A 115,343-nucleotide genomic window follows, 5' to 3' on the forward strand; every position below is an offset into this window, starting at 1 on the left:
CAATTAATTGAATATGCTATCCGTTAATTGCTTCAACCGTTTGAACTTTGTCTTTTAGCATTTCTCTCAACATATTTTCAATACCATTTTTTAAGGTGAATGTTGAAGATGGACAACCGCTACAAGCACCTTGCAAGATAACTTTAACCGTTTTGGTGTCTTCATTATAAGATTCAAATTGAATGTTACCCCCATCACTAGCTACTGCAGGTTTTACGTATTCTTCCAATATGTTGATGATTTCCTTGGAAGTGTCATCTAAAGATTCAAAATTGGCATCCAATTGTTCTTGAGTTTTTTCTAAAACCACATTGGCATTTGGAGCAACAATCTCTTTTCCATTTTCAATATAGCTTCGAATAAATTCTCTTAGTTCCATCGTGATGTCATTCCACTCGGCAATATCGTATTTACTTATGGAGACATAATTTTCGTCTATAAACACATTTTTCACAAATGGGAAATGGAACAGTTCCGTAGCTAAAGGAGAAAGTTTTGCCTCATCAATTGAAGGAAACTCAAAAGTTGCCGTTACCAATTTTTTATTGGCAACGAACTTCATTACTGAAGGATTCGGAGTGCTTTCTGCGTAAACAGTTACAGGAACTTTCTTGGAAGGGGCAGAGGCTTCAATGATAATGCCGCCAGAATTAAGGTATTCCTGGATTTGATTCGCAACTTCTTCTTGCACATCGGCCCATTCAACAATATTGTAGCGCTCAACGGCAATAAAATTACCAGAGATGTAAACTTTTTTTACAAAAGGAAGGTAAAACAATTGTTGTGCCAAAGGAGATGGTTTGGCTTCATCAATATTATTGAATTCAAAACTTTGATGTTGGGTTAAAAACGTATCGGCTTCAAATTTTATGATGCTAGGGTTATTGGTGGCTTGTATTTTGATTGTTATATTTTCCATGGAAATTATTTTTTGCAAAAATACTAAAAGCATTTGGCAAAGAAATATTAAATAAACCTAAAATTTTGAATGGAAAATCAATGAAATGACTAATTACTGCAGGATTATTTGGATAGGTTAATAAACATTTAACTTTATTTTAAAATATTAGGTCATATTTGACAAATTTTCTTATTTTTCGCCCCACTTTTAAAGCCCTTTGTTTTACTTCGAAACACATAAAATCCATTTTATTTTGTTTTGGTAGAGGCTTTTAGAGGTTATGTAGGCTATTAGATCATAATTTTTAAGGAAAGTTTCCCGTTAGGTAAGTTAGGAATTTACCCTAGATGACTGTTATATGTATAAATCTGATAGTTAAAATTTTGTAGCATTATGAAGAAAATTTACGCATTACTTACATTTTTAATATCTCTTAATGTTTTTGCCCAAGATATTCTCATGGAAAATGGGACATTCAATCGGTGTGAACCTGATATGTTTTATGACTCTGGAGGGGCTGGTGGAAATTATGCCAGTGGCGAGAGTTATGTAACTACAATTTGCGCTGTGGATAGTGAGGATTTCGCAATTGTAAATTTTATTTCTTTTGCTACCCAGTTAAATGCAGATACTTTAACAATCTATGATGGGCCGGATACAGCTTCGCCTATTATTGGTGTGTTTTCTGGAGCTAATAATCCAGGACAAGTCGAAGCTGGCCCAGACAATGCCAGTGGTTGTTTGACTTTTGAATTTGTGTCCAATGATTCTGGAGTAACAACGGGTTGGGAAGCTGAAATTTTATGTGCTTCTCCATGTCAAACAATTACACCATCTATTGCAGCGGTTCCTGCTGTGGATACTTCAAACACCATTAATGTATTGCCAAATGAGACCATTGAATTTTCAGGTAGTGCATTGTTTTCCGAAGATGGTACAGGTGCTACATATACTTGGGTTTTTGGAAATGGAGATACGGCAACAGGAGAAAATGTGAGCTATGCATACCCTAATTTTGGAACCTTTACGGTGACCTTGGTGGTAGAGGATACGAATCCACAGGGATGTAACGCTATAGTCCAAGTTACAGTTTTCGTTCTAGGACCAAATTTGGTGATCGATGAAGATACCTATACCATAGAAGAATTAGTTACCGATGTCCTTATAGATAGTCCGTGTGCAGATGTATCTAATATTAGCTATTCAACCGGGACTAACTTTGGGGATGCTAATGGTATAGCCTATTTCTATGGTGACGGACAGGCTTTCCCGTTTGAGGATGGAATCCTTATGATGTCAGGAGATGTTACAAATGCTGGTGGTCCTAATAATAATGCTTTAAGTGGAGGTAACTGGCCAGGGGATGCTGATTTGGATGAGATCGTAATAAATGGTACTGAAACAGTAAACTCAAATGATGCTAGTGTAATAGAATTCGACTTTGTTCCTATCGCTGATAGTATCAGCTTTAACTTTTTGATGGCTTCAGAGGAATATAATGGAAGTACAGGAGGGACCTACGAGTGTACGTTCTCTGATGCTTTTGCCTTTTTGTTAACTGATGAAGCGGGAAACACTACGAACCTCGCGGTGCTTCCTGGGACTACTACGCCAATTTTGGTGACCAATATTCATCCGGATAACCCTGGTTGTGATGCCATAAATGAACAATATTTTGGAGGTTATACAGGTAATGGGCAGCCGCCAATGTCGTTTGATGGAAGAACTACTGTGTTTACAGCGTCATCTGCTGTAAATCCAGGTGAAAATTATCATATTAAATTAGTAATTGCAGATCATAATGATCACGCTTTAAACTCGGGTGTATTTTTACAAGCGGGTAGTTTTAGTTTAGGAGGGTCTTTAGGAGACGATATAACTATCGCTGCAGAAAACACAACCTGTGGAGGAGGAATAATCACTTTAGATACCAATGCACCGACTGCTACTCATACTTGGTATCAAGATGGAGTTGTAATCGAAGGAGAGACTTCTTCAGTTTTAGATGTTACAGAGAATGGTGAGTATACCGTGGATGTTGTATTTTCTGAGGATTGTCAAGCTACAGATTCAATTATTATTGAGTTTTATCCATTCCCAGAAATTCAAGAGATACAGGATTTAAGTGATTGTACGCCTGCAACAACTGCCGATTTCGATTTAACAGTAAATACACCATTGATTCTGGGAACTCAAAATCCAGATGATTTTTCGGTAACATATTATGAAACAGAAGTAGATGCAGAAGCCCAGACTAACCCAATTGCGGACCCAGTAACTTATACCGCAACAAATGGACAGATTTTATATGTAAGAATTCAAGATGTATATTCTGAAAGCTGTTATACTGTAGGTCAATTTTCAATAGCTATAGGAAACCCAAGCATTAATTCTGTTCTTGATTTGGAATTATGTGATGATGACAGTAATGATGGTTTCGAAGCATTTGATCTGACCACTCAAGATGCGGGAATATTAGGCGCTCAGTCAAATACCGAATTTGCTATTACCTATTATACCAACTATGCGGATGCAGAAGCAGGAATTGGAGCCTTGACAAGTCCGTATACCAATACGGTTAATCCACAGCCTATTTACGTTAGAATAGAAAATGTAGATGATGAAACCTGTTATGAAGTACTGCCTGATCCTGTCTTCAATTTGGTAGTAAATTATAGGGCACAAGCCTTGGAAGTATCTGGTTTATCACTATGTGATGACATTTCGGATGATGGCACAGAAATATTCGACCTAACTGTTCAGGACAGTTTTATCCTGGGGGCTCAGGACCCATCGGTATACAATGTAGGCTATTATACCAGCCTTTCGGATGCCGAATTGGCACAGGGAGCAATCACCACGCCATCGGCCTATGGAAACACGACAAACCCACAGACCATTTATGTAAGGGTAGAGGACCCGGCCTATCCGGACTGTTACGGGACCACAAGTTTCCAGCTTGAGGTGAACCCACTGCCAAGTTATGTGGCGCCAACCCCATTGGAGGTATGTGACGACAACGTTCCTGACGGAATGACTGACATTGACCTTACGATAAAGAATACGGAGATCAACGGAAACAACCCTGCCTATGCGGTGAGCTACCATGGCTCCCTGGCCGATGCCGAGTCTGGAGCCAATGCCCTTGCAATCCCTTATTTCGGGACCACGGGAGAGACGGTTTTCGTACGCATAGAAGATATCCAAACGGGCTGTTACAGCACGACGACCTTGGACCTTGTAGTGGAACAGGCCCCAGAGGCGAACATTCCAGATCCATTGGAGTACTGTGATGCGGACAGCGACGGTTTTGGCGTGTTCGACCTGTCTGATGCGGATGCCGGGATCACGGGAGGTACGACGGGACTGGTACTTACCTACCACGAGACCCAGGCGGATGCGGACAACGGCGTGAACGCCCTGTCGAGCCCTTACAACAATATTGTGGCCAATACCCAGACGCTCTATGTGCGTGTTGAGAGCGCAACGATCGCAACGGACTGTGCGACGATCGTGGAGCTTGTGCTTGTGGTGCACCCAACCCCACAGTTGGAGGAGCCAACGGCCCTTGAGGTCTGCGACGACGCCTCCGGCGACGGCTATGCACAGTTCAATTTGACGCTCAAGGACGCGGAGGTACTTGACGGGCTTGACCCGGTACAGTACGGCGTATCCTATTACCTGACTGAGGACGATGCCGAATCGGGCACCTCTGCCATTCCCAATCCATTGAGCTTTACCAATACGGTACCGTTTGCACAGCAGGTGTGGGTACGCGTTGAGGACAGTGCCAACGGCTGCCACAAGGTCGTGCCATTGGAGCTTATCGTGAACGCCCTACCGGTATTGATGCAGCCGCTGCCATTGGAGCTTTGTGACTACAACAACCCGGGCGACGAGCAGGAGTCCTTTGTACTTGAGGAGAGTACCGACGGGATCCTTGGCGGACAGGTGGGTATTGTACTGAGCTACCACCTTACGCTGGCAGATGCCGAAAACGGCGACAATGCCCTTGTGAGCCCCTATACGAACATTGCCAACCCACAGACGATCTTCGTGAGAGCGGAGAACAGCAATACGGGCTGCTACAGCACGGTGATCCTGGACCTGAGGGTGAACCCGATCCCGTCACCGGAGGCAGACCCGACGCCATTGGAGGAATGTGACGGTGACAACGACGGCTATGCGAGCTTCGATTTGGAGGAGCGCACGCAGGAGATCATCAACGGTGAGCTGGACATTGCCATCACCTACCATGAGACGATATCGGATGCCGAGAGCGGGGACAATGTGCTCTTGAGCCCTTATGACAATATAGTGGCCAATGCCCAGGTGGTATATGCCAGAGCGGAGAACATGGTAACGGGCTGCCACAGCGTGGTTGGCCTACAGCTTAACGTACTGCCGTCACCGGTAGTGCCAACGGCCATCGAGGACTATGTAATCTGCGATACGAACACGGACGGCTATGCAAGCTTCGATTTGACCGGTATGGATGCCGAGATCCTCGGTGCGCAGGACCCATCGCAGTTCGAGCTTAGCTACCACCTTACCATGGCGGACGCAGAGTCCGGAGCGGCACCGATCGCCAATCCATGGGGCTATGTGAACCAGACCAACCCACAGATGATATACGTAAGGCTGGAGAGCCTTGACAACGGCTGTGTGAGCACGGGCGAGTTTGAGATCCGTGTGGAACTGCCACCGGTAGCGGTGCAGCCAACGCCGCTGCAGCTTTGCGACGACGATGTTGCGGATGAGCTGACGGTGTTCGACCTTACGGTAAAGGACGGGGAGATCACGGGCAATGAGGGGAGCTGGAGCGTAAGCTACTACGAGACCCAGGCTGATGCCGATGCGGGGACCAATGCGATCCCGGACCCAACGGCCTATGTGAACACTTCGGTTAACGGAGTGGCGGCGAACCCACAGACCCTATATGTGGTGGTTACCGATACGGACACGGGCTGTACGGACCAGACGACCTTGACCATCCGCGTATTGCCGAACCCTACCCCGAGCCAGGACCCATCTGATATTGCACTGTGCGACGATGAGAACACGGGAGACGAGGTGGAGCTGTTCGACCTTACGGAGAACGAGACCTATATCATCAACGGAGAGGCCGGTGTATCGGCGAGCTACCACGAGAGCCTTTTTGATGCGGAACAGGATACCAATGCAATCCCTGACCCAACGGCCTATGGGAACATTTCCAGCCCACAGACCATCTATGTGCGCGTGGCCAACGACATCACGGACTGTTATACGATCGTGGACTTTGATATCTTGGTGAACCCACTGCCGGAGGCAGTTGCCGTAACGGACATCGTGGCCTGTGAGAACAACACGGAAGGGGCCTATGCCTTCGACCTGTCTCAGAAGGACGAAGAGGTGCTGGGCGGACAGGACCCTGCGCTCTATGGGGTGAGCTACCACGTATCGCAGTTGGATGCGGACAATGGGGACAACGACCTTGTGAGCCCGTTCACCAACACCGTGAACCCGCAGCAGATCTTTGTGGCGATCACCAATCTGGATACAGGCTGTTCGATAAGTACTCAGAGCTTCTTTGTGGAGGTACAGGAAGCGGCGGAGGCCAATCCGGACATGGAGGCCATCCTCTATGAGCTTTGTGATGACAATATGGAAGTGGACGGAGATCCGACCGACGACAGCGTGCAGTTCGACCTGTCTGCCATGGACGCGGAACTGTTGGACGGACAGGACCCAGCAAACTATACGGTGAGCTACTATGCCAGCGAGGCGGATGCCGAAGCGGGTACAAGCCCATTGCCGACCCTTTATGAGAACGTGGTCAACCCACAGGTGATCTATGCCCGTGTGGACAACGATACCACACCGGACTCCATCTGTTACGCGGTGGCAGAGCTGACCCTTCAGGTGAACCCACAGCCGGTGTTCGACCTTTACGACAGCTATGTGCTGTGTCTGGATACCAACGGAACCGAGGCGATCGACCCACCGGTATTGGAGACAGGGCTAACGGAACCTGACTATCTGTTCATCTGGTACTTCAACGGTCAGGAGATTGCGGGGGCTACCGGCGGTAGCTATGAACCGACAGAAGCGGGAATCTACAGTGTAACGGTAATCGACGTATCGACTTCTACGGTGACCATGTGCGAGCGCACGGACACCACTGAGGTGATCGAGAGCGCACCGCCGAGCATTGTAGCGGAAGTGGTGACCGAGGCCTTTGCAGACAACCATGTCGTGGTGGCCACGGCCAGCGGAGACAGCAGCTATGAGTACAGTCTGGACGACGGACCATGGCAGGAGAGCGGTGTGTTCGAGAACGTGCCATGGGGAGAGCATACAGTAACTGCTAGAGATATTTTGGGCTGCGGAGAGGCCAGTGTGACAATAAGTGTACTGGATTATCCGTTATTCTTTACGCCTAACGGTGACGGTTACAACGACACTTGGAACATTGTTGGATTTAGTAGTCAAACTAACACTAAAATTTATATATTTGACAGGCTCGGAAAATTGCTCAAACAGATCTCTCCATCTGGCGAAGGATGGGACGGAACGTACAACGGAGCAGCGATGCCGAGCAGTGACTACTGGTTTGTTGTGGAGTACGTGGAACCGTCGACGGGACAGAGCAAGGAGTTTAAAGCCCATTTTACTTTGAAAAGATAGAATTTATGAATTTAAAAAAGTATTGTTTAATAGCAATTGTAGCATTATTTACAAAATTAGGAACAGCGCAAGAAGGCCTTCCAATCTATTCAGATTACTTAACCGATAATTATTATTTGATTCATCCCTCCATGGCAGGTGTAGCCAACTGTGCCAAAGTGAGATTGACTGCACGGATGCAGTGGTTTGGCCAAGACGATGCTCCGGCATTACAAACATTGAGTGTTAATAGTAGAATTGGAGAATCGCAATCGGCAATTGGAGCGATTGTATATAATGATAAGAATGGGTACCATTCGCAAACGGGTGCTTATGTAACTTATGCACACCACTTGATGTTTTCAAGAAATGAAATTGATTTGAACATGTTGTCTTTTGGTTTAAGTGTTGGGGCTATTCAATATCGTTTGGATGAAACCGCTTTTATCAATGAACCTTTTGATCCTATTATTGCGGGCGTGGAACAAAGTGCCACTAACTTTAATGTGGATTTCGGGTTTTCATATCATTTCTTGGATTTCTATGCCCATGCTACCGTTAAAAACCTATTGAACAATGATGGTGTCAATTTTAATGAGCAAGGATTGAGTTATGAGAATTTAAGAACCTATTTGGTGTCTGTTGGAAATGTATTCCAAAAATATGGGAGTGATTGGACCTTTGAACCTTCGGTTATGTTCATGTACAGGGATGCCACTGAGGAATCTTCATTCGACTTAAACATTAAGACTTATAGAGAGATGGATTTCGGAAAAGTTTGGGGAGGATTGTCCTACAGAAGAAGTTTAGATGGTGCTGAATATTTGGACGGTTCAGGTGTGAGCAATCAAAAACTTCAGTATTTTACACCTTTTGTTGGGGTAGATTACAATAATTTTGTGTTCGCTTATACATATTCGTACCAAGCAAATTCAGTAGTATTTGACAATGGTGGCTTCCACCAAATTACTTTGGGATATAACTTTAACTGTAGAAAAGAGAAATACCACTGTAATTGTCCTGCAATTAATTAATAGAATATCATATATATCTAAAAAACGTCCCGATTTCGGGACGTTTTTTATTTGAAGACAACTTATCCTCTTCTACCATTGGTAGTTTTTCCTTTTGGCTTGTGTTTTTATCGCAGAGAGCATGGCTTCTTCCAAATTTTGATCCTCTTCAGTTTTGTTTGCTTCAATGAAGTGCAGTCGCTTTTTGTTGAGTTGCTGTATTTTTTCTTGTATAGCTTTACGCTCCTTTTCCTTTGCAGCGACATAGGCCTTAATTTCTGATGGAGACTTGCCCTGCAATTCTTCTGACAGTTCGGAGGATTCTAAATCTTCAAGTTTTAATTCTTCATTTGAGACAGCGTCCACCAAATCCCAGTTGGAATTTGTATAGAGGTGAGTGCTTTTGCTTACGGTGCGACTTACGCGACTTGCTTCCCCTAAAGCAGCCGCATTGGTGTCTTGAATTTTCTGTTCCATTATTTTCTCTTTACCAATATTTCCATAAGCCACATAAGTTCCATTCAGTTTTTGATTGAGTTGAAGGATTTCACTATCATATGGAGTGGCTATATAAACAGTTTGTTGGTTGTGGTCAATAGCCATATAATTGCCATGGCCAACATCCGCACCTTCTTTCCAATAGGTATTTATTCCTAGGTTGTAATCGCCGCAGAAAATGGTATTCACTGTAATATGTTTTTCTACGGCCAATTCAGACGCTTTTTTGTAATTAATTGGCCCTTGTGTAAAAGGTTCGTTTCCTGCAATAAAAATGAGCTTTAAATCATCTTGATTGTTGCCCCATTGCAGTTCGCTAAGAGACGTTTGAATAACTTGACCACAATATTCTTGACCTCCATTAGTGCTGAGTGAAAACAATTGCTTGGAAATGTCATCCAAATCGTCACTAAAGGGAAGAATTTGCCTTATATATCCATCATCTGCATTCAGGTTATCATTGCCATATTCATAAAGCGCAATTTGAAGTTTTGGGCTGTTGCCGTTGCATTTGGCATAGGAGAGTTCGTTGACAATTTTCCATAATTGCGCTTTAGCCTGGTCAATGAGGCCATCCATACTGTTGCTTGTATCCAATAACAAGGCTACTTTAATGTATTGTTCTTGATTATGGGGTGCGGTATCGTGAATTACGGTTGCTAAATCGGTTGTCATTGGTTTTGAATTGTTGGCATTACAGGAGCACATAACAGCAACACTTGTAGCCAATAGGAAAGGTTTGAGAAGTGGTTTCATAATCTTGTTGTTTTTTGATTTGAACTTTAAAGCTATAATGACCTTATTTCTTATTAAACCTAGAATTAGTGAATTATCAGGTTGAATGAGTGAATGGGGAATGCTGTTGAGTGAGGCTGTCTAAAGGCTTGGTCTTTGGATAGTTTTTTGATTTTTTCAGTTTTAAAATGCCAATTAAAGTGATTATGTTTATACATTCAATATTCTTAAATGGCTGCAATTTTTAAATACAATTTTATACTGCTGTTTTGTTTGGCTACCTTCTTTGCAGTTGGCCAAAATCAAATACTACAGGAGGCACAGACCTTTATCGTTAAAGGTAAGGTAGAAGAAAAGAGGACTTACCAACCCATTCCAAAAGTGAATATTGAGGTAAATGGTGGAGGCTATACTAAGACCGATAGTAACGGGGAGTTTAGAATCCAAGTGAAAATAGGTGATGAATTGGCCATTCGACACAAAGATTTTGAAACAGTCTATTACACCATCGTGAGTCAAGATCGTATCTTGGTGCAGGTAGAACCTGTAAGTCCTTCTTTGGTTAGCAATCGTTATCAAAAAAGAGATTTTAAAGCCTTTAAGCAGTTGATTGATTCTGCTAATGTGTATGCTAAACAGGATGCCGAAAAGGCCATTCAGTTTGTCACCGAGGCACTCAAGGAAAGTTATTCGGTCAACCAAAGTGCCGAAGCCTATGAAACCTTGGCAGATATTTACAAAGCTTGGAAGCAGTACGATTTAGCTGTTAGCAATTATAGGATTAGTCTCCAAAATCAAATGTCCAATGAGGTTCAGTTAAAATTAGGAGATGCCTATAGATTGAACAAAAACTATCAGGAAAGTTTGGATGTCTATGGAACTATCGATTTGGGGAGTTTACAGGCGTTTCAGAAAGTAGTTTATTATGAAGGTTTGGGAGATACCTATTATGGAACAAAAGCTTACACAAAAGCTATAGAGAATTACAAAAAGGGCCTAGGGGAAGCACAAACGCATTTAATCACTCCAAAGGTTACGGACTTGAGTTCCAAAATTGCACAGGCTTATAATTCGCAAGGGGAAGTAGAAAAGGCTAAAAAATTATTTGATAATTCATTAAATCTGGCTTCTAAGGAGAATAAGAAAAGAGCTGTGGAAGAGAAAATCACCGTAGCGGAATTTAATAGTGAAAACCAAAACTATTCCGATGAAATTAAGTTAAGAAAGGAGGCCTTGGATGATATTTCGGATATTCAACTTCATGATTCCATAATAGACAATGAAAGTGCGCTTACACCGCAAAAGCAGAATTATAAGATAGGAAATGCCTATTTTCTTCAGAAGGATTTTGACAGTGCTATTTCCTATTTGGAAAGAAGTATTAAGGAGGCTGATGATAAGGAAGATTTGGTGGTGAAAAAGGATGCCACCCGTAAATTGTCTGATGTATATGCCGATGCTGGAGATTTTGACAAAGCAAGGAAGACTTTTGAAGAGTACACCGCAGCGGTTGATGAACTTTATATTAAAAAGGAGCAAGAGATTTCGCAGTTGGCGCGTTTCAACAGGAGTATTATTGAAAAGCAAAATAGGATCAATAGTTTGGAAAGTGACCGACAATTATCTGAAAGTAAATACCAGCTTTCCAACGAGCGCAACAAGCGACAACAATTGATTATTTATTCCTTGGTGTTTGGAGTTGTATTGCTTTTGGTTACCGCCTATTTCATGTTTAAATATATCAAGCAGCAACGTTTGGCCAATAATTTGCTGGCATTGAAATCATTGAGGAGTCAAATGAATCCGCATTTTATTTTTAATGCTTTGAACTCGGTAAACAGTTTTATAGCGCTGAATGATGAGCGTACCGCAAACAAGTATTTAAGTGATTTTTCCTATTTGATGCGGGCCGTTCTGGAAAACAGTGAGGAAGACTTTATTCCGCTGCAAAAGGAAATTGAGTTATTGGAGCTTTATACCAAATTGGAGCATTTTAGGTTCAAGGACAAGTTTGATTATAGCATTACCGTGGATGACCGAATAAATGTTGGGGATTATAAAATTCCGCCCATGTTGTTACAGCCTTATATTGAAAATGCAGTATGGCACGGTTTGCGCTATAAAAATGAAAAAGGTCATTTATCTATTGCTATAGACAAGGTAAACGAGGATGAAATATGTATTACCATTGCAGATGATGGTATAGGGAGGGAGCGTTCCAAAGCCTTGAAAACTGAACGACAACAGCAACAAAAAAGTAAAGGGATGGACAATATCAAAAAGCGAATTTCCATTCTAAACGACATGTACAAGGATAAAATTGATGTAAGGATTGAGGACTTTCAGCAGGAAGAAGATTCAGGTACTAAAGTGGTAGTTACCCTGAAAAAGGATTAGGACGATTAAAGTACATCTCATAAGATATAAAAACAACCAAAATCTAGCATTATGAAACTAAGAGCCATTATCGTTGAGGACGAAGAAACCAGCAGAGAGATTTTAAAGAATTATCTAAAAAAATACTGTCCCAATGTGGAAGTTTTAGGTGAGGCAGCTAATGTTGAGGAAGCCTTGGTGTTGCTAAGAAATCAAGCTTTGGACTTGGTGTTTTTGGATGTTGAAATGCCGTATGGAAATGCCTTTGATTTATTGGATAGGGTAGGAGATATTAATTTTGAAACGGTATTTGTAACCGCTTATAACCATTATGCCATCGACGCCTTGAATGCTCATGCGTCTTATTATTTGATGAAACCGGTTTCTATAGACGAACTCATCAAAGCCGTGGACTATGTTACCGAAGTGAAAACTAAGGAAAATGCGCTTCAAGATCAGGTGTTGGTTCCTAAAACCAATGGGATTAATGGGAAGATTACAATACCCCAACAGGATGGGTTTGAAGTTTTAAATACAGCCGATATTTTGTACTGCAAAGCCGATGACAATTACACCGAAATATTTTTAGGAAATAACCGAAAAAAACTGGTAAGTAAAACACTAAAATACTTTGAGGAAGCCCTAATAGGTAGTAGTTTTGTAAGAGTCCATAAAAGCTATTTAGTGAATATCAATGAAGTCACTAAATATGTAAAAGGGAAGGGAGGGAGCGTTGTGTTGAGCAACGGTAAGGAAATCATGGTTTCGGCCTCCAAAAAATCAGATCTGCTATCTTATTTTAAATAATTCTACGTTTTTTAAACGTCATCAAATAAAAGATTATGCCAGTTATTAAACCTGTTAACGGAAAGTTCCCTCAGATTCCTGAGGATTGTTTTGTGGCCGAAAATGCCACAATTGTTGGAGAGGTGAGCATGGGCTCGCAATGTAGTGTTTGGTTCAATGCCGTGATTCGCGGAGATGTTCATTTTATAAAAATGGGGGATAAGGTAAACATCCAGGATGGCGCCGTCATTCATGCGACTTATCAAAAGTCTCCTACCACTATTGGTAACAATGTGTCCATTGGGCATAACGCTATTGTACATGGTTGTACTGTTCACGATAATGTGTTGATTGGTATGGGAAGCATTGTGATGGATGATTGTGTGATTGAAAGTAACAGTATCATTGCTGCTGGCGCAGTGGTGACCAAGAATACGGTAGTGGAATCGGGGAGTATTTATGCTGGTGTTCCCGCTAAAAAAGTTAAGGATATCAGCGAGGAATTAATTTCCGGAGAAATTGATAGAATTGCCAATAACTACGTGAAATACTCTAGCTGGTTTCAGGAAGCCTAAAGTGAAATGTGTTGGACTTTGTAGTCTTCTCCTAGCAGTGATTCCATGACTTGCGGTGTTCCTGTTGTGTAGAAATCGTAGGACGTTTTTGAAGGTTCAGTATTTAATAAATGGTGCTGGTGCAGGATGGCTTTGGTTTGTCTTGCGACAGCTGCTCCCGAATCGATGATTTTAACCGATTTAGGAAGGATTTGAAGCAACAAAGGCATCAAATAGGGGTAATGGGTGCAACCTAGCACCAAATAGTCTATATTGGCATCTATCATAGGTTGCAAATATCCTTTCAATAAGGCTTCCATTTCTTCAGAATGGATCTTTCCACTTTCAATCAATTCAACAATGCCATCTCCAACTTGTTCAATAACATTAATACCATTGCTATATAGATTGGTAGTGGTATGAAAAAGTTCGCTTGAAAGTGTTCCCTTGGTTGCCAAAATACCAACCGCTTTGGTGTAGGTGTTTAATGACGCTGGTTTAATAGCAGGCTCAATGCCTATAAAAGGCACATCAAAAGTACTACGAAGCATTTTAATGGCATTGGTTGTAGCAGTGTTGCAGGCCACCACAATGAGTTTACTGCCTTTGTTTAATAAGAATTGGGTGTTCCTAATACTTAGATCAATGATCTGTTGTTTGGTTTTGGTACCATAGGGTGCGTTGCTGCTATCCGCAAGATAGATGGTGTTTTCATTGGGTAAGAGCAACTGGATCTCTTTCCAAATAGAAGTTCCGCCAACACCGGAATCGAATATACCTATGGGTTGTTTACTCATCGCTACAAAAATAAAAAAGCCGCTTGTGTAAAGCGGCTTTTTTTAATTTTTTTGTGAATGGATTAGAAACCTAATTCTTTCTTAACGTCTGGTAAAAGGTCTTTACCGTCAGCAACCAATACGCCTCCACCTTGAGTAGAATCCAATACGTAGTTGAAGCCTTGAGCTTTTGCTACCTTTTGGATTGCAGCTTTTGCTTTATCGAAAATTGGTTTCAATAATTCAGCTTCTTTCTTTTGAAGGTCTTGTTGTGCTTGAGCTTGATATTGACGAATGCTTTGCTCCATAGTTTGAACTTCTTGGGCTCTTTTAGCATTCTCTTCGTCTGTTTTTGTATCTACTTCAGCTTGGTATTGCTTCATTTTGTTTTGAAGCTCATTAGCCATCTCTTTAATTTGAGCCTCGTAAGTCTTAGTTAGTTTTTCAATTTCTGATTGTGCAGTTTTCATTTCTGGCATCGCCTCAACTAACTCAGTTGTGTTAATATGAGCAACTTTACTTTGTGCAACTGTGAAACTGGTAGCTCCAACAAAAAGTGCCGCTGCAAATAAAAGGGTCTTAAATTGTTTCATTTTTAAAGTATTACGTGTTTAAATATTAATGTTATAGTGGTTAATTTCCTGTACTATCTTTTTCTTTATTTTGTGCTTCGCGTTCCTTCTTTGCCTTTTCTCGCTCGGCCAGAATGCGTTGACGTCGTTCTTCAAGCTCTTTTTGGCGAGCTTCCCGTTCTTTTAATTTTTGTTGTCTTCTTTCTTCTGCTATTTGTTCTGGAGTTTTTTCCTCCGTTTTACTAGCTTGATTTACATTATCATTATCGCCATCCTTTTTGGCGTCAGCATCATCTTTTTCATTGGTCTTACCCGATTTTGCGGCTCTAATACTGTCTCTTTCGGCTTTAGCTTTTGCTCTTTCTTCCAAGATTTTTTGTCTTCTAGCTTCGGCAGCTGCTTCCAAAGAATCACGACGTTTTTGTTGAGCCGCTTTACGATCTTCAATGGCTTTGGCTCGAGCATCTTGCTTGGCTTGCAAGGCAGCTTCGCGCTCTTCCAATTCCTCATTGATTTCTGGTACGACTTCTTCATCCTCGGCTGCTCTACGTTCAGCTCTGTTTTGAGCTTGGGTACGTTTGGAAGCTCTTGTAATGCTTCGGATTACCAATTCGCTAATATCATACCTTTCGGAAGAATATAGCATTACCAAATCTGCAGATTTATCAAAAACAAAATCATATTTTTTGTTCGCCGCAATTTCTTGAACAGCAGAAAATATTTGATCTTGGATTGGTTGGATCAATTGGCGCTTTTGTGTGATTAAATCGCCTTCTGGTCCAAAACGTTTTTGTTGATAGTCTAATATTTGCTGTTCTTCAAATGCAATGTCTTCCAAGCGCTCTTCGTAAAGTTCTTTAGTAAGAAGTACGCGCTCGTTGTCCAGTTGGTTCTTTTTTTGGTCTACCACGCTCAAACGTTGCTCGATTTCTGCTTTCCAGTCTTGAGCCTTTTTTTCCAATTGGTTTGAAGCTTCTTGGTACTCGGGTACGTTTTCTAAGATGTATTCGGTATCTATGTAAGCAACGCGAACGCCTCTTTGGGCATTGGAGACCAAGCTACTTAGACCTATCATTATCATTAAAAAAAGAACTCTATACTTCATCTGTTACTGTTTTGTGATTTATTGATCTTTTCTTTAAACCTTAGGAATGACAGATTTTGTGTTGTTTCCGCCATTTGAATTTAACTTTTCCAAATTAACGAAATATATTCTGAAAAATTTTAACACCTACGCTAAATCCTTCTAGCATATATGAGAAAATATCATGCCAAACTTAAAATTGTTGACCAATAATAAAATGCGTTTCCCAACCATTGCTTCCAGTTGATCCTGGCACTGGGTCAAACCCGTAACCAAAATCAATTCCTAACAATCCAAAGGCCGGCATAAAGATACGTAATCCTGCCCCCGCCGAACGATTAAGTTGGAATGGGTTATAACTTTGGAATTCACTAAATGCAGCCCCGCCTTCAGCAAACATAAGTGCAAAGATTTTGGCTTGTGCACCTAAAGTTATAGGGTAACGTAATTCTAATGAAAACTTGTTATAGATTGATGCACCATCGTCTGTAATAGAACCATCTTCTTCAACAGGACGAATGGATTGGTTTGGATATCCTCTTAATTGTACAATCTCTCTACCATCTAAGGAGTAGTTGCCTAAACCATCTCCTCCAAGGAAGAAACGCTCAAAAGGAATAATTCCTCTGTCTTGGTTGTAGGCACCTAAGAAACCAAATTCCATTCCAGAGCGCAATACCAATTTATCTACGATACGGGTATACCAATCTCCTTTAAATTTGATTTTGTAATACTCTAACCAATTGAAACGTTTTTGATCGATTTCCGCAATACGGGCAGCATCATCCTCATTGGTTGGGTCTAAGGCGTCACGTTCGTCCTTAAGAGCACCATAATCAACATTGTTGAACAAAGAATAAGGAGGTGACAATTTAGCCGAGATGGAAAAGTTAGAACCTCCCATGGGATAAATTGGATCTGTATAGGTGTTGTTACGTGTTAAACCAATGGTATAAGCTAAACTGTTAGAGTAACCATCCCCAAAGGTAAATAGACCAGTATTGTAGTTCTTTAAGTTGTAATGTTGAAAGCTCAATGCTTGCGACAGGAAGAAGAAGTCATCTGGCACAGTTAAGCGCTTAGAAAGACCTACAGATACACCAGTGATGTTAAAACGTCTGTCCTTATCAGCATCTCTTGTTTGATAATTATATAAGAACTGTTTAGTATGGGAAATAGAGGTCGATAATTGCAATGGACGTTTTCCTCCTAACCAAGGCTCAGAAAAAGAAAAGCTATAGGTTTGGAAAAATCTACTGGCTTGCAAACGTAAGGCCAAGCTTTGTCCATCACCCATCGGTACTGGTTTATAAGCGTCTTTATTAAAGATGTTTCTCATGGAGAAATTGTTGAAGGATAACCCTAAAGTTCCAATAAAGCCACCGCCACCGTAACCTCCTTGAAGTTCAATTTGGCTGGAACCTTTTTCCACAACTTGGTATTCAATATCAACAGTACCGTCTACAGTATTGAAATTTTTCATGTTTGGAGTAAGCTGCTGCGCATCGAAGAAGCCCAATTGTCCAAGTTCACGAATAGTTCTAATAACATTTTCTTTGCTGTACAACTGCCCAGGCTTGGTGCGCAGTTCTCTGTAGATTACACGGTCATTTGTTTTATCGTTCCCAGATACGGATACCTCATTGAAATAGGCCGGTTTTCCTTCTGAAATACGAATTTCCATATCAATAACGTTACCATCGGCACTAACCTCTACAGGGTTAATAGTTGAGAACAAATAACCATTGTTTTGATATTGGTTTGTTAAATCGATAGCGTCTGGTTTTGTGTCGTCAGCAATACGCTTTCTAAGTTCTACACCATTATAGGTGTCTCCTTCTTTAATGCGGAGGATGCTGTGAAGTTGTTCATCGGTATATACACTGTTCCCTACGAAGGTAATTTTACCAAATTTGTACTGTTCACCTTCTTCCAAGTCTACCAATAAAGAAATAGTTTTGTCGTTATTGTATATAATGGAATCGGAAATGATCCTAGCATCTCTATACCCATTTTCCTTGTATTTATCGATAACGCTTACGAGGTCCTCTTTGTAATCGGCTTCAATATATTTGGAGCGTTTTAAAACTCTTAGAAAGTTCTTTTGTTTGGTATTTTTCATTGCCTTTCTAAGCTTCTCGTCGGCTATTTTTTCATTACCTGTAAATTCAATGCTTTTAACCTTAACCTTTTGGCCCTTATCAATATTCACGGCCATATCTACCCGGCTTTTTTGTATGGAATCCTGTACTTCTTTAGTGATTACATTTACCTTGGTATTTAAATAACCGTCTTTTTTATACTTGGATGTAAGGTAGTTTCTAGTTGTAGTAATAAGGTTTTCGGTAACTTTTACTCCTTTGGTGAGCTTATTTTCGTTGATAATCTCTTCCTTTTTGGACTTTTTAACACCGTTAATAACTACCTCGTTAAGTTCTGGTAAATCCACCAAATGAATCTCTAAATAGGCCAAATTCCCTTCGGTTTTTACCAAGTAGATGTCAATGGTGCTAAAGAGGTTGGAGTCCCATAGCTTTTTAATCGCTTTACTTATGGATTCTCCTGGAATAGTAACTTCCTCTCCTTTTCTAAGTCCAGAATAAGAGATAACAGTATTGGCACTAAAGTTTGTGTTGCCAGTTACGGTAATGTCTTCAATTATATAGTTGGTACCAGTATTGTAGTTGGTGTTTTGGGCAATATTTACACTTGAACAGAAAAGAAATAGTGCAATAAGAATTGAATTTAGGTATGTTTTCAAAAGTATTTTCTTAGCTAAGTTGTTCACTGGTTTTTCCAAATCGTCGTTCTCTGTTTTGATAATTGATCAAAGCGTCATATAAATCTTCCTTTCTAAAATCAGGCCACAATATATCGGTAAAATATAATTCGGCATAGGCAATTTGCCACAAAAGGAAATTGCTTATTCGCTGCTCCCCACTGGTTCTGATAAGTAGGTCTACATCGGGCAAATTTTGCGTGTAAAGATGCTTATTTATAATTGATTCATCAATAGTTTCGGGAGAAATTATATTATTTTTAACGTTATCCGCTATTTTTTTTACTACACTCACCAATTCTTCCCTGGCACCATAGCTTAAGGCCAGTGTTAGGGTCATTCTGGAGTTTTCTTTGGTGCGTTCCATTACTTCCAACAGTTCAGAATGAGCATTGCCTGGAAGATCATTGAGGTTGCCAATGGCGTTAAGACGGATGTTGTTATCTTGAAGGGTTTTGATCTCTTTTTTCAGGGATTTTACCAGGAGTTTCATTAAGGTTTGTACCTCCAACTTTGGGCGATTCCAATTTTCCGTAGAAAAGGCATAAAGCGTTAGGTTTTCAATGCCCAGTTCTGCACTTGCTTCTACAATTTGCCGCACAGATTTGGTGCCGTTTTCGTGGCCTACGACTCTTAAAAGTCCCTGTTGCTTTGCCCATCGGCCATTACCATCCATGATAATAGCTACGTGTTTGGGTAGTTTGTTGGTGTTTATTTGGTCTTTTCTACTCATTTTAAAAATTACAATAACAAGGTTTTTGCCCAAACGTATAGGTAAGGGTTATTCCTGAAAATACATACCAATCGTTACTGTTTGTGTTTCCAAATCCTAATGTGCTATCGTTGTCAAAATCTGGAACACTACCATCCAATTCATCTGAAAAGGTATAGCGAGCACCAACTTCCAAAGCTAAAATAAAGCTACTGGTTATATTGGTTTTGATACCTAATGTAATTGGAATTCCAAAGGCCCAACTGCTCGTGCCTTCTTCAACAATATCCCCATTGGACAAAAAGTAAAAATTGTCATGTTTTGCTACACTTACACCAGAGTAGAGGTATGGGGTAAAGTGTGTGCCACTTTCGTGTAGGTTGAAATCAAAAAAGGTAAACTCCATTCCAGCAGAGGCTTCCAAGAGTCCGTTGGAAAAGGCAAAGGCTCTTTCTTTTCGCCTTGGGTCGTCCGATTTTCTATCGTCAGCCTCAAGATCTGTATAAATCAGTGAAAATCTAAAGGAGTGTCTTGGGCTTCGGTTCCACTTTAAAATACCTCCAAAAGCGGGTGCATTTGGGGATATGTAGTTGGTAGCTCCAACGTCTCCAATAAAATTACTGCCTCCCGCAAATACCCCAACCTCATAAATTTGAGCGGTTAAGGATTGTGAAAGGAACATGCTTAAAAAAAAGAGAATTAAGTACCTCATTGGTTTTTCAAAGTTTGCAAATATAATAAATATGATTAGCCTATAACAATTTGAAACAAATTGTCTTACAGTTAAACAGTATTTAAGGGGATTTATTGCCTAATTTCTTTTGTCTTCACCCCAAAGTAATTTTTTCCTCAAGGTGTCTATAAAGCTTTCGTGTACAAGCTCTACCATCTTTATGGAAAAGGGTGCCTTTTTGATGGAAACTAGAGTAGAATTGTGCAAGGTTGTTATTCGAGAATCCAGAGAAATTAAATAGTGGTCTTCTCTTCCATTTACCTTTAGTTGTATGTCTGTGTCGTCCGGAATTACAAACGGCCTGGCATTGAGATTGTGTGGTGCAATGGGGGTAATGACTAAATTATGAGCACCTGGCATTATTACCGGTCCACCGCAGCTCAATGAGTAGCCCGTGGATCCTGTTGGTGTAGAAATAATTAGTCCATCCGACCAGTAGGAGGTTAGGTATTCATTATTTAGGTGGGTTTCGACCGTAATCATGGACGTGGTATTCTTTCGGCTTACAGCTACCTCGTTTAATGCAAAATTAGTTTCTACCAAATCGCTGTTTTCTGGTTTTGTGGTAACGCTCAATAAAATGCGTTCAGATATTTTGTAGTTGCCTTTTAAAATATCGGTTAAGGCCTGTTCTATCTCCTCGATTTGTATGGTTGCCAAAAAACCCAGTCTGCCGGTATTGATGCCTACTATAGGGATATCGCAATCCCGCACATGGGTAATAGCTCTTAAAATGGTACCATCTCCACCAATACTTATCAGTAGGTCATAGCTACTGTCAAGGGTAGAAAATGTATCGCATTGGTTGATGCCCATGTTGTGCTCATTGCAAAGCATGTCAAAAAAGCTTTTTTCAACATAAACCTCGGCTTGCTGTTGTTTTAAAAATTCAAGTAAGGTAGTGATGCAAAAGGAACTATTGCTGTTATAAAACTGACCGTAAATGGCTATTTTCATGCCTTAAATGTTAAGGTATTTCTTTAAGTATTCAGAACGGTCCTTTAGGTTTTCGATATAGGTGTCTTCTTCATGTCCTGAAATAATGTTGTAACTGTATCTTCTGAAGGTATGCATGATGTTATGGAGGTTACCATGCCCAACCTTTAGGGTTATTTGGACCATGTCGTTGTCCATTTTGGAAATGAAAGCGCCTAAGAGTTTCGAGTCGTTTGATTCAACAATTTGGCTTATTTCGCTAAAAGAATAATCTTGAATCCCCTTTTCAATAATCAAAATGCCGCCAGCCTCCGAGAAAAATGGGGTTTCGTTGAAAAGATTGATGATGTCATTGAGTTCATAATAGCCCAGATAAGTATTGTTTTGATCTAAAACAGGCATGATATTGCAGTCATTCTGAGCAAACATTTCTAAAACATCTAGCCAATTGGTATGCGTACGTACAAAAAAGCCTTCAATGGCATATTTAACTTCCGAAATCAATTTGGAACCTTCAAAGCAATGCGCATCAGTCTCAGATATACATCCTAAATATACCGTGTCATCTTCTACAGGAATATGGGAATAGGTGAGCTCGTTAAACAATAATTTCAGGTCACTGATTTTATCATTCAAACTTAAAGGTTTAATATCATTGATTATGTACTGTTCTAAAGGCATATCTCTAAAGTATACTATTGCAAATTAATTAAAAATAACTACAAAAAGCGTTAAGGACTTTGTATTTTTGTTGGTCAAATGAAAAGTTGATGACAAAATTAAGTGTAAATATAAATAAGATTGCCACCTTAAGAAATTCTAGAGGAGGCGATGTGCCTAATGTAGTGCAATTTGCAAAAGACGTTCAAGAGTTTGGGGCTCAAGGGGTGACGATACACCCAAGGCCGGATGAACGTCATATTCGCTACCAGGATGTTTACGATCTGAAACCTGTAGTTTATACGGAGTACAATATTGAAGGTAATCCAATAAAACAGTTTGTGGATATGGTTTTGGAAGTAAAGCCAACCCAAGTAACATTAGTGCCAGATGCTGAAGATGCCATTACCTCCAATGCGGGTTGGGATACATTGAAGCATAAAGACTTTTTGGTGGATGTTATTGCTGAATTTCAACGAAATGGCATTAGGACTTCAATTTTTGTAGATCCTGTTATGGCGCAAATTGAAGGTGCCAAAGCTACGGGAACCGACAGGATTGAACTGTATACCGAAGCTTACGCCCATCAATATACTTTGGGAAATAAAGACGCTATAAAGCCTTATAATGAATGTGCTGTGTTGGCCCATGACCTTGGTTTGGGCATCAATGCTGGTCACGATTTGTCATTGGACAATATCAAATTTTTTAAAGATAATATCCCTGGGTTATTAGAGGTATCGATTGGGCATGCATTAATCTCCGAAAGTTTGTATTTGGGAGTTGAAAATGTCATCCAAATGTATTTACAGCGCTTAAAATAATCCAAACATATTATTCAAGAAAACGATTCAAAATGCAGTTACATTCAAATATCATTGGTGCCGGTAAACCTTTTATTATCCTACATGGTTTTTTAGGGATGGGGGATAACTGGAAGACTCTGGGGAAGAAATTTAGTGAAGAAGGCTATGAAGTGCATTTGGTAGACCAGCGTAACCATGGCCGTAGTCCTCATAGTGACACTTTCGACTATGAAGTGCTTACTGATGATTTGAAAGCATACATTACATCGCACCAACTTTCCGAAGTTGTATTGTTAGGGCATTCCATGGGCGGGAAAACAGCTATGTTGTTTGCTGCAAAACATCCTGAGCTGGTATCCAAATTGATTGTGGCCGATATTTCCCCGCGTTTTTATCCTGTACATCACGATACCATTCTGGAAGGTTTGAGCCAATTGGATTTTTCTGCTATAGCCAATAGAGGTGAGGCCGATGAGGCCTTGTCGCGTTACATAACAGATTTTGGGATCCGTCAGTTTTTGTTGAAGAATTTGTATTGGAAAGAAAAAGGGCAGTTGGCCCTAAGGTTGAATTTGGAAGCATTGAAAGCCAATGTGGCGGAAGTTGGCGAAGCACTTCCTGTGCATGCTAAATTTGAAAAGGATACCTTGTTTTTGCGAGGAGACAGATCGGAATATATTGCATTGCAGGATGAGACTTTAATCAAGGCGCATTTTCCTAAAGCCCAAATAGAAACGGTAACCAATGCAGGGCATTGGCTGCATGCAGAAAACCCAAAAGAGTTTTTTGAGGATGTCATAAAATTCCTAACATAAAATTCGTATTTTTATTTAAAATACGATCTTATGAAACTAGTTATCAGAATTTTATTGTCGGCTGTGGCCGTTGTTATTTTGGCAAAATTATTGCCAGGGGTTGAAGTGGTTGGATTTACCTCTGCCATCATCGTCGCGATAGTATTGGCTTTGCTCAATGCCATTGTAAAGCCCATCTTAGTTATTTTAACGCTCCCCATTACTATTGTTACCCTTGGTTTGTTTTTGTTGATAATCAACGCGTTGATTGTGCTTATGGCCAGTAGCTTTATCGATGGTTTTGGAGTGAGCAGTATTTGGACGGCCATTTTATTCAGTGTTCTCCTGTCCATACTGGAATCCATATTGTACTCTGTTTTAAAAGACGATAATTAAAGCAGATAAGACTAAAAAAGCCTCTAAAATATAAAAATAAAGGGGCTTGGAATAGTTGTGTTTAACAGTCAATAAGTCTTCCGCAGACTTTAACATTGGCTCTGTTTCTTTTAATTCTAATGTCTATGCATTTGCCGTTTTCTAATGATTCTGCTAGTTCCGAGGCAGCGGTTGCCGTAGCTTGTTTTGCACAATTTTCGGTGTAACAAGTGTCAAATAGTTCCCAGCCATCGCCACTTTGACCACGGCAATCTTCGTCGTCTCCATGGGGAGTTGGGTTCACTGGGCCGGTAATTGGAGTTATGGTAACTAGCTCGCCCTTAATGAGGAAGTTGATAGCCAAAAACTCATGTTCGTTTAATTCTTCCGAATATAAGTCGTTAACGGTTGTCTCGATAATAGTTGATAAATCAATTTGAGTTAAATTGTAGGTTGTTTGAAACATCCTTGCCGTAAATTCAAACTCAATGTTATCTAAGTTAAAGTTTTCTAAGCTTTCATCTTGATTATTTATGGAATCTTCTTCTTCTTTTTGACATGATACAAAAAAGGCAAGGCTGAATAAAAGAACTGCTAATGATAGAATGTTTTTCATAATTTTTGGTTGATTTTTAAATTTAATTTTCTTATTGAGTTATCATTTGCGCAAATAATCTAAACAATATTACTTTTTTTTACAAGTTTTATTGAAAGAAAAACCTTATTTTTTATATATCACTAAATTAATTGCTCCAAATTTCAATGATATGTCTACTATTATTAAACTTTTTCTTTTGTATTTCATTAAGTCATTTATGGGTTTAAGAGTAAGAAGAAATACCATCCTATAATTGTATGTCTTATTTTTTTCTTAACTCCCCTAAATACAATACCTTGAAAACTTTGCCGAGTTGCAAAAAATATGTACTTTTGCAACCCAATTTTTATACGATTCGATAATGAATATTACAAGAGAAAACATTGACGCATTAAATGCTGTTGTTAAAGTAGATATCTCAAAAGAGGACTACAGCGATAAAGTGGAGAAAATCCTTTCAGATTACCGTAAATCGGCTAACATTCCTGGTTTTAGAAAAGGACATGTGCCAATGACCATGGTAAAGAGACAATATGGTAAGGCTGTCTTGGTAGATGAGGTAAACAAACTGTTGCAGGATGCCTTGAACAAATACCTTACAGAAGAGAAGCTTGATGTTTTAGGAAACCCATTGCCAAAGCCTCAGGACGATTTGGATTGGGATGCCGATAATTTTTCTTTTGAATTCGAATTAGGATTGGCTCCTGAGTTTGACGTAGAGTTGAAATCGAAAAAAGCAATTACGCAATACCAAATTGTTGCCGATGATAAGATGTTGGATGACCAAGTAGAACATATCCGTAAGCAATATGGTAAATTGGTGTCTCAGGAAACCGCGTCTAAAGATGATGAAATTACGGGTGTATTCGCTAACGAAGAAAAGGAAATCAACAACACAGCTACAATTACTTTAGATAAAATTAAAGGTAAAACCAACGAGAAGAAATTTGTTGGGGCAAAGGTTGGAGATGTTATCACTTTAAAGACGAAAGGATTGTTTAACGACGATCACGACTTAATGCACTTCTTGAAAGTATCTCATGACGATGCACACGGATTGGACGTTGAAGTAACCTTTACGGTTACAGAAATCAACACAAGAGAGTTGGCAGATTTAGATCAAGAATTGTTTGATAAATTGTTTGGTAAGGGAGTGGTAACTTCTGTAACGGAATTGAAAGAGAAAATCAAAGTAGATTCTGAAAAGCAATTTGCACAGCAAGGTGATCAAAAATTGTTGAACGATGTAACTGAGTACCTTGTAGAGAATACTAAGTTTGATTTACCTGCGGCATTCTTGCAAAAGTGGATTCAAACAGCAGGAGAAGAGCAATTGGATGCAGACCAAGCTAAAGAAGAGTATGAGAAGTCTGAAAAGAGCATGCGTTACCAATTGATTGAAGGAAAATTGATTCAAGATCACAACCTTCAGGTAACTTTTGATGATTTGAAAGCTCACGCTAAGGAAATGATTAAAGCGCAAATGGCGCAATTTGGACAAATGGACCCTGCGGAGGAAGAATTGGACAATATTGCTGCTAGAATTTTATCTAACCAAGACGAAGTGAAGCGTTTGTCTGAGCAATTGATGAGTCAAAAACTATTGGATCTTTACAAAGCAGAAGGAAATCTTAAAGTAAAAGAGATTACTTATGACGATTTTGTAAAAGAGTTTTACAGTTAATTGTTACAGAATAAATGATTATATTTAGAGCGTAAAACTATCGGGTTTTACGCTTTTTTTTGACCGTCAAAAATCCAGGTCATTTACTACCTGTAAACGCCTCAGGTTTTATCAATTATTAACAACAATTAGACATATGAATTTCGGAAAAGAATTTGAAAAGTTTGCAATAAAAGATCAAGGAGTTAGCAGTACATATTACAACAAAATTATGAGTAGTATGTATCCAACAAACTTAACCCCAAATATTATTGAAGAGCGCCAAATGAATGCTGTGGCAATGGACGTGTTTTCCCGTTTAATGATGGATCGTATCATTTTTATGGGAACAGGAATCAATGATCAAGTGGCCAATATTATCCAGGCGCAGTTGTTGTTTTTGGAAAGCACCGATGCATCCAAAGACATTCAAATATATATCAACTCTCCAGGTGGTAGTGTGTATGCCGGGTTGGGAATTTACGACACCATGCAGCTAATCAAGCCAGATGTAGCAACAATCTGTACTGGTATGGCGGCGTCCATGGCAGCAGTGTTGTTGTGCGCCGGAACTAAAGGAAAGCGCAGCGGCTTGACCCACTCCAGAGTAATGATCCACCAACCATTGGGAGGAGCGCAAGGACAAGCTAGCGATATTGAAATCACAGCTCGTGAAATATTAACCTTGAAAGAGGAACTTTATAAAATAATTAGTAAACATTCGGGACAGGACTACGACAAAGTATATGCAGACAGTGATAGAGATTACTGGATGAAAGCAGAAAAGGCTTTGGAGTATGGAATGATTGATGAAGTTTTATCCCGTAACGTATAAATATCCAGTAGATATTTAAATTGAATTTTTGAATTTATGGCAAAGGAAGAATTAGAATGTTCGTTTTGTGGTAGGAAAAAGCCAGAAACCAATCTGCTTATAGCAGGCTTGGATGCCCATATCTGTGACCGCTGTATTGAGCAGGCGCATGGTATTGTATTGGAAGAGTCGAAGCAAAGTGACAACTCCGAACTATCGACAGAGTTAATGCTTAGAAAGCCACAGCAAATCAAAGGCTTTTTGGATGAGTACATCATCGGTCAGGAGTACACAAAAAAAGTGATGTCCGTAGCGGTATACAATCACTATAAGCGCTTGTTGCAACCTGCAAGTGAAGATGATATTGAAATCCAAAAGAGTAATATCATTATGGTGGGGCAAACCGGTACAGGTAAAACCTTGATGGCAAAAACCATCGCCAAAATGCTAAATGTGCCATTGGCCATTGTGGATGCTACAGTGTTAACCGAGGCAGGTTATGTTGGGGAAGATGTGGAAAGCATTTTGACCCGTTTGTTGCAAGCTGCCGATTATAACTTGGAGAAGGCTGAAAAAGGCATCGTGTTTATTGATGAAATTGACAAGATTGCCAGAAAAAGTGATAACCCATCAATCACTAGAGATGTTTCCGGAGAAGGGGTGCAACAAGCGTTGTTGAAGTTGTTAGAGGGTACAGTGGTTAATGTGCCGCCAAAAGGAGGTCGTAAGCACCCAGACCAAAAATTTATAGAAGTAAATACAGAGCACATCCTGTTTATTGCGGGAGGAGCTTTTGATGGTATCGAACGCATCATTTCAAAGCGTCTCAATATGGCTGCTATAGGCTATAAAGCTGCTCATGAAGATGCTCAAGTAGATACTAATAATTTGCTTCAATATATCATTCCAAAGGATTTAAAGGATTTTGGATTGATTCCGGAAATTATTGGTCGTTTGCCTGTACTTACCTATATGGATCCGTTGGATGCGGCAACTTTGCGCGCTATTTTAACGCAGCCCAAAAATGCAATAATCAAGCAGTACAAAAAGCTGTTTGAAATGGATGATATTGAGTTTACTATCACCGATGACGCTTTGGATTATATAGTTGAAAAGGCTATTGAATACAAACTTGGTGCTAGAGGATTACGTTCTTTATGTGAAGAAATCCTTACCGATGCTATGTTTGAAATGCCTAGCAGCGATGATAACAAGTTGAAGGTTACAAGGAGTTATGCGGAGGATAAACTGAATAAAACGGCGCTAAAAAAGCTTAAAGCTGTATCCTAATCATTACATCGATAGATTAAAAAAAAAGCCACTCAATTTGAGTGGCTTTTTTGCTATTTGGATCAATAATTAATATTCTGCAATACTATATTTTGAAAAGGACAAGCCTTTTATATGTTCTAAAATTGCATTGGAATAATGACAATGTTAAGGGAGGATTGTCAACATTATTAATGTAAATATAGTGGCATTTGTGTAAGATAAAAATGACGTAGTAGTTTATTGGACAAATGCATTTAAATAATCGTTATGCGGATTTTAGACAAGACGTTAATCGGATTTTTCAGCAGGTTTTAAATTTTAAAAATTCAATTTCAATAATTCATCCATGTACTCTCGGTTATTCGATAAACGAGGAACTTTGTGTTGGCCTCCCAATTTGTTATGCTGTTTCAACCAATCATAAAATAAATGCTCCCTAGCAATATTAATTTTGGGCATGTTCAAGGTCATATTGTTGTAGCGTTTGGCTTCGTAGTCGGAGTTTAATGATTTAAGAGCATTGTCAAAAAGTTCTCCAAATTGGTTTACATCTTTAGGAGGTGTTTTAAATTCAATGAGCCATTCATGCGACCCCTTATCGTGCCCGTTCATAAAAATAGGTGCGGCGGTATACTCTACAATTTCAGAAGCCGTTTTTCTACATACTTCTTTAAGCGCATCCTCGGCATTTTCAATAATCAATTCTTCTCCAAAAACATTGATATGGTGTTTGGTGCGGCCAGAAACCTTCACGCGGTATGGGTGTAGTGAGGTAAACCTTATCGTATCCCCAATTTTATAGCGCCACAAACCAGCATTGGTGGTTATAACTACTGCGTAATTTTTGTCCTTTTCAACTTCGCTCAGTGGGATAACTTTTTCTTCAGGAGTGCCATAAGTGTCCATAGGAATGAACTCGTAGAAAATGCCATAGTCTAACATAAGCAATAGCTCGTTGGAATTGTTTTGGTCCTGAATGGCAAAAAAGCCTTCAGAGGCATTGTAGATTTCGTAATACCTAAAGTCCTTTTTAGGAAGGATAGCTTGGTACTGGTCTACATATGGCACAAAGCTCACACCTCCGTGAAAATATACTTCCAAATTCGGCCATACATCGGTGATACTTTGCTTGCCAGTGGTATCCAATACATTATTTAAAAGGACGAGCATCCAAGAAGGCACGCCAGCTAAACTAGTTACGTTCTCATTTATGGTTTCATCAACAATGGCCTGCATTTTATGTTCCCAATCGCTCATAAGGGACACCCTATTACTGGGTGTGCTACTAAACTCGGCCCAAAAGGGCATATTGTCAATTAAAATGGCAGACAGGTCGCCAAACACTGTGCCGTTTTCTTTATAAAGTTCTTTACTACCGCCTAAGCGCAAGCTTTTTCCTGTGAATAGTTGCGAGTCTTCATTGTTGTTGAGGTACATGCACAGTAAGTCCTTGCTGGCTGCGTAATGACAATCTTCCAACGATTCATAACTTACGGGGATGAACTTGCTTTTGGCATTGGTGGTGCCACTAGATTTGGCAAACCATTTGATAGGACTGGGCCAAAAGATATTATGTTCACCCAAACGGGAGCGCTCTATAACATTTTGATAATCTTCATAACATGAAATGGGAATTCTATCAGCAAACGTTTGGTAGCTTTTTATGGACTCAAAATCATACTTTTTGCCAAATTCCGTGTCTTTGGCAATATTAATAAGATCCAATAACAATTCATTTTGTACCTCATTGGGATATTTTAAAAATAGCTCTATTTGATGAAATCGTTTTTTTAAAAACCACGAGGCAATGGAATTTACTAAAGGAATTGGCATATTTGCAGTATCTTTAAAAAAAGTAACTAAAAATAACATTTTTTTTTATGACCTACCAAGGAGTTCTCACAAAAATGGAGACCGAGTATGGACACCCCATACAGTATTATTTGGTGTTTAAAATTGACTTTTTAAACCTAAACCAACTGCTAAATAGAACAATAAGTATTCAATTTGTGAAATTTGAATGCTTGAATTGTGGTTTGGATAAGCCAATTTATAGACAGGGGTTTTGTAAAAGTTGCTTTTTTGAAGTGCCTCAAGCGGCAGATTGGATAATGAGACCAGAATTGAGTACGGCGCATCTAGGAAAAGAAGACCGCGATTTGGAATACGAAAAGAAAGTGCAGTTGCAACCGCATATTGTGTACTTGGCCAATTCTAGTAGTGTTAAAGTAGGGGTAACACGTAAAACACAAGTGCCTACTAGATGGATAGATCAGGGGGCGCATGAAGCCATTGAAATTGTAGAAGTGCCCAATAGGTATTTAGCAGGTATTACCGAGGTGGCCCTAAAAGAACATGTGTCTGATAAAACCAATTGGCGCACGATGCTTAAAAATGAGGTGGTGGATGAAAACCTGGTAGAATGGCGCGAACGCTTGTTGCCTTTCGTTCCTGAAGAAGCAAGAGAGTACATTATAGCGTCCAATACAGAAACCGAATTGGAGTTTCCTGTGGAGCAATATCCATTAAAACCTAAAAGTTTAAATTTAGGAAAAACACCTTCATATACCGGGAGGCTGTCAGGGATTAAAGGACAATACCTAATCTTTGAAGATCAAACCGTGTTTAACGTACGCGCCAACGAAGGGTTGGTGGTTGATATTTCCATACGTTAGCACAAGATAAGTAATACATTGAAAAGCAAAGGCTACCCTGAGGTAGCCTTTTTCATGTATATTAAATATCTTCTTGGTCTCTTAAGTTTTGGATATAAGAAGCTTTTTGAATTTCACGTCGTCTTCTTACGGACGGTTTCGTGAAAAATTGCCCCTCTCTTAAGTTTTGCATCACCTTGACATTTCTGTGCTTACGCTTGTATCGCTTCAATGCACGCTCAATACTTTCGCCTTCTTTAATTACAATTTTTATCATAGATATTTAAATTTATTAACCCACAATGTAATTTTTTAATTGAACTATGCAAATAAAACTGTGAAACTTTATTCAATTTATATTGAGAATAAGTTACATCATTAAATTAAGCAGAATAACTTAGTTATTGTCCTTCTCTTTTTTCTTCCCAAATAAGCCTCCCAAAACGTCCTTAACTCCTTCAGTAACGGCATCTTCTGTTTTGCTGCTATCACCTGTAGCATTGCTGGAACTATCAGGAGTTTCTTCTTTGGAATTGCCTCCCATCAAACCGCCTAATAGGTCTTTTACTTGATCAGACCCTGAATTGAGGAGTTTGTTCTTTTGCATTTCCACCAATTGTTTTGTCAAATTGGAAGCGGCGCTTGTTAGGTCTGTGGAAATTTTAGGATTGGCATATGTTCCTCCAATATTGGCCGAAACAGGAACGGTCATGTTTTTAACATCCCTGTCGTCCATTTTGGCAAGTAGTTTATTGACATCACTTCCCAAATATTTCGCAGGAACATTAAACACCGTATTGTAGGCTAAAGACATGTCAAATCCATGCGATCCGGAAACCTCAATGTCAATGTCTTCATATTTAATATGGAAAGGTTTTACGTTTACTTTTCCATCGGCAAACTTCAATTTGGTTTTAAGATCCTTTAAATCCAGTTTGTCAAAATCTATAAAGGACATTTCGTCTTTCAACTTGTTCAGTACAGGGCCTTCTTTTGGTTCTATTTTAGAGGTCAAAAGTTCCATGGCGGCATTTCCCGTTACGGAATTCAAGTCAGGAGCCAAGTCACTGTTAAGCGCTCCAGAAAGATTGATGCTAGAATTCATCTGGCCTTGTAATGCTTTTGCAATTGGAGCCAATGCTTGAAACAATTGCAGATCATTAAACGATTGTGCAATGTCAAAATTGGAAGCCCCCAATTTGAAATCGAAGGTTGGGGTCTCCGTTTTGGTAGAAACCGTTCCGTCAATTGCCAACTTGCCTTGGAAAATATCACTGCTCATATCAGACAGGATGGCCTGTTGGTCTTTAATCGTCAAGGTTCCTTTAACATTTTTAAGGTTTAGGTTGTCATACACAACGGTATTGGCTTGGGCTGAAATTTTGCAATCCAAAAAGTCTGGAATTTTTAAAGTTTCAGTGGTTTGTGGTTCTGTTTGGGTTTCCGTTTCAACAGAGGTGTCTTCTGTCATAAAATCGTTCACCACAAATTTGTTGGAGCTCAAGTTGAAATTCCCTTGAAGTGTCTTGTCACTAAATACAAAGCCCATAAAATTATTAAGAGTTCCAGAGGCCTTGAAGTCAGAATTACCCGTTTTGGCATCAAAGGTATTTAGGGAAACACTTTGAGGAGAAAATGACAGGTCGGCCTTTGCAATTTCTATAGGGTTCAGCATGCTTTCCGAAGTAAATACAACGTCCGTTATGTTTAAATTTCCATTGGCCTTAATGCGTTCGTAGGCATTTGTTTCCAAGGCATTCATATCGAAAGCCGTTTGTATGTTGGCTTTTAGGATACCGCTCAGTTCTTCTTCCAATTGCAGCGGGTAAGCCTGGGAGAGGTTTCCTAAATTAAGGGTGCCGTCCACTTTTGCGTTTACGGCCATGTTTTTGGTTAGGTTTTTAATGGTTGCGGACGATTTGAAGATGTCTTGGTCTATTTTAAAATTCAGAGCATCGATAGCAACAAAAGTGTCGTCCGGATTTCCAGTGCTGTTTTTAACAGAAGTGTTTATTTGAATGTTCTCTACCCTTTTTGGTAAGTCAGGATATTTAAAGGACGCATTGTTGGAAATCATAGTAATGTCCAAAGTTGGAATCGTGGTTTCGGAAAGCTGACCTTTTACAATTCCTGATAATTTGAAATCTCCATTGGTTTCTACGCCATTTAAGTCTTTAGCATAGGCTTCTGGAACCAAGGCTAACAAATCCTTGAATGAAGATCCAGGGTTTTCAAAGGTAATATCCAATTCCTGTGCATTTTCCAATAGTTTTACATAGCCGTCAAAATGCAATGGCAGGGCGTTGATGTAGCCTTTGTTGTCCTTAAAGGTGTACATGTTCTGTTCTAAATCCAATCCAATAACTGCATCAAGTTTCAAATGCATGTTAGAGAGGTATTGTGTGCTATCCATAGCCAAGTTGATGAATAGGTCTGTATTGGTGTCCAATTGTGAGCGTTCCGCGGAGAACTGTCCTTTTCCTGAGTGGTTAAGGTTGGCAACACGTACTTCCATGTTTGAGGCGGCATCCACATAAATCAAGTTGGTATTGCTGATACTGTAATCTTGAATGTCGATAGTGAAATTCCCGCTGCTTTCTGAAGGAGCGTCTTCGGTTGAAGGTGTGTCGCTTGCTTTAGCGATATCGTAATTGCTGTTCCCTTCTTTATCGGTTAGAATATTCACCAAAGCCTCATCAATACTAAAACTGCTAATGGCAAGTGGCTCGGTTTCGAAATCCTTAAAAAGTTCCATGATGGACATGTTCAAGGCAATAGATTTTACCGAAGCTAAGGTTTCGCCTTCAAACGGTGCCAAATTGGTAATGGATAAATTGTCAATGGTGACATGAGCCTTCGGAAAGTTGCTAATAAGACTTAAGTTAACATCTTCAAATTCAACCTTGGCATTTAGATTGTCATTCAAAGTGGTCTTGATCATGTCCTTGATTTGGGACTGAAACAAAAGTGGAATGGCAACTAGTAAGGCTATAATTATTACAATGGTTATTCCAATAATTTTAAATACTTTTTTCATAGGTGTTGAGTAGGTTTGTGTAAATATATACGTATAAGGTCATAGATTTGTTGAGGACCATGAATGTTTAGTAAAACTTTAGGAAATTAGATGAGCTGTAGCTCGTCGTTTAAGTCAAGCTGAAAGCGTTTTTTAATTATGTAAACACCCAGATACAATAAGGGCGTATCCAATAGTGCTACGATAACTTTAAATAATACCCCTGATATCAATAGGCCTGTAAAATTGCTCCATTCAATAATATGAAAGGAACACAATAGGAATACAATGGTAAACGTATCTATGAACTGCGAGAACCAAGTTGAAAAATTGTTGCGCAGCCAAAGATACTTGCCTTTGGTGAGTCGTTTCCAAAAATGGTATACTTGAATGTCAATAAATTGGGCAAATAAATAGGCGAGCATACTGGCGCAAACGGCGATGGCCGAATTCCCAAACACATGGGCAAACGTGTCATCTTTTACATGCGACCAAGACGTGGCGGGCACGGCATTGGCTACTAAAATGATCAGTAACGAAAATACGGAGGCAAAAATCCCGGTTAGCACCACTTGGTTCGCTCTTTTTTTTCCGTAAATCTCGCTGATCAAGTCGGTAATCAAAAAAGTGATTGGGTAGGGAAGAATGCCAACTGATATTTCAAAAAGTTTAGTATTGAACACCTCGATATTGAGTGGGTACCAATAAAAAAACTTTTGAAAAATGAGGTTGGAAACTACCAATGACGTGATAAATAAAGCTGCCAATATCAGATAAATGCGTTGTGCCGCGAGTTTGTCTTTTAAAGTCATATTTTATTTGTGGATAAATACGTTTTGTAAATATAAAGGATTAATATTTCTTTTAGTTACTTTGACCCTGATTATGGATAAAGCGCACACATTTTACATTGCATTGGGCAGCAATACGGGAGGCCGTTTTCAACATCTTCAAAAGGCTATTAATGTCATTTTTGAGCGTGTTGGACGGGTAGACCGCATTGCCAAAGTGTACAATACACCTGCTTTGGGATTTGAGGGAGACGATTTTTTGAATACCTGTATTTCGGTGGTGTCGAAGTTGGCTCCAGAGGAGGTCATGCAAGAATTATTAAGTATTGAAAAAGAGTTGGGGCGCACGCGTTCTGGGCAATCGGGGTATGCATCCAGGCCGATAGATTTGGATGTGATTTTAATTGATGATTTGGTGCTGGATTTGGAAAGTTTGATCATTCCACATCCGCGCATGCAGTTACGTCAATTTGTATTGCAACCCTTGAATGATATTGCTTCGGAGGTGATCCATCCAGTTTTGCAACAAAGTGTTGGAACTTTGACTCGTTTATGTAAAGATGATAGTGACGTACAGCCTATTGACGCTGTTTTGCAAAATCCGATGGAGGCTTATGGATTTTCATCTAAAAACTATATTGCTATTGAAGGAAATATAGGGGCCGGTAAAACAAGTCTGGCCACCATGATCTCTGAAGATTTTAATGCGAAGCTTATTTTGGAGCGCTTTGCCGACAATCCGTTTTTGCCGAAGTTCTATCAAGAACCGCAGCGCTATGCCTTTGCCTTGGAGATGTCGTTTTTGGCCGATCGCTATCAGCAAATCAGTGATGATTTGTCGCAGTTGGATTTGTTTAGAGATTTTATTGTGAGCGATTATGATGTATTTAAATCTTTGATATTTTCAAAAGTGACTTTGGTGGAGGATGAATTTAAACTGTACCGAAAGCTTTTTTACTTGATGTATAAGGATATTGCCAAGCCTGAACTATATGTTTATTTGTATCAAAAAATAGACAGACTTCAGCAAAATATTCGCAAACGTGGCCGTGATTACGAGCAGCAGATTGAGGATGCATACTTGGAGAAAATCAATGCGGGGTATTTGGAGTTTTTACGAAATCAAAATGAGCTTAACGTTAAGATCATTGATATCACCGATCGGGATTTTGTAGCTAATAGAGCAGATTATCTTTGGTTGTTAAAAGAAATAAACGATGGTATTTAAAATTGTACAACAAGAGGACATAAAGTTGATAGGGATGCGTGCCAAGGTGTCCTTTCAAACCATGGGGCCAGAAACCGCAAGGTTAGGCAGGGAGTTGATGCCAAGGCTAGCTGAGATTTCATCCCGAATTGGCGAGTATACTTTGTCGGTTCAGGTTTATGAGTCTTTTAATTTTGAAACCCTGACACCTCAAACCCAATTTGACAAATGGATTGGTGTTGAGGTGGAAAGTTTTGATAACATGCCAGAAGGTTTGGAATCTTTAGTAATTAAAGGCGGCAAATACTTTGTGTTCGACTACAAAGGAAGTGTAGCCAATTACCCACCCGTTTGGACATCGGTATTTGAAAAATGGCTGCCCCAATTGGGATATGCCGTGGATGACCGGCCGCATTTTGAAAAATTGCCGCCATCTTATAATCCGAGACAAGAGGTAAATGAAGAGGAAATTTGGATTCCTATTGGTTAAATGAGTTACTGTTTGGTGTCGATTACCAAATGGCTTCACCGTTTTCTCCACTCGTTGGTGGTAGCCCTTGACGACTTTTAATGTGCCAGAAGATGTATTCCTTTTTGTATTCTGAAATTCTTCCAGCTTCATATTCACCCTTAATTAGGGAGTCTATTTCTTTGAAATGTTCTTTAGGAGCATGAACAAAAATCATATATGATTTAGACTTGGGTCTATCAAGTCTTTTGTTGTTAGGGAAACCGTATTCTTTTGTTAGATTAATTAGTTTTCGGCTATTCAAGCTGTCATTTCTTTTTAGAATGGCTAAAACACTATCAATGCTTTTCGTGTAATTTTCAAATTTATCTCCTAGTGCTCCTTTACCTTCAATATGTCTTTTCACTACAAATCCATTTTCTAAACCATAGATGGAGTCGATTTTACCTAAACCATGTCTAACTCCTTGGTCTAGGTCATACATTGAGTCAATAACTCGATTAAGATAAGTTTGTTCTGTTTGCGAGAGCTCGTAAGATTTAGGGGTTTCAGAGCAAGAGGTTAAATTCAGCATGAAGAAAAGGAGAAGGCAGAGTGCTTTCAACTTACTAAACACATCCCAAACCACCACACCGCAACTCACGGAAATATTCAAGGAATGTTTGGTGCCGTATTGGGGAATTTCCAATACCATGTCGCTGGCAGAAACTACTTTTTGAGCAACCCCTTTTACTTCGTTTCCAAATACTAGGGCATATCTAGTGTTGGCTTCGGGGGTAAACTCATTCAGCATCACAGCATTTTCAGCTTGTTCAATGGAAACCACTTTCGCGTTTTCAGCTTGTAGTTTTTCCACGACTTCCATAGTGTCTTTGGCATATTCCCAAGTTACCGTATCGGTACTGCCCAAAGCTGTTTTATGAATGTCCTTATGGGGAGGTGTGGCCGTAATGCCGCAGAGGTAAATTTTTTCAACCAAAAAGGCATCGCTGGTTCTAAATACCGAACCAATATTGTTCAAACTTCTGATGTTGTCCAAGACGATGATGAGCGGTGTTTTTTCTGAGGTTTTAAATTCTTCAACACTCAGGCGGTCCAATTCGCTGTTTTTTAACTTTCGCATGTGCTTAATTTAGGGTCAAAAATCTGTAGGATAGGGCTATTTTTAGTAGGTTTCAAGCTGCTCGGCCTCATGGAAATTATCAACAGGATGTAAATAACTTCTAAGGGTTCCATTTTAAAAACCTTTTAAGAATACCTAAATTAGCAATCTTACAGATGAGGCAAAAATAATACTTATAAATCAATTTACCCTTGGCAAAAAAAGCTAAAAAAGAAACCCCGTTGATGAAGCAGTACAACAGTATCAAGGCCAAATACCCTGATGCCCTGTTGTTGTTTAGAGTTGGAGATTTTTATGAGACCTTCGGGGAAGATGCCGTAAAGGCGGCTAAAATTTTGGACATTATTTTGACCAAACGTGGAGCGGGAAGTGAAAGTGAAACGGAGCTGGCAGGATTTCCGCACCATTCCATGAATACCTATTTGCCCAAGTTGGTAAAGGCAGGGGAACGTGTGGCCATCTGCGACCAATTGGAAGATCCCAAACAAACCAAGACTATTGTAAAACGTGGCGTTACCGAACTGGTAACACCCGGAGTGGCTCTTAACGATGATATTTTGCATTCCAAAACCAATAACTTTTTGGCAGCGGTGTGTTTTGGTAGAAATGTAATGGGCGTGTCGTTTTTGGATGTGTCTACGGGAGAGTTTCTGATTTCGCAAGGAAATGCCGAGTATGTAGATAAATTGCTTCAAAATTTTAGTCCTAGTGAGGTTTTGGTGTCCAAGCCAAAACGTAACGAGTTCAAAACTGTGTTTGGAGAAGATTTCCATACGTTTTACTTGGAAGATTGGGTGTTTAAGGATGACTATGCAAATGAAACTCTGTTGAAGCATTTCAATACAAAATCCTTAAAAGGATTTGGAGTAGAAGATCTCTATGAAGGAATAGTGGCTTCTGGAGCGATTTTGCATTATTTGGGAGAAACGCAGCACCATAAATTACAGCATATCACCTCCATTCAGCGCGTGACACAAAAGGAACATGTTTGGATGGATCGATTTACCATAAAGAATCTGGAACTGTACCATTCCACGAACCAAAATGCGGTGACCTTAGTTGAGGTGATTGACAAAACCATTTCTCCCATGGGAGGGCGTTTGCTCAAACGCTGGTTGGCATTGCCGTTGGTGGATTTGGGGAAAATACAGGAACGACATGAGGTGGTGGAACACCTTAAAGACGAATCGGTGTTACAAGGGAAAGTTCAGGGGCATATCAAGCATATTGGCGATTTGGAGCGTTTGATTTCCAAAGTCGCTACGGGTAAGATCAATCCCCGTGAGGTCATTCAGCTTAAAAATGCCTTGGAAGCTATTGTGCCTATTAAAGCCATGCTTTCTGGAAGTAGTAATGCAGCGCTTGAAAAACTGGGTAATGCCTTGCAGATGTGTGAAGAGTTGCGCCAACGTATTAAAGCGACTTTAAATGAAGAAGCGCCTGTAAATATTTTGAAGGGAAATTCCATTTCCTCGGATTATTCAGCGGAATTGAAAGAGCTACGAGAGTTGTCCACTTCAGGGAAGGATTACTTGGATAACATGTTGGAGCGCGAAAGTGAACGTACCGGGATTACGTCCTTGAAAATTGCTTCCAACAATGTGTTTGGTTATTATATAGAGGTAAGAAATACGCATAAAGATAAAGTTCCTGCGGAATGGATTAGAAAGCAAACGCTGGTTAATGCCGAGCGTTATATAACTGAAGAACTCAAGGAATACGAAGCCAAAATTTTAGGCGCTGAAGAACGCATTTTGGCCATAGAGCAGCAATTGTTCGCGGAACTCGTAAGTTGGATTGGTTTGTTTATTCAGCCTGTGCAAAAGAATGCCTCGTTGATTGCCCAATTGGATTGCTTGTGCGGATTCGCCCAATTGGCCTTGGAACGCAACTATACACGTCCCGAGGTGAACGATACCCATGTTTTGGATATTAAAAATGGAAGGCACCCAGTTATTGAGCAACAGTTGCCTCACGGCGAAGCCTATATTGCCAATGATGTGTTTTTGGATAGAGACCAACAGCAAATCATCATGATTACGGGGCCTAACATGTCCGGTAAGTCGGCTATTTTAAGGCAAACGGCCCTCATCGTGCTTTTGGCGCAAATAGGAAGTTTTGTGCCGGCTGAAGCGGCCAGTATTGGACTTACAGATAAGATTTTTACGAGGGTAGGGGCTAGTGATAACATTTCTATGGGAGAATCGACCTTTATGGTTGAGATGAACGAAACCGCCTCTATTTTGAACAATGTGTCCGATCGTAGTTTGGTACTCTTGGATGAGATTGGTCGTGGAACCAGTACCTATGACGGTATTTCCATTGCTTGGGCCATCAGTGAGTATTTGCACGAACATCCAAGTCGGGCTAAAACGCTATTCGCTACCCATTACCACGAGCTGAACGAAATGGCAGAAACCTTCGAGCGCATTAAAAACTTCAACGTTTCTGTAAAGGAATTAAAGGACAATGTGCTGTTCTTGAGAAAGCTTGTAGAAGGCGGAAGTGCCCACAGTTTTGGTATCCACGTAGCCAAAATGGCGGGGATGCCTCAGCAGGTCATTCATCGAGCCAATAAAATTTTGAAACAATTGGAGAAATCGCATTCCAGTGAGGAGCTTACGGATAAGGTGAAAAACCTCAATGACGAGATGCAATTGAGCTTTTTTAATCTTGATGATCCGTTGTTGGAGCAGATCCGGGAAGAGATTGTAACTACCGATATTGATACCTTAACACCGGTGGAAGCCCTAATGAAGCTGAACGATATAAAACGTATGTTGCTGAAAAAGAAACAGGCATAAAAAAAATAAATATTTTTATTGAAAAAGGCTTTGCAATTCTAAGAATTGTTTTAAATTTGCCCTCGCAATTGAGATAGACGTTCTTTTAAATAAATTGCTTTATTGCGAAAGTAGCTCAGGGGTAGAGCATCACCTTGCCAAGGTGAGGGTCGCGGGTTCAAATCCCGTCTTTCGCTCTGAACTATTATGGTATTACGCTGAAGTGGTGGAATTGGTAGACACGTTGGACTTAAAATCCAATGAACATTAGTTCGTGCGGGTTCAAGTCCCGCCTTCAGTACTGCAAAAATCCGTAACATGCTTGTTTGTCAAGAAGTTGCGGATTTTTTGTTTTTGTATTTGTACAGTGAATATTTTGTATGTAATAAAAGTTATTCTGAAAAGGTTCAATTGATAGTTGACCTAAGGATTCAAAAGCGCTACAATTCGTAAAGGAGCGCCGCTACCGCCTTTAATTTTCATGGGGAGGGCAATGATTTCAAAGCCTTGTGCGGGGAGTAAATTCAAATTGGTGAGGTTTTCAAAAGCGGGAATGTTTTTGGAGAGCAATATGACATGGCTTTTGAAATATTGCGATTGTCCATAATCGATGCTTGGCGTGTCAATGCCAATGGCGTGAATGTTTCTGTTGGTTACCAACCATTCGGCTGCTTCAGGGGAAAGTCCAGGGAAATGAAGTTTGGCAACAGCAGCCTCGCCACGTTCTTCGGTGCCCAAATACTGCAGTTTGTTGGGTTAATATCTAGAAAATCCTGTTTGTAACAGAACAATGCTACCATCAGGGATGGTCTTCCCTTCTTTGGTTTCCCAATCAGTTAGGTCTTCAATACCGATTAGATAATCGGGATTTTCTAGTGCTTTGGAAGAAACATCAATTTTAATGGCCGGTCCTATAAGGTGTTCCAAAGGCAATTCTTCCACCGATTGTCCGTTTTCAGAGAAATGGATGGGAGCGTCAATATGGGTGCCACCGTGTTCCGCAGTGGAAATGTTAAAAGCAGAGTAAAAATACCCCCTGTCGGTAGGTCCCATAAACACCGTGTCTTTTTCAAATTCCTTGGCTGTCACCCAATACACGGTTTCCCTGGAGTAGTCGTGAGACAAATCAACGATTTTTTTGTGTAAGTAATCATTTTTGGAGGCCGTCTCCGTTGACGAAATTTCGCTTGAAGGTTGTTCTTTGCAGGTAAACAATAATAGGGAACAACAGATTGTAAAAAAGAAAGTTCTCATTTGAAATTCATTTGGATGTTCTTTTAAGTTGTGTAGGGATGGGGGTAGTCTTAAAGGTAGTGATATTTTCTGTTATTGAATTTTGAAAAGTTACCAGATTAAGATTTTGTTTTTTGTAAGAGAATCAGTTAGTTATGCGAAAATTTTTCTAAATTAGTTGTAAATCAAATTGATACACTATGAAGCCAATCAAAGCCCTTCTTATCTTCTTACTTTGTGTTCCTTTTTTAGTTTTTTCACAGCATTCCAATTCTACAACCATCGACAATGCAAAAATTAAATCCATGATTGCTGCCTATAAGGTAGATGCGCGGGGGCCATATCGTGACATTCGTTGGTTCTGCGAGGATGGAAGCATTAATATGCCAAAAGAACCTTGTGAGGGAGACGGTGTACAACATGCTAGGTACAAGGAAGAGGTTGTAGCTTTAGGGGAGCAGAACCATGTGTATTTGGGGCAGATTTTGGCGTCTACCGATGTTGATGCCTTTTGGGATAAGGCCAATTACCATTCTCGAATCAAGCAGTACATGTTGGAGAAATATCTAAAATCAGTTGATGATGGATGGATTAACCGAAAAGCGCAATTTTACAGGGGAGCCATTCAAGCAGAAGATGAAGAGGCTTGGGGAAAAGGGTTTTTTATTGAGTTGCTTGCTAATGACAGCTATATAGACAAGCATTTTTACTTCTTGCGTCAGGCGATAAAAGATTTGCCGCATGCCGGTGATGATAATGTGGCGCAACTTATGCGCAGTCAATCCAAAGCGGTTGCAGATGCCTATGAGCCATTTATGAATTTAAGAATTAAAATTCACGGCCAACCGGAAGTGTCGGACATCTCCAAAGTTGAAGAATTCAAAAAAAGTCAGGGGAGCAAGCTTACCCCGGGGCTTCAAAAGGATTTGGATGAATTGGTGAAAACTATGGAGCGCTTTTTTGAACCCGTGCAAGTGGCTTCGTTGTCAGATTATTTAAAAGATGTGACCAATAAAGATATCGCTTCATATTTCAGTGGGTTTATTGAAGGTTATACCAATGCTCCAATCACCGAAACCATTGAAGCCTCGGCGGATGCCATGTGGTACATTAGGGAGCATATGTTGGAAGAGTCCTCTCCTCAAGGGCGTTTGGCCTTATTTGATTTGTCCTTGAAATTGGAATTGTTGATCACCAAGCAAATTGCCGAATATCCTGAGGAAGATTTAAAATCCTTAACCGATAAAATTTGTTATCTCAGTATGGCCTCGGCTGCTTCGGGGTATACAGAGTTGTGGGAATGGGACCAGTTGCAAGTATCTCTTTCTGAAAAGGGGAGTAATGAAGCTGCTTTGGAAGGTTTGCAGGATCTTTTGGTAGCAGTAAGACAACAATTGGAATGGGGAACAGGAAAGAATAGTGCCGTTTTTGGGTCTGTGGTGTCTCTTTACGAAGGATTCGAACCCTTGGCTCATGGGTTTTTGGATGATAGAATTAGAGGTTCTGTGGCCTTGTATTTGGGAAATAGTATTGGGAAGTTGGGGAATTTTATAACCGAAGCTTCCTCTTTGAGCAACCACGTTTTGAACTTGAATAACCAAAGTCACATCCATGGTTTGAATCCTGGATACGCGTTTGGAGAATTGGTAGTTGTGGAAGGTTCTGCCGAAAATATGGAAGTCAATCCCAATAATATTTATGTGTTCGGAAGGCCGCCTTCCGATTTGAAACCAGTGGCTGGAATTTTAAATGTTTCCGAAGGGAATCTTGTGTCGCATGTACAATTATTGGCCAGAAATTTGGGAATCCCCAACGCAGCAGTTTCCAGTGCTAATGTGGCCTCTTTTAAAAAGCATGCCGGCGAAAAAGTATTTTATGCGGTTTCCAATTCAGGTACTGTAATTATGAAATTGGAAAGTGACATGACCGATGAAGAGCGCAAGCTGTTTAGTAAAGCAGAACAAAGTCATGAAATGATTACGGTGCCAGTGGAGAAAATCAAACTGGATCGTAATACGACGATGAGCCTAAGTGAGGTCAATGCCGCTTCATCAGGTATTTATTGTGGACCGAAAGCTGCCAATTTGGGTGAGTTGAAACAAAATTTTCCAGACCATGTAGTTAATGGCTTTGTGATTCCTTTTGGGGTGTTTTTGGAACATATGAAACAAACCATTCCTGGAAAGGAGCAGACTTACTGGGAATATTTGAATAGCATTTTTGCCAATGCACGACAAATGAGCGAGCAAGGGAAATCAGCTAAAACGGTCGAAGCATATCAGCTAAAGGAATTAGCTCAATTGCGAAATTTGATTATTGAAATGCCTTTAACCGATGCTTTTGTGGGCAATTTGGAGACTTCATTTACCTCCATTTTAGGAGGTGATTTGGGCAGTGTGCCCGTGTTTTTGAGAAGTGATACCAATATGGAAGATCTTAAAAGTTTTACAGGGGCGGGCTTGAATTTGACCTTGTTCAACGTTCTTGAAAAAGAAAAAATCATTCAAGGAATCAAGACCGTTTGGGCGTCGCCTTATACAGAACGCAGCTTTAAATGGCGCCAAAAATATTTGACCAATCCAGAAAATGTATATCCTTCTATCGTAGTGATTCCTGGGGTGGACAATGATTTTTCGGGGGTGATGATTACCAAAGGTGTCACTTCTGGAAAAACCGATGAGATTACCGTGGCTTTTAGTAGAGGCGTTGGTGGTGCTGTAGATGGGCAGGTCGCCGAAACTTGGGCCATTGCTTCCAATGGCAGTAATCGTTTAATTGCGCCTTCCCGTGAACCATTTTATAATTCCTTGCCGCAAACCGGTGGCACAGAGAAACATGTTGCCACTTTTGAGGAGCCTATTTTAAGTCCTGATACCCGAAGGCAAATAAATCTATTTAGTAAAACACTTGTGGATAAAATGGAAGCACAAGGAATTCAAGGGCCTTATGATGTGGAATTGGGCTTTAAAGATGGGAAACTGTGGTTGTTTCAGGTAAGGCCTTTTGTGGAAAATAAACGAGCCAAAAGCTCCACCTATTTGGAGTCTATTTCGCCTATAGTAGATATGCAAAAAACACTTTCACTCAATACAAAACTATAAATTATGAAATTAAGATTTGGCATTGGTATTCTAATAGTAGCTATGGGACTTTCGTTATCCTCATTTTATCCCATAGATGGTTATGACCGCACAGGAATCAAACGTTTGGTGTATTGGGAACGGGTTAAAAAAGGAGAGGTTGAAAGCCATCGTATTCCAGCAGGAGCCTTTTACCCAATGGATTCCATAAAGTTGAATTTGCTGAGCAGAAAAGATGAATTTTTAGGGATGCCGGCAGTAGATGATGCGCTCCAAAAGAAAGTGGATGCCCTTTTTAAAGGCTTGGATAAAAACTATTCTTTGACGGTTTTGGATATGACGGAGGGGCATCCGGTACGGTATGCCCAACATAGGGAAACGGTGGGGTATCAACCTGGTAGCGTTGGGAAGTTGGTAGTGTTGGCATCTTTTTTTGAGGGACTTTGCCGTGTCTATCCAAACGATTTTGACAAGCGTTTAGCCTTGATGAAAGCTAAGACAATAAAGGCGGGTGACTGGGCTTTGTATGATCATCATACGGTGCCTGTTTATAATTTGGAAACTCAAAAAATGGTGAAGCGGAAGGTAAATGAAAAGGACGTGTTTACGCTTTATGAATGGTTGGATAATATGGTTTCGGTAAGTAATAATGGTGCAGCTAGTGTGGTGTGGCGCGAAGCCTTGTTGATGCATGTGTTTGAAGATAAATACCCCGATTTAACCTTTGAAGAAGCTGAATCCTATTTTAAAGAAACACCTAAAAAGGAACTGTCTGAATTGGCTATAAAAATTGTTAATCAGCCCTTGAGGGATATTGGAATTACGGAAGACGAATGGCGTTTAGGGAAATTTTTTACTAATGGAGCAGGAAATCATATACCGGGAACAGGGGGCAGTATAGGAACTCCAATTGGTTTGATGAAATACATGGTAGCTTTGGAAAAGGGAGATTTTATAGATAAGGCTTCTAGCTTGGAGATGAAACGCTTATTGTATTTAACCGATAGACGTATCCGATATGCGGCTTCCAAAAAATTGGATAGCGCGGCGGTGTATTATAAATCCGGGAGCTTTTACAAATGCGACCGAAGTAAAAATCCTGGGTGCGGCGATTATGAGGGCAATGTGTATAATTATATGAATTCGGTGGCTATTGTGGAACAGCCAGACGGCTCTCGGTATGCGGTTTGTTTAATGTCCAATGTGCTTAATAAAAATTCAGCTTATGACCATTTGATGTTGGCATCTAAAATAGATGCACTTATTAGAGATTAAGGAAGCCCTTGCAATTGCTTTTTAATTGTGTAAGCTTGTTGTCGAACGGTTTTACTTTGGTCATTCAGGACAATATCCACTAGAGGAATGAATTTTTTCTGGTTTATTTTTTCAATCAAATACAGTACGGCATGTTTAATTTTAATGTCATGCCTTTGTAACAATACCTTGTAGCATTCTGCTTCACTGTAAACAGTTAAGTTTAATTTGTGAATCATTTCCTCTGAGATTTTATCTGCAATAATCACGGATTCGGCAATAGGAATCAATTCTCTTTTTAGGTGCATGTCCAATACGTTGTCCAAAAATTCGATGGCATTGGTACGCTGTTCTTCTTCACCATTAATGATGATATCTAAGATGGGTTCAATTTCGTGGGGTGGGTATTTAATTCCTAAAAATTTAAAGATGCGATGCAATTGACGGTCCAAGCGTTGTTCTAAAATTTGCATAAGGCCTCGTCTGGCATCATCAATTGCGCTATGGTCTTTATATTCGTTTTTTTCTTTAAAATCGAGGATGATCTGTGAATGTATAGACGAGAGTGTACTTTGATACAAATGGCATTCGTCCAGAATTTTGTCGACCACAAATTGGTCCTTTATTTTTAAGGAGGGGTGTTCCCATTTTAAGTTTTGAAGCGATTCTATAGCGGCAATTGTCACAGCATGTTCGGTGGTGTCTATAAGTTCAATAAGTCCATCAACCGCCTGCTGCGATGCAAACGACTCAATTACAGAAGGAACAAAATGGGCGTCATCAATAGAAAGATCTTCATTTAAAGTTTTTTGTACCAATACATCAATAATTTTGGGGCCGTAATTGCGAAGTACTTCTTCGGCGGTTGCTCTTGTTTCCTTTTTGGATAGTTGGGAGGCAATAGCTTCTACATAGTCGAAGGACTTTGTAAGCCCCGCGCTGATAATGGCTGCATTGGCAATTTCGGAGTCTTGGTTGCCAAATTCATTTTTAATGATGTAGTCGTATTTTTGTAGTCTGGAATGGCCGATAGCTTCTAAAATGGCTAAGATTTTAGTTTTTTTGTAAGTGGAATTTTCACTGTTGTTATATTCGTTGATGGCTTTGTTGAGCCAATTTTCAAACTCAAATTTTTGCAATAATTGCTGTTTGTGTTGAAACTCCATTGATAGACTTATGAGCACTGCGTTTTTAATGGATTCATCATCGCTGCTTACATACTTTTCAAATACAGCCTTTGGGTGTTTTCTGTTTTTATGAATGATATATCGCAAAGCATTGGTAGTCAATTCTTGGTCTGGGTCATACATTAAGGGTTCAATAATAGGGGAAAGGTTCTCCTTTTTAAGAAAGTAGAGATTCTCTATGGCCAAGGCTTTTACTTTGGGTGAACTGTGCTTGAGAAGCCCTTTGATTGCGTTGAAAAAACGCTCATCTGGTTGTTCCAAAGTTCGGTTTAACATGTGCAAAATTTGCGATTCCGTACCTTGTTCAAACACCCGTTTGATGCTATTGATAATGGAAGTGACGGGAAGCTCCGGTTTGTGCGCCTCTTCTTTACTGCTTTTGGGGTGTGAGGTGTCCAAAAGTTTTCTAAAGGCCAGAATGTAAGCCTTCCGAACTTTGAAGATGAAGAAAATCCAAGTACAGATAAAAGCTATTGTTAGCAAGCTAACATAAATACGATGTAATTGTAACCCGTTGATAATGAAAATAAGTAGGAACCCTGCAATACCTGTTGCAATACTATCGATAACTACATCAATAAAGGTTTTGGTCTTTTTTTTGATATTAATAGGAATGGGGATTACCAAAAGTTCTGTGGCCGCCTTGTTTACGGATTGTTTTAAACTTCCATCCGCAATTTTAATGAGGACGATCACCCAAAGTTCAGGCATGAATACCAATAAAATAGATCCGAAAAGAATGCCTGCAGGTAACCAAAGCAAGGACTTTCCAACTCCAAAAGTTCCTACAATGTGTTTAGTAAAGAATAGTTGAATAACTAATGAAATGACACTTAGTGTGGAAAGCCAAAAACCAAAAAAAGCTGTTAGTTCTTCAGGGTTTTCAATAAGCTCTGAAGCATAGTGGTTATATTGGTAATCAACCAATTTAGCTACAATTACACTAATACCTATAACTACAGCCAAAAGGGATAGCAAGTGAGATTGCTTAATGAGCTTTAATGGCGATTGTCCGTTTTGAGTGCTTTTATGAGTGACAAATCGGCTGTGATGTTTAATTATTTCAGAGCGCCAGAGGTAACCGGTGATGGGGATACAGCAAAATAGGAGGGCGGCGGCCACGAACAAGAGGTCCTCAGAAGGCATGAACATTGAAAGAAGTGAGGTGATATAGCCGCCAGCAATGCCTCCAGCAATTGCACCAGCACCTATGAATCCAAAAACACGTTTAGCTTCTCTGGCATTGTAAAGCATATTGGCGAAGAGCCAAAATTGAGAAGTGGTTAGCAATCCGTAGATGGCAATGAACACATAGGGGATATAAAGTAGATACCTTAATCCCAAATGAAGGTTTAACGCTATACCAAATAGAATGAGAATGAGGACTGAGCCTAGAAATGTACGGTTGATTATTTTTATGAGAGACCATTTTTCAAGGGCTTTGTCATAAAAATACGAACCTGCCATAGCAAAAATGGCCGTGAGAATATAGCCTATAGGAAGGGCTTTTGCTGTAAGCTCCGAAAGAAATATGGAATTTATGGTTGGTTTTACAATGAGAAGGGTGGTAACAATCAAAAAAATGTTGAGCTGCAACAGGAGTGTTTTTTGCAGTTCATCTTCATTGATATCAAATACCCGTAGGAGGTAGGCTTTGAGTCCTTTGGTATTGGGCATATTTACATCTTTATGGCGGTTTCAACAGGAACGACTAAATCCCTGATAATCTGTTCTCCAAATTTGTTTTCTACCAAAGCTACTAAAATATATTTTCTTTCTTCACCCCAAACCAAAATAGAATCGGCGTGCCAATTTTGCCAAGTTCCAGACTTTCTAAACAGGCGGGCATTTGGCGCGATTCGGTCAAGGGTATTAACAAATTTGTGATGCAGTTCGGGATTTTCCATAATATCCAACATTTTCTTTGAGCGCTCACGAGTAACTAGTTTTCCGTTAAGTAACATATAGTAAAAGCGGCAAACTTGTGTTACAGAGGCGGCATGACTTAGGTTTTTTAAAGGGTCTCTATTGGTGGGGCCAGAAGCGGCATATCGCTTGCCAACCCAAAGTCCGCCTCCCTTGTCTTCTTGATACAATTGGTATTTAGGACCACGAACCACACTTTCTATCTTTTCAAACCCTAGACGGTCAATTAAGCGCGTGGTGGCTTGGTTATTGGATTTGCTAATCATTAAACGCATATCGTTTAAAATGTCATCGGTTTCTTCCAGTTCCCCTTTTTCGAGGGCGTCTTGCGTAGCTAATAATACGGCAATCTTTGGCAGGCTGGCTGCATACATCATTAAATCGCCATTTAAAAAAGCAAAACGCGGCTGTTCTGGATTGTTGAGGTCTACAAGCCCTACGGACATCTTCTTGCTTTCGATGAGTCGTTTCCATTGTGGATTGTTATAGAGTTCCTTTTGGAGGTTGTCAATGAGTTGTTGATTGTAAAAGGCTAATAACGGCTTAAACTTTTCTTCCGGTATATGGATAGGGAGTTTAGAGTAGTCCGGAGCATTCGAAACAGATGTTTTTTCAACTACGCTGGAGGTTGTCATTTTGGGTTGTGGCGGTTCTTCTATGGGAGCTGATCGATTAGAGAAAAAGACTAAAATTAATGATAAAACCAATATAGAGATAATAGTGAAATTGCGAATTTGTTTTGAAATGCTCATTGGTTTTATAGTTGTTGATCTATTCAAAGTTGTATCTGATAAAATAATCTAAATTGATTTTTATTGTTGTTTATGGGGTTGAAAATCAAAGATTAAGATAGTAAAATTTGTTCGTATTGAATAGTGCTATAAGGAAGAAATGTACGGTTGGGTAAAAATTAAAAATTGCAAATTTTATTAACAGTCTTAAGTTTTGATTACTAGAGTTTAAGAAGTTTCTTTCAAATATTTTTAATTTGAAAGTTAAATTTTACATGAAAATATAGATTTGGAATAGGTATGTTTGGACGTTATTAATCAAAATAAACCGATGAAAAAAATTAGAATTTTAGTTTGTTGCTTTTTAGTTTTTACAACTTTACAAGCTCAAAAAAGCCTATCTCAAGATTTTGACTATTCAATTAGCGAGCCTTATCAAGTTTATGATGCCGCGAAAAAGTTTTATTTCAGTCAAGAAAACGAAATTTTGACGGTAAAACCATGGAGAAAATATATCGTGATTCAAAAGTTCAATGTGGATGACTTGTCTCTAATTTCCAGTAAGGAGTATTTAGATTTTCCAGATAACTATGTAGTTGAGGGAATGGAAGAAGTGGGAGGTCGTTACTATTTCTTTTATTCCTCATGGACAGGTAGAAAGACTCAACATGAACAGCTTTTTTTCTGGGAAATAGATTTCGAGAAAGGAGAGTTCATTGGAGAGCCCAAAAAGCTCATTGATTTTTCAGGCCATTTAGCAGGAGGTCCAGGCGTAGCTTTGTTAAACATACCTGGTTGGCAGGGAATTACCGGGATGTTTGGAGTTGTTGATAAATTTGATTTTTTAAAGTCTAAAGATGGTTCAAAATTATTGGCTCATTACAGGAAAAAGCCGGAAGTAAAAAGAGACACCAAAAGTTATGATGTTATTGGGATTAATGTGTATGATTCTAATCTAAATAAGTTGTGGGCAAAGGAATATAAAATGCCATATACAGAACGACGAATGGATGCACTAGATTTTGCCGTAGACTCTAATGGAGATGGTTATATGTTGGTTAAAGTGTTTCATGATGATAGTAATGATGACAAAAAGAGGAAAAAGGATGAAGAGGCTAATTATCATATTGAACTGTTTAGGCTTTTACAAGGTGATAATGAAATTGAAATTACCAAAATTGAAGTAGAGGATAAATACATAAATGGAATTTCACTATTTGAATCTCCTGAAGGGTTTATTATCTGTGCAGGGTTTTATAACAGTGGGTTGAAAAATGGATTCTTCAGTAATGCAACGAGTAAATTTCAATTGTCGAATTCTGATGGCTTGTTTACTTTTAAGGTTACAAGAGACGGGGAGTTGATAGATAAGCATTATTATGAAATTCCTTTAGAGATTTTGAATCAGTATGTTAGTGATAGAACGAAAAGAAAAAATGAGAAAAAGGAGAAGGATGATGAAGTAGAGTTTAAATATTTGAGATTAAATGACCTTATTGTTAAGGCTGATGGGAGTTTAGTTCTAGTTGGAGAGCAAAAGTATGTGATTCGTCATACCACTTCTAAAGGAGTTGTCTATTATACCTATCATTACAATGATATGTTAATTGCTAAAATTGGTAGTTCGGGTGAATTGGCATGGATGAAAAAGTTACCTAAAATACAATATGGTAAGCCTAAAATTGGACAGGTATTTGATTACAGTAAAATATATAAGGGAGGGATGTCTTATTCATATTTGTTTGCTGATAATGCTCACTATTTGCTGTTTTTGGATAATGTTAAAAATATTGATTTGGAATTGAATCAAAGACCGGCTCTGCATTCGGATGGACATGGAGGCTATTTAACAGCCTATAAAATAGATGACCTTACGGGTGATGTTGCAAAGGATAATATATTTGATACTAGAAATGTTACTGATGATTTAGAAGTTCATCAATTTAGTGTGGATAGGGTAATTAAAACTAAGGAGAATGAATTTGTGCTTGAATTTTATAAAAAGAAGAAGGAAGATATTTTGATAAAAGTTAAAGTAAAGACTGGTCAAGACAGTAAATAAAGTAGAAGTAAAAGCGAATAGGAAACTATTCGCTTTTTTCTTTTTCCATATTAATGAGGTGTGCCAATGAGGCAACAATACGGTTGTGTTTTTTGACAAAGGGATTGGTTTGGTCCCAAACGTAACCTGCCAATACTGCACAAATTTGTTTTTTGACCTCTTGGTTTTCTGGTCTGTGGAAGAATAAGGTTTGTAGATTTCCTGTGTACCATTCCTTCACGTAGGTGGCGAATACGTTAACTCCAGATTTTATGTAATCGGCGTAGTCTGTTTCCCAATCTACATTTTCACCATTTAATTCTTTGGCTATGAGTTTCGCCGATTGCAATGCAGATTCTGTGGCGAAGGTCACCCCCGATGAAAATACGGGATCCAGAAATTCAGCACTGTTGCCTGTAAGTACAAAGCCTTTTCCGTAGAATTTTTTTACAGCTTTGGAATAATTCCTGATGCAAACCGGGGCAAATTCAAAATCTAAATCCTCAAATCGCTCGCTGTAATATTTGGAAAGCTTAAGCATGGCTTTCATGCGTTCCGTAGATGAACCTTCATAAGCATCTATCAATTCATTTTTACCGACAAATCCAATACTGGTAATACCGTTTGAAAATGGAATTACCCAAAACCAAGTGTCTTTGTCCAAAACATCAAAGGTTATCAAGGTGCCTTCTCTGCCTTCTGGACGTTTTAGGTCTTTTACATGAGTGAAAATGGAGGAGTGTTCAGGAATTGAAGAAGGTTTATCCAAATCCAGAAGTCTAGGCAAAACCCTTCCGTAGCCACTAGAATCTACGATGAACTTGGCGTCTATGGAATAGTCATTTCCATATTCGTCCTTGACTTTGGTTGTAGAAGTCCCATCATCTTTTATGTCCACATCAACAACTTCATGTTGAAATTTTATGTCCACACCCCATTTTTGAAGCTCTAGGGCTAGTGTATTATCAAAATCCGCTCTTGGTACCTGCCAAGTCCAGTTCCAGCCTTCCGTATGCTTTTTACTAAAGTCGAAATTGCAGACAATATCATCTCTTAAAAAACGAGCACCGGCTTTTACTTCAAAATTTTGAGCTTTTAAGCAGTCCAATAACCCGACTTCTTCAAAATGGTCCATGCATCTAGGCAATAGACTTTCTCCAATGACAAAACGAGGAAATTGGCTTTTTTCTATCACTTTGATATTAAAACCTTGTTTGTGCAAATAAGCGGCAGAAACACAGCCCGAAGGACCAGCTCCTATAATTAAAACATCAACACTAGTATCGCTCATGGGCTTTGTGGAATAAATTCATTTATTATTTTAAATTTGCTAACCAAAATAACTACTTTCGTTTTAGTTATTAAAATTTAATCATAAAAATAACCCTTATTACATATAGATGCTAACATTTGACGGGAAACTAGGTATTGAAGATTTTTATAAAATTATTTTTGAGGATACTCCAATTCAAATTGATGAAATAGTTTTGGAGCGAGTGAGTAAGAGCTTTAATTTTTTAAAGACGTTTTCTGAAAATAAGGTCATTTATGGAGTTAATACTGGGTTTGGCCCAATGGCGCAGTATAAGATTAAGGATTCTGAACGTATTCAGTTGCAGTATAACCTTATACGCAGTCACTCTTCTGGTACAGGGCAACCTATTGGCCCGATGTATGTAAAGGCTGCCATGGTGGCACGACTGAATACGCTGTCTTTGGGGTATTCGGGAGTTCATGTTTCGGTTATTGAATTAATGGTGGAGCTGATCAACAGAAATATCATTCCTCTAATTTATGAACATGGAGGTGTAGGTGCTAGTGGAGATTTGGTACAATTGGCCCATTTGGCCTTGGTGTTGATAGGGGAAGGTGAAGTGTTCTATAAAGGTGAACGAAAGGCAACAAAGGAAGTGTTTGAAATAGAAGGCTTGCAACCTATCTCAGTAGAGCTTAGGGAAGGTTTGGCCTTGATGAATGGAACTTCGGTGATGACAGGAATTGGAATAGTAAATGCTATTTACACCAAAAGGCTTTTGGGGTGGATTACCTCGGCCTCGGCTTCCATAAATGAAATTGTACAGGCCTATGACGACCATCTTTCGGAAGAGTTAAATGGCTCTAAATTACATATAGGTCAAAGGGAAGTTGCCAATAATATGCGAGCGCATTTAAGTGATAGTCAATTAACCCGCAAGCGCGAACATCATCTTTACACCAATAATGATGATGTGTCTGTATTCAAGGAAAAAGTACAAGAGTATTATTCCCTAAGATGCGTCCCTCAAATATTGGGACCTGTCTTGGACACTTTAAAAGGTGTAGAGAAAATTTTGATAGAAGAAGTTAATTCTGCAAATGACAATCCTATTGTAGATGTGGCTAAGCAACATGTGTACCATGGCGGGAATTTCCATGGAGACTATGTGTCCTTAGAAATGGATAAATTGAAAACCGTAGTGGCCAAAACAAGTATGTTGGCCGAACGTCAATTAAATTATTTGTTAAACGCTAGGTTGAATGATATTCTTCCTCCTTTTGTAAACCTTGGTACATTGGGATTGAATTTTGGGATGCAGGGAGTACAGTTTACAGCAACATCCACAACTGCAGAAAACCAGATGTTGTCCAACCCGATGTATGTGCACAGTATCCCTAACAATAATGACAATCAGGATATTGTTAGTATGGGGACCAATGCGGCCTTGATTACCAAAAAAGTAATAGAGAATGCTTTTGAGGTTGTGGGCATAGAACTTATTACCATAGTCCAAGCCATTGAATGTTTAGAACTGCAGGGGAAAGTGTCTTCCAAAACAAAGAAGATTTACGATGATATTAGGGCAATCGTCCCTGTGTTTAAGGAAGATGTCGCCATGTACCCGTTTGTGAACAAGGTGAAGGAGTTTATCATGTCGCACTAGGCTGTTTCATTTTGGATTTTGCCCGGGAAGGATTGGTTGTGGGGTTTAATTATTGTTTTTCGTAATTTATTAATATAAAGCTGTTAATCTTATGAGATTTAATTCAATTTTATTTGTGCTAATTTTTTTTATTTCTAAAGGGTTTTCTCAGGAATTGGCACTTGCAAGATTTGACGACAAGTATGGTTATCTAAATAAATCTGGCGAATGGCAAATAAGTCCACAATTTGAGTCTGCTAAAGATTTTGTTGAAGATTTAGCTGAGGCTATGGGCGCCAATGAAAAATGGGGATTTATTAATAGGAATGGAGAATGGCAAATTCAACCTAAGTTTGTAAGAGTTAAAGAATTTAATTCAGGAATAGCCTTAGCTTATGATGGGGATCGTTGGTTTTATATAAATAGAAAAGGAGAGGAGGTTCTTAAAAACGTTAAGACTGTTAAATATTATGATTTTTCAGAGGGTTTTGCTATTGTTAGATCAGAGGATGGTAAGGTTGGTTTTATAGATACGTTAGGCAATTATATTGTTGAACCTAAGTTTGAAAAAGTACATGATTTTGTAAATGGTTATGCAAGGGTTTCCCCTGATGGGAAATGGGGGATTATTGATGTTAAAGGGAAGTATTTTGTTGAACCCAATTACAGAAGGGTTGGTAATGTTTATTTAGGGAATGTTGTTGTCGAGAATGAAAATGAGGAAGTAGGCTTGATAATAGAGGGGAAGTTTAAAGTGGTAGAAGGAGCGAGAAAAATATGGGATTTTTCCTATAATGGTGAGTTTACATATGCGAAAAAAGATGATTTTGTAGGTTTCATAAACAATAAAGGCGAGTGGGTTGTTGAACCTCAATTTGATAAGGCAAGAGCTTTTTTAAATGGACTAGCCCCCGTAATGCTTAAAAATAAATGGGGATATATTAATACATCTGGAGAATTAGTTATAGATTATAAATTTAAAGATGCGGATGTTTTTAGTAAAGATGGTTTAGCGCCAGTAAAGTTAAAAAAGCGTTGGGGCTTTATTGATAAAACTGGAAAATTGGTTATTCAAGATGAGTATGATATTCATTCTCGTATGGGAGGATTTGGGATTGGAGGTAGAAGAGCAATGAGGAATTTTGGTTTGGAGCTGCCTAATTTTGGCTTTATTGATGGTTTAGCTAGGGTAAAAAAAGATAAGGAATGGGGGTTTATAGATGCTAATGGAGAGGTATTGAATAATACTTGGTATCAAAACTTGGAATTGTTCCAATAAAACCTATAATTGCAAAATATTATCCGCTATAAAAACTAACTAAATGAAATGTGCCATAATCACAGGTGGGTCAAGAGGAATAGGACGAGCCATTTGTATTCAACTAGCAAAAGATACCAATTACCATATCATCATTAATTACAATAGTAATGAAACCGCAGCGTTAGAAACCAAACAAGCTGTAGAGGCAGAGGGTAATACTGCCGAAATTATAAAATTTAATGTAGCCAATGCCGAGGAAGTTACAAGTGCTCTAGAAGCATGGCAGGAGGCTAATAAAGAGGCTGTTGTTGAGGTTGTTGTAAACAATGCAGGAATTACAAAAGACGGATTGTTTATGTGGATGCCTCAAAATGACTGGCAGGATGTAATCAATACGTCCCTGAACGGATTTTATAATGTTACCAATTTCTTTATTCAAAAACTTTTGCGCAATCGTTTTGGTCGCATTGTGAACGTGGCGTCCGTATCTGGAGTTAAGGGTACAGCAGGGCAAACCAATTATTCGGCTGCCAAAGGGGCATTGATAGGTGCCACTAAGGCGTTGGCCCAAGAAGTAGCCAAACGAAAAATCACTGTTAATGCAGTGGCGCCAGGATTTATAAAATCTGATATGACGGCAGAGCTGGATGAAAAGGAGTTAAAAGGTATGATTCCTTTAAATCGTTTTGGGGAGCCGGAAGAAGTGGCGCACGCCGTATCATTTTTAGTTTCAGACAAAGCATCTTATATTACCGGGGAAGTCATAAATATTAATGGAGGTATTTACTCCTAATTTTGGTCGTTAGATGAGAAGAGTTGTAATATCGGGTATGGGTATTTACTCATGCATTGGAGAAAATTTAGAACAGGTAAAACAGTCCCTCTATGAAGGGAAATCAGGGATTGTTGTGGACGAAGACCGGATAGCTTTTGGGTATCGATCTCCCTTAACCGGAATGGTTTCTCAGCCTAATCTTAAGGGATTGCTCTCCAGACGCCAGCGCATTAGTTTGGGGGAGGAAGGAGAGTATGCTTATGTGGCTACTTTGGAAGCTTTAAAGAATGCAAAAATCGATCAGGACTTTTTGGATCAACATGAGGTGGGAATTCTCTATGGAAACGATAGTACGGCGAAATCGGTTATTGAATCTGTAGATAAAATTCGGGAGAAAAAGGACACCACATTAGTTGGTTCTGGAGCAATTTTTCAAGGAATGAATTCTTCCGTAACCATGAATTTGTCAACTATTTTCAAACTTAAAGGTATCAATTTTACCATTAGTGCCGCTTGTGCCAGTGGGTCTCATGCAATAGGCATGGCTTACCATTTAATTAAAAGTGGTATGCAGGATTGCGTGATTTGTGGAGGCGCCCAAGAAATCAATAAGTTGGCTATGGCTAGCTTTGATGGTTTGGGTGTGTTTTCGGTGCATACAGAAGATCCGCATAAAGCATCAAGGCCGTTTGATAAGGACAGGGATGGCTTGGTGCCTAGCGGAGGAGCGGCAACCTTGGTTTTGGAAACGTATGAGTCTGCCGTAGCACGAGGAGCCACTATTTATGGCGAAGTTTTAGGGTATGGATTTTCTTCTAATGGCGATCATATTTCTACCCCAAATGTAGATGGTCCTGCAAGAGCGATGAATATGGCTATCAATCAGGCTGCAATCAACCCTTCTGATATTGAATATGTAAATGCGCATGCCACTTCTACTCCAGTAGGGGATGCCAATGAGGCGAAAGCAATCTTTTCGGTTTTTGGTGAAAATGGCCCATATGTAAGTTCTACTAAATCCATGACAGGACATGAATGTTGGATGGCAGGGGCGAGTGAGGTTATTTACTCCATTTTGATGATGCAGAATGACTTTATAGCACCTAATATAAATCTTGGAGAACCTGATGAGGCCGCGGCTAAATTAAATTTGGTAGCAGAAACAATAGATAAAAAATTTGATGTATTTTTGTCCAATTCTTTTGGATTTGGAGGGACAAATTCCGCATTAATAATTAAAAAATAAGCGTGAGATAATGGATAAAGAAGTTATCATTGAGAAGATAAACAACTTTTTGGTTGATGAGTTTGAGGTTGAAGAAGATGATATATCTGCAGGAGCTAATTTGAAGGAAACTTTGGAGCTGGATAGTTTGGATTTTGTGGATTTGGTTGTTGCTATCGAATCTAATTTTGGTGTTAAGCTTGTAGGAGAAGACTTCGTGAACGTAGTGACGTTACAAGATTTTTATAATCTTATAGAAACGAAATTAAGCTAAGCACTTTTACTCTGTTATTTTATGGCTACTGAATGGGAAGGTAAATCCAGAGGTACCGTTTTTGGATATAGAATCTTTGTATTCTTTATGCAAAAATTTGGAGTAGTATCTGCTTACCTTATTCTTTGTTTTGTAGCTGCCTATTATTGCTTATTTGCTTTCGATAGTTCAAAATCTATCTACTACTACTTTAGAAAAAGGCGTGGTTATTCTGTCTTGAAAAGCCTATTGAGCATCTATAGAAATTACTACGTTTTTGGTAAGACCATTATAGATAAAGTAGCTATTTCTTCTGGGTTAAGAGATTATTTTACCTATCAGTTTGATGGGGTGGAGCTTTTAGAAGAGGCCCTCAAAAAGAAAAAAGGAGGTATTTTAATTAGTGCCCATGTTGGGAATTTTGAAATAGCCGAACACTTTTTTGGAGAATTGGAGGGCTATGCATCCATAAACTTGCTCACTACCGATGTGGAGCATACAGCCATCAAGGAGTACTTGGAGAGCGTTACTGGAAAATCCAAGATCAAACTTATTCTAATTAGGGAAGACCTTTCCCATATTTTTGAGATCAATGCTGCTTTGGCCAGAAATGAATTGGTATGTATTACCGGCGATCGGTATGTAAAGGGCGCAAAGTTTTTAACCCATGATCTCTTTGGGGAAAAGGCGCAATTTCCCGCAGGCCCCTTTGTGTTAGCTTCCAGGCTGCGAGTTCCGGTATTATTTGTCTATGTAATGAAGGAAACCAATAGGCATTATCATTTATACACAAGAAAGGCCGAGTCCAAGCATAGGGATGCTGATGGCCTTCTGGAAGAATACACCAAAAGTCTTACCTGGATTCTTGAAAAATATCCATTACAATGGTTCAATTATTTCGATTTTTGGAAAAGCGAAAATGATTCATAAACTTGATTTTATTTTTGCTTAATATTTCCGTAATTACGGAAAAAATCAGTTTTTGAAAAAAGTACTTGTAATTCACTATTCCCAATCGGGTCAGCTTACAGAAATTGTCAATAATATTAGTGCGCCTTTAAAGGCAGAGGAGCATCATATAGACTTTTTGGAAATTGAGATGGAAACACCATTTCCTTTTCCGTGGCCTAAAAATCAGTTTTTAGATGCCTTTCCAGAATCTTTTTTGGAAGTTCCTCAAAAAATAAAGCCAATTCCACAATACATCAAAGACACTACATATGACCTAGTAATTTTTGGTTATAGTGTATGGTACCTTACACCTTCAATTCCTGCCAATTCATTTTTGGAGAGTGAAGAAGGAAAGAAGCTATTGGCAGATACCAAGGTTGTTACGGTTATTGGCTGTAGAAATATGTGGATTATGGCGCAAGAAAAAGTAAAGGGGAAATTAAAGGGTATAGGTGCAGAATTGGTAGGGAATATTGTTTTGGTGGATAGGCATATCAACCATGTAAGTGTCATTACCATTGTAAAGTGGATGTTTACCGGTGAAAAGAAGCGTTATCTGGGCATCTTTCCAAAACCCGGGGTGTCTCAAAAGGATATTGACGAATCGGTAAAGTTTGGTGGGGTAATTTCGAAAGTGTTAGATACAGGAAACTATAATGCTCTGCAGGAGCGTTTATTAGATAAAGGAGCTGTTGTAATCAAGCCATTTTTGGTAATGGCAGACCAAAGGGCCAATGTGCTATTTTCGAAGTGGGCCAATTTGATAAAAAACAAAACAAAGGAGGATGCATCAAAACGCCCTTTTTGGATTAAAATTTTCAAATATTACCTATTATTTGCGATTTGGGTTATTGCTCCTATAGTTTTTATTCTATTTTTGTTGACCTATATGCCCCTACATGCCAAGATAAAACGAGATAAGATGTATTTTTCATCTGTTTCATAACAAAGAAGGCCCTAATTTTAAATATGAAAGAAGTTTACATAACCAGAATATCAAAATTTTTGCCAAATCGTCCCATTGGCAATGAGGAAATGGAAGCAAAATTGGGAGCGATAAATGGGGTGCCATCCAAAGGACGCCGCCTTGTTTTGAGAAACAACCAAATCAAGACAAGATATTATGCACTGGATGAAGAGGGAAATATTACTCATAATAATGCAGAGTTGGCAAAAGAGGCTATTGCAAACCTTTGTGACGACAAGTTTCAGGCAGAGGAGATAGAACTTTTGTCTTGTGGAACTTCTAGTCCAGATCAAATTTTACCCTCGCATGCTGCCATGGTTCATGGAGCTCTTAAAAGCGGAAATGCAGAAATTAACTCCCCGTCGGGAGCGTGTTGTTCAGGAATGAACGCCCTTAAATATGGGTTTTTGTCGGTAAAATCAGGGCAGACCAATAATGCGGTTTGTTCGGGGTCCGAGAGAACGTCTTCTTGGTTTAGAGCAACTATTTATTCCAGTGAGGTGGAACATTTAAAGGAGTTGGAAGAAAAGCCAATAATAGCTTTTAATAAGGATTTCCTGAGATGGATGCTTTCTGATGGAGCAGGAGCCTTTTTGTTGGAGAATGCACCAAAAGGCGATTGTCCATTGCGTATTGAGTGGATGGAAGGTTATTCCTATGCATATGAGTTGGAGGCATGCATGTATGCCGGTAGTGATAAAATGACCGACGGAACTTTGAAGGGGTGGAGTGAATACCAATCGGAGGAGTGGAGCCAGCAATCTATTTTTGCAGCCAAACAAGATGTGAAATTGTTGGATCAATACATTCTGGAAAAAGGTGTAGATAGTTTAAAGCTTGCTTTAGAAAAACATGATTTGGCACCGTCTGATGTTGATTACTTCTTGCCCCATATTTCATCTTATTATTTTAAGGAGTCCTTATACGAACAAATGAAGGCCAACGGTGTACATATCCCTATGGAAAATTGGTTTACCAACCTAGCAACTGTAGGAAATGTAGGTTCGGCTTCAATATATATTATGTTGGAAGAACTTGTAAGCTCTGGCAGGCTAAAGAAAGGAGATAAGATTTTGTTGTCTGTTCCTGAAAGCGCCCGTTTTTCTTATGCCTATGCTTTTTTAACTGTTTGCTAGTATGATAAAAGAGGTCTTTCCAATCCATGATGTGTTGCCTTTAATTCCGCAACGAAATCCATTTGTAATGGTGGATGCGTTGGAGGAGTTTTCGAAAACAGAAGTGGTATCTTCTTTTAAAGTTGTCGATACTAATATCCTGGTGTCGAATGGTCGTTTCTCTGAGCCTGGAATGGTAGAGAATATGGCGCAAACAGTAGCGTTACATACCGGGTATGATTATTTTAGTAGAGGCGAGGAGGCGCCCACAGGTTATATTGGTTCCATTAAAAAAACGGTGATAAATAAATTACCGCTAATAGGGGATACCATTACAACAAAAGCTACAATTTTACACGAAATTATGGGAGTGACCATGGTACATGTAAAAGTCTATGATAATGTAGGAGAAGAAATCGCTTTTGGCGAAATGAAAACGGTTATTGCAAGTTAATGGAAGAGGTGTTTAAAGCTTTGGAGATTTCTCAGTTTTTGCCACATAGGCCCCCCTTTTTAATGGTGGATTATATTCTTTCTATTGGAGATGATCATGTATCCACTTCTTTCGAAATAAAACCAGATAATATTTTTATTGAACAAGGCCGTTTTAATGAGGCAGGCATGGTGGAGCATGCGGCCCAAACTTGTTCTGCCATTGTTGGAAAGAGCTATTATACGCGGCAAGGAGAGGAGGTTCTGCAAGAAAAGAAGCTCATCGGTTTTATTAGTGCCATAAAAAAGGTCACTATTATTGAGTGTCCAAAAGTTGGAGAAATTATAACTTCTCAAGCAACACTTAAATCCAGGTTTGATTCAGATGATTATAGCATCTGTACTTTTGAGTGCAAGGTACGTCAAGAAGAGAAGGAATTATTATCTTGTGAGATGAACTTATTTATCCAAGAAAGAAAGTAAAGGATATGAAAAAGGAAGAGGTGCCTCAGGATAAAAGTAATCTGCAGTCCACTAGCCAAAAGGAATTGTGTTATGCTGTTGGCGAGGACGGAAAATATGTTACTGAGTTAAGTTCTGGTTGGGATCCTAAAACCATAGCCTTAAATAATGCGATAGAGGAAATTCAAAGTCGCATTTCAATTGCTAAAGAGCGTGTTCTAAATAAGCAAACTAGTCCAATAGAGTTTTATATGGAATGCCATAAAATGGACGTATCCATTTTGGCTAGTTATGTTGGACTTTGGCAATGGCGAGTGAAACGGCATTTTAAACCCAAGGTGTTCAAGATGCTTTCCAATAGTATGTTACAGCGCTATGCCGATGTATTCGAAATATCATTGGAAGAGTTAAAAGATATTACATTGTATAAAACCCCAGATTTAAAAAATAATACCCCAGATGAAAATTGAATTTAAGCACCAACAATCAGCACATTGTGAGAATGGTGTGATTTCCAATTTAATGAGGCATCATGGGTTTAATATTAGTGAACCGCTGGCTTTTGGAATTGGTTCTGGATTGTTTTTTTGTTATGTGCCTTTTGTGAAGGTAAATCATGCACCTGCGGTTACGTATCGTGCTTTACCAGGTGTTATTTTTAAACGTTTTGCTAAGCGGGTTGGTATCAAAATTAAACGCGAAAAGTTTAAGGACCCCAAATTGGCCAAGGCCAGATTGGATGAAAACCTGAACAATAATAATCCAGTAGGGCTACAGGTTGGCGTATATAATCTTGTGTATTTTCCAGATGATTATCGCTTTCATTTTAATGCTCATAATTTAGTGGTTTACGGGAAAGAGGACAGCAACTACCTGATAAGCGACCCCGTTATGGAAACCGTTACGACCTTAACAGATAAAGAACTGGAAAAGGTAAGGTTTGCAAAAGGAGCTTTTGCGCCAAAAGGACAAATTTATTACCCAATCGATTTTCCGGAAAAACTAAAAATAGAAAGTGCTATTGTAAAAGGCATTAAGCATACTTGTAAAGATATGTTGGCGCCTATGCCGCTTATTGGTGTGAAAGGCATCCGATATACGGCAAAACTCATTAAAAAATGGCCTAAAACCAAAGGTGTGAAACTTGCTAATCACTACTTGGGTCAGATTGTAAGAATGCAGGAAGAGATTGGTACCGGAGGCGGAGGTTTTAGGTATATCTATGGGGCATTTTTGCAGGAAGCTAGTAGTATTTTAAAGAATCCTAGGTTGGAAGTACTTTCCAAAGAAATCACTGAAATTGGGGATTTGTGGAGAGATTTTGCCCTAGAGGCTTCTAGAATATATAAAAACCGAAGTGCCCAAGTGGATGCCTATGTAAAAGTGGCGACACAATTGGAGCATATTGCAGATAGAGAAGAAGAATTCTTTAAGAAATTGAAGAAAGCCATATAGAACCCCATGATTACCATTGAGCACATATCCAAAAAGTATAAAGGAAGCGATGCTTACTCGGTCCTTGATTTGGATTTGCATATTGCCGAAAAGGAAATATTTGGGCTTTTGGGGCCCAATGGCGCTGGAAAAACGACATTGATTTCCATTTTGTGTGCCTTGGTAAAACCCTCTTCGGGAAGTTTTACCATTGGGGGATTGACCTATAAAGAAAATAGGAAAAAACTGAAGCAATTAATCGGTATTGTTCCTCAGGAATATGCCCTGTATCCTTCTTTAACAGCTTTTGAAAACCTTCAGTATTTTGGAAGTATGTACGGTTTAAAAGGCAAGCATTTGCATGATAAAATATCCGCTTATTTAGAGCATTTGGGCTTAGGTAAATTTGCGAATAAGCGCATCGAAACTTTTTCGGGCGGTATGAAGCGTCGTGTAAATTTGATTGCCAGTATTCTTCACGAACCAAAAGTATTGTTTTTGGATGAGCCTACGGTTGGGGTAGATGTGCAATCCAAAAATGTCATTATACAGTTCTTACAGGAACTCAACTCCAATGGAACCACAATTATTTACACATCTCATCACCTTAATGAAGCAGAGAATTTCTGTACCAAAGTGGCTATTATAGATCATGGGCAAATTATTGTTGAAGGTCAGCCGTCCACGTTAATTGCCAATAATGAAGGAGCTCATAACCTTGAAGATGTATTCCTAAGTTTAACCGGAAAAGCACTTAGGGATCATGCATAAATTATGGGCGTCTACATACAAGGAATTCTTGCTCCTCTTCAGGGACATTGGAGGGGTCGCCATTTTATTTGTCATGCCTTTGGTACTTATCATTACCATCACCTTAATTCAGGATAGTACCTTTCAAACAGTAAAGGATGTTAAAATCCCTGTTTTGATTGTAGACAACGATCACGGAGAGGTGGCCAAAACCATGCTGAACGGTTTGGAAGATTCCAATTCTTTTGAAGTAATAGAGAAACAAACCGAAGAGGAAGCCAAAAATTTGGTGTCTAAAGGAGATTATCAATTGGCTGTAATAATTCCGGAGCAGTTAACGCAGGATTTGCAACAGAAAATAGCCAATAATGTGGATGGTATTATGGCTAAAGTAATGGGAGAAGAGGCCGATACCTTGCCGCAACGTATTGTGGAAAACAAAGAAGTAAGGTTGTATTTTGATCCGGCAACACAGCAATCTTTTAAAAGTTCTGTGAAAAATGGGATTGATAAAATGATATCAAAAATAGAAACACAATCTATTTACAAAGCTTTTCAAGAGCAGATCTCAGACAATCCAGAAGAGGCCATTTTTGAAACGGACAATTTTATTACATTCAAAGAAATTCTGCCCAAAATAGAGGGGCGGGATGTGCTGCCTAATTCCGTACAGCATAATGTCCCGGCTTGGACCTTATTTGCCATCTTTTTTATCATTGTTCCTTTGTCCATCAACATGGTGAAGGAAAAAAGTCAGGGAACTTTTGTGCGTTTACGAACCAATCCGGTATCCTACGCCACGGTATTGGGAGGGAAGACCATTCTGTATTTATTGGTCTGTTTAGTTCAGTTTGTTTTGATGTTGTTGGTAGGGGTGTATGTATTTCCTTCTATGGGACTTCCTGCATTGGATGTGTCAGGGCGCTTGCTCTTGTTGTTCGTGGTGGCTATTTTTTCCGGTTTGGCAGCCATAGGTTTAGGCTTGTTGTTGGGAACTGTGGCCAAGACTCAAGAACAGTCGGCACCATTTGGAGCTACATTTGTGGTGATATTGGCTGCAATAGGCGGTGTTTGGGTGCCAGTATTTATCATGCCCAAGTTTATGCAATTGCTGTCTAATATTTCACCAATGAATTGGGGGCTCAATGCTTTTTACGACGTATTTTTACGACATGCTACTCTATTGGATATTGTTCCTGAGATAACATTATTATTTATATTCTTTATATTAACTACCCTAATTGCTATTGTTTATAATGAAAAGAAAAATGCGGTCTAAACACAAGGAAATAGTTCATGAAAGTGAGGTGAGGGTGCGCTTTGTAGAAACCGATCCTCTCGGTATTGTATGGCATGGCAATTATATTCAATATTTTGAAGATGGAAGGGAAGCCTTTGGTAGAAAACACGGTATTTCATATTTAGATCAAAAGGAGCATGGGTATGCTACGCCTATCGTAAAATCTAGTACAGACCATAAGCTACCCTTGAAGTACGGCGATGTGGCCACTGTTAAAACCATTTATGTGGATACACCTGCTGCCAAAATGGTATTTCGTTATGAAATATACAATCAGAAAAAGCAATTGGTATGCACAGGTGAAACCATTCAAGTATTTGTCGATAATATTGGAGAAGGAGATCTGTCACTAAACATTCCGACGTTTTTTATGGATTGGAAGCAAAAAGTGGGGTTGCTGGATGAATAAGATATACGTTTCACATAACAACATTGTTTCATCACTAGGCTTTGACAGTCCTACGGTTGTAGAGCATATTAAGTCTGAAGTTACGGGACTTGCATTGGTTGAAAATGAAACACTGCATGCAGAACCATTTTACTCTTCTTTAATAAATACAGGAAAACTACAAGCGGCATTCCATGAACTGCAATCTCAAGACGATTACACGAGATTGGAACAAATGATGATTGTTTCCCTGCAAAAGGTTATTGAAGCATCCAACATTACATTAGATGAACGTGTTGGTTTGATTATTTCTACTACAAAAGGAAATGTAGATGTGTTGGACGCTGATAATCCGTTTCCAAAGGAAAGGGCTTATTTAAGTGAACTCGGCAGGGTTGTAAAAGCGTTTTTTGGTTTTAAAAACGAGGCTATTGTGGTATCTAATGCCTGTGTGTCTGGAATTTTATCGGTAGCTATAGCCAAGAGGTATATTGAGCAAAATGTGTATGACCATGTATTTGTGGTAAGTGGAGATGTGGTAAGTGAGTTTATATTGTCTGGTTTCAATTCTTTTCAAGCCATGAGTAATGAACTTTGCAAACCTTATGATAAACATAGAAAGGGGATTAATATAGGGGAAGTGGCAGCGAGCATTTTGGTAACAAAGGATGATACTAATTTGGCAGATGAGGCCATGGCCATTTTGGGAGAAGGCTCCTGTAACGATGCCAATCATATTTCAGGACCATCAAGAACCGGTGAAGGATTGTATAGGAGTATGGGAACGGCATTTAAGGAAGCGGGTATTAAACCTGAAAACATAGATTACATATCAGCCCATGGAACGGCCACTTTGTTTAATGACGAAATGGAGGCGATAGCCTTCAATAGAATGGGGCTGCATGAGGTGCCGTTAAACAGTTTGAAAGGGTATTTTGGGCATACATTGGGAGCTTCTGGATTATTGGAAACCATTGTCGGTATGCATTCCGTACACAATAAAACATTGTTCAAATCTCTAGGTTTTGAAACCATGGGAGTGAGCCAGCCAATAAATGTAATAACATACACAACACCACATAATATGCAGACCTTTTTAAAAACAGCCTCAGGATTTGGAGGTTGTAATACGGCTGTAATTTTTCAAAAACCAACGCAATAAACCGCAAAACTATGGCAAACAATTCTATTCGTGCAATCGATGCCCTTGAAGAGGCTCACAAAATTGCTTTTGCACCCTTCGTATTTCAAGCAGTTGTCTCGCTTCGTAAATTAGGTGTATTTGATAAGATTTTTCAATACCGAAAGAAGGGAGGGATTTCCATAGAGGGGATTGCAGAAGAATTGTCGTTAAGTGCATATGGAGTTGGGGTGTTACTTGAAATTGCCGAGAGTTCGGATATTGTAACGAAAGATGCTCAAGGCAATTACGAAATTACTACGACGGGCTATTTTTTGACCTACAACGAAACCGTTAATGTAAATATCAACTTTACTCAAGATGTCTGCTATAAAGGGTTGTATCATTTAGAAGATGCCATTAAAACGGGAAAACCTCAAGGACTAAAGGAATTGGGGGATTGGAGTACCATTTATGAAGGGTTGTCTAAATTATCGCCCCAACAGCAAAAGTCTTGGTTCGATTTTGACCATCATTATTCCGATGATATTTTTGGAGAAGCATTAAAAAAAGTATTCGCCAAAGAGCGTAAACATATTTTTGATATTGGTGCTAATACCGGTAAGTTCTCAATACGTTGTAGTAAGTTCAATAAGGAGGTGAAGGTCACTATGGTGGACCTTCCAGGCCAATTGACAAAAGCCATGGCAAATGTAGAACAAGAAGGCGTGCAGGATCGGGTGCATCCATATGAAATTGATTGGCTATCTAAAGATCCTAAAATACCGGCAGGAGCCGATACAATTTGGTTATGCCAATTTTTGGATTGTTTTTCAAAACCGGAAATAGAAAAGATTTTAACCATCTGTGCCAATGCCATGGACGATAAGGCTGAGCTTATTATTGTAGAAACCTTTACGGATAGACAGCGCTTTGACAATGCTAAATTTATTTTGGAGGCCACGTCATTATATTTTACTGTTCTAGCCAACGGAAATAGCAAAATGTACCAAGCCAAGGAGTTAATGGAAGTTGTAAATAATGCAGGGCTTGTGGTTAAGGAAGACCAACCTTTGGGAGAATACCATACTATGTTGGTTTGTCAAAAGAAATAGATAATGGAGTCAGCAGTAAACATTTGTTCATATGCTTCGATAAGGGATGGAAAAGTGACCTTAAAGGGAGATACTCTTTTTGAGGGGAGGCAATCTGATTTTGCAGAATTTATCAAAGCTGCTTATAAGTCGTTTGGGTTAAAATACCCTAAGTTCTTTAAGATGGATAACTTGAGTAAATTAGCTTTTCTAACGGCTGAAGCAATCCTTAAAAATGAGCAATTGAATTTAGATGCTGAAAATAACATAGCCATTGTGCTATCCAATAGAGCTTCTAGTTTAGATACTGATAGGGCTCACCAAACCTCCATTCAAAATAAAGAAAAATATTACCCAAGTCCGGCAGTATTTGTATACACGCTGCCTAATATTTGTATAGGGGAGATTAGTATAAAATATAAACTGTATTCTGAAAATAGTTTTTTTATATTTGACAGATTTAATGCCGATCATTTGTTGACTTCAGCAAACAGCCTTTTGGAAAGCGGAAAAGCAGACCAAGTGTTATGCGGATGGGTAGATTATGATACAGATGATTACGAAGCATTTTTGTATTTGGTTTCCAAAAATTCTGGACTTCCTCATACAAGAGAACAAATTTTAACATTATACAATACTTAAATATGGAAGCTTTAAAACAAGAATTGAAAGAGAACATTATAGAGCAATTAAATTTGGAAGATATGGTGGTTGCCGATATTGCAGATGATGATATGCTGTTTGGCGATGGCCTTGGTTTGGACTCTATTGATGCCTTGGAATTGATTGTAATGCTCGATAAAAACTACGGGATTAAGCTTACCGATCCAAAAGAAGGACGTGCCATTTTTGAATCTATCAACACGATGGCCGCTTATATTTCTGAACACAGAACCAAGTAATTTTTTTTAATGGGGAAAGGAGTAGCTATAACTGGAATGGGGATAGTTTCTGCCATAGGTAACAATGTGGCCGAAAATTACCAATCGCTGATTTTGGGAAATAAGGGAATTTCCAGAATTTCCAAAATCGAAACCATTCACAGAGATGATATTATGGTGGGCGAAATTGCTGCCACAAATCAAGAGCTCATAACTCAATTGGGGTTATCTCCAGAAAACAATTATTCCAGGACGGCACTTCTTGGTGGCGTGGCGGCCAAACAGGCTGTTGATAGTGCAGGGATATTTGATATTTCGCAATATAAAACAGGATTGGTTTCTGCTACCAGCGTAGGTGGTATGGACATGACCGAGAAATATTATTACGAATATCCAAACAACCAAGCGGTTCAAAAATACATCCATGGGCACCATGCTGGTGATTCTACCCAAAAAATAGCGGAACAACTCGGTATTGAAAAAGGCTTGGTAACCACAATTAGTACGGCGTGTTCTTCGGCTGCCAATGCTATTATGTTTGGAGCTCGATTGATTAAATCTGGTCAGTTGGACCGGGTCGTGGTTGGTGGTGCGGATTGTTTGTCGAAGTTTACTATTAATGGGTTTAAAACCTTGATGATTCTGTCGGATACCTACAATACGCCTTTTGATGAACACCGTAAAGGATTAAATCTGGGAGAGGCTGCTGCTTTCTTGGTTTTAGAGTCGGATGCTGTGGTAGAAGCTGAAAACAAACCGGTATTGGCTTATGTAAAAGGTTATGGTAATGCCAACGACGCCTTTCACCAAACTGCGTCATCCGATTTTGGGGATGGGGCAACTTTAGCGATGGAAAAAGCACTTCAAGTAGCAGGATTGGAGCCTAAGGATATCGATTATATCAATGCTCATGGCACATCCACAGGAAATAACGATTTGTCTGAAGGACGTGCTATCATAAGGGTTTTTGGAGATGCGGTTCCTGAATTCAGTTCAACAAAAGCTTTTACCGGCCATACATTGGCAGCTGCAGGAGCTATAGAAGCGGTGTACTCTATTTTGGCTCTTCAGCACAATGAGATTTTTCCAAACTTAAACTATAAAACTCCCATGGAAGCCTTTCATATTCAACCAGAGGCGACCTTAAAATCAAAGGAGTTACACACGGTAATGTCCAATTCGTTTGGTTTTGGAGGAAATTGTTCCACTGTGATATTTTCAAAAGAAGCCTAATGAGAAGTGTATATATAAATAGCATCGGATCTATTTCTGCTCAAAAAACATTTGATAGTACTGAGTTTTTAAATGAAGTGTTGTCCTATAAAGAACTGGTTTTGCCTGTGGTGAACCCTAATTATAAGGATTATATTCCCCCTGCTGCTGCGCGTAGGATGGCAAAAGGAATCAAGATGGGAGTGGTAGCATCTAAAATTGCATTAAAAGACGCAGGACTGGAGGAAGTAGATGCTATTATTACAGGAACAGGAATGGGATGTCTAAAGGATTCTGAAAAATTTCTCAGCGCTATCTTGGATAATAATGAACAATACCTTACCCCTACCTCCTTTATACAGTCTACTCATAATACGGTGGGAGGGCAAATAGCATTGGAACTACAATGTAAGGGGTATAATTTTACCTATGTGCACTCTAGTGTCTCTTTTGAATCAGCCTTGATGGATGCCAAACTGCAACTGGAGTTGGATGAGGCAAAACATATTTTAATAGGAGGAGTTGATGAAATTGGCGATTATACGGTAGAGCTTCATAAGCTGGTGAATCATATAAAAGCGGAAGCAGAAGATTCATTACAGGTTTTAAACTCGAATACCAAAGGAGCTATTTATGGGGAAGGCGCTAACTTTTTTGTGCTATCCAACGAAAAAACGGAACATTCTTACGCAAAACTAACTGCGGTGACTGTTTTTAATACTTTGCCAAAATCAGAATTAAACATTGAGGTAGAAGCGTTTTTATTTGCCAATGGTTTGTCTGTTGAAGATATTGATGTTGTTGTATTGGGGAATAATGGCGATGTCCAGTTTGATGGTTATTATGAAACTTTATCAAGTGGATTGCTTCAAAATACCCCACAAGTATGCTATAAACATTTATGTGGAGAATTTAATACTGCGTCCTCTTTTGCATTTTGGGTTGCGGTTAAAATATTGAAGACACAGTCTTTGCCGGAAGTACTTCAATACAATAATCGTACGGTTACAGATATAAAAAATGTGTTGTTGTACAATCAGTACAGAGGCGAGAATCACAGCTTTACCTTAGTACAGCAATGTTAAAATTTAAAACGGTAAATATAGCGGCAGTTTTTGTTTTTGTAAGTTTGCTGCTCCTTTCTACTGTTTATGACATTTCAATTTTTTGGTTTTTAGTAGTAGTGTTTTTATGGTTAGCATTGACTGCTATGGGGTCTGCTTTTGTTGGTTGGAACTACCACGTACCTTCCATTAACTTTTGTCCGAAAACCGTTAAAAACCAAGTGGCCATAACGTTCGATGATGGACCTAATCCAGAGTATACTCCAAGAGTATTGGAGCTTTTAAAGGTCTATAATGCGAAAGCTACATTCTTTTGTATCGGGAAGCATATTGCGGCACACCCCGAACTTTTTAAACGTATTTTGGAAGAGGGACATACCGTAGGAAACCATACCTTTTCGCATCGCTCTAGTTTTGGGTTTTTGCCAACCTCGAAGGTGGTTTCGGAATTAACACAAACCAACGCTATTGCCAAAAAGCATTCGGGATTGCAATTACAGCTATACCGGCCAGCATTTGGAGTTACCAATCCTAATATTGCAAAGGCTTTGAAAATATTGGGGCTGCAGTCTGTTGGTTGGAACAAACGTTCTTTGGACACTACTTCATTGAGTGAAACAGAAATTCTAAAAAGAATTACCACCAATCTTAAAAAAGGCGACATTATCCTTTTACATGATACAAGCGAAAAATCGGTAAGGGTTTTGGAACAGTTATTGCTATTTTTACGCCAAGAAAACCTGGAATCTGTTTCGGTAGATTCACTTTGTAACATGAAAGCTTATGCGTAACCTTGTCTACTTTTTGTTATTAGTGTTTGGAACATTGAAGGCGCAAACCCCAATGACCGCTTCACAAGCCAATGCTTTAAAAGATAAGGTCAAATCTTTGGCATTGGCTACCAATTCTATTGTGAGCGATTTTACGCAGTATAAGCATATGGACTTTTTGTCTGAGGACATAGTGACCAAGGGGAATATGGCCTTTAAATCACCAGATTTATTAAAATGGGCTTATTTGGAGCCTTTTCAGTATCAGGTGATTTTTAAAAATGAAACCCTGTATATAGATGATGAAGGCAAGAAAAGCGATGTGGATTTGGGGGCCAATAAAATGTTTAAGGAATTAAATACTCTTATCGTTAGAAGTGTTAAAGGCGATATGTTTGACGACACGGCTTTTGATATTGCCTATTTTACAATTGATAAGTCTAGCGAAGTTCATTTTGCTCCAAAGGATACTAGGTTTTCAAAATTCATAAAAAACTTTCAAATTACGTTTAATGGAGAAGGGGATGTTGTAGAGGTTAAAATGGTAGAACCTTCAGGGGACTATACCAAAATTGTTTTCAATAATAAAGTACTAAACCCTCCTTTGGATGACGAGATATTTGCTCATTAGCATAGGGCTACTTTTGTTGGTTGCCTGCGGTTCGTATCCAAAACGGCAAGGCTTTCAAATAGAAGAAAAAGCGGCTTTGATTGTAAATCCTTATTTTTCGGATGTATCTAAAGATTATGTTTACAAAGCAAACATTGAGGTTTACGGCAAGACTTTTGGAGGTCTTTTAATTGTAAAAAAGATAGAGGAAAGCAAGCATAGGGTGGTGTTTACCACAGAGATGGGGAATAAATTGTTCGATTTTAGTTTTGAAAATGAGGTTTTTACGGTGAATTATATTTTGGAGGAATTGGACAAAAAAATGCTTATCAACATTTTGCGGGATGATTTTTTGGTATTTGTTCAAAGTCCGATACAAATTGAGAACGCTTATAGCAAGGATAATTTCCATATTTTTGAAGCAGAATTAAATGGGAAGCCTCATTTTTATTTTTTTAAAAATGATCAATTACTTGAGGTGCTGAGAACAAAGGGGAGTAAAGAAAAAGTAAGTTTTTTGTTTAATGATATAGAGAGGGGATTAGCTAAAAAGATTGAGATTACACACCATAATATTAAGTTGAAAATTAACCTTAAATCAATCAAATAACCAATACTATGAAACATTTATCATTGACTTTTCTGTTTGTTATGGCTGCTGTTACCTTTGGTTTTTCGCAGGTAAAGGTACGTCCCGGGCTTAAATTAGGATTCAATTCTTCTACGGTTTCCAACCTTCCAAGGTCAGAATCTAAATTGGGGTTTCAAGGAGCTATGTTTGCCAATGTTCATTTTGTGAGTTTTTACGAGTTACAAGCTGAAGCTTCGTTTTCCAATCAAGGATATGAGAGGAACGCCATGGGCGAAAGTGGAGATGTTGATATAAAATATATTGGTTTTGCTTTGTCCAATAAATTTTTTGTAGTGCCAAATTTGGGCTTGCACTTGTTGGTTGGGCCTAGTGTGGAAGTAAATGTTTCCGATGAGGATGCAGACATTACCCCTTTTGATTTTTCCTTTTTTGGAGGTGTGGGTTATGAGTTTCCCTTTGGATTGGGGCTTGAACTTCGATATAAGCAAGGCATAATTGATATAAGAGATGGATATTGGGAGGAGTTTGAAGAAGGAGACGAACTGTTTGACGACAATGTGTTAAATGGGGTATTGCAGTTTGGAGTATTCTACAAATTCCAATTCTAGCCAAAATTAAATAAGATACCTAGAGGGACAGTGACCTTGGGATTTAAATAAAGATATGTTGTTAAAGGATTTTTATACCGTAAATGAAATAGCTGTCGCTGATCAATCTGCGACGGCAAAAATAACGATAAACAAGGAGCACGAAGTGTTCAAGGGGCATTTTCCTGGAAACCCAGTAACTCCTGGTGTGTGCATGATGCAGATTATTAAAGAACTCACGGAAGAGATTGTAGGTGAAAAGCTGTTTATGGAATCTTGTAGCAATGTAAAGTTTATGGCTATTATCAATCCAGAGCTTACGCCTGTATTACATTTAGACCTGTCTATTTCCAAAGATGATAATTTGGTCAAGGTTAAAAATGCAACAAAATTCAATGATACTGTTGCCCTTAAATTATCTTCTGTCTTTAAAGTAGTAAAAGGATGAAAACATTGTTTCTTTTGGCTGGAGCTTTTCTTTTGATGCAAAGTTTGGACTTGGCAGAGGTTCGCAGCGCCTATAAAGAAGCTGCTCATGATAGCTCAAAAGTTGAGGTTTTCTATAAATCTTTGTCTGCGGTTACCAAGGATGACAATATTTCATTGGTGGCTTATAAAGGAGCTGCCATTGCACTAAAAGCTAAGCAAGCCCCAACCATAAAAGAAAAAAAAGCAGGCTTTATGGAAGGTGTGTCTTTAATTGAGTTTGCAATTGCTAAGGAGCCTAATGCCATTGAACCACGCTTTGTGCGTTTGGGAATTCAGGAAAATACACCTAAACTATTGAAATACAAAGAGGATATAGAAGAGGATAAATCGATGCTGCTGAGTGAATTCAAAAACATCAATTCTTCCAACCTTAAAGGGCATATTAAGGACTATATTTTACAGTCTAAAGTCTTTACAACTGAAGAAAAAACAGTAATTTCGAAGCTCTAATAGAATAAGCTTTCATTTCAGTGAATACGGACCCAATCTCACAAAAAATCAAAGACCTTAAGGCTTGTGTGTTGATTCCTACATACAATAACCATCGCACCTTGCAAAGGGTTCTTGATGGAGTCTTGGAATACACAGATGATATCTTGGTTGTTAATGACGGTTCGACAGATGCAACTAAGTCAATATTGCAATCTTACACTAATATTCATTGTCTGCATTTTAATGAGAACAAAGGGAAAGGTGTTGCTTTAAGGGAAGGGTTTAAAAAAGCTGTGGAGCTGACTTATGACTATGTTATTACCATCGATTCAGATGGGCAGCATTTTCCTAGTGATATCCCCGTGTTTTTAGAGGCTTTAGAAAATCATCCTACGGGAGAGTTACTGCTTATTGGAGCGCGTAATATGAGTCAGGAAGGGGTGCCCTCCAAAAGTAGTTTTGGGAATAAGTTTTCCAATTTTTGGTTTTGGTTTGAGACTGGAATCAAATTGGACGATACCCAATCGGGCTTTCGACTTTATCCACTGAAGCATTTAAAGGCGCTTAAATTTTATACTACCAAGTTTGAGTTTGAAATTGAGGTGATTGTAAAGGCAGCATGGCGAGACGTTGAAGTGAAAAATGTACCTATTCAAGTGCTTTATGATGAAAGTGAAAGAGTTTCGCACTTTAGGCCCTTCAAGGATTTTACCCGAATAAGTATTTTAAACACTTGGTTGGTGTTTTTAACCATCTTTTACATAAAACCGCGGGAGGTCTATAGAAATCTTAAAAAAAAAGGTGTTAAGCGTTTTTTGATAGAAGACTTTCTGGGAAGTTATGATTCGCCTAGTAAAAAGGCTTTGTCCATTGCCTTGGGAGTGTTTATTGGGCTATCGCCGTTTTGGGGATTTCATACTGTTTTGGTGATTTTCCTTGCTATTTTTTTAAAGTTGAATAAGCCTATTGCCTTTGCTTTCTCTAATGTAAGCTTGCCGCCTTTCATTCCACTTGTATTATATACAAGTTCAAAAATAGGACAATACATTTTAGGAGTAGATTTTTCATATTCTATTGAAGAGATTACGTCTAATTTTGGGGCAATCCGTCATTTTGAAGCCTATTTGATCGGGAGTTTTACTTTGGCAATTATCATGTCCGCGCTTTCAGGAATGGTAGGATTTCTTTTCTTTTCTATTTTTGACAAAAAGAAAGTGATTTTAAAGAATGGCTAAAGTGTTCTACACGCTATACCAAACTATTTCCAAAAGAAAAACAATTGGTTTTATTGGAATGCTATTGACTGTACTTGTACTGTCATGGCTGGCAAGCCAAATTGTTTTTGAAGAAGATATCACTAAGCTTATTCCTGTTGAAGAAAAGGATTCTGATGTTCAAAAGGTACTTCAAACCGTAAATTTTGCCGATAAAATTATTGTACATGTTTCAAAGGAGCCTGATGGTGAAGTTGAAGATTTAACGGAATATGCCTCAGAGTTTTTGAATAGTGTTAGTTCCAATTTTACGGCTTATGTTCAAGATGTTCAGGGACGTGTAAAGGATGAGCAGGCATTGCAAACTTTGGATTTTGTCTATGAAAACCTTCCCTTATTTCTGGATGATGCGGACTACTCGACTATTCAAAGCAAATTAGCTAAGGACAGTATAAATGCCATTACCAAAAACAATTATAAAACGTTAGTTTCTCCAACTGGAATTGTTGCCAAGCAAACTATTTTAAAGGATCCTTTGGGGATTTCGTTTATGGGGCTTAATAAACTAAGGCAGTTAAATATTGGAGATGAGTTTACCTTACATAATGGGTTTTTGTTGAGTAAGGATCAAAACCATCTACTGCTGTTTATTACACCAAATTTTAGTTCTAGTGAAACGGCTCAAAATACCTTGTTTGCTGAGGAACTATATGGACTTCAAGATGCATTGAATAGGAGTTTTCAAGATAAGAACGTACAAAGTGAATATTTTGGAGGAGCATTGATTGCTGTTGAAAATGCCAAACAGATTAAGAAGGATATTCAGTTTACGGTAGGGATCGCCATGACTGTTTTGCTAATTATTCTAATCGTTTTTTATAAACGGCTATGGTTGCCAATTGTACTTTTTACACCAACTCTTTTTGGCGGATTAGTAGCCATTGCAGTTTTGTTCCTTATTAGGGAAAAAATATCAGCAGTTTCCTTAGGAATTGGATCGGTGCTTTTGGGGGTAACCTTAGATTATTCGTTACATGTATTAACACATATTAGGAGCAATAGTAACGTGAAAGCCTTGTATGAGGATATCACTAAGCCTATTTTGATGAGTAGTTTAACCACTGCCTTGGCGTTTTTATGTCTATTGTTTGTGAAATCGCAGGCACTCCAGGATTTAGGTGTTTTTGCGGCCATTAGTGTTTTGGGAGCTTCGGTTTTTGCACTAATTTTTATTCCGCAGGTATACAAGGAGTCAAGAGAACGTACAACAAAATCTACTTGGATTGATACATTGGCATCGTTTCCGTGGCACCGTAAAAAGTGGGCCTTTGTTCTTTTGGCCATTGGCTTTGTGATTAGCGTATTTACGTATTCCAAAGTAGAATTTAATCAGGATATCAGCAAGCTCAATTATGAACCACCGGCATTAATGGCTGCCCAAAAGCGTTTGGATACGCTTACCAATATAGCCTCCAAATCTATGTATTTGGCGGCCTATGGAAATTCTCCTCAAGATGCTATTGCTGCAAATGACTTGGTGTTTGAAAAATTGAACAAGTTAAAACAGGAAGATGCCATTATAAATTTTAGCTCCTTAGGTGCTTTGGTGCAATCTCAAGATAAACAGCAAGTAAATATCAACAAATGGCGTACGTTTTGGAATAATTCCAAAGTAGAAGATGTAGAAAATAATTTGGTGGAAAGCGGTAGGACATTCGGGTTTAAGGATGCTACATTTACAAAGTTCTATAAGTTATTGAATGCAGATTTTCAACCTTTGCCCTTAGAGGGCTATCATGCCATTGAAGCTATTCCTGTTGACGATTATATTAGTTCTAAAAATGGTTTTACTACTGTAACCTCTCTTGTTAAGGTGAATGAAGAGCAGGTGGATGAAGTCCTTGGAGCTTTTGGAAACCAACCTAATGTTTTGGTTATTGATCGGCAGCAGATGAACGAACGGTTTTTGGGGCATCTTAAAAACGATTTCAATAACCTGTTGGGTTACTGTTTTCTGGTAGTTGTACTATTGCTTTTGCTCTTTTATAGAAGTGTTTCACTTACGCTGGTTACCATGCTGCCTATTATGCTAACCTGGTTTTTGACAGTTGGAATGATGGGACTCTTTGGTGTTCAGTTTAATATTTTCAATATTATCATTTCGTCTTTCATTTTTGGATTGGGAATTGATTATAGCATTTTTGTCACCAATGGCTTGTTGCACCAATATAGAACTGGAGAGCCTATGTTGGTAACCTATAAAACGTCTATAATTCTTTCGGTGATAACGACCATTTTGGGAGTAGGGGTGATGATTTTTGCAAAACACCCTGCACTATATACAATTTCCGTAGTTTCCATTATCGGAATTCTATCGGCCATGATTGTGTCTTTTACCATTCAGCCAGAGTTATTCTGGTTGTTTATAGGAAGTAGAACTAAACGGCCAATAAAGTTACGCTTGTTATTGCATTCGGTGGTTTCTTTTGGGTATTATGGGCTGAGTGGTTTGCTGCTGTCACTGTACAGTGTTGCCATTATGCCATTGATTCCTATTAGTAAAAAAGTGAAGATGAAATGGTTCCATAAAGTGGTGTCCAAGTTCATGAAATCGGTGTTGTACACCAATCCCTTTGTAAAGAAAACCATACTTAACCCTACAAATGAAACCTTTGAAAAACAGGCTGTAATTATTGCTAACCATACCTCTTTTCTGGATATTTTGGCCATTGGGATGCTGCATCCAAAGATTATATTTTTGGTAAACGATTGGGTGTATAATTCGCCAATTTTTGGAAAAGCTGTGCAATTGGCTGGGTTTTATCCGGTGTCGAGCGGTATCGAAAATGGCATCTCTCATTTACAACAAAAAGTGGATCAGGGGTATTCATTGATGGCTTTTCCGGAAGGCACGCGATCCAGAACCAACAAAATCAAGCGTTTTCATAAAGGTGCTTTTTATTTGGCAGAGCAGTTTCAGCTAGACATTGTTCCTGTAATCATTCACGGAAATTCCGAAGTCTTGCCAAAAGGTAGTTTTGTTATCAAAGATGGCGAAATTACTCTAAAGGTATTACCTAGAATTCCTTTTGGGACAAATAACTTTGGAACGACTACGAGGGCGCAAACTAAAAATATCAGTGCATATTTTAAGGACGAATATGCTGCTCTCAGGCAGCAATTGGAAGGAAAGGCGTATTTTCATAAAATCGTTTTGGAGGATTTTAGGTATAAGGGAGATAAATTATTCGCTAAGGTTAAAGAGGATTTGAAGGCGAAAGGCGAGCGTTATAAAACTATTTTGGACCAGGTGGATAAACGGGCTACGGTTCTGCACCTTTCAAAGGATTGTGGACAATTGGATTTTCTATTATCTTTAGATAGTCCAGATCGAAAAATTATAAGCTGTATTACCAATAAAAATGTGCGCGACATATTAAAAAGTAGTTATATTAGTAACAACAACAGTAAGATAGCCTATTTGGAGTCGGTTGAGGAAGTGCTGAAAACACCAGCCGATACCTTCATAGTAAATGCAGAAGGATATTCAGAAGTTGAATTAATGGAATTATTGGAAAATATTACAGTAGCTCAACTCATTCTTTTGAATATGGCCACTAGGGAATTTTGCAGTCAAGAAAATTACACAATACAATATGAACAACAACATTTAGTCATCCTTAACAAAACCATTGCAGTTTGAAATTAAAAGAATCATATGATATTGTCATTATAGGTAGTGGATTGGGTGGATTGGTGTCTGCCATTATTTTGGCAAAGGAAGGCTATAGTGTCTGTGTGCTTGAGAAAAACAATCAATATGGAGGTAATCTTCAAACCTTCGTAAGAAACAAAACTATTTTTGATACCGGTGTCCACTATATTGGGGGCTTAAGTGAGGGGCAAAACCTTTACCAATACTTTAAATATATTGGTATTATGGATGAGCTAAAGCTTAAAAAAATGGATGAAGATGGTTTTGATGTCATACTTTTTGAGGGCGATGATAAGGAGTATAAACACGCCCAAGGTTATGAGAATTATGAAAGCGTGCTGTTGGAGCAATTTCCGGATGAGGGAATTGCCATAAGTCAATATTGTGCCAAATTAAGGGAAGTTTGTTCCAAGTTTCCCCTGTACGCCTTGCAACGCGGGAAGGCGTATTATGATGATGCGGAGATTTTTAATTTGGGCGCCAAAGATTATATAGATTCCTTGACCCAAAATGAAACTTTAAGGGCAGTGTTGTCTGGCAATAATTATCTGTATGCAGGCGATGCCACAAGAACCCCTTTTTATGTACATGCTTTATCTGTAAATTCATTTATTGAAAGTTCTTATCGTTGTGTGAATGGAGGAAGCCAAATTACCAAGCTTTTGGTGAGAAGGTTGTTGGAACATGGGGGAGAGGTGTATAAGCATCATGAGGTGGAAAGGTTTACCTATCAGGACGGCAAGATTGCATCAGTGATTTGTACTAATGGGGTAGAGGTTAATGGGAATTTGTTCATTTCGAATATTGAGCCCAAACTAACACTCAAAATGGTAGGAGAAGATAAGTTTAGAAAGGCCTATACAAAAAGAGTAGAAAATATTGAAAGTACCATTGCAGCCTTCACCGTTTATTTGGTGTTAAAGCCCAATACATTTAAATACCACAACAAAAATTATTACTTTTTCAAGGATGTCAATAATATATGGGATACCCAAGACTATACAGAAGAGAATTGGCCCCAAAGTTATATGATGTCTATGGGAGTCCATAAAAACAATGAGGAATATGGCGATAGTATTGCCATTATGACTTATATGCGCTATGAGGAAATGAAGCCATGGGAAAATACTTTTAATACGGTGGCACACAAAAATGAAAGAGGACAAAGTTATGAAGAGTTTAAGGCAGAAAAGGCTGAGAAGGTAATTGTAGAAGTTGAAAAGAAATTTCCAAATATACGTGAGTGTATAGAAGAGGTATATACGTCAACCCCATTGTCGTATCGTGATTATATAGCCTCCAATAGAGGGTCTATGTATGGGTACGTGAAGGATGTAAATAAACCAATGCAGTCTTTTATTTCTCCAAAAACCAAAGTGCAAAACTTGCTGTTTACGGGACAAAGTTTGAACATGCATGGTATTTTGGGGGTCACCATTGGAGCGGTAATAACGTGTTCGGAGATTTTGGGAAGGGACTATTTACTGGATAAAATTTTGGAAGCAAACAAAAAAGCGCAAATAGTGTAATATGCAAACAATTAAAACATCGCCGGTAGCTCGAGTTAGGAATATTACGAAAGAGGAATTCGTCAAGTATTATTACAAACCTCAGATACCTGTTTTAATTGAAAATTTAACCCACGATTGGCCTGCTTTTAAAAAGTGGAATCTAGATTATATCCAACAAAAGGCGGGTGATCAAGTTGTTGATTTGTACAATAACGAACCTACTAAAGGAAAGCAATATTCTGCAGAGCCTGTTATGAAAATGAAGCTCCATGACTATATGGAGATTTTAAAAACCAAGCCTACAGATTTAAGGATATTCTTTTATAATATTTTAGACAAGATGCCAGATTTGGCCAATGATTTTGAATATCCGGACATTGGGTTGAAATTTTTCAAGCGACTGCCCGTAATGTTTTTTGGGAGTACAGGATCTAAGGTGTTACCGCATTTTGATATGGACTTGGCCGATTTGATGCATTTTCATTTTCATGGAAAAAAAAGTGTGATGTTATTTTCGCCAGAGCAGACTAAGTATCTTTATAAAATACCTTATGCCGTGCACAATTTGGAATGTATTGATCTGGACAATCCCGATTTTGATACGTATCCTGCATTAAAAAATCTTAACGGTTTAGAAGTCGAGATGAAACACGGTGATGCCCTTTACATGCCCAGTGGCTATTGGCATTATATAAAGTATTTGGATGGTGGATTCTCCATGACCTTAAGGGCCTTTTCAAGGCGTCCAAAGACCTTTGCAAAAATGTTGAGCAATGTGTTCGTCATGCGGCATTTTGAAAATGTAATGCGCAAACTGAAAGGGCAACAATGGATAGATTACAAAAATGAGTTGGCCATAGCAAAAACTCATAAATTATTAAAAAGGGAAGCTTAGTTGTATGATTTATAAAAAGGGGCTCTTAGCTCTGAATGGTTTGATGCTGGTTGTCATGACCTCTTGTGGCGTTTCAAAGTCATTGCATGACATTCCAAATGTAAGTAGCTTCAATTCTCAAATACCAGATAGACAAAAAATAGAAGATACGTTGCTTGTAGCAGGGACCAACAGGTTGATGAAAAATCAACAGGGGTTATGGGAGCTTTCGGTGGAAGGAAACCCGTATCAGTTGGGTATGGTTTCAGGAAGTTTGACTCAGGAATTGTTTGAAAAACAGGAAGAAGCGCTTTTGGGCAAGGTAGAAGAAATGGTACCTTCCAAATTCAAACAATACATGCTGCGAAAAATATTGGCCTGGTACAATAGAAAAATGTACATGCATGTACCTGAAGAATACAAGGCTGAAATCTTGGGGCTTTCAAAATATGCAGGGGACACTTATGATTATGTTGCCGATGATTATTTACGGATTTTATATTTACATGGTGCTCATGATATAGGCCATGCATTTCAGGATTTGGCCTTGGTGGGCTGTTCTTCTTTTGCCGCGTGGGGAGAACATACGGAGGATGGAAACCTAATAATAGGACGCAATTTCGACTTTTATGCAGGCGATGAGTTTTCTGAAAACAAGATCGTAGCCTTTGTGAAACCAACTAATGGTTACAAATTTATGTCTGTTACCTGGGCGGGGATGATTGGTGTTGTGTCTGGGATGAATGAAAAAGGTTTGACAGTGACCATAAATGCAGGGAAATCCAAAGTGCCGTTGCTGGCCAAAACACCAATATCTATTGTGACTCGTGAAATTTTACAGTATGCTTCCACTATTGAAGAGGCTATTGCTATTGCCAAAAAAAGAGAGGTGTTTGTGTCGGAATCTATTTTTGTGGGAAGTGCGGCAGATAACAAGGCGGTAACTATTGAAGTGTCTCCAGAGAATTTTGGGGTTTATGAAGTGGCAAATTCTGAAGAATTGATTTGTACCAATCATTTTCAAAGTGAGGCTTATGCGAATGATGAAGATAATTTAAAGCATATTGCAGAAAGTCATTCCATGTACAGGTATCAAAGAATGGAAGAACTTTTAAATGAGGCTCCTAAAGTGTCTCCTGAAGTGGCTGTGGATATTTTAAGGAATAAGGAAGGGCTCCATAATGAATTAATTGGTTATGGCAATGAAAAATCCCTAAATCAATTGTTGGCACACCACGGTATTGTATTTCAGCCTTCGAAGAGGCTGGTTTGGGTTTCTGCACCGCCGTACCAGTTGGGAGCATTTGTAGCTTATGATTTGGATGCGGTGTTTGCAGCGGATAATGAAAAAACAGCTTCCCTACAAAATAAAGCGCTTATGATTGAAGCTGATGACTTTCTATATACTGAGGCCTATGCTAATTATGAGAACTACCGAGTGTTGAGTAGAAGCTTGGCTGATGCTATTCAAAATGATGGACATCTGGAACCTGAATTACTTTTGGAGTTTCAAAAATCAAACCCCAATTATTGGGAGACCTATTACTTGTTAGGGCAATATTATTACGGAAAAAAATACTATACTGCAGCGCAAAATGCGTTTGAGAAGGCCTTGTCCAAAGAAATTTCGACAGTGCCCTATAAGCAGGATATTCAACATTATATAAAAAAAATAAAACGACAATTACAGTAATGATTCCAGAAATTGAAAAAGCGTCGTTAGCAGACATTAAATTGTTCCAAGAGGAAAAATTAAGTGAGCTTTTAACTTATTTACAGGCAAATTCTACCTATTACCAAAGGGTGTTTAAAGAACAGGATATTGATGTGTCTACCATTAAAACTCTTGAAGATTTGGTAAAACTTCCCTTAACTACCAAAGAGGATTTACAGAAGTATAATGATGACTTTTTATGTGTTCCAAAACATAAAGTGATTGATTATGTTACGACTTCAGGCACTTTGGGTGATCCAGTAACTTTTGCGCTTACCGATAATGATTTGGAACGTTTGGCGTATAATGAGGCTATTTCATTTGCCTGTGCAGGGGTCGCCGAAACCGACATTTTGCAACTTATGACCACCATAGATCGTCGTTTTATGGCGGGGTTGGCCTATTTTTTAGGTGTACGTAAATTGGGAGCGGGAATTATTAGAGTTGGAGCAGGGATTCCGGAATTGCAGTGGGATTCTATTTTAAAATTTAAACCAACCTATCTTATAGCGGTTCCTTCATTCTTGTTGAAATTGATAGAATATGCCAATCAGCATGGTATTGATTTAAAAGAATCAGGTGTGAAAGGAGCCATTTGTATAGGGGAATCTTTAAGAAATCAGGATTTTACCTTGAATACACTTGCTGAAAAAATTACCTCGAGTTGGGACATTGAATTATATTCTACCTATGCCTCAACTGAAATGAATACTGCTTTTACGGATTGTGAACAACAACAAGGGGGGCATCATCATCCAGAATTGATTATTGTAGAAATATTGAATGATGACAATCAGCCAGTGGACGAAGGTGAGGTTGGTGAACTTACTATTACCACCCTTGGAGTGGAAGGGATGCCGCTTTTAAGGTTTAAGACTGGGGATATGGTCAAAGCACATACCACGCCATGTGGATGCGGCCGAAACACTATGCGTTTGGGACCGGTTGTGGGAAGGAAAAAGCAAATGATCAAATATAAGGGGACGACCTTGTACCCTCCAGCCATGGATAATATTTTAAATGATTTCCAGGAGGTCCAAAGTTATATTGTTGAAATTTCCAGCAATGCTATAGGAACTGATGAAATTTGTATTAAAATAGCGGCAACCAATCCAACGGAAAAACTACAGCAGGCTATTAAAGACCATTTTAGGGCAAAATTGCGTGTAGCGCCAAAAGTTGAATTTCATGACGCTAAAGAAATCCATGCCTTACAGTTCCCTAAGATGAGCAGAAAACCTATTAAAGTTATCGATAACAGAAAATAGATTGTATAGAAGAATTCCTATGGAATATCTGGAGAATGGACAAATCGTGTTGTAACTTTTTAGTATCTTTCAATCCTAAAATAACTAACATTTAAAACCACTTTATGAATACTTCTTTTGAGTTTTTAGACTACTTTATCTTTGTGGCTTATGCTATACTCATACTTACGGTTGGGTTATGGATGTCCAGAGATAAAAAAGGTCATGAAAAGAATGCCGAAGATTATTTTTTGGCAGGTAAGTCATTGCCTTGGTGGGCTATCGGAGCCTCTTTGATTGCGGCAAATATTTCAGCAGAACAATTTATTGGGATGTCGGGATCTGGATTTGCATCTGGATTAGCCATTGCATCTTACGAATGGATGGCTGCATTGACATTGCTTATTGTAGGTAAATTTTTTCTGCCAATTTTTATTGAAAAGGGGTTGTATACGATTCCTGAATTTGTTGAAAAGCGTTTTTCTACCAACTTAAAGACCATATTGGCGGTCTTCTGGATTGCGCTTTATGTGTTTGTTAACTTGGCATCTGTATTGTATTTGGGGGCTTTGGCCTTGGAGACCATCATGGGAATTCCTATGATGTATGGTGTGATGGGATTGGCGTTGTTCGCGGCAGCTTATTCGTTGTACGGAGGACTCTCAGCTGTAGCTTGGACGGATGTTATCCAGGTTGTTTTCTTGGTTTTAGGAGGTTTGGCAACGACCTATTTGGCTTTGAATACAGTGTCCGGTGGTGAAGGTGTTATGGCTGGATTGAAAACGGTTTATGAAACAGTTCCAGATCGCTTTGCCATGATTTTGGATGAGTCGCACCCAGAGTACAAAAACCTTCCGGGAATAGGGGTTTTAGTTGGAGGTATGTGGGTTGCAAACCTTTATTATTGGGGATTCAACCAATATATCATTCAAAGAACCTTAGCAGCAAAATCATTAAGAGAAGCTCAAAAGGGGATTTTATTGGCCGCATTTTTAAAGTTGATTATTCCATTGATAGTGGTAATTCCTGGAATTGCGGCTTACTTAATGGTTAACAATCCTGAAATTTTAGGAAGTTTGGGAGAAGCAGGACTTCAAAACTTGCCATCTACTGAGCAGGCGGATAAGGCTTACCCTTGGTTATTGCAGTTTTTGCCTGCGGGACTTAAAGGGGTGGCATTTGCAGCTCTAGCGGCAGCAATCGTATCTTCCTTGGCATCTATGTTAAATTCAACCTCTACCATTTTTACAATGGATATTTATAAGCAGTATATCAATAAATCTGCTAGTTCCAAGCAAACGGTAACTATGGGAAGAATTTCGGCAGCGGTAGCTTTGGTAATAGCTTGTATTATGGCGCCTTTGTTGGGAGGAATTGATCAAGCATTCCAGTTTATTCAAGAGTATACAGGTGTGGTAAGTCCTGGTATTTTGGCGGTATTTCTTTTAGGACTGTTCTGGAAGAAAACTACCAACAAAGCGGCTATTGTTGGGGCCTTGACTTCAATTCCAATTGCTATGTACTTCAAGGTAGCACCTAAGGGATGGTCAACAAGCCCAATTTTTGTTGATATCCCATTCATGGATCAAATGGGGTATACTGCTATTTTGACGATTATAGTAATCGTTATAGTAAGTTTGATGCAGAATAAGGGGGCAGAGGACCCTAAAGGTATTCCTTTGAGTGGTAAACTGTTTAAAACAGGACCGGTTTTTAATGTAGGAGCCTTTGCTGTCATGATTATTTTAGTTGTGCTTTACGCCTTATTCTGGAAATAGAAAGCATGTTATAAACAAAAAGGATTGGCATTTGCCAATCCTTTTTGTTTTAGTATAGGATAAAAAAATCCCCACAATTAATTGTGGGGATTTTTAACATGGTAAAGTTGTTATTCTTTAACAGAAACTTTGATGTTAGGGTCAACCTTAGTCAAAGAATCTTGAAGTGCTTTAACAGCAGCTTCTACTTCTTCTTGAGATCCTGAAAAAGTTTTGCTTCCTTTTACTTCTTTTCCTGCAACCATATAGTCGTATTCAACTGTTACAGATTCAACGTCAACTGGAGTGCCTTCTACTGCTTCGTCAATAGCTTCTTCAACAGCTTCTTCAGTAGCGTTTGCAGCGTCCTCCATAGCTTCGCCAGTTGCATCTGCAGCATCTTCTACAGCATCTACAGCGTCTTCAACAGTAGTTTCTACTGTTTCTGTTACTTCTTCGGTTTTTTCTTTGGTTTCTTTACAAGCAGTGAATGACATTCCAACAGCAAGTAGAATCAGTAATGATTTTTTCATGGTTAATAGTTTATTAGTGTTAAAAATTAATAGCGAAATTAACTACTAAAATGTTAAGTAGCAATAAAAAAAATGATAATATTTAACATTTTTAGTAAAAATATTTTAACCTCACTAGACTATTTACGAATATAATTTATGATTTGGATGACAGCGTCCTTATTTTTTTTGACGAATTCTGTGTTTAAAAAACCTAATTGCTTTCTTTGGTTTTCATTTTCAATAAGTTGGGTTAAGGTACTGTCAAGTTGGGAATGTGAAGAAATTGATTGAACCCCACCATGTGCAATCATGTTATGGGCCTCTGGGAACTTTTGGTAGTTTTTGCCAATAATTACGGGAACTCCAAAAACAGAAGGTTCGAGGATGTTGTGAAGTCCTGTTTTACCCATGGCTCCACCTACATAGGCAATATCTGCGTAGGCATATATTTTGGTCAATAGACCTATAGTGTCAACGATCAATACGGAATAATCCGAAAGATTCTTGTCTTCTTTTTCAGAAAATAGAACCGTTTTTGCTGTAATCTGTGCTTTTAAGTCGGCAATTAAATTTGGTTTGATGTTATGAGGAGCGATGATGTATTTTACGTTTTCAGAAGCATGGGCATTAATGTGCGGAATAAGAAGCGCTTCGTCCTCTGGCCATGAACTGCCAATGACCACACAAAGCGCATCCTGCTTGAATTCATTTATAAATGGTAAATTGTTGTCTTGGTTGAGTTGGTCGGAAACGCGATCGAATCTTGTGTCGCCTGTAACACTTGTTTGAGTGATTCCAATTGAATCTAGAAGTACTTTGGAACTTTCATTTTGAACAAAAATATGGTCAAAGCTTTTAAGAGCCTGTCTCATAAATTCACCATAAAATTTAAAATAGGACTGTTGAGGTCTGAAGTTGGCCGATATTAAAAAGGCTTTAAGGTGGCGCTTTTCCAATTCATTTAACACGTTAGGCCAAATATCATATTTTACGAATACAGTGATTTCTGGGTGCACCAAATCCACGAATTTTTTGGCCTTGCTTTTAGAGTCTAGAGGCAAGTAAACCACACTATCTGCGATTTCGGAATTCTTTCGGATTTCATAGCCTGAGGGCGAAAAGAAGCTTAAAACTACCTTGTGATTTGGGTACAGTACCCGTAACTTTTTAAAAACGGGCAGTCCTTGTTCATATTCTCCCAAAGAAGCACAGTGAAACCAAAGAGTTTTATCTTCAGGAAGGATGGATTGTTTTAGAATTTTAAAAGTGTTGGCTCTTCCCTCAACGCCCAATTTTATTTTTGGATTGAAAAGTGCAATGATTTTTAATACAATTCCCGTGAGGAAAATCCCTAAATTATATAATAAATTCACCTGTTAATTGTTTCCGCTAAAATACGTTACTTTACCATAAATTCATTGGCTGTCGTCGTTGAATTTCGTAAATTCGCTACTTCGTGGCGCATGTGTCCATGGGCCTTTCTACATTTAACGATTATTACATTTCAGATGAAAAAAATACAAATGGTAGACCTTAAAGGTCAATATGCCAAAATAAAAGATGTCGTGGATACTTCCATTCAGGAAGTTTTGGATAATACAGCCTATATAAACGGACCTAAGGTCCATGAGTTTCAAGCTAATTTAGAACAATACCTTAATGTAAAACATGTGATTCCTTGTGCTAATGGAACCGATGCCCTGCAGATTGCCATGATGGGATTGGGATTAAAACCAGGAGATGAGGTTATTACTGCTGATTTTACGTTTGCAGCAACTGTTGAGGTGATTGCACTTTTGCAATTGACGCCTGTTTTGGTGGACGTGGACCTTGAAAATTTCAATATTGATATTGAGGCTATCAAAAAGGCGATCACTCCAAAAACTAAGGCGATTGTTCCTGTGCATCTATTCGGGCAATGCGCTAATATGGAGGCTATTATGGAAATTGCGAAAGAACATAATTTGTTTGTGATAGAAGACAATGCGCAAGCCATTGGGGCAAATTATACCTATAGCGATGGAACAAAAGTTAAGGCAGGAACCATTGGCAATGTGGGGGCAACTTCGTTTTTCCCTTCCAAGAACTTAGGCTGTTATGGGGATGGAGGAGCCATCTTTACAAACGATGATGACTTGGCCCATACTATTAGAGGAATTGTAAATCATGGTATGTACGAGCGCTACCACCATGATGTGGTAGGGGTGAACTCTAGGTTAGATTCTGTTCAAGCAGCCGTGCTGAATGCAAAATTACCAAAGCTAGATGCTTACAACAAAGCAAGACAAACAGCGGCAGTGGCCTATAACAAGGCTTTTGAAGGACAAGCTAATATCATTATTCCAAAAACGGTGAGCGATTGTTGTGAAGGTATTTGCGATGGTTGCGATTGTCATGTATTTCATCAATATACTTTGAGGGTTTTGAATACGGATAGAGATGCTTTGGCAAAACACTTAAATGAGAATGGAATTCCTTGTGGCGTATATTACCCAATTCCTTTGCACTTGCAAAAGGCATACAAGGATGAGAGGTACAAGGAGGAAGACTTTAAGGTTACCAACCAATTAGTTAAGGAGGTGATTTCCTTACCTATGCACACAGAATTGGATGCGGAGCAAATTGACTTTATTACAACAACAGTTATTAATTTTATAAACAAATAATTTAATGAAAGTACTGGTAACAGGAGGACTCGGGTTTATTGGCTCGCACACGGTCGTAGAATTGCAAAATAAAGGTTTTGAAGTAGTCATTATAGATAATCTTTCTAACTCCTCTATTGAGGTTTTGGATGGTATCGAGGCTATTTCGGGAGTAAGACCTTTGTTTGAGGAATTGGACTTAAAGGAAAAGTCAAGAGTAGAAGAATTCTTCAAAGCGCATAAGGACATTGTTGGTGTGATTCATTTTGCCGCTAGTAAGGCTGTTGGAGAAAGTGTCAATGAACCATTGATGTATTACGAAAACAACTTGAATACGTTAATCTATGTTCTGAAATCGGTACTTCATTTGGATTCTGCCAATTTCATTTTTAGTTCTTCATGTACCGTTTATGGACAAGCGGATGAGCTGCCAATTTTAGAAAGTGCCCCTGTAAAACCAGCAGAATCGCCTTATGGAAATACCAAGCAAATAGGGGAGGAAATTATTGTTGATACTTGTAAGGTAAGATCAAACTTAAATGCTATTTCCCTTCGTTATTTCAATCCAATTGGGGCGCATGCCAGTGCAAAAATTGGAGAGTTGCCACTGGGCGTACCTCAAAATTTAGTACCTTTTATCACACAAACGGCAGCAGGCCTTAGAGAGCAATTGGCTGTTTTTGGAGATGATTATCCAACGCCAGACGGTACTTGTATTAGAGACTATATCCATGTGGTAGATTTAGCAAAAGCCCATGTAGTAGCTTTACAGCGTCTTTTGGAGAAGAAGAACCCTGAAAATTATGAAGTGTTCAATATAGGAACAGGTAAGGGAAGTTCTGTTTTGGAAGTGATCCAATCTTTTGAAAAGGTGACTGGTCTTAAATTGAATTATAAAATTGCCGAGAGAAGAGCGGGAGACGTCATCCAAGCCTTTGCAGATACCTCTAAGTCCAATGAAGTATTGGGTTGGAAAGCAGAATTGAGCCTTGACGATGCCATGGAGTCTGCTTGGAAGTGGGAAAAGCACATCAGGAACATTTAAAAACCAATATAATGAGACATTTTATTTCCTTGTGCATCCTGTTACTTTCATTTTCAGTAACCGGACAAGACCTCTATTTACATTGTGGGAAGCTGGTAGATACGAAAGCCGAAAAAGTTTTGACCAACAAAACGGTGGTTGTTTCAGGAAATAAAATCGTCTCAGTAAAAAATGGTTTTGTAATCCCAAAATCGAAAAAGGATTCGGTGATAGACTTAAAGGACAAAACGGTCATGCCGGGCCTTATAGATATGCATGTGCATATTGAGCATGAAACTAATCCAAAAGCCTATTTGGAGCGTTATACCCTTAACGAAGCAGATGTAGCCTTCAATTCTACACAATATGCCAAGGTTACTTTAATGTCGGGTTTTACCACGGTTAGGGATTTGGGTGGCTCGGGAGTGAATGTGTCTTTACGAAATGCCATCAATTCAGGAACAGTTATTGGTCCACGCATTTTTACTGCGGAAAAGGCTTTGGCAACCACAGGAGGTCATGCTGATCCTACCAATGGAAACAACAGAGAACTCGTTGGAAATCCTGGCCCTAAGGAAGGTGTGGTGAATGGGGTTGAGGATGCCAAAAAAGCGGTGAGACAGCGTTATAAAAATGGTGCTGATTTAATAAAGATAACTGCGACAGGTGGCGTATTGAGTGTTGCCAAAAGTGGACAAAATCCACAATTTACGTTAGAAGAAATAAAGGCCATTTGCGACACAGCAAAGGATTATGGTTTTCATGTGGCAGCTCATGCCCATGGCGATGAAGGAATGCAACGTGCTATTTTGGGAGGTGTTAAAACCATAGAACACGGTACCTTAATGAGTGATGAAACTATGGAGCTCATGAAAAAGCATGATGTATATCTAGTGCCTACTATTACGGCAGGAAAAACAGTTTCGGAAAAGGCTAAAATTCCAGGGTATTATCCCGAAGTTATTGTTGGAAAGGCTTTGGATATCGGACCGAAAATTCAAACTACTTTTGGAAAAGCCTACAAAAAAGGTGTTGGAATAGCTTTTGGTACGGATGCCGGAGTGTTTATCCATGGCGAGAATGGTAAGGAGTTTGCTTACATGGTAGAAGCAGGAATGCCTGCCATAGAAACTTTAAAATGTGCTACAGTAACCAACGCCATGTTATTAAACATGCAAAACGAATTGGGTCAGATTAAAGAAGGTTATTTGGCAGACATAATTGCTACAAATGATGACCCAACAGAAAACATTGCTACTATGGAAAATGTAGTCTTTGTAATGAAATCGGGTGAAATCTATAAATCTACTGCACCCTGAAAAGGTAAAACTTTATCGGGATATACTTGATTAACAAAATTTTAGGTTTTTTTTAGGAAGGCTAGGATGTATTAATGAATAACTTTAGATAGGCTATTCAATCAAAAAATGCATTCTTATCGAACAATATTACCCTTTAAGGTACTCGTACATTATTATCACCTAGCTATTTGGATTTGTCTTTTAAGTGCTGTGGGAGTGAATGCTTCCACTTTAATGGAGTCTAATGTTGGAGTGCCTTCTGTTCATACAGCTCATGATTCTGTGCTTGGATTTAAAGAAAAATCCATGGTCTATGCCAATCTAAATCAACCATTGCCTGCTGTAAAGTTTCTTGAAAAATATATTAGAAATTCTGCTGATTTTACGGCCATGAATTTTAAAGAATATGATAAAATCCGTAATTCCAAAGAATTCGAAGTTTTATCTGAAAGCTTTGAGCCAAAGATGACGGTGCTATCATTCATTTACCTTTATATTGCTTTAATAGGTTTTTTTATAGCTATAGTTTTAAATTTTTCAAAAAAGAATGATCGATGGGCCAAAATTTTGATCAGTGGTTTTTTGGGGGTGCATTCACTTTTCATTTTAGAATTTGTGCTTTACAATACTAATTATCAATATAAATACATACATACTTACCTTATGTCATCTTCGGTAGCTTTATTGTATGGACCATTACTATATTTTTATTTTAAAAGGATTACACAAAACTACCAGTTTAAAGCAATTGATTTGTTACATCTTCTTCCAGTAATCGCACTGATGTTTATTTTGGTGCCCATATATAGTTTGCCTGCTCTGGAAAAACTAAAAATTATTATGGGAACCAGTACACTATATGCGAAGACGGATTTTTTATACCTTATATTTATACCAAAGCTACTGTCCCTAGTTATTTATGGTGCTTTAATAAGACGATTGTATTTTAGTTCAAAACAAAAAGAAACAATCGCCAATCAAGAATTAGCCAATCAATGGAAGGATAACCTTTATAAAATTCATGTGGTGTACGTGCTGTCTTATTTTATTTATGGGATCAGTATTAGTGGTGTAATTGGTCAGGGCTTGAACATTATATACCAATCACAAGTTATCTCTATGTCTTTAATGGTGCTCTACATAGCTTCCATGGTGTATATTCAACCAAAGGTGTTTGCTAGTTCTGGTATTAAACTAAAGCCTTCCCTAAAAAAAGATAAATACAAAAAATCGGGTTTAACAACCTCTTTTTCCAATGAACTTAAGGACACGCTTATGAAGCTTCTTTTGGATGAAAAAATCTATAGGGACAGTTCTTTAAATCTTGAAAAGTTATCCGAAAAATTGGACACATCACGTCATAATACCTCTCAAATCATTAATGAGCATTTTAATGAAAACTTTTTTGAATTGGTAAATGATTTTAGAATCCAGGAAGCTAAGGAGCTTTTGGAAATTTCAAATCCAAAATCCAAAATGAATATCAGCGAGATTTTCTACGAGGTAGGTTTCAATAATAAGGTTACCTTTAATAATGCCTTTAAAAAACGAACAGGGATTACCCCATCACAATATAGAAAAGAAAATTCCTAAGGTAACATTCTTGCTAATTGCCTGTTGATTTTAGCATCTTAAAAAAGGTAAACCTTTATCGGGGTTGCCCATAATACAACAAATCTTCTCTTACTTTATGGAGATAAAAGTTTGGCAGACAAGCTACTTTTATTGGAATCCACTAAACTTGTTTTCGAAATCAGTAGTTAAGAAATTTGAATTAGCCTTCTCATTACGATGCATTTTTTTCTTGCGTTGTTGTCTGCCATTCTTGTTTAAAGGAATTAAGCGCTACAAAAGTAGCCTAGACAATTTAAAAACGAACTTATGAGAAAGATTTACAATTCAGGCTTGCTCCTAGTAATGCTTTTGGTCTCTTCTGTAAGCTTTGCCCAACAACGGCTCATTTCAGGTAATATTATCGATGAGTATGGCATTCCCTTGCCGGGGGTAAACATTATTATTAAGGGAACAACTACAGGAACACAGTCCGATTTTGATGGAAATTTCTCCATTGAAGCAAAGGACGGAGATGTGTTGGTGTTCACTTTTGTAGGGCTAAAAACAGTTGAGCTGCCTGTAACTTCATCCACTAGCGACATCAGTCTTACTATGCAGGAAGATGCCAGTCAATTGGATGAGGTAGTCGTGACGGCTTTGGGGATCAAAAGGAATTCCAAAGCTTTGGGGTATTCGGTAAAGTCTATCGAATCGGAAGAAATAACAGAAAACTCCGAGCCGGATTTGGTAAGGTCCTTGAATGGTAAGGTGCCAGGGGTTAATGTAAATGTATCTACAGGGGTAGCTGGGGCGGCTAATAAAATTAATATTAGGGGGATTACTTCCTTTCAAGGAGGGAACCAACCCTTGTTTGTTGTTGATGGAACGCCTTATAGTAACAACGAGGTAACCACCTCAAGTCAAACTACTGGTACCGGGGGGAGTTATGAATCGGGGATTTCATCCTTAGACCCCAACGATATTGCCAGTGTAGAAGTTTTGAAAGGTGCGGTAGCAGCTGCGCTGTATGGATCGAGAGCTGTAAATGGGGTAATTGTGATTACTACCAAATCCGGGAAATCGGGAGGGCTTTCCAATAAGAAGTTTGAAGTCTCTTTAAACTCAGGATTATATCTTGAATCCATTGCAAGATTACCGGAATATCAAAATACCTATGGAAATGGTACCAATTTCAATTATAACAATGCCAATGGGTCTTGGGGTGCAAGATTTGATTCTCGGGAAACCATCCCAACTTGGCCCAATTTGTTGAATGCCTTTCCGGATATGTTTGGGCCAACGGTGCCTTATGTGGCGCAGCCCAATAATGTGAAGGACTTGTTCCGTACAGGTGTAGTGGCGGATAATTCCATTAATGTGAATTCAGCCAATGAGAACTACAATTTCAGTTTAACGCTCTCCAATTTGGATCAAGAGGGGTACATTCCTTACAACACGTATAGGAGAACCAATATTTCCACAGGGGGTAATGTAAGCTTGGAGAATGGCTTAAAGATAGGTGCCAATTTAAGTTATGCTGACAGTGAGCAGGTCGGTGGATTTTTTGGAGAAAATCAATATGCAGGAGCGGCTTCTTCTTTCGCGAGAGCTTTGGTACTTGGTAGAACATGGGATTTTACGCTTCCCTATGAGGACCCAATTACAGGGGCTTCGGTGACGCCTAATGATGGCTATGATCACCCTTTATGGTCTTGGGAGCATAATCAAATTATCACCAGTGTAAATAGAACGGTGTCAAATGTGAGTCTGCAATATAATTTTAACAGTCACCTCAGTGCACGTTATCAGTTGGGAATCAATAAATATGTCTTGAACCGTGTTGAAATCACGGATAAAGGCTCTAGAGCAGCTGCGGGATTGGGACAGGTAAGAACAGAAGATTTTTCGAGTGAAGAAATAGAGTCCACATTGGTGTTTACATACAATCATGATTTGGCAAAAGATTTGAATCTTAATGTGCTGTTGGGGAATAACGTGAACCAATTTTCAACCTTGGATATTGGCTATACAGGAACAGGATTGATTGCCGATGATATCTTTACCATTAATAATACCTCAAATGTGGTTTCCGATTTTAATATATCCACCCGTAAGCGTATTGTTGGGGTGTTTACAGATATTGGATTGAATTTTAAAGATTATGCTTTTTTAAATATTACGGCAAGAAACGATTGGTCGTCAACCTTGCCAAAGGATAACAATCGGTTTTTATATCCTTCGGTGTCTGCATCTTTAATCTTTACAGATGCCCTTGGTATTGGAGGGGATGTTTTGGGATATGGTAAAATACGAGGTGGATGGGCCAATGTGGGGAGAGATGCAAGTCCGTACCAAATTAACAAGGTGTTTAGTTTGGGGGCAGTTTATGCAGGGCAGCCTACCGTTTTTGTGCCAACGATTTTAGGTAATCCTGATTTGGAACCTGAAAATACCGAAGAGTTTGAAATAGGAACCGATTTGGAGTTTTTCAATAAGCGCATCATTCTAGATTTCACCTGGTACCAAAAAACAACTACCGATTTGATTTCGCAGGTGAATGTGCCAACCTCTTCTGGGTATACGGCTTTACTGACCAATATTGGTAAAATGGAAAATAGAGGGGTGGAAATAGGACTCACCTTAACTCCTGTGAGAAGTGATAATTTCTCTTGGACAACGTTTACGTCATTTACCAGAAATAGAAATGAGGTTAAGGAATTAATTGAAGGACTTGATAGGTTTCCTATTGATGTGGACCAGATTGGTTTTGTGGAAGAAGGACAACCTTATGGCGTGTTTTACGGTACTGCTTTTGCAAGGGATGACGAAGGGAATTATTTGATTGAAGAAGGTGGGGGAGGAATTCTTCAGGCTTTGGAAAATAAAGTAATTGGAGACCCTACTCCAGATTTCAAAATTGGTTTTACAAATACGTTTCGATTTAAGAATTTAACCCTTCGAGCTCAGATAGATTGGAAAGAAGGTGGAGATATTTCTTCTACCACTTTAGCGTCCTTGCTGGGTAGAGGGGTGACCAAAGATACTGAAGATAGAGAGCACACTTACATTATTCCGGGATACTATGGAGATCCTGATACGGGGCTGCCCATTTTGGACAGCAACGGAAACAAGATTCCTAATGTGACTCAGGTAAGTATGAACAACCTGTACTTTTCACCAACCACCAATAGTAATACGTTTGGTATCAATTCGGTAGATGAGGCTTCCATTTATGATGGTACGGTTTATAGATTGAGGGAAGTGTCTCTTTCCTATGAACTACCCAAAAAATGGTTGGAAAACAGTTTTATTGGATCCTTGAACTTTTCGGTGATAGGAAGTAACCTGTGGTATTTTGCTCCAAATGTGCCCAAATATACCCATTTCGACCCCGATGTTACCTCCTATGGTTCTACAAACCTTCAGGGTATAGAAACACAGTCTGCTCCAAGTTCAAAACGTTTCGGGTTTAAGATAAATGTCACTTTTTAATTATTACGGTCATGAGAAATCTATTCAAAATAAAATACCTTAAAATTTCAGCTCTTGGGCTTCTTTTCATCTGTATGTATAATTGTAGTGACTACTTGGATATCAATACAGATCCTAATAACCCAACCACAGCGCCCTTGGATCAGTTACTCACGAATGTTGAGGGGAGTTTTAATCAGATAACCGAATTTGAGCTGTTTATAGCTGAAGAGTTATCCTGTTATGTGCACCAAATTGTGTATAGAGAGGAACAGGATCAATACGGAACCAAACAGGACAATGCAGATGTGCAGAATTCATGGGATGTGGCTTATTCGGTATTTACTGAGTCCAATATTATTATAGAACAGGGAACCGCAGACAATGAGATGGTTATGGTTGGGATGGCTCAAATCATCAAGGCCTATACAGCTGTGATAATTGTGGATGTTTGGGGAGATGCGCCCTTTACAGAAGCGGCACTTTTGGAAAGTGGCGTGGTAAGTCCCGTGTTCGATGATCAAGAGTTTATTTATCAATCAGCTTTGGATATGATTGATGAAGGTTTGGCTAACATCAACAGTGGTGTAGGGCAAAATCCGGGTAGTCAGGATTTGTTTTATGGAGGGAATGTGGCGCAATGGAACCGTTTTGTAAATACTTTGAAGTTAAAATTATATAACGAAATCCGTTTGTCTTCCATGTTTAATGCCGGAGATTTGAGTGCTTTGGTTGCCGAAGATAATTTTATGCAGAGCCTAACGGATGATTTTCAATATCCTTACACATCCACGCAATCACCTGCCGATGAACGAAACCCGTTATATAGAGATTCATACCTGACGGGGCAAACCTCCCAGTATGCTAGTCCTTGGTTTTATGAAATTTTAAAAGGATGGAATCCTAATATTCATACAGGAGTTCCAGATCCTAGATTACCCTATTATTTCTTTAATCAATTGGTGCCAGATCAATTGCCACCGGATGTAGGTGACCCTACGACGGGCAATCCATTTGCAGATTATTGGGACAGAAATACAGGCTTCCATTCCATTAGGTTTGGTAGTGTAAGTGCCAATAGGGATTTCACTTCAAGAAATTCATCAACTTATCCCGGGATTTATGTCTGCGGAGGAAAATATGATGATGGGCAGGGAGGAAGTGCTAATGCCAGTGCGGGAACGGGGGCTGCTCCCCATAGAATTTTGACCTATCATGAATCGCTGTTTATTCAAGCTGAACTGATGCAGGTTGGATTGATTCCTGGGAATGCCAGAAGTAAATTAGAAGAAGCCATTGTGGCGGCGTTCAGTAAGGTGGATAATGTGGTAGCTAATTCTGAAACTACTCAGGATGTGCCTGTTCTTTCGGGGTCAGCTGCTGTTACGGAGTTTGTAGAAGGAATTTTGCAGGAGTATGATGGAGCTTCCGCAGAAAAACAGATGGAGATTATCATGACCCAAAAATGGGTGTCGACCTTTGGAGATCCTTTCGATCAATATAACGACTACCGAAGAACGGGCTATCCTGTATTGGCAGATCCTAATGGGCCTTCACCAGAATATCAATTGGACAATGAAGATGATTGGCCCTTGGTAGACAGTGAAACCACGTTGACAAGATCGTATCAAATTTCACTGTTCTGGCCTCAGGCAGAATTGAATGTCAATCAAAATGCGCCTAGTCAAAAGGACGCCACAACCTATGCTATTTTTTGGGATAACTAATCAAAATTTTACACTATGAAAACAAAATATAACATAAAGATTCTCTTGATATTCATGATGCTTGGTTTGATTGCATGTGAAAATGATGGAGGAGATTCAGTAATTGAAACTTCCAATGGCGCTTTGCCTGATTTTAGCTTGGTTGAAGGAAGTTCCGATTTCATTGATTTGACAAGTTTTGATGATTTAATGTTGCAGTTTACTGTTGATGTGGGCATTGGTAATCCGGAATCTTTCGATTTAAAGGCCTTTTATCTTACAGCGGCCGGCGATCTTTATGGACCAGCAACATTAGATGAAAATGTAACCACGTTTCCGAAGGAGTATGCCATTTCAGGAGCGGATATCATTAATGCCTTTCCAGAGCTTAATAGCGTTGATGATGTACAGGTGGGGGATGTGTTTAAACTATTTACAGGGTTTACCTTTTCGGATGGGAGTAGTTTTGATATTTTAAATGAAAATGGAGAAGCCAATTACTACGCACCCGATTTTGATGCCTTTCCAATGTTTACGGCAAAATTGGATTATGTGGTCTCTTGTGAGTCGGATTTAGAAGGGACTCATTCGTTTGTGTCTACAAATTTGCAGGCGGCATATGGCTATGGTTGTCCAAGCGGAGAAGTTACAGGAACTGTAGTTTGGACCGCACAAGGTGGAGGGACTTATTTAACTTCCGATCTTGGTTTTGGACAATACGAATCATCTTGCTGGAATGATACCCCTGCAACCAGTGGTGGAGCGACTTTTACAGAAGTGTGTGGTGAAATTATCTCAGGAGGAACAGATCAATATGGACTGACTTATATCTGGGTAATTACAGGCGTAAATGGTGCGGAGTTGTCTATGTCATGGTCCAATGATTATGGCGATTCTGGAGACGTTGTGATTACGAGAGAAGGGGGGGGTGATTGGCCTGCACTATTCACGGAATGATAAGATTATGTGATGAATAATATCTAAAGAAACCTTCATTTTAATTAAAGTGAAGGTTTTTAATAAAAGCTTATGTTGACAAATAGTTATCATATTTTAAGAATTTATTCTATCAAAATTATTTTGATACTGTGCTCGTTATGTTGGCAGTCCTATGCACAAAATACGGTTGGCGTAATTACAAATACTGCCGAAGCCTATAATGGATATACCTTGTTTACCAATCATACCACGACTTATTTAATCAATAATTGTGGCGAGGTGATTAACCAATGGGAATGTGAGTATATCGACGGGAAGTCGGTGTATTTGTTGGAGGATGGCAGTATATTAAGGTGTGGGTTTGTGGAGAATTCCAATTTTTCATTACCTGGTATTGGTGGTGTCATTCAAAAAATAGATTGGGACGGTACTGTACTTTGGGAGTATACATATTCCTCTGAAGACTATTCTCAGCATCACGATGTATATCCGCTTCCAAATGGAAATGTTCTTATTTTGGCAGTCACCAAGAAAACAGATTCAGAAGCCTTTCAGGCAGGGAGAGACCCATTGCTTTTGGAAGAGAACTCTTTGTATAACGAACAAATTATAGAAGTAGCTCCTGTTGGATTTGATTCTGGAGAGATTGTTTGGGAGTGGAGCGCTTGGGATCATTTAATTCAGGATTTTGATAGTTCTAAGGATAATTTTGGGGTAGTGTCTGAGCATCCTGAGCTTTTGGATATTAATTATTTGGGAGTGTCAATAAGAGCTTCCAATTGGTTGCATGTAAATTCAATTCAGTATAATGAAACTTTAGATCAAATCATTTTGAGTTCTCGGCAGTTGAATGAAGTTTACATTATAGATCATTCAACAACTACTCTTGAAGCAGCGGGACATACAGGAGGACTTTATGGTAAAGGTGGCGACTTTTTGTATCGGTGGGGAAATCCAATAGCTTATGGTCATGGAGAAGAGGAAGATCAGCAGCTTTTTGGACAACATACGCCTCACTGGATCCCTGAAGGTTTGGTAGATGAAGGGAAGATTTTAATTTATAATAATGGTAACGGTAGGCCGGAGCTGTTTTCCAGCGTCGATATTATTGAGCCTTTCGTGGATGAATTCAATAATTATATTTATGAAGAAGGGCAAGCTTATGGACCAGAAGTGGCGGAGTGGCAATATACCGATACACCCTTGACCGATTTGTTTTCAAGGATCATGTCTAGTGCGCAACGGTTGCCAAACGGTAATACTTTAATTTGCGATTCGGATTCTGGGTATTTTTTTGAAATCGATGCTGACGAGAATAAGGTTTGGGAGTATATCAACCCCCAAAAAACATCAGGGAGTATTTTAAGTCAAGGGGATGTACCCGAAAGTAATTTGACATTTCGGGCTACCAAATATTCCCCCGACTATGGTGCTTTTGAAGGAAAGGATCTTACCCCTGGGCTGCCTATCGAGCTGAATCCTAATTTGGAAAATTGCAGTATTCTAAATATCGAAGAAGAAATTCTAGATGAGGTCAAGTTGTATCCCAATCCTGTCAAAACGTCTCTTTATGTAGAAACAAAAGACAAACTCGATGAAATAACTATATATGATTATACAGGGAAATTAATCTTTAAGGGATATGAAAAGGTATTGGATTTTAGCGGTTATAGTAGCGGGATGTATACAATCTCAGTAAAGATAAATGGGCACATTTTACATCAAAAAGTGATTAAGATTTAGGTGAAAATAGTAAGTTTTTACTTCAATTTGTGCGAATTCGAGATAGTTTACAAAAAGCCTATTATTGTTGTAGATTATTCAGTGATATCTTACAATACTTGAGGATATAATATTAATGTGTTGATTTTTAAGGGTTTGTTGTCTGTTATTTGGAATTGGTTAATAGGTTGCCTTACTTTGTAGCCAATGATAAATGAACTATAATGAAATTGATAAGTATAAAAAGGGAAACTATTTCCGAAGAACGATTTACCCCAAAGATGGGTTTATTAAGTACAAAAGTGACATACATTAAAAAGCAATTTTTAAGTATTCCTTTTAAAACACTCCACAAATATAGGGAGACTTATTATGGAGAAGTGAAGGATTGCGAAGATTGCGTTTTAGCGAGATAAAAAAATAAAGCCTCAATTTTTGAGGCTTTATTTTTTTGTAGAATTTATGCTTTTTTCTTGTTAAAAAAATTGGCCACTAGCAGCATGATCATTCCTGTAGAAACCGAAACATCTGCAATATTAAAAATACCAGTTTTGAACATGCCTCCAAAATCAAGATGCAAAAAGTCGGTTACAGAGCCGTAAACAATACGGTCGTATACGTTTGCTATTCCGCCACCAGCAATGCAGCACAGTGCCACAAGGCTAAAACGGTCCAGTGTTTTTGTTTTAAAAATGTAATAGATTAGATATCCTAATACCAACACAGGTAATAGCAATAAGAATATGAGCTTCAAAGTTGGGTTTAAATCGCTTCCCATACCTAAAAATGCACCTGTGTTTTCAACATTCATCATTACAAAAACATCTCCAATCAAAGAGATTTGTTCTCTAGGATCGACACTTTGCCTGATGATAACTTTTGAAATTTGGTCCACGGCAATATTGGCCGCAATGAGCAGAACAATTCCTAAACTTCTTGAAATTTTCATGAGCGTTTAGTTATTGGTTTCTAAGGTTGCCGAAACAGTTTCAGAATCTTTATTAATTTTCTTTACCAAACCTTGCAATACTTTTCCAGGGCCAACTTCGGTGAAATGTGTAGCACCATCGGCAACCATTTGCTGAACAGATTGTGTCCATCTTACTGGAGCAGTTAATTGCGAAATCAAGTTGGCCTTAATTTCTGCAGGATCGGTTACGGCACTAGCCGTTACATTTTGGTAAATAGGACATTTTGGTTGGCTGAAGGTTGTATTTTCTATAGCGGCAGCCAATTCTTCTCTAGCAGGCTCCATCAAAGGAGAGTGGAATGCGCCTCCTACAGGTAAAACCAATGCTCTACGCGCTCCTTTTTCTTTCAGTACCTCACAAGCTTTGTTGATAGCTTCTACTTCACCGGAAATTACCAATTGTCCTGGGCAGTTATAGTTGGCAGCAACTACCACGCCATCAATAGACGCACATACTTCTTCCACAACTTGGTCTTCAAGTCCTAATACAGCCGCCATGGTGCTCGGTTGTAATTCGCAAGCTTTTTGCATAGCCATAGCACGTTGAGACACCAAACGCAATCCGTCTTCAAACGTTAGGGTACCGTTGGCAACCAAGGCAGAAAATTCACCTAGAGAGTGTCCTGCAACCATGTCTGGTTGAAATTTATCTCCCAAAGTTTTGGCTAATATTACGGAATGTAAAAATATGGCAGGTTGTGTTACTTTAGTTTCTTTCAAGGCTTCAGCACTTCCTTCAAACATGATATCGGTAATTGAAAAACCTAAAATTTGATTGGCTTTTTCAAAAAGTTCTTGGGCTAAAGTTGAGTTTTCGTAAAGGTCTAGACCCATTCCTGTAAATTGGGCACCTTGACCTGGGAATATATATGCATTCATGTTATTAATTTTAGTCATGCAAAAATAGGAATAATATCTTTAAAAGATAGTAGCCTTTATCAGCACTATAAAAGGTTTTGAAACTTAATATTTTAACTTGGATTTGCGTTTTGTAATCTTGTTATAAATTCTCTGTAGCAGCTTCTGCACAGCGTTCGCCATCCATGGCTGCGGAAATAATGCCACCGGCATAACCACCACCTTCACCACACGGGTAAAGATTGGATATTTGAGGGTGTGCAAGTTGTTCGTTTCTAGGGATATTCACAGGTGAAGAAGTTCTAGATTCCACACCTATAACATTGGCTTCGGAGGTATAATAACCTTTCATTTTTTCTCCGAAGGCTTTAAATCCTTTTCTCAACGAACCACCAATAAGTTTTGGTAGTAATGAATGCAATGGCGCCGATTTTAATCCTGGTTGGTAAGAGGTTGGATTGAGATCGGTTGATAAATTGCCTTCCACAAAATCGGTGAGACGCTGTGCGGGAGCGGTTTGGGTTCTGCCTCCAGCAGTAAAGGCCAATCGCTCCAAATCTTTTTGATATTCCAAGGCTTTGAATACCCCGTGTTTTTCATATTTGTGCAAATCGGTGTCTGCATTTATTTCAACAACAATCCCTGAATTTGCAAATTCATTGTTGCGTTTTGAGGGCGACATTCCGTTTACCACCACTTCTCCATTAGCGGTTGCGGCAGGCACAATAAATCCACCTGGGCACATACAAAATGAATAAACACCGCGATTATTTACCTGCTGCACCAAACTATAGGCTGCAGCGGGTAAAAGTTCATCACGTTGCCCAGAACAGTGATATTGTATAGAATCGATTATATGCTGAGGGTGTTCCACACGAACGCCCATTGCAAAAGATTTTGCTTTTAACCCAATGTTTTTGTCGTTCAATAAATAGAAGATGTCTCTTGCAGAGTGTCCCGTAGCAAGAATTACGCGATTCACAGGAATCTCTTCTCCTAGTTGTGTGTGGATGGCCGTGATGGTGCCATCCTTAATTGTGAAATCAGAAACACGGGTTTCAAAATGGACCTCTCCTCCGTATTTCAATATGGTTTCACGAATGTTGGTAACCACCTTTGGTAATTTATTGGTCCCAATATGGGGATGGGCATCTACAAGAATTTGGTCTGTGGCACCATGATACACTAAATTTTCAAAAATTCTGCGAACATCACCGCGTTTCAAACTTCGGGTGTAAAGTTTCCCATCACTATAAGTTCCTGCTCCACCTTCTCCAAAACAATAGTTGGAATCTTCATTCACAAAATGCTCTTGGTTGATGGCTCTAAGGTCGCGGCGTCTGTCTTTTACATTTTTACCTCTTTCAAGAACTACAGGTTTAAATCCTAATTCAATACAACGCAAAGCAGCATACATTCCTGCGGGTCCAAACCCAATAATATGTATGGGTTTGGCATTGGAAACATCTTTGTAATCAAAATGGTATTCTGAAGTTTCAGGAACAGGTTCCTTAATGTATACGGCTATTTTGTAATTAAGAATGATCAGGCGTTTGCGGGCATCAATAGATTTGCGCAACACTTTAATTCCTGAAATGTCATCTGCAGGAATATCCAAAAATTGAGCTGCTTTAAGAAGCAGAATATCGCTTTGCCTTTCCTCTTCCAGAGTTACACGCAGCTGTATGTCTTTTACCATGTGGCAAAATTACTGAAAAAGTAGCTTTTATTGCGATTTATTAAGCTAGAGAATTACGCGCGTTCGTAAGTTAAAAATGAAAATGAGTAATCGTGTTTATCGTCTTTTTGGTGGAATTCATTAGCCACTTCTTTCCATTGCAAAGGATCTATTTCAGGAAAATAGGTGTCGCCTTCAAAACTTTCATGGACTCTGGTCAATTCAATTTTATCGGCAATGGCCATAGCTTGTTTGTAAATTTCGCCTCCACCAATAATGTAAGGCTGGGGATCACTTTTAGAGGCGTCAATGGCATCTTCCAATGAGTGCACCAAAACTACACCGCTAGGAACTTTATAGTTCTGCTGGGTGGTAATGACAATATGGGTTCTGTTTGGCAGCGGTTTTGGGAAACTTTCAAAGGTTTTTCTTCCCATGATAATGTGATGTCCGTTGGTTAGGTTTTTAAATCGTTTTAAGTCGTCACTTAAATGCCAGATCAAGTCATTGTCCTTCCCGATGACATTGTTTTCAGCCGCCGCTACAATAATGGTCAATTCATTGTTTTTAGTTGGTTTTGCAGCTGTAACTGTTGGCTCTGGAAGTGTTTTTTTAAGCTCTTCAATTTTTGCTTTTTGTTTGGCAACTAACTTATTTAATTGGTTTTGTTCCCAATCTTTGCCCATAAATCTGTGTGTTACAAACACATTAAAGGTATGGTAGAGCAAAAAGAACAACCAAATAACGATAGGATAGACAAACCAATTTACTCCAAAAGGTTTGACATCTTTGCCAATGCCCATGGCAAGGTTGGCTAGTATAAGAAACACAGCGCCAATTAAGAAAACTACAAAATGGGAGTATAAACGTTTTTTTTGTTTGATACGCTTTTGGGCGTATTCAAGCATTTCCAATTGTTCTTTATCTATTTGCGGCGTTGGTTTCTTCTTTCCGAACATAGGTTGCATATTAGTTAATGTAAATTTACTCTTTTTAGTGTAAATGAAATAACATTAATTTAATGAAAGGGAAATGAGGTGTGACCCTTTGAAAATAAAATGATTACGGGGCGTTTAAAGTAAGTCGAATTTTAAAACACCAAAAAACAGAAGATTTTATTTTATTCTTTAAATTAAAATAAAGTCATTTTTAAGAAAATGATAAATATTTGATATACAGTCCACTTTGTGTTTGTTTGTGAGCAATTCTTTCATAGATTTGAATATAATTAATTCGTTTTACCATGGCAATTTCAAAACAATACTTAAAGAGTAAACCAATTTGTAAAGTGACCTTTTCACTACCTGCAGAGGAAGCTAGTAAAGTTACAGTGGTAGGAACTTTTAATGATTGGGATACCGAAGCGGTCGCTCTTAAGAAGTTAAAAAATGGAACCTTTAAAGGAACTTTGAATTTAGAAAAGGATCACTCGTATGAATTTAGGTATGTAGTAGATGGTTCCTATGTAAATGATGACCAAGCCGATGGATATAAATGGAGTGATTATGCTTCGGCCGAGAATTGTATTTTAAACCTATAATTTTTAATTCCATATAAAAAGCGCTTTAAGGATATTCTTAAAGCGCTTTTTTGTTCCAATATGTTTTAGGGTTTATACGGCCACTGCTCCCTTAATGTGAGGGTGAGGATCGTAACCAACCAATGTAAAGTCTTCAAAAGTGAAATCAAAAATATCCTTAATTTCAGGGTTTAAAACCATTGTAGGTAAAGGTCTTGGTTCTCTGGATAATTGGAGTTCCAATTGCTCGTAGTGGTTGCTGTAAATATGGGCATCTCCAAACGTATGGATGAAATCACCCGCTTCATAACCGCAAACCTGAGCCATCATCATAGTCAATAGGGCATACGAGGCAATGTTGAATGGCACTCCTAAAAAGATATCGGCACTACGCTGGTAGAGTTGGCAGGAAAGTTTACCATTGGCCACATAAAATTGAAAGAAGGCATGACAAGGAGGAAGCGCAGCTTTTCCATTGGCAACATTCTCACTAAAACTTTTCGAAGTATCAGGAAGTACCGAAGGATTCCATGCGGAAACCAACATGCGGCGACTATCGGGATTGGTTTTTAAAGTTTGGATGACATCTTTTATTTGGTCAATGTCATCACTATTCCAATTGCGCCACTGATGTCCGTAAACGGGGCCTAAATCACCATTTTCATCAGCCCATTCATTCCAAATTCTAACGCCGTTTTCAGTAAGGTAATCGATGTTGGTATCCCCTTTTAAAAACCAAAGCAATTCATGGATAATGGATTTTAAATGTAATTTTTTGGTGGTTACCATCGGGAAGCCTTCGCTTAAATCAAATCGCATTTGGTATCCAAATACACTTTTGGTTCCTGTACCTGTGCGGTCCGATTTTTCATTGCCATGCTCCAAAACATGCTTAACGAGGTCGTGATATTGTTTCATATGCCTAGTTCTGTATCTCTGGTATTTCTTTGCTTTTAGTTGAAAAACATGTAGTAAACTTACATGATTAAGTATGGTGCTAAATTAGCAAAAAGGCAATAAGAAAATAAAGCTGTTAGGAAATGATATTAAAAGTTATCAACGAATCAAGAGGTCAATAGCTTCCCTTAAAAAAAAATGATTAACCAATAATCATTCCTGCAATTGTTGCAGAAATCAAGGAGGCAATTGTTCCTCCAATTAGGGCTTTTATACCAAATTCAGATAAGGTTTTTCGTTGGCCAGGCGCCAAGGAGCCAATCCCTCCAATTTGAATTCCAATAGAGGCAAAGTTGGCAAAGCCACAAAGCATGTAAGTAGCCATGATTACGGACTTTTCATATTTCAGGTGAAGGACATTTCCAATATCTTTTAATTCGGCCAATTGAATGTAGCCAACAAATTCACTAGCCACTAATTTGACACCTAAAAGCTGTCCCATCAAGGCAACATCTTCTTGGGCAACACCTATAAGCCACATAATGGGAGCCAAAATATAGCCAAGGATAAATTCAAGAGAGAGGCTGTTATAAATGGTATGATTAGCTACGAGAGTATTTAAAGTCGTGATGTCTCCAAACCATTGCAAAATACCGTTAAGCATAGCTATGAAGGCCAAAAACACCAATAGCATAGCGCCAACATTCACAGCCAATTTTAATCCCTCTGAAGTTCCGTTGGCAATGGCATCCAAAATATTGGAGCCAATATCGTCATGGGTTACTTTTATTTCGGCATCAAAAGCTTCGGTTTGGGGGTATAAAATTTTGGAAATCACGATAGCTCCAGGAGCTGCCATCACAGATGCTGCCAATAAATGTTTGGCATAAAACAATTCCATAACAGGGTCTCCTCCTCCTAAAAAGCGAATATAGGCAGCTAAAACTCCTCCAGCAACGGTGGCCATACCACCTATCATCACCAGTAGTATTTCGGAGCGGTTCATTTTCTCTAAATAGGCTTTAATCATTAAAGGAGATTCGGTTTGTCCTAAGAATATATTTCCGGCCACGCTTAAACTTTCGGCGCCGGAAACCTTCAAAAGTTTAGATAGCAACCAAGCTAATCCTTTTACTACTTTTTGAATAATTCCTAAATAAAACAACACCGAGGTCAATGCTGAAAAGAATATAATGGTCGGCAAAATGGAGACTGCAAAAGTTATTAGGGAATCTTCAATTTTATCGGTGATAAAGGATTTGAACAGGAATTCTGTCCCGGCCATGGTGAAATCTAAAATTGAGACAAAAATACCGCCAACCCATTCAAACATATTTTGGATAAAAGGTACTTTTAATACACCAAAAGCTAGGAGTAACTGAGCAGCCAGTCCAATGCCCACGGTTTTCCAATTAATGGCTTTTTTATTGCTGCTAAATAGAAAGGCAATACATAGTAAAGAAACCATGCCTAGAGCGCCTCTCCAAAAGCTGCCAAATGAAAATCCATTACTTTTAATAAGTGTGTTTGCTGCAACTAGAGTCGGGGTTTGAGTGGTGTTAGGTATTTGTTTTAGACGATAGAGTACATCTTTTTCGGAGAATACAAAAGTGGAGTCTGTAAGTTCTTTTATATTAAAATGCCGAATGGTGTCTTTGGGTTGGTTATAGTAAAAAACTAAAACATTGTTTTGGTGTACATAATTACCCGAATGAAGTACTGCATTTTGAGATGAGTTTTCATACAAAAACGAACCGTTTTCCAATTGGAGAACATCTGTTTCAATAATTGATGAAGGTGATTTTTCGCTTGGATTTTCAATGGTCTGAAAGTGCCATTTTTTTTCAATGCTTTGTGACAGGAGTGTGTTTATTGCAAAAAAAATAGCTGTAAAAGCCAAGAAAGAATATTTCATCTGTTTTGAGTTTATTAGATCATATGCGTGCTACAAAAAAGCAATTTATGCACCACAACGGTCAAGAAAATACTCCTGTTAACAGCGAAACTAACGTTTGGAAATCTCGTCTCTTATTTTCGCGGCCTTTTCATAATCTTCATTATTAACAGCTTCTTCTAGGAGTGCATTTAATTCTTGCAAAGATTTATCCTTGAAACTTTCCTGAATGCCAGCTTCTACTTCTTCAGCAACCAAATCGTCAACAAGAATGCTGTCTCCTTCATCTTCATTCTTGGGGTTTACTTTCAAATAAATCCCGGCTTTGTCCAAAATGTTTTTATAGGTAAAAATAGGGGCTTGGAACCTTAAGGCTAGGGCAATGGCATCACTTGTTCGGGCATCGATAATCTCTTCAATTTTATCGCGTTCGCAAATCAAGCTCGAATAGAATACGCCGTCCACTAATTTATGAATGATGACCTGTTTAACTACAATGTCAAAACGATCAGCAAAGTTTTTAAATAAATCATGGGTTAGTGGTCGTGGGGGGCGGATTTCTTTTTCTAAGGCAATGGCGATGGATTGAGCTTCGAAAGCCCCTATAACGATAGGTAGTTTTCGGTCGCCATCAACCTCGTTCAAAATTAGTGCGTAGGCACCATTTTGTGTTTGACTATATGAAATTCCTTTTATGTTAAGACGTACTAAACTCATAATAAAAAACACAAAGAACTGTTTAAATTAGGACTTTAGCAACAACTAATGACAGATTTTGTAAGTCAACTAAATTTAAACAGTCCTTTAAAGATACAAGTTATAAAAAATATTATTGTTGTGCCTTAAATGTCTTCAATTTTTCAATGAGTTTTGGAACCACTTCAAAGGCATCTCCAACAATTCCGTAATCGGCTGCCTTGAAGAAAGGGGCCTCCGGATCGGTGTTGATAACGACTTTTACTTTTGAAGCGTTGATACCTGCCAAATGCTGAATTGCTCCTGAAATTCCAATGGCAATGTAAAGGTTGGCGGCTACAGGTTTTCCTGTCTGTCCAACGTGTTCACTGTGCGGACGCCATCCTAAATCGCTCACTGGTTTTGAACAGGCAGTAGCAGCTCCCAAAACATCGGCAAGTTCTTCTACCATACCCCAGTTTTCAGGGCCTTTAAGTCCACGACCTCCAGATACTACAATTTCGGCATCGGCAATGGTAACCTTACCAGTTACTTTGTCTACGGACTCCACATTCACTCCAAATTCAGGAATAGAAGGTGAGAAGTCTTCTGCTGCAGCGGCGGCACTATTTTCAACAAGACCAAAGGCGTTTTTAGAAAGCGCAACCAATTTAACATCGGTATTGATGGTAGTTATGTTGAACGCTTTGTTGGTGAAGGCTGTACGTTTAACAGTGAAAGGAGCAGTGCTTGATGGTACTTCAACTACGTTTGAAGCATACCCTGCATTAAGGTTTACAGCCAAAAGCGGTGCTAAATATTTACTGTCTGCACTTGAGCTTACAATCACTACTTGGCTATCTTCTTTTTGAGCAGCTTGAGCCATGATACTGGCGTAAGCATTGGCATTGAATTTATCTAATTTGGAATCGTTCACTTTTAAAACCTTGTCAACACCATAGGTTCCTAGGATAGATGTGTCATCGGCATTGATGGCAACGGCAGTAACGGTAGTGCCCATTTGGTTGGCAACAGCTTTGGCGTAAGACGCTACTTCCAGTGCTACCTTTTTGAATGTTCCTTGTTCTGATTCTGTATATACTAAAACTGACATAAGCTTAATTTGATATATAAAACTAAAATTGAATGAACCTCAATTTGGTTTTACATTTGGGTTATTAAATGACTTTGGCTTCGTTGTGAAGTAGGTTAACTAATTCGTCTACATTGTCTGCATCTATTAAGGTAACAGCTCCTTTTGGTGCAGGTTTTTCAAACTTCACAGCGGCTGTTTCTGCAGTGGCTTCAACAGGATCAAGGACAGTTAAAGGCTTTTTACGAGCCATCATAATTCCTCTCATATTCGGGATGCGAAGATCACTTTCTTCTACCAATCCTTTTTGTCCGCCAATAACCAGAGGGAAAGAAGTGCTAACGGTTTCTTTTCCGCCATCAATTTCTCTTGTAGCAGTAACAGTTGTCCCGTCTACTTCAAGACCAATACAAGTGTTTACAAAGTTGGCATTGGTTAATCCGGCTAACATACCAGGTACCATACCTCCATTATAATCGATGGACTCACGCCCTGCAATTACTAGATCATAGCCACCATCTTGCACTACTTTGGCCAATTGTTTGGCTACAACAAAGCCGTCGGTAGCTTCTGTGTTGACACGAATAGCAGAGTCTGCACCTATGGCAAGGGCTTTTCTTAGGGTAGGTTCAGTTTCAGGACCACCAACATTTACTACATCTACACTAGCACCTTGCTTTTCTTTGAACCACATGGCGCGGGTCAAACCAAATTCATCGTTTGGGTTGATAACAAATTGCACCCCGTTGGTGTCAAATTTGGTGTCGCCTTCAGTAAAGTTGATTTTTGAAGTCGTATCAGGTACATGGCTAATACATACTAATATTTTCATATTGATATTATTATTTTAATAAGTACTTTTTTTTTGAGGTTACGAAGTTAAATAAATTCATTTACATATTTACTATGCACGCATAATATATTTTTGCTTATTTGAGAGAAATATGACGTTTTCGGTAAAAAATGTTAAAATATAAATGCGCTTTTGTGGTAATTACCTAAAAAATGAAGGCTATTTGGTTTGGAAATAAAATACAGATTGTTGCACACCCTTCCAAAAAATGTAAATCGTGGGAAAAGTAGATTATTTTTTTATGAATTATTCCTATTTTTGCTATCCAATTTAAACTTGAAATATAAATGAGAGGAGCCTTATTGTAGAGGGGATTTTTCCGCAGGGCAATAGGTGAATTTTTTCTGACCATTTAAACAGAAGATACAAATGAAAACAATTCAATTCAGAGAAGCTGTTTGCGAGGCCATGAGTGAAGAAATGCGTAGAGATGAAAGCATTTACTTAATGGGCGAAGAAGTCGCAGAATACAATGGTGCTTACAAGGCATCAAAAGGAATGTTGGATGAATTTGGCCCGAAGCGTGTGATAGACACCCCTATCGCTGAGCTTGGATTTGCCGGAATCGCAGTAGGTTCAACAATGACGGGAAATAGACCAATTGTTGAGTTTATGACATTTAACTTCTCTTTGGTTGGAATTGATCAAATTATAAACAACGCGGCTAAAATCAGACAGATGTCTGGAGGGCAATTCAAGTGTCCTATCGTATTCCGTGGGCCTACAGCTTCTGCAGGTCAGTTGGCGGCAACCCACTCTCAGGCGTTTGAAAGCTGGTATGCTAATACGCCGGGACTTAAAGTAGTAGTGCCTTCAAACCCTTACGATGCTAAAGGGCTTTTAAAATCAGCTATCCGCGATGACGATCCAGTTATTTTTATGGAGAGTGAGCAAATGTATGGTGATAAAGGAGAAGTGCCAGAAGGAGAGTACACAATTCCATTGGGCGTAGCGGACATCAAGCGTGAAGGGACTGACGTAACAATTGTATCTTTTGGTAAAATCATTAAGGAAGCTTACATTGCAGCTGATGAATTGGCTAAAGAAGGAATTTCATGTGAAATTATCGATTTACGTACTGTTCGTCCATTGGATAAAGCAGCTATTTTAGCGTCTGTTAAGAAAACCAACAGGTTGGTGGTATTGGAAGAAGCTTGGCCATTTGGTAACGTTTCAACTGAAATTACGTATATCGTACAATCTGAAGCATTCGATTATTTAGATGCACCGGTTGTAAAAATTAACACAGCAGATACGCCGGCACCATACTCTCCAGTATTATTGGAAGAATGGTTGCCTAACAGTACCGATGTTGTTAAAGCTGTAAAAAAGGTAATGTATAAATAAATCGCAGTTTTTTGCGTTATATAAACTTCATTGGCATTTATGCTGATGAAGTTTTTTTGCTTATGAACATAAAACTATTTTCACTATTCTTTTTCTTCGGACTTTTATTTGGATTTTCACAAACCAAAGTAAGTGGATATGTAATAGATGAAAACAACCAACCCGTGGCTTTTGCCAATGTAATTTTTAAAGGTTCTACCGAAGGTACTATTTCCAACGAGGATGGACGTTTTTATCTCGAATCTGATAGTAATTGGGACATTCTAACCATATCCTTTCTGGGGTATGAAACTTTGGAATTAAATTTACCCAAGCGTGTCAATTATAATCTTAGCCTTGTTCTTAAGGAAGAGGCGGCCTCTTTGGATGAAGTGGTAATTGTTACAGGGAAACAATCTAAAAAGGAAGCAGAAAATCCGGCCATTGGAATTTTAAAGAAAATTTGGGCGCACAAGCGCAAAAACGGACTCCGTATGTTCAAACAGTACGAGTACGATAAATACGAAAAGGTAGAATTTGACATCAATACCATAGACAGTGCCTTTATGGAAAGAAACTTGTTCAAAGGCATGGAGTTTGTTTTTGAGCAAGTGGATACTTCAAAAGTGACAGGGAAAACATATTTGCCCATATTTATCAATGAAGCAGCTAGTAGGGTATATGGAGACAATAATCTTAAAAAGGAGAAGGAAGAGTTAAAAGGGAACAAAAATTCTGGCTTTAGCGATAACCAAGCTCTTATTGATTTTGTAGATGATTTATATGCCGATTATGATGTTTATGATAACTATTTGAAGTTTTTTGATAAAAGCTTTGTGAGCCCTTTGTCTAAGACCGGAATCAACACCTATAACTATGTGCTGTCAGATAGTGCTTATATTGATAATAAGTGGTGTTATAATGTAATATACTACCCAAGACGTAAAAATGAGTTGACGTTTAAGGGCGATTTTTGGGTGGCCGATACAACATTTGCCATCAAGGAAATTAACATGCAGGCTTCCAAAAGTGCCAATATTAACTGGGTTAAGGAAATTTATATTGAACAAGAATTTGAAGTACTCAATGATTCGGTGTTCTTGATAAAGAGGGATTATTTCATGTCAGACTTCGCCTTTCAAAAAAAGGAAAAGGCAAAAGGTGTTTATGGAAAGCGAACAACGCTATACAACAATTATAAATTTGATGAGCCTAAAGATCCTAAGTTTTATGTGGAGGAAGTTTTTGATTTTAACCAAGAGATCTACAATCGTGATGATGAGTTTTGGGAGCAAAACCGACTAGAAACTTTAAATAAGGATGAGAAGGGTGTTTATAAAATGTTAGACACTTTAAAAACAGTTAAAAAGTTTAAGAGGGTCTACAACACGGTAAGCATGTTTGCGTCCGGTTACAAGGAATTTCCTGAGTTGAATTTTGATTACGGACCTATCTTTTCAACTTTTGGCTATAACGATGTAGAAGGTTTTAGGCTTCGGGCAGGTGGACGAACCTATTTTGGTTATAACGATTTGTGGCGTGTTGAAGGGTTTACTGCCTATGGATTCAAGGACAACAAATTTAAATATGGTATTTCCGGTAAATGGTTGTTGGATAAAAAAAATCGAATAATTATTTCTGGAGGAAACCGTCGGGATGTAGAACAAATAGGCGCAAGTCTTACTAACTCCACTGATGTTTTGGGGAGAAGCTTTGCGTCTTCGGCTGTTTTTACAACGAGCGTCAACGATAAGCTTACCAACATAAATTTAACCACATTGGCAGGAGAAATTGAGCCAGTCAAAAATTTGGTGTTGCGTATTATAGGTGATTATAGAACCTTGCGTTCAGCTTCAAAAACCTTTAGTCTTGATTATTACGATGATGAGTCTCCAACAGGGGTTTCGTCAGAAGTTCGTCAATATCAAACCACCCTTTCTTTGTCGTATTTCCCTGGTCGGAAAATGACCGGTTATGGTGTGGAGCGTTCTAATTCCAATGACGATTACGCTAGCTTTTTTGCTCAG

At 38.8% G+C, this 115,343-nt stretch carries 93 protein-coding genes, 2 tRNA genes and 2 pseudogenes (1 of these 97 cut by a window edge); 66 read left to right on the forward strand and 31 right to left on the reverse strand.

Annotated elements, in window-relative coordinates; all coding sequences use genetic code 11:
- Positions 1-16: 16 nt before the first annotated feature.
- Positions 17-919, reverse strand: a complete 903-nt coding sequence (locus RBH95_RS03410) for a NifU family protein (protein ID WP_307901323.1) — start codon at positions 917-919, stop codon at positions 17-19.
- A 375-nt stretch (positions 920-1,294) separates the two neighbouring features.
- On the opposite strand from RBH95_RS03410, the gene RBH95_RS03415 reads away from it, so the two are divergent.
- On the forward strand, positions 1,295-7,570 hold the full coding sequence (locus tag RBH95_RS03415) for a choice-of-anchor L domain-containing protein (protein ID WP_307901324.1): 6,276 nt from the start codon (positions 1,295-1,297) through the stop codon (positions 7,568-7,570).
- A gap of 5 nt (positions 7,571-7,575) precedes the next feature.
- The gene (locus tag RBH95_RS03420; protein WP_307901325.1) at positions 7,576-8,583 is read left to right on the forward strand and encodes a type IX secretion system membrane protein PorP/SprF; all 1,008 of its coding nucleotides are present in this window, start codon (positions 7,576-7,578) and stop codon (positions 8,581-8,583) included.
- Positions 8,584-8,655: 72 nt separating this feature from the next.
- Here RBH95_RS03420 and RBH95_RS03425 read toward each other — a convergent pair whose 3' ends face one another.
- Positions 8,656-9,816 (reverse strand): VWA domain-containing protein, encoded by a 1,161-nt coding sequence (locus RBH95_RS03425; RefSeq protein WP_307901326.1) that lies wholly within the window; start codon positions 9,814-9,816, stop codon positions 8,656-8,658.
- 210 nt (positions 9,817-10,026) lie between these two features.
- Between RBH95_RS03425 and RBH95_RS03430 the strand changes: the two genes are divergently transcribed.
- From RBH95_RS03430 to RBH95_RS03440, 3 genes are read left to right on the forward strand one after another with little or no spacing between them, the layout of a single operon-like run.
- Positions 10,027-12,192: a histidine kinase gene (locus tag RBH95_RS03430; RefSeq protein WP_307901327.1), complete on the forward strand. Its 2,166-nt coding sequence runs from the start codon at positions 10,027-10,029 to the stop codon at positions 12,190-12,192.
- Positions 12,193-12,243: 51 nt separating this feature from the next.
- Positions 12,244-12,978 (forward strand): LytTR family DNA-binding domain-containing protein, encoded by a 735-nt coding sequence (locus RBH95_RS03435; protein ID WP_307901328.1) that lies wholly within the window; start codon positions 12,244-12,246, stop codon positions 12,976-12,978.
- Positions 12,979-13,013: 35 nt separating this feature from the next.
- Positions 13,014-13,532, forward strand: coding sequence for a gamma carbonic anhydrase family protein (locus tag RBH95_RS03440; RefSeq protein ID WP_307901329.1), 519 nt, complete (start codon positions 13,014-13,016; stop codon positions 13,530-13,532).
- On the opposite strand, the gene murI is transcribed toward RBH95_RS03440, so the two are convergent.
- The 8 genes from murI to RBH95_RS03480 all read right to left on the reverse strand — a co-directional run bounded on the left by murI (position 13,529) and on the right by RBH95_RS03480 (position 21,784).
- The gene (murI, locus tag RBH95_RS03445) at positions 13,529-14,308 is read right to left on the reverse strand and encodes a glutamate racemase (protein WP_307901330.1); all 780 of its coding nucleotides are present in this window, start codon (positions 14,306-14,308) and stop codon (positions 13,529-13,531) included. The genes RBH95_RS03440 and murI overlap by 4 nt on opposite strands.
- Positions 14,309-14,370: 62 nt before the next feature.
- On the reverse strand, positions 14,371-14,880 hold the full coding sequence (locus tag RBH95_RS03450; RefSeq protein WP_307901331.1) for an OmpH family outer membrane protein: 510 nt from the start codon (positions 14,878-14,880) through the stop codon (positions 14,371-14,373).
- Between the two features lie 40 nt (positions 14,881-14,920).
- Positions 14,921-15,964 carry an OmpH family outer membrane protein gene (locus tag RBH95_RS03455; protein ID WP_307901332.1) on the reverse strand — a complete coding sequence of 348 codons (1,044 nt, stop codon included), beginning with the start codon at positions 15,962-15,964 and terminating at the stop codon, positions 14,921-14,923.
- Positions 15,965-16,136: 172 nt separating this feature from the next.
- Complete coding sequence (gene bamA, locus RBH95_RS03460) at positions 16,137-18,743, reverse strand: outer membrane protein assembly factor BamA (RefSeq protein ID WP_307901333.1); 2,607 nt, start codon at positions 18,741-18,743, stop codon at positions 16,137-16,139.
- Positions 18,715-19,455, reverse strand: coding sequence for an isoprenyl transferase (locus RBH95_RS03465; protein WP_307901334.1), 741 nt, complete (start codon positions 19,453-19,455; stop codon positions 18,715-18,717). The genes bamA and RBH95_RS03465 overlap by 29 nt, the downstream gene beginning before the upstream one ends.
- Before the next feature lies 1 nt (position 19,456).
- Positions 19,457-20,146: a DUF6089 family protein gene (locus RBH95_RS03470; RefSeq protein ID WP_307901335.1), complete on the reverse strand. Its 690-nt coding sequence runs from the start codon at positions 20,144-20,146 to the stop codon at positions 19,457-19,459.
- Between the two features lie 99 nt (positions 20,147-20,245).
- Positions 20,246-21,124 carry an NAD kinase gene (locus tag RBH95_RS03475; protein ID WP_307901336.1) on the reverse strand — a complete coding sequence of 293 codons (879 nt, stop codon included), beginning with the start codon at positions 21,122-21,124 and terminating at the stop codon, positions 20,246-20,248.
- A gap of 3 nt (positions 21,125-21,127) precedes the next feature.
- Complete coding sequence (locus RBH95_RS03480; RefSeq protein WP_307901337.1) at positions 21,128-21,784, reverse strand: CBS domain-containing protein; 657 nt, start codon at positions 21,782-21,784, stop codon at positions 21,128-21,130.
- Between the two features lie 89 nt (positions 21,785-21,873).
- On the opposite strand from RBH95_RS03480, the gene RBH95_RS03485 reads away from it, so the two are divergent.
- The 3 genes from RBH95_RS03485 to RBH95_RS03495 are packed head-to-tail and all read left to right on the forward strand — an operon-like array spanning position 21,874 to position 23,759.
- The gene (locus RBH95_RS03485) at positions 21,874-22,587 is read left to right on the forward strand and encodes a pyridoxine 5'-phosphate synthase (RefSeq protein ID WP_307901338.1); all 714 of its coding nucleotides are present in this window, start codon (positions 21,874-21,876) and stop codon (positions 22,585-22,587) included.
- Positions 22,588-22,619: 32 nt separating this feature from the next.
- Entirely contained in the window at positions 22,620-23,384 is a 765-nt protein-coding gene (locus tag RBH95_RS03490) for an alpha/beta fold hydrolase (protein ID WP_307901339.1), read from the forward strand.
- Positions 23,385-23,414: 30 nt separating this feature from the next.
- Positions 23,415-23,759: a phage holin family protein gene (locus RBH95_RS03495; RefSeq protein ID WP_307901340.1), complete on the forward strand. Its 345-nt coding sequence runs from the start codon at positions 23,415-23,417 to the stop codon at positions 23,757-23,759.
- Between the two features lie 61 nt (positions 23,760-23,820).
- Here the strand turns inward: RBH95_RS03495 and RBH95_RS03500 are convergent, their stop codons facing one another.
- The gene (locus RBH95_RS03500; RefSeq protein ID WP_307901341.1) at positions 23,821-24,354 is read right to left on the reverse strand and encodes a hypothetical protein; all 534 of its coding nucleotides are present in this window, start codon (positions 24,352-24,354) and stop codon (positions 23,821-23,823) included.
- A gap of 343 nt (positions 24,355-24,697) precedes the next feature.
- On the opposite strand from RBH95_RS03500, the gene tig reads away from it, so the two are divergent.
- From tig to clpX, 3 genes are all read left to right on the forward strand, one after another.
- Positions 24,698-26,020, forward strand: coding sequence for a trigger factor (tig, locus tag RBH95_RS03505; protein WP_307901342.1), 1,323 nt, complete (start codon positions 24,698-24,700; stop codon positions 26,018-26,020).
- A 136-nt stretch (positions 26,021-26,156) separates the two neighbouring features.
- The gene (gene clpP, locus RBH95_RS03510) at positions 26,157-26,834 is read left to right on the forward strand and encodes an ATP-dependent Clp endopeptidase proteolytic subunit ClpP (RefSeq protein ID WP_307901343.1); all 678 of its coding nucleotides are present in this window, start codon (positions 26,157-26,159) and stop codon (positions 26,832-26,834) included.
- A 36-nt stretch (positions 26,835-26,870) separates the two neighbouring features.
- On the forward strand, positions 26,871-28,103 hold the full coding sequence (clpX, locus tag RBH95_RS03515) for an ATP-dependent Clp protease ATP-binding subunit ClpX (RefSeq protein ID WP_307901344.1): 1,233 nt from the start codon (positions 26,871-26,873) through the stop codon (positions 28,101-28,103).
- A 300-nt stretch (positions 28,104-28,403) separates the two neighbouring features.
- Here the strand turns inward: clpX and RBH95_RS03520 are convergent, their stop codons facing one another.
- Positions 28,404-29,918, reverse strand: coding sequence for a GH3 auxin-responsive promoter family protein (locus RBH95_RS03520; RefSeq protein WP_307901345.1), 1,515 nt, complete (start codon positions 29,916-29,918; stop codon positions 28,404-28,406).
- A 47-nt stretch (positions 29,919-29,965) separates the two neighbouring features.
- On the opposite strand from RBH95_RS03520, the gene RBH95_RS03525 reads away from it, so the two are divergent.
- Positions 29,966-30,760 (forward strand): DUF2797 domain-containing protein, encoded by a 795-nt coding sequence (locus RBH95_RS03525; protein ID WP_307901346.1) that lies wholly within the window; start codon positions 29,966-29,968, stop codon positions 30,758-30,760.
- A 61-nt stretch (positions 30,761-30,821) separates the two neighbouring features.
- On the opposite strand, the gene rpsU is transcribed toward RBH95_RS03525, so the two are convergent.
- From rpsU to RBH95_RS03540, 3 genes are all read right to left on the reverse strand, one after another.
- Positions 30,822-31,016, reverse strand: a complete 195-nt coding sequence (gene rpsU / locus RBH95_RS03530; protein WP_053978163.1) for a 30S ribosomal protein S21 — start codon at positions 31,014-31,016, stop codon at positions 30,822-30,824.
- 120 nt (positions 31,017-31,136) lie between these two features.
- The gene (locus RBH95_RS03535) at positions 31,137-33,776 is read right to left on the reverse strand and encodes an AsmA family protein (RefSeq protein ID WP_307901347.1); all 2,640 of its coding nucleotides are present in this window, start codon (positions 33,774-33,776) and stop codon (positions 31,137-31,139) included.
- An 86-nt stretch (positions 33,777-33,862) separates the two neighbouring features.
- On the reverse strand, positions 33,863-34,567 hold the full coding sequence (locus RBH95_RS03540; protein ID WP_307901348.1) for a queuosine precursor transporter: 705 nt from the start codon (positions 34,565-34,567) through the stop codon (positions 33,863-33,865).
- A gap of 73 nt (positions 34,568-34,640) precedes the next feature.
- Between RBH95_RS03540 and folK the strand changes: the two genes are divergently transcribed.
- Both folK and RBH95_RS03550 read left to right on the forward strand, forming a co-directional pair.
- Positions 34,641-35,774 (forward strand): 2-amino-4-hydroxy-6-hydroxymethyldihydropteridine diphosphokinase, encoded by a 1,134-nt coding sequence (gene folK, locus RBH95_RS03545; RefSeq protein WP_307901349.1) that lies wholly within the window; start codon positions 34,641-34,643, stop codon positions 35,772-35,774.
- Positions 35,764-36,243 (forward strand): GyrI-like domain-containing protein, encoded by a 480-nt coding sequence (locus RBH95_RS03550; protein ID WP_307901350.1) that lies wholly within the window; start codon positions 35,764-35,766, stop codon positions 36,241-36,243. Before folK ends, RBH95_RS03550 begins: the two co-directional genes overlap by 11 nt.
- Positions 36,244-36,820: 577 nt before the next feature.
- On the opposite strand, the pseudogene RBH95_RS03555 reads toward RBH95_RS03550, so the two are convergent.
- Positions 36,821-37,345: pseudogene (locus RBH95_RS03555) on the reverse strand (RNA methyltransferase); the annotation flags it as partial.
- Between the two features lie 191 nt (positions 37,346-37,536).
- On the opposite strand from RBH95_RS03555, the gene mutS reads away from it, so the two are divergent.
- The 3 genes from mutS to RBH95_RS03570 all read left to right on the forward strand — a co-directional run bounded on the left by mutS (position 37,537) and on the right by RBH95_RS03570 (position 40,429).
- On the forward strand, positions 37,537-40,149 hold the full coding sequence (gene mutS, locus RBH95_RS03560; RefSeq protein ID WP_307901351.1) for a DNA mismatch repair protein MutS: 2,613 nt from the start codon (positions 37,537-37,539) through the stop codon (positions 40,147-40,149).
- 104 nt (positions 40,150-40,253) lie between these two features.
- Positions 40,254-40,325 (forward strand) — tRNA-Gly (locus RBH95_RS03565).
- 20 nt (positions 40,326-40,345) lie between these two features.
- Positions 40,346-40,429: transfer RNA gene (locus RBH95_RS03570), tRNA-Leu, on the forward strand.
- A 122-nt stretch (positions 40,430-40,551) separates the two neighbouring features.
- Here the strand turns inward: RBH95_RS03570 and RBH95_RS03575 are convergent.
- Positions 40,552-41,382: pseudogene (locus tag RBH95_RS03575) on the reverse strand (cyclase family protein).
- 179 nt (positions 41,383-41,561) lie between these two features.
- Between RBH95_RS03575 and RBH95_RS03580 the strand changes: the two are divergent.
- Positions 41,562-44,462, forward strand: a complete 2,901-nt coding sequence (locus tag RBH95_RS03580; protein ID WP_307901352.1) for a PEP/pyruvate-binding domain-containing protein — start codon at positions 41,562-41,564, stop codon at positions 44,460-44,462.
- Between the two features lie 3 nt (positions 44,463-44,465).
- On the forward strand, positions 44,466-45,716 hold the full coding sequence (locus RBH95_RS03585; RefSeq protein ID WP_307901353.1) for a serine hydrolase: 1,251 nt from the start codon (positions 44,466-44,468) through the stop codon (positions 45,714-45,716).
- Here RBH95_RS03585 and RBH95_RS03590 read toward each other — a convergent pair.
- Both RBH95_RS03590 and RBH95_RS03595 read right to left on the reverse strand, forming a co-directional pair.
- The gene (locus RBH95_RS03590) at positions 45,713-48,559 is read right to left on the reverse strand and encodes an NTP/NDP exchange transporter (protein WP_307901354.1); all 2,847 of its coding nucleotides are present in this window, start codon (positions 48,557-48,559) and stop codon (positions 45,713-45,715) included. The two genes, RBH95_RS03585 and RBH95_RS03590, sit on opposite strands and share 4 nt — an antisense overlap.
- Positions 48,560-48,561: 2 nt before the next feature.
- Complete coding sequence (locus tag RBH95_RS03595; protein WP_307901355.1) at positions 48,562-49,560, reverse strand: serine hydrolase; 999 nt, start codon at positions 49,558-49,560, stop codon at positions 48,562-48,564.
- A gap of 310 nt (positions 49,561-49,870) precedes the next feature.
- Here RBH95_RS03595 and RBH95_RS03600 point away from each other — a divergent pair, with 310 nt between their 5' ends.
- Complete coding sequence (locus RBH95_RS03600) at positions 49,871-51,601, forward strand: hypothetical protein (RefSeq protein WP_307901356.1); 1,731 nt, start codon at positions 49,871-49,873, stop codon at positions 51,599-51,601.
- A gap of 25 nt (positions 51,602-51,626) precedes the next feature.
- Here the strand turns inward: RBH95_RS03600 and RBH95_RS03605 are convergent, their stop codons facing one another.
- Entirely contained in the window at positions 51,627-52,871 is a 1,245-nt protein-coding gene (locus tag RBH95_RS03605; RefSeq protein ID WP_307901357.1) for an NAD(P)/FAD-dependent oxidoreductase, read from the reverse strand.
- A gap of 109 nt (positions 52,872-52,980) precedes the next feature.
- Between RBH95_RS03605 and hutH the strand changes: the two genes are divergently transcribed.
- The 34 genes from hutH (at position 52,981) to RBH95_RS03775 (ending at position 86,697) form a co-directional block, all read left to right on the forward strand.
- The gene (gene hutH / locus RBH95_RS03610; protein WP_307901358.1) at positions 52,981-54,501 is read left to right on the forward strand and encodes a histidine ammonia-lyase; all 1,521 of its coding nucleotides are present in this window, start codon (positions 52,981-52,983) and stop codon (positions 54,499-54,501) included.
- 91 nt (positions 54,502-54,592) lie between these two features.
- Positions 54,593-55,759, forward strand: a complete 1,167-nt coding sequence (locus tag RBH95_RS03615; RefSeq protein ID WP_307901359.1) for a WG repeat-containing protein — start codon at positions 54,593-54,595, stop codon at positions 55,757-55,759.
- 43 nt (positions 55,760-55,802) lie between these two features.
- Positions 55,803-56,534 carry a 3-oxoacyl-ACP reductase FabG gene (fabG, locus tag RBH95_RS03620; RefSeq protein WP_307901360.1) on the forward strand — a complete coding sequence of 244 codons (732 nt, stop codon included), beginning with the start codon at positions 55,803-55,805 and terminating at the stop codon, positions 56,532-56,534.
- A 13-nt stretch (positions 56,535-56,547) separates the two neighbouring features.
- Positions 56,548-57,762 (forward strand): beta-ketoacyl synthase, encoded by a 1,215-nt coding sequence (locus tag RBH95_RS03625; protein ID WP_307901361.1) that lies wholly within the window; start codon positions 56,548-56,550, stop codon positions 57,760-57,762.
- A gap of 10 nt (positions 57,763-57,772) precedes the next feature.
- Positions 57,773-58,015: a phosphopantetheine-binding protein gene (locus RBH95_RS03630; RefSeq protein WP_307901362.1), complete on the forward strand. Its 243-nt coding sequence runs from the start codon at positions 57,773-57,775 to the stop codon at positions 58,013-58,015.
- Positions 58,016-58,036: 21 nt separating this feature from the next.
- Positions 58,037-58,924 (forward strand): lipid A biosynthesis acyltransferase, encoded by an 888-nt coding sequence (locus tag RBH95_RS03635; RefSeq protein WP_307901363.1) that lies wholly within the window; start codon positions 58,037-58,039, stop codon positions 58,922-58,924.
- A 52-nt stretch (positions 58,925-58,976) separates the two neighbouring features.
- Positions 58,977-59,891, forward strand: a complete 915-nt coding sequence (locus tag RBH95_RS03640; protein WP_307901364.1) for a dialkylrecorsinol condensing enzyme DarA — start codon at positions 58,977-58,979, stop codon at positions 59,889-59,891.
- A 23-nt stretch (positions 59,892-59,914) separates the two neighbouring features.
- On the forward strand, positions 59,915-61,048 hold the full coding sequence (locus tag RBH95_RS03645; RefSeq protein WP_307901365.1) for a beta-ketoacyl-ACP synthase III: 1,134 nt from the start codon (positions 59,915-59,917) through the stop codon (positions 61,046-61,048).
- Position 61,049: 1 nt separating this feature from the next.
- Complete coding sequence (locus tag RBH95_RS03650; RefSeq protein ID WP_307901366.1) at positions 61,050-61,481, forward strand: hypothetical protein; 432 nt, start codon at positions 61,050-61,052, stop codon at positions 61,479-61,481.
- A complete protein-coding gene (locus tag RBH95_RS03655; RefSeq protein ID WP_307901367.1) occupies positions 61,481-61,942 on the forward strand; it encodes an ABC transporter permease in 462 nt (153 codons plus the stop codon). Before RBH95_RS03650 ends, RBH95_RS03655 begins: the two co-directional genes overlap by 1 nt.
- A gap of 5 nt (positions 61,943-61,947) precedes the next feature.
- Positions 61,948-62,391, forward strand: a complete 444-nt coding sequence (locus RBH95_RS03660) for a hypothetical protein (RefSeq protein WP_307901368.1) — start codon at positions 61,948-61,950, stop codon at positions 62,389-62,391.
- On the forward strand, positions 62,381-63,376 hold the full coding sequence (locus RBH95_RS03665; protein ID WP_307901369.1) for a BtrH N-terminal domain-containing protein: 996 nt from the start codon (positions 62,381-62,383) through the stop codon (positions 63,374-63,376). Before RBH95_RS03660 ends, RBH95_RS03665 begins: the two co-directional genes overlap by 11 nt.
- A gap of 6 nt (positions 63,377-63,382) precedes the next feature.
- The gene (locus RBH95_RS03670) at positions 63,383-64,126 is read left to right on the forward strand and encodes an ABC transporter ATP-binding protein (RefSeq protein ID WP_307901370.1); all 744 of its coding nucleotides are present in this window, start codon (positions 63,383-63,385) and stop codon (positions 64,124-64,126) included.
- Positions 64,119-65,384, forward strand: coding sequence for an ABC transporter permease (locus RBH95_RS03675; protein WP_307901371.1), 1,266 nt, complete (start codon positions 64,119-64,121; stop codon positions 65,382-65,384). The genes RBH95_RS03670 and RBH95_RS03675 overlap by 8 nt, the downstream gene beginning before the upstream one ends.
- Positions 65,362-65,814 carry a thioesterase family protein gene (locus tag RBH95_RS03680; RefSeq protein WP_307901372.1) on the forward strand — a complete coding sequence of 151 codons (453 nt, stop codon included), beginning with the start codon at positions 65,362-65,364 and terminating at the stop codon, positions 65,812-65,814. The genes RBH95_RS03675 and RBH95_RS03680 overlap by 23 nt, the downstream gene beginning before the upstream one ends.
- A complete protein-coding gene (locus RBH95_RS03685; protein ID WP_307901373.1) occupies positions 65,807-66,955 on the forward strand; it encodes a beta-ketoacyl synthase N-terminal-like domain-containing protein in 1,149 nt (382 codons plus the stop codon). The genes RBH95_RS03680 and RBH95_RS03685 overlap by 8 nt, the downstream gene beginning before the upstream one ends.
- A gap of 11 nt (positions 66,956-66,966) precedes the next feature.
- Positions 66,967-68,028, forward strand: coding sequence for a class I SAM-dependent methyltransferase (locus RBH95_RS03690; RefSeq protein ID WP_307901374.1), 1,062 nt, complete (start codon positions 66,967-66,969; stop codon positions 68,026-68,028).
- Between the two features lie 3 nt (positions 68,029-68,031).
- Positions 68,032-68,649 carry a 3-oxoacyl-ACP synthase gene (locus tag RBH95_RS03695; RefSeq protein WP_307901375.1) on the forward strand — a complete coding sequence of 206 codons (618 nt, stop codon included), beginning with the start codon at positions 68,032-68,034 and terminating at the stop codon, positions 68,647-68,649.
- 2 nt (positions 68,650-68,651) lie between these two features.
- A complete protein-coding gene (locus RBH95_RS03700) occupies positions 68,652-68,909 on the forward strand; it encodes a phosphopantetheine-binding protein (protein ID WP_307901376.1) in 258 nt (85 codons plus the stop codon).
- Positions 68,910-68,918: 9 nt separating this feature from the next.
- The gene (locus tag RBH95_RS03705; RefSeq protein WP_307901377.1) at positions 68,919-70,121 is read left to right on the forward strand and encodes a beta-ketoacyl-[acyl-carrier-protein] synthase family protein; all 1,203 of its coding nucleotides are present in this window, start codon (positions 68,919-68,921) and stop codon (positions 70,119-70,121) included.
- Positions 70,121-71,185, forward strand: a complete 1,065-nt coding sequence (locus RBH95_RS03710; RefSeq protein WP_307901378.1) for a beta-ketoacyl synthase N-terminal-like domain-containing protein — start codon at positions 70,121-70,123, stop codon at positions 71,183-71,185. Before RBH95_RS03705 ends, RBH95_RS03710 begins: the two co-directional genes overlap by 1 nt.
- Entirely contained in the window at positions 71,179-71,955 is a 777-nt protein-coding gene (locus tag RBH95_RS03715; protein WP_307901379.1) for a polysaccharide deacetylase family protein, read from the forward strand. Before RBH95_RS03710 ends, RBH95_RS03715 begins: the two co-directional genes overlap by 7 nt.
- Positions 71,948-72,565 carry an outer membrane lipoprotein carrier protein LolA gene (locus RBH95_RS03720; RefSeq protein WP_307901380.1) on the forward strand — a complete coding sequence of 206 codons (618 nt, stop codon included), beginning with the start codon at positions 71,948-71,950 and terminating at the stop codon, positions 72,563-72,565. The genes RBH95_RS03715 and RBH95_RS03720 overlap by 8 nt, the downstream gene beginning before the upstream one ends.
- Complete coding sequence (locus RBH95_RS03725; RefSeq protein WP_307901381.1) at positions 72,543-73,154, forward strand: hypothetical protein; 612 nt, start codon at positions 72,543-72,545, stop codon at positions 73,152-73,154. The genes RBH95_RS03720 and RBH95_RS03725 overlap by 23 nt, the downstream gene beginning before the upstream one ends.
- 8 nt (positions 73,155-73,162) lie before the next feature.
- A complete protein-coding gene (locus tag RBH95_RS03730; protein ID WP_307901382.1) occupies positions 73,163-73,744 on the forward strand; it encodes a porin family protein in 582 nt (193 codons plus the stop codon).
- 55 nt (positions 73,745-73,799) lie between these two features.
- On the forward strand, positions 73,800-74,171 hold the full coding sequence (locus RBH95_RS03735) for a 3-hydroxyacyl-ACP dehydratase (RefSeq protein WP_307901383.1): 372 nt from the start codon (positions 73,800-73,802) through the stop codon (positions 74,169-74,171).
- Entirely contained in the window at positions 74,168-74,662 is a 495-nt protein-coding gene (locus RBH95_RS03740; RefSeq protein ID WP_307901384.1) for a hypothetical protein, read from the forward strand. The genes RBH95_RS03735 and RBH95_RS03740 overlap by 4 nt, the downstream gene beginning before the upstream one ends.
- A gap of 20 nt (positions 74,663-74,682) precedes the next feature.
- Entirely contained in the window at positions 74,683-75,879 is a 1,197-nt protein-coding gene (locus tag RBH95_RS03745; protein WP_307901385.1) for a DUF2062 domain-containing protein, read from the forward strand.
- The gene (locus RBH95_RS03750) at positions 75,872-79,561 is read left to right on the forward strand and encodes a 1-acyl-sn-glycerol-3-phosphate acyltransferase (protein WP_307901386.1); all 3,690 of its coding nucleotides are present in this window, start codon (positions 75,872-75,874) and stop codon (positions 79,559-79,561) included. The genes RBH95_RS03745 and RBH95_RS03750 overlap by 8 nt, the downstream gene beginning before the upstream one ends.
- On the forward strand, positions 79,558-81,102 hold the full coding sequence (locus tag RBH95_RS03755) for an NAD(P)/FAD-dependent oxidoreductase (RefSeq protein ID WP_307901387.1): 1,545 nt from the start codon (positions 79,558-79,560) through the stop codon (positions 81,100-81,102). Before RBH95_RS03750 ends, RBH95_RS03755 begins: the two co-directional genes overlap by 4 nt.
- 1 nt (position 81,103) lies before the next feature.
- Positions 81,104-81,979, forward strand: coding sequence for a cupin-like domain-containing protein (locus RBH95_RS03760; protein WP_307901388.1), 876 nt, complete (start codon positions 81,104-81,106; stop codon positions 81,977-81,979).
- Positions 81,980-81,983: 4 nt separating this feature from the next.
- Complete coding sequence (locus RBH95_RS03765; protein WP_307901389.1) at positions 81,984-83,651, forward strand: C45 family peptidase; 1,668 nt, start codon at positions 81,984-81,986, stop codon at positions 83,649-83,651.
- Entirely contained in the window at positions 83,651-84,940 is a 1,290-nt protein-coding gene (locus RBH95_RS03770; RefSeq protein ID WP_307901390.1) for a phenylacetate--CoA ligase family protein, read from the forward strand. The genes RBH95_RS03765 and RBH95_RS03770 overlap by 1 nt, the downstream gene beginning before the upstream one ends.
- Before the next feature lie 104 nt (positions 84,941-85,044).
- A complete protein-coding gene (locus RBH95_RS03775; RefSeq protein ID WP_307901391.1) occupies positions 85,045-86,697 on the forward strand; it encodes a sodium/sugar symporter in 1,653 nt (550 codons plus the stop codon).
- 110 nt (positions 86,698-86,807) lie between these two features.
- Here the strand turns inward: RBH95_RS03775 and RBH95_RS03780 are convergent, their stop codons facing one another.
- On the reverse strand, positions 86,808-87,173 hold the full coding sequence (locus RBH95_RS03780) for a hypothetical protein (RefSeq protein WP_307901392.1): 366 nt from the start codon (positions 87,171-87,173) through the stop codon (positions 86,808-86,810).
- A 155-nt stretch (positions 87,174-87,328) separates the two neighbouring features.
- Positions 87,329-88,564 carry a 3-deoxy-D-manno-octulosonic acid transferase gene (locus tag RBH95_RS03785; RefSeq protein WP_307901393.1) on the reverse strand — a complete coding sequence of 412 codons (1,236 nt, stop codon included), beginning with the start codon at positions 88,562-88,564 and terminating at the stop codon, positions 87,329-87,331.
- Positions 88,565-88,699: 135 nt separating this feature from the next.
- Here RBH95_RS03785 and RBH95_RS03790 point away from each other — a divergent pair, with 135 nt between their 5' ends.
- The 9 genes from RBH95_RS03790 to RBH95_RS03830 all read left to right on the forward strand — a co-directional run bounded on the left by RBH95_RS03790 (position 88,700) and on the right by RBH95_RS03830 (position 101,969).
- Complete coding sequence (locus tag RBH95_RS03790; protein ID WP_307901394.1) at positions 88,700-89,857, forward strand: DegT/DnrJ/EryC1/StrS aminotransferase family protein; 1,158 nt, start codon at positions 88,700-88,702, stop codon at positions 89,855-89,857.
- Between the two features lie 4 nt (positions 89,858-89,861).
- Positions 89,862-90,881, forward strand: a complete 1,020-nt coding sequence (gene galE / locus RBH95_RS03795; protein WP_307901395.1) for a UDP-glucose 4-epimerase GalE — start codon at positions 89,862-89,864, stop codon at positions 90,879-90,881.
- Positions 90,882-90,892: 11 nt separating this feature from the next.
- Entirely contained in the window at positions 90,893-92,179 is a 1,287-nt protein-coding gene (locus RBH95_RS03800) for an amidohydrolase family protein (RefSeq protein WP_307901396.1), read from the forward strand.
- 108 nt (positions 92,180-92,287) lie between these two features.
- On the forward strand, positions 92,288-93,754 hold the full coding sequence (locus RBH95_RS03805; protein WP_307901397.1) for an AraC family transcriptional regulator: 1,467 nt from the start codon (positions 92,288-92,290) through the stop codon (positions 93,752-93,754).
- Between the two features lie 288 nt (positions 93,755-94,042).
- Positions 94,043-97,207 (forward strand): SusC/RagA family TonB-linked outer membrane protein, encoded by a 3,165-nt coding sequence (locus tag RBH95_RS03810; RefSeq protein ID WP_307901398.1) that lies wholly within the window; start codon positions 94,043-94,045, stop codon positions 97,205-97,207.
- Between the two features lie 11 nt (positions 97,208-97,218).
- Positions 97,219-98,913, forward strand: a complete 1,695-nt coding sequence (locus RBH95_RS03815) for a SusD/RagB family nutrient-binding outer membrane lipoprotein (RefSeq protein WP_307901399.1) — start codon at positions 97,219-97,221, stop codon at positions 98,911-98,913.
- Between the two features lie 15 nt (positions 98,914-98,928).
- Positions 98,929-99,849, forward strand: coding sequence for a hypothetical protein (locus RBH95_RS03820; RefSeq protein WP_307901400.1), 921 nt, complete (start codon positions 98,929-98,931; stop codon positions 99,847-99,849).
- Positions 99,850-99,921: 72 nt separating this feature from the next.
- Positions 99,922-101,574: an aryl-sulfate sulfotransferase gene (locus tag RBH95_RS03825; RefSeq protein WP_307901401.1), complete on the forward strand. Its 1,653-nt coding sequence runs from the start codon at positions 99,922-99,924 to the stop codon at positions 101,572-101,574.
- Positions 101,575-101,777: 203 nt separating this feature from the next.
- Positions 101,778-101,969 (forward strand): hypothetical protein, encoded by a 192-nt coding sequence (locus RBH95_RS03830; RefSeq protein WP_307901402.1) that lies wholly within the window; start codon positions 101,778-101,780, stop codon positions 101,967-101,969.
- 44 nt (positions 101,970-102,013) lie between these two features.
- Here the strand turns inward: RBH95_RS03830 and lspA are convergent, their stop codons facing one another.
- The 4 genes from lspA to RBH95_RS03850 form a co-directional block, all read right to left on the reverse strand.
- Complete coding sequence (gene lspA / locus RBH95_RS03835; protein ID WP_307901403.1) at positions 102,014-102,502, reverse strand: signal peptidase II; 489 nt, start codon at positions 102,500-102,502, stop codon at positions 102,014-102,016.
- Positions 102,503-102,508: 6 nt separating this feature from the next.
- Positions 102,509-103,402: an ACP S-malonyltransferase gene (gene fabD / locus RBH95_RS03840; protein ID WP_307901404.1), complete on the reverse strand. Its 894-nt coding sequence runs from the start codon at positions 103,400-103,402 to the stop codon at positions 102,509-102,511.
- A 121-nt stretch (positions 103,403-103,523) separates the two neighbouring features.
- On the reverse strand, positions 103,524-105,080 hold the full coding sequence (locus RBH95_RS03845) for an NAD(P)/FAD-dependent oxidoreductase (RefSeq protein ID WP_307901405.1): 1,557 nt from the start codon (positions 105,078-105,080) through the stop codon (positions 103,524-103,526).
- A 53-nt stretch (positions 105,081-105,133) separates the two neighbouring features.
- A complete protein-coding gene (locus tag RBH95_RS03850; RefSeq protein WP_374047823.1) occupies positions 105,134-106,018 on the reverse strand; it encodes a dihydrofolate reductase in 885 nt (294 codons plus the stop codon).
- A 284-nt stretch (positions 106,019-106,302) separates the two neighbouring features.
- Here RBH95_RS03850 and RBH95_RS03855 point away from each other — a divergent pair, with 284 nt between their 5' ends.
- Positions 106,303-106,599 carry an isoamylase early set domain-containing protein gene (locus tag RBH95_RS03855; protein WP_307901407.1) on the forward strand — a complete coding sequence of 99 codons (297 nt, stop codon included), beginning with the start codon at positions 106,303-106,305 and terminating at the stop codon, positions 106,597-106,599.
- 72 nt (positions 106,600-106,671) lie between these two features.
- On the opposite strand, the gene RBH95_RS03860 is transcribed toward RBH95_RS03855, so the two are convergent.
- From RBH95_RS03860 to RBH95_RS03880, 5 genes are all read right to left on the reverse strand, one after another.
- The gene (locus RBH95_RS03860; protein WP_307901408.1) at positions 106,672-107,496 is read right to left on the reverse strand and encodes a thymidylate synthase; all 825 of its coding nucleotides are present in this window, start codon (positions 107,494-107,496) and stop codon (positions 106,672-106,674) included.
- Between the two features lie 181 nt (positions 107,497-107,677).
- Positions 107,678-109,390 carry a NupC/NupG family nucleoside CNT transporter gene (locus RBH95_RS03865; protein ID WP_307901409.1) on the reverse strand — a complete coding sequence of 571 codons (1,713 nt, stop codon included), beginning with the start codon at positions 109,388-109,390 and terminating at the stop codon, positions 107,678-107,680.
- 90 nt (positions 109,391-109,480) lie between these two features.
- Positions 109,481-110,086 carry a bifunctional nuclease family protein gene (locus RBH95_RS03870; protein WP_307901410.1) on the reverse strand — a complete coding sequence of 202 codons (606 nt, stop codon included), beginning with the start codon at positions 110,084-110,086 and terminating at the stop codon, positions 109,481-109,483.
- Between the two features lie 112 nt (positions 110,087-110,198).
- Positions 110,199-111,158, reverse strand: coding sequence for an electron transfer flavoprotein subunit alpha/FixB family protein (locus RBH95_RS03875; protein WP_307901411.1), 960 nt, complete (start codon positions 111,156-111,158; stop codon positions 110,199-110,201).
- Between the two features lie 64 nt (positions 111,159-111,222).
- On the reverse strand, positions 111,223-111,969 hold the full coding sequence (locus RBH95_RS03880; RefSeq protein WP_307901412.1) for an electron transfer flavoprotein subunit beta/FixA family protein: 747 nt from the start codon (positions 111,967-111,969) through the stop codon (positions 111,223-111,225).
- 384 nt (positions 111,970-112,353) lie between these two features.
- Here RBH95_RS03880 and RBH95_RS03885 point away from each other — a divergent pair, with 384 nt between their 5' ends.
- Positions 112,354-113,337 (forward strand): pyruvate dehydrogenase complex E1 component subunit beta, encoded by a 984-nt coding sequence (locus RBH95_RS03885; protein WP_307902224.1) that lies wholly within the window; start codon positions 112,354-112,356, stop codon positions 113,335-113,337.
- A 62-nt stretch (positions 113,338-113,399) separates the two neighbouring features.
- On the forward strand, positions 113,400-115,343 hold the 5' portion of the coding sequence (locus RBH95_RS03890) for a DUF5686 and carboxypeptidase-like regulatory domain-containing protein (protein WP_307901413.1). 555 nt of this gene lie beyond the right edge of the window; only the first 1,944 of its 2,499 coding nucleotides appear in the window; the start codon lies at positions 113,400-113,402; its stop codon lies beyond the right edge, outside the window.

This window comes from Mangrovimonas sp. YM274, from assembly GCF_030908385.1.
GTDB lineage: Bacteria > Bacteroidota > Bacteroidia > Flavobacteriales > Flavobacteriaceae > Mangrovimonas_A.

Bases quoted from the DNA above. Each gene is read 5' to 3' on its own strand.
- RBH95_RS03410 (WP_307901323.1), bottom strand. From the start codon at position 919: ATGGAAAATATAACAATCAAAATACAAGCCACCAATAACCCTAGCATC.
- RBH95_RS03415 (WP_307901324.1), top strand. From the start codon at position 1,295: ATGAAGAAAATTTACGCATTACTTACATTTTTAATATCTCTTAATGTT.
- RBH95_RS03420 (WP_307901325.1), top strand. From the start codon at position 7,576: ATGAATTTAAAAAAGTATTGTTTAATAGCAATTGTAGCATTATTTACA.
- RBH95_RS03425 (WP_307901326.1), bottom strand. From the start codon at position 9,816: ATGAAACCACTTCTCAAACCTTTCCTATTGGCTACAAGTGTTGCTGTT.
- RBH95_RS03430 (WP_307901327.1), top strand. From the start codon at position 10,027: ATGGCTGCAATTTTTAAATACAATTTTATACTGCTGTTTTGTTTGGCT.
- RBH95_RS03435 (WP_307901328.1), top strand. From the start codon at position 12,244: ATGAAACTAAGAGCCATTATCGTTGAGGACGAAGAAACCAGCAGAGAG.
- RBH95_RS03440 (WP_307901329.1), top strand. From the start codon at position 13,014: ATGCCAGTTATTAAACCTGTTAACGGAAAGTTCCCTCAGATTCCTGAG.
- murI (WP_307901330.1), bottom strand. From the start codon at position 14,308: ATGAGTAAACAACCCATAGGTATATTCGATTCCGGTGTTGGCGGAACT.
- RBH95_RS03450 (WP_307901331.1), bottom strand. From the start codon at position 14,880: ATGAAACAATTTAAGACCCTTTTATTTGCAGCGGCACTTTTTGTTGGA.
- RBH95_RS03455 (WP_307901332.1), bottom strand. From the start codon at position 15,964: ATGAAGTATAGAGTTCTTTTTTTAATGATAATGATAGGTCTAAGTAGC.
- RBH95_RS03465 (WP_307901334.1), bottom strand. From the start codon at position 19,455: ATGAGTAGAAAAGACCAAATAAACACCAACAAACTACCCAAACACGTA.
- RBH95_RS03470 (WP_307901335.1), bottom strand. From the start codon at position 20,146: ATGAGGTACTTAATTCTCTTTTTTTTAAGCATGTTCCTTTCACAATCC.
- RBH95_RS03475 (WP_307901336.1), bottom strand. From the start codon at position 21,124: ATGAAAATAGCCATTTACGGTCAGTTTTATAACAGCAATAGTTCCTTT.
- RBH95_RS03480 (WP_307901337.1), bottom strand. From the start codon at position 21,784: ATGCCTTTAGAACAGTACATAATCAATGATATTAAACCTTTAAGTTTG.
- RBH95_RS03485 (WP_307901338.1), top strand. From the start codon at position 21,874: ATGACAAAATTAAGTGTAAATATAAATAAGATTGCCACCTTAAGAAAT.
- RBH95_RS03490 (WP_307901339.1), top strand. From the start codon at position 22,620: ATGCAGTTACATTCAAATATCATTGGTGCCGGTAAACCTTTTATTATC.
- RBH95_RS03495 (WP_307901340.1), top strand. From the start codon at position 23,415: ATGAAACTAGTTATCAGAATTTTATTGTCGGCTGTGGCCGTTGTTATT.
- RBH95_RS03500 (WP_307901341.1), bottom strand. From the start codon at position 24,354: ATGAAAAACATTCTATCATTAGCAGTTCTTTTATTCAGCCTTGCCTTT.
- tig (WP_307901342.1), top strand. From the start codon at position 24,698: ATGAATATTACAAGAGAAAACATTGACGCATTAAATGCTGTTGTTAAA.
- clpP (WP_307901343.1), top strand. From the start codon at position 26,157: ATGAATTTCGGAAAAGAATTTGAAAAGTTTGCAATAAAAGATCAAGGA.
- clpX (WP_307901344.1), top strand. From the start codon at position 26,871: ATGGCAAAGGAAGAATTAGAATGTTCGTTTTGTGGTAGGAAAAAGCCA.
- RBH95_RS03520 (WP_307901345.1), bottom strand. From the start codon at position 29,918: ATGCCAATTCCTTTAGTAAATTCCATTGCCTCGTGGTTTTTAAAAAAA.
- RBH95_RS03525 (WP_307901346.1), top strand. From the start codon at position 29,966: ATGACCTACCAAGGAGTTCTCACAAAAATGGAGACCGAGTATGGACAC.
- rpsU (WP_053978163.1), bottom strand. From the start codon at position 31,016: ATGATAAAAATTGTAATTAAAGAAGGCGAAAGTATTGAGCGTGCATTG.
- RBH95_RS03535 (WP_307901347.1), bottom strand. From the start codon at position 33,776: ATGAAAAAAGTATTTAAAATTATTGGAATAACCATTGTAATAATTATA.
- RBH95_RS03540 (WP_307901348.1), bottom strand. From the start codon at position 34,567: ATGACTTTAAAAGACAAACTCGCGGCACAACGCATTTATCTGATATTG.
- folK (WP_307901349.1), top strand. From the start codon at position 34,641: ATGGATAAAGCGCACACATTTTACATTGCATTGGGCAGCAATACGGGA.
- RBH95_RS03550 (WP_307901350.1), top strand. From the start codon at position 35,764: ATGGTATTTAAAATTGTACAACAAGAGGACATAAAGTTGATAGGGATG.
- RBH95_RS03580 (WP_307901352.1), top strand. From the start codon at position 41,562: ATGAAGCCAATCAAAGCCCTTCTTATCTTCTTACTTTGTGTTCCTTTT.
- RBH95_RS03585 (WP_307901353.1), top strand. From the start codon at position 44,466: ATGAAATTAAGATTTGGCATTGGTATTCTAATAGTAGCTATGGGACTT.
- RBH95_RS03590 (WP_307901354.1), bottom strand. From the start codon at position 48,559: ATGCCCAATACCAAAGGACTCAAAGCCTACCTCCTACGGGTATTTGAT.
- RBH95_RS03595 (WP_307901355.1), bottom strand. From the start codon at position 49,560: ATGAGCATTTCAAAACAAATTCGCAATTTCACTATTATCTCTATATTG.
- RBH95_RS03600 (WP_307901356.1), top strand. From the start codon at position 49,871: ATGAAAAAAATTAGAATTTTAGTTTGTTGCTTTTTAGTTTTTACAACT.
- RBH95_RS03605 (WP_307901357.1), bottom strand. From the start codon at position 52,871: ATGAGCGATACTAGTGTTGATGTTTTAATTATAGGAGCTGGTCCTTCG.
- hutH (WP_307901358.1), top strand. From the start codon at position 52,981: ATGCTAACATTTGACGGGAAACTAGGTATTGAAGATTTTTATAAAATT.
- RBH95_RS03615 (WP_307901359.1), top strand. From the start codon at position 54,593: ATGAGATTTAATTCAATTTTATTTGTGCTAATTTTTTTTATTTCTAAA.
- fabG (WP_307901360.1), top strand. From the start codon at position 55,803: ATGAAATGTGCCATAATCACAGGTGGGTCAAGAGGAATAGGACGAGCC.
- RBH95_RS03625 (WP_307901361.1), top strand. From the start codon at position 56,548: ATGAGAAGAGTTGTAATATCGGGTATGGGTATTTACTCATGCATTGGA.
- RBH95_RS03630 (WP_307901362.1), top strand. From the start codon at position 57,773: ATGGATAAAGAAGTTATCATTGAGAAGATAAACAACTTTTTGGTTGAT.
- RBH95_RS03635 (WP_307901363.1), top strand. From the start codon at position 58,037: ATGGCTACTGAATGGGAAGGTAAATCCAGAGGTACCGTTTTTGGATAT.
- RBH95_RS03645 (WP_307901365.1), top strand. From the start codon at position 59,915: ATGAAAGAAGTTTACATAACCAGAATATCAAAATTTTTGCCAAATCGT.
- RBH95_RS03650 (WP_307901366.1), top strand. From the start codon at position 61,050: ATGATAAAAGAGGTCTTTCCAATCCATGATGTGTTGCCTTTAATTCCG.
- RBH95_RS03655 (WP_307901367.1), top strand. From the start codon at position 61,481: ATGGAAGAGGTGTTTAAAGCTTTGGAGATTTCTCAGTTTTTGCCACAT.
- RBH95_RS03660 (WP_307901368.1), top strand. From the start codon at position 61,948: ATGAAAAAGGAAGAGGTGCCTCAGGATAAAAGTAATCTGCAGTCCACT.
- RBH95_RS03665 (WP_307901369.1), top strand. From the start codon at position 62,381: ATGAAAATTGAATTTAAGCACCAACAATCAGCACATTGTGAGAATGGT.
- RBH95_RS03670 (WP_307901370.1), top strand. From the start codon at position 63,383: ATGATTACCATTGAGCACATATCCAAAAAGTATAAAGGAAGCGATGCT.
- RBH95_RS03675 (WP_307901371.1), top strand. From the start codon at position 64,119: ATGCATAAATTATGGGCGTCTACATACAAGGAATTCTTGCTCCTCTTC.
- RBH95_RS03680 (WP_307901372.1), top strand. From the start codon at position 65,362: ATGAAAAGAAAAATGCGGTCTAAACACAAGGAAATAGTTCATGAAAGT.
- RBH95_RS03685 (WP_307901373.1), top strand. From the start codon at position 65,807: ATGAATAAGATATACGTTTCACATAACAACATTGTTTCATCACTAGGC.
- RBH95_RS03690 (WP_307901374.1), top strand. From the start codon at position 66,967: ATGGCAAACAATTCTATTCGTGCAATCGATGCCCTTGAAGAGGCTCAC.
- RBH95_RS03695 (WP_307901375.1), top strand. From the start codon at position 68,032: ATGGAGTCAGCAGTAAACATTTGTTCATATGCTTCGATAAGGGATGGA.
- RBH95_RS03700 (WP_307901376.1), top strand. From the start codon at position 68,652: ATGGAAGCTTTAAAACAAGAATTGAAAGAGAACATTATAGAGCAATTA.
- RBH95_RS03705 (WP_307901377.1), top strand. From the start codon at position 68,919: ATGGGGAAAGGAGTAGCTATAACTGGAATGGGGATAGTTTCTGCCATA.
- RBH95_RS03710 (WP_307901378.1), top strand. From the start codon at position 70,121: ATGAGAAGTGTATATATAAATAGCATCGGATCTATTTCTGCTCAAAAA.
- RBH95_RS03715 (WP_307901379.1), top strand. From the start codon at position 71,179: ATGTTAAAATTTAAAACGGTAAATATAGCGGCAGTTTTTGTTTTTGTA.
- RBH95_RS03720 (WP_307901380.1), top strand. From the start codon at position 71,948: ATGCGTAACCTTGTCTACTTTTTGTTATTAGTGTTTGGAACATTGAAG.
- RBH95_RS03725 (WP_307901381.1), top strand. From the start codon at position 72,543: ATGACGAGATATTTGCTCATTAGCATAGGGCTACTTTTGTTGGTTGCC.
- RBH95_RS03730 (WP_307901382.1), top strand. From the start codon at position 73,163: ATGAAACATTTATCATTGACTTTTCTGTTTGTTATGGCTGCTGTTACC.
- RBH95_RS03735 (WP_307901383.1), top strand. From the start codon at position 73,800: ATGTTGTTAAAGGATTTTTATACCGTAAATGAAATAGCTGTCGCTGAT.
- RBH95_RS03740 (WP_307901384.1), top strand. From the start codon at position 74,168: ATGAAAACATTGTTTCTTTTGGCTGGAGCTTTTCTTTTGATGCAAAGT.
- RBH95_RS03750 (WP_307901386.1), top strand. From the start codon at position 75,872: ATGGCTAAAGTGTTCTACACGCTATACCAAACTATTTCCAAAAGAAAA.
- RBH95_RS03760 (WP_307901388.1), top strand. From the start codon at position 81,104: ATGCAAACAATTAAAACATCGCCGGTAGCTCGAGTTAGGAATATTACG.
- RBH95_RS03765 (WP_307901389.1), top strand. From the start codon at position 81,984: ATGATTTATAAAAAGGGGCTCTTAGCTCTGAATGGTTTGATGCTGGTT.
- RBH95_RS03770 (WP_307901390.1), top strand. From the start codon at position 83,651: ATGATTCCAGAAATTGAAAAAGCGTCGTTAGCAGACATTAAATTGTTC.
- RBH95_RS03775 (WP_307901391.1), top strand. From the start codon at position 85,045: ATGAATACTTCTTTTGAGTTTTTAGACTACTTTATCTTTGTGGCTTAT.
- RBH95_RS03780 (WP_307901392.1), bottom strand. From the start codon at position 87,173: ATGTCATTCACTGCTTGTAAAGAAACCAAAGAAAAAACCGAAGAAGTA.
- RBH95_RS03790 (WP_307901394.1), top strand. From the start codon at position 88,700: ATGAAAAAAATACAAATGGTAGACCTTAAAGGTCAATATGCCAAAATA.
- galE (WP_307901395.1), top strand. From the start codon at position 89,862: ATGAAAGTACTGGTAACAGGAGGACTCGGGTTTATTGGCTCGCACACG.
- RBH95_RS03800 (WP_307901396.1), top strand. From the start codon at position 90,893: ATGAGACATTTTATTTCCTTGTGCATCCTGTTACTTTCATTTTCAGTA.
- RBH95_RS03805 (WP_307901397.1), top strand. From the start codon at position 92,288: ATGCATTCTTATCGAACAATATTACCCTTTAAGGTACTCGTACATTAT.
- RBH95_RS03810 (WP_307901398.1), top strand. From the start codon at position 94,043: ATGAGAAAGATTTACAATTCAGGCTTGCTCCTAGTAATGCTTTTGGTC.
- RBH95_RS03815 (WP_307901399.1), top strand. From the start codon at position 97,219: ATGAGAAATCTATTCAAAATAAAATACCTTAAAATTTCAGCTCTTGGG.
- RBH95_RS03820 (WP_307901400.1), top strand. From the start codon at position 98,929: ATGAAAACAAAATATAACATAAAGATTCTCTTGATATTCATGATGCTT.
- RBH95_RS03825 (WP_307901401.1), top strand. From the start codon at position 99,922: ATGTTGACAAATAGTTATCATATTTTAAGAATTTATTCTATCAAAATT.
- RBH95_RS03830 (WP_307901402.1), top strand. From the start codon at position 101,778: ATGAAATTGATAAGTATAAAAAGGGAAACTATTTCCGAAGAACGATTT.
- lspA (WP_307901403.1), bottom strand. From the start codon at position 102,502: ATGAAAATTTCAAGAAGTTTAGGAATTGTTCTGCTCATTGCGGCCAAT.
- fabD (WP_307901404.1), bottom strand. From the start codon at position 103,402: ATGAATGCATATATATTCCCAGGTCAAGGTGCCCAATTTACAGGAATG.
- RBH95_RS03845 (WP_307901405.1), bottom strand. From the start codon at position 105,080: ATGGTAAAAGACATACAGCTGCGTGTAACTCTGGAAGAGGAAAGGCAA.
- RBH95_RS03850 (WP_374047823.1), bottom strand. From the start codon at position 106,018: ATGTTCGGAAAGAAGAAACCAACGCCGCAAATAGATAAAGAACAATTG.
- RBH95_RS03855 (WP_307901407.1), top strand. From the start codon at position 106,303: ATGGCAATTTCAAAACAATACTTAAAGAGTAAACCAATTTGTAAAGTG.
- RBH95_RS03860 (WP_307901408.1), bottom strand. From the start codon at position 107,496: ATGAAACAATATCACGACCTCGTTAAGCATGTTTTGGAGCATGGCAAT.
- RBH95_RS03865 (WP_307901409.1), bottom strand. From the start codon at position 109,390: ATGAAATATTCTTTCTTGGCTTTTACAGCTATTTTTTTTGCAATAAAC.
- RBH95_RS03870 (WP_307901410.1), bottom strand. From the start codon at position 110,086: ATGAGTTTAGTACGTCTTAACATAAAAGGAATTTCATATAGTCAAACA.
- RBH95_RS03875 (WP_307901411.1), bottom strand. From the start codon at position 111,158: ATGTCAGTTTTAGTATATACAGAATCAGAACAAGGAACATTCAAAAAG.
- RBH95_RS03880 (WP_307901412.1), bottom strand. From the start codon at position 111,969: ATGAAAATATTAGTATGTATTAGCCATGTACCTGATACGACTTCAAAA.